A 115,343-nucleotide genomic window follows, 5' to 3' on the forward strand; every position below is an offset into this window, starting at 1 on the left:
GATTTGCCGGCGGCCTTTAAACGGTTGAAAAATGCAACGGCTGATTTGCTTAACGATTATAAGGGTTACGCGGGGAGTAATGTTCAAGTAAAGTTTGTAGACCCGATAGCTGGCTTGTCTGGAGCAGATCTGGATAGCACACTGAGCTATTTGCATAAATTGGGTATTGAGCCAACAACAATAGATATCAAGAACAACAATGGCTTTGCGCAAAAAACGCTTTTCCCGATGGCACTTGTAGAAGGCGATGGTTTGGGATTTCCGGTGAAGTTATTGCAAAATCTTGATCCGGGGGTTAGTTATGAAGAGCGCATCAACAGTGCTGTAGAGAACCTGGAATATAGTTTTACTGCTGCTGTGCAAAAAGTGCTGACAGGATTACACCCGAGAATAGGATTTACAGAGGGTAACGGGGAATTAAATGATGCGCAGCTTAGTGATGCGATAAACAGCTTGTCGGACACCTACGAAGTGGGCAGGGTAAACCTGGACGTGATTGATAAAAGCGGACTCGATAAATTAAAGCTAATTGTAATTGCTAAACCTCAGCGGGAATTTACGGAGGCCGAGAAATATAAGCTGAACTATTTTGTAATGAACGGAGGCAGGATACTTTGGAGCATAGACCAGGTAAGTGCAGAGCTGGACAGCATGGGTAGAAAAGGCGAGCAACTGGCATTCAATAAGAAGCTAAACCTGGACGATATGCTGTTTATGTACGGCGCCCGGATAAATTATAACCTGATAGCCGATGCCAATTGTGCTGAGATACCCTTAAGCACAGACGGGGGCCAGGGACAGATTCAAATGGCACCATGGGTATATTATCCTTTATTGATACCGGATACCAGCAGCACAGTTGTGAAAAACATAGATGGGATAAGGTCCGAATTTGTAAGTACAGTGGATACGATTGGCGTTAAGGGATTAAAGAAAACGGTTATCCTACGTAGTTCTGGCTTCAATAAGGTGCACAATACGCCTAAATTATTGTCCTTACAGATGGTGGCTGAGCAACCCGATCCGCGCGATTATGCCGGGACATCACAGGCCACCGGTGTACTGATAGAAGGCAGCTTTCCTTCTGTATTTCTTAATAGGTCTGTGCCCGATGGTATTGCAGAAAATTATGAGGTCCCTGCACAAAGTAAAGCTGGTAAAATGGTGGTAATAGGAGATGGAGATATCTTTAAAAACCAGGTAAGCAGCAAGGATGGTTCGATTTTTCCCTTGGGTTACGACAGGTATTCGCAGCGTTCTTTTGGAAATAAATCTCTGTTATTGAACCTTGCCGACTACCTGGCGAACGACAATAACCTAATCGTTTTACGGAATAAGGAAGTGAAGATCAGGTTGCTGGATAAAGCCAGGCTTAGGACTGAGAAAATGCAATGGCAATTGATTAATATTGGGGCTCCGCTGGCAATGTTAATATTGTTTGCGATTTTTCAACATTATTACCGCAAACATAAGTATGCAAGGTAATTTTTATATTTTTGAGAACTGACTAGAGCGAACTATGAGATTTATTGTTTCCACATCAACGTTATTAAAACATTTGCAGACTGTAAATGGTGCTTCAAGCAGCAGCACTGTTTTACCTATTCTGGAAAACTTCCTTTTTGAGATAAAAGACGGCAGTTTAACCATTTCAGCAACAGATTTACAGACGAGCATGACTACTTCTTTACCAGTTGAATCTAAAGAGGGTGGTAAAGTTGCTGTACCTGCAAGAATACTGTTAGATACTTTAAAGACGCTTCCAGATCAGCCTATTTCTTTCAATATAGATGATGCTTCTTTCTCTATCGAGATCAGTGCCGGTGACGGTAAATATAAATTGAGCGGAGAGAATGGAGATGATTTTCCGAAGATCCCTGTAGTGGAGAATGCGTCTTCCGTTAATCTCCCAGCTTCGGTATTAACTGAGGCCATCACTAAGACAATTTTTGCGGTAAGTAATGATGAGCTCCGCCCTGCGATGACAGGTGTATTCTGTCAGCTTTCCGATCAGCACATTACCTTTGTAGCTACCGATGCTCATAAACTGGTAAGATACAGACGTATGGATAGCAAGGCAGATAAGACCTCGTCTTTCATTCTTCCTAAAAAAGCATTAACACTATTAAAAGCAGCGCTTCCATCATCTGATGTAAATGTATCTGTTGATTATAATGCAACCAGCGCTTTCTTTAAATTTGAGAACATCAATTTGGTTTGTCGCCTGATTGATGAGCGTTATCCTGATTACGAAGCAGTTATTCCTGCTAACAATCCAAATAAATTGGTTATTGACCGTGCTTTATTTTTAAATACCTTAAGAAGGGTAGTTATATTTGCCAATAAGACCACGCATCAGGTTCGTTTAAAGATTAATGGTAGTGAATTAAATATTTCCTCAGAAGATCTTGATTTCGCTAACGAAGCACATGAGCGTCTGAGTTGCCAGTATGAAGGTGAAGATTTGGAAATAGGCTTTAATGCACGTTTCTTAATTGAGATGCTGGGTAACCTTAGCGGAGAAGAAGTAACGTTAGAATTATCTACACCTAACCGCGCAGGCTTGCTGATTCCTCAAACTAATGATGAGAATGAGAACGTTTTGATGCTGGTTATGCCGGTAATGCTCAACAACTACAATTAATTTAACATTTTTACGTATTACTATGGCTTGGTTATTAACCAGGCCATTGTTATTTTTACGTATTATTATATTGCTTTATAACGAAGAATCATGAAAAGAATACTTTTTTTAAGTCTGGGCCTGTTAATCCTGGTTTCTGGCTGCGTTAAAAAAGACGAAACACCAGTAGGTGAGGCTCATTTGAGGTTTGTTAACGCGGTTTCTGGCTCTGCATCACAAGATGTTTATGTTGGCAGCACATCTGTAAATCAACTGGGCTTGGGCTATGCGCAAGCAACCCCATACACAAGCGTTACATCGGGTATCAATTTGGTGTCCTTTGCAGATAAAGGAACCCTTGTAGCTAATGCCATTATTAATTATAATACAGAGATTGGCTCCTATTCCAGCGTTTATTATTATAAAAATCTTACCGGAACACTGGTAGCCGGAGCGATCAGAGACGACATGACTGAACCTCCGTCTGGAAAAGCCCGTGTTAGGTTTGTACATTTGAATAACTTTCTGGATAATTCTTTGAGGGTAAGCGCAGTTGGCGGTGCAGAATTATTTCCAGCATTGGTATTCGGAAGTGCCTCTGCTTATTTTGACGTGGCACCAGGTACAAAGTTTCAGGCGGCTGCTACTGGTGTAGTTACCTCTCCTGAAATCAATTTCAATGTACTGGCGGGTAAAATTTATACCATAGTGCTTACTGGTTCAGTGGCTACTGAATTGTATGCTTTTTCTCTACTACAAAATTAATTTTACTGTCTATATCAAGAAATATCATGGTTATTGCCATGATATTTCTATTTTTGGGCTTAATTTATAAAACTTGGAATTTTTCAACTTTCTCCTAGATTTTCTTTTACACATAGACAAACACCTTGAAGAAATCATCAGAGATTATCAGGGCTGGACATACGCTATACTCTTCTTAATCATTTTTGCTGAAACTGGTTTCGTAGTAACTCCTTTCTTACCAGGTGATTCCCTGCTTTTTGCTATGGGAACTTTAATTGCTGGTGAGAATACAGGACTTAACATCTGGGTAATGCTAATTCTATTGATCATTGCTGCGGTGCTGGGTAACTCCTTAAACTATAAATTGGGCAGTTTATTGGGCGTTACGGTATTTAAAGAGAAGAATAAGATTTTAAAGCTGGAATACTATAACCAATCGCACATGTTCTTTGAAAAGCATGGAGGTAAGGCGATCATATTTAGTCGCTTTCTGCCAATTTTCAGAACCATTGCGCCTTTTGTTGCGGGTGTGGCCAAGATGCCTTTCGGTAGGTTTACCTTGTTTAACATCATTGGAGGGGTAGCCTGGATTACTAGCCTACTCATGGCCGGTTATCTGCTTGGTCAGATTCCTGTGGTAAAAAAGAACTTTGACATTGTGATTGTCGTAATTGCTGTGGTAACTTTCTTCCCGGCTATTTTTGCAGCAATTAGGTCGAAATTTGTGAAGAAGGAAATACTTGACGAAAAAAGCTAAAAGCCTTCTAGGTTGGGCTGTCCGGCATCTACCCATGCAGAATACCAATAACTCCCTATTTGTAAAATAGAGCCGCGCATTTGCCGCTCTACCATGTTATTCATTTTGGTATGATAGGCTCTGGAGTACGCCTTTGAATATTGCTTTAACAATTGGTTTTTCCTTTTAGAGAAGTCCGATTTCTGAGCTGCACTATATTCATTGCCCACTTCCTTTTCACAGTTTAGAACAGAATCTACCAAGCTGTGCGTATGTTTTACAATCGCCCAGGATTGCTTTAAGGGTTGTTCTATATAAACTGCCCGGCCTACTGCATAATTGTACTCCTTTGAAAATAGTTCCGGCAGTCTGCTCTCCCAAAAAGCATGGATACCGGTTTGACCTGTTAGTTGACCGTTGTGGTTTTCAGTGGTGTGCAGCGGAACATGGGCGTCCGCGAGGTAATGGCCCAGATAAGCAGAACAGATTAGTATTTTCGCTGAGTCACGATCTTTAAATGCCTGCACTAGTTTGTAATAGCTCTTGACGATTTGCCATGGTAGTATGCCATTTCGGTTTAGCTTTGTGGTGCCGTATTTCTCAATGGCTTTGTCCCATTTCTCTGGTATGCTGTCTATGTTTTCTTCATAAAGCTCTACATCGAGATAATGCCTTGCAGCTTCTGTAGTGTCTGCATATCGGCGTTTATCGGGATCTACCGCATGTTCAGATAGGTAATCTATGTTCGCTTTGTAAAACCGAATCAGCCCGTTTGGAAGCGTAAATACCGCAAGCCGGTTGATCTCCTGATGGGCAAAAAAACCCCAGGATGCACAAGTACAAAGTACGGCAATGAGAAATGCCGAAATGAAAAAGTGTTTCAAGCTTATTTATCGATGCTTTTACCTTTCATAGCAGATGATACTGCAACATCCATGACACGCTCTGCAAATGGACGCGTAAACTCATTAAGCTCATCTGCTTTTTTAAGGATATCATCTTTTATGGCAGTAGATAGAGCAGACTTAAGGGCTTCTACGTACTGGGCGGTTTCGCTAATTTCTTCTGCAGTAAGAAATTCTCCATGCTTGGCCAAGAATCGCTCTGCGGTATAAACCAATTGCTCACCTTCGCTCCTCGCTTCAATTAGCATACGTTGCTCTACATCGCTTTTTGCATGGGTAATGCTGTCGATCAGCATTTTTTCCACGGTATCATCCGTTAGGCCATAGCTTGGTTTGATATCGATCTCTTGTTTTACTCCAGAACGCAGTTCAATCGCCTGAACGGTTAAGATGCCATCGGCATTTAACAGGAAATTGATATCCACCTTTGGTAATCCTGCTGGCATTGCAGGAATCCCCCTCAGTTCAAATTCAGCCAGTTTTCTATTCTCTGCTACCAGATCACGTTCTCCCTGAAACACGGAAATCTTCATGTTTACCTGTCCATCCAAAGAAGTGGTATATTGCCTGCCTGCTTTGGTTGGTACTTTCGCATTTCTTGGAATGATCACATCCATTAGTCCGCCCATGGTTTCAATGCCTAAGGATAATGGCGTTACGTCCAGCAGGAGGATGTCTGAACGGTTTCCGGCAAGGATATCTGCCTGGATAGCTGCACCAAGTGCAACCACTTCATCAGGGTTGATCTGGTCATGTGGCTTACGACCGAAGAACGCTTCTACCTGTTGTTTTACAAAAGGTGTACGGGTTGAACCGCCTACCATGATCACTTCATCTATAGCTGCAATCTCAAGTTTGGCATCGCCCAATGCATTCTTACAAGACTCAATCGTTTCCGCTACTCTGGAGGCAATTAAGCTTTCGAATGTTTGTTTATCAAGTGTACACCAGATTTCCCCTAACTTTTCGTTGAACAGATTCTGGGTACTTAATGCTTTTTTTGCTTCTTCAGCCTTTAGTCGCAGCGACTGCATCAGGCCTGAGTCTGTATCTAATTGTTCTTTTTGGATGTTGTTTTTCTCAATCCAGTAGTGAACAATAGCACGGTCAAAGTCGTCGCCACCCAGAAAGGTATTTCCGTTGGTAGAGAGGACTTCGAATATTCCGTTTTGAATGGACAGTATGGAAACATCAAATGTACCACCACCTAAATCATAGACTGCAATTGTTTTTTGTTGAGTTGGGTCAAGTCCAATTCCGTAAGCTAAGCTTGCTGCAGTGGGTTCATTTACGATCCTCAATACATCCAGACCTGCAAGTTTACCGGCATCACGGGTTGCTTGTCGCTGACTATCGTTAAAGTATGCCGGTACAGTAATCACCGCCCGGTTAACAGGTGTTTTTAGTGCATGTTCTGCACGTCCTTTTAGTTCCTTTAAGATCTCAGCAGATAATTCTATAGGAGTGTAGAACTTGTTGCCCGCTTTTATCTTAACCAGTGAATCATTCTCATCATCAATGATTTTGTAAGAGAAGATATCCTGGTGACTGGCTAAATCTTTATATGACCTGCCTAACAGTCTTTTTACTGAAAATATGGTGTTGGATGGGTCGGTAATTAAGAACTCTTTAGCTTCATTACCTACTAAGGCATCACCCTGTGCATTGAAGTGAACCACAGAAGGTACCAGTAAACCTTTGCCAGTATCATTGATAACTTGTGCATTCTTTTCTGGATTGATAAAGGCCACCAGGCTGTTGGTAGTGCCCAGGTCTATACCCACAATTAACTCTTCTTGCTGGAAAGAACCTGTTGCCAGGTTAATGGAGATTTTTGCCATAGTGCGGCAAATTTACAAATCTTTTTTATGGATATTGTAAAGCCAAAGTACTATATCCTGATAGCTGTCGGTACCCTTTGACTGATTATTGAGTTTCAGAAAGCGGTCGAAAGCTACATCTAAATAACCAAACATTTCATTATTATACCTGCGCCAGAAATTGCGGTCTGCTTCGAAGTCTCTGACTGTACCTTTATTTATTGTTGCATAAATGCGCTCATAATCATCAGGCGATTTGATCCGGATTTCGAATAAGATGCTTTTAAGCATGGCATATACAGCTGCATATCGAAAGAATTCATTTTTGCTGTTTGCGGCAACAAGGTATCCGATAAGATTTGCTTCATCTTCCCGACCAACTCCAAGTTGATGAGCGATTTCGTGACAAGCCACAAAAGGCAGTGCAACTGAGGGTAATCTCATGTTGATATTTGCTTCACCAGATAGCGGATTGTAATAGCCTTCTATGCCTATTTTGGTAATAATCCAGCTGTTTAGAACAGGTTTTACTGAAGGGATATGGTAGTCGAAGAATTGATTTTTCTGCTCCATAGCGAGATAGCCCTGACTAGAAATTTCTTTCAATTCGCTGATGCTGAATCTAGTCTTTTTAACCCCTTGTAAATAATTGAGTTTTTTAACAAATAACTCCCCTAGCTTAACCAATTGTGGGGTATTGTATTTTTCGTTGCTGATGCCCAACTGCTGAGCGATAGAAGGACGGGAATAGTTTAGTCCCCATGATAGTTTGAAGATTAGATACAGCAGCAAACAAAAATTGATGATTCTAAGTGGCATGATCACCCAGTCTGTTTTTCTTAATGAGTTTCTGAAGAGCCTCTTAAAGAAAATGTAAGCTTTTTTCAGGATATAAATGATCAGTCCTAGATAAAGGAAATCGCCAATGGCAAAGGGTAGGATCGAACTAACAAAGCGTTGGACAATTGATGTGAAAAGATAAAACCTGTCTGAATATATCGATTCTACCAGATGCTCATTTAGGCCAATAAGTAAAATGGCCAGGGCAATTGCGAAAAGAAGAAAGAGCCTTTTCAGTGGCTTTCTGTATGCTCTGTTCATTACCTGTTAAAGGTTAAGCGCTTACCTGTCTCATTAGTCGTGAATTTCCCTTTCATATATGCTAAATTGCCTGATACAAAGGTATGCGTAACTTCAGCCTGGAATGTTTGTCCCTCGAAGGGCGACCAGCCGCATTTATACAATACGTTTTGACGGGTTACTTTGTAAGGATCGTTTAGGTTTATCAGAAACAAATCTGCCCAGTAGCCTTCGCGGACAAAGCCTCTTTTATCCAGGTTAAAACAAGTAGCAACATTATGCGCTGTTTTTTCTGCAATCTTTTCCAGACTTATTTTGCCTTGGTGGTACATTTCCAGCAATGCAGAAATCGCGTGTTGTACTAGCGGGCCACCGGAGGGTGCCTGTAGGTAAGGTTGTTCTTTTTCTTCGATGGTATGTGGGGCATGATCTGTTGCAATGATGTCAATATGGTCATCCAGTACCCCTTTTAGGATACCTTGCTTATCCGCTTCAGTTTTTACAGCAGGATTCCATTTGATCCAGTTTCCTTTTTCAGCATAATCTCTGTCATCAAACCATAGGTGATGTATGCAAGCCTCTGCAGTGATGCGTTTGTCTTTAAGTGGAACTGTATTGTCAAATAAATCCACCTCTTTAGCGGTAGAAATGTGTAGGATATGTAACCTTGTATTGTGCTTTTTTGCTAATTCAACGGCCATTGATGAAGAAATGTAGCAAGCTTCTGCGCTTCTAATGAGGGGATGCATGGCCGGTGTAAGGCCATCTCCATACTGTTCCTTAAACTGAGCAAGGTTCCTTTGTATCGTGTGCTCATCCTCACAGTGTGTAGCTACGAGCATAGGTGCCTCTTTAAAGATATTCTCCAGTACGGTTTGGTTATCAACCAGCATATTACCTGTAGAAGAACCCATAAATACCTTAATGCCACAAACTTGCTTCGGATCAGTTTTTAACACTTCATCCAGATTATTATTTGAAGCGCCCATAAAAAAGGAATAATTGGCCAGCGACATCTCCGATGCAATTGCATATTTATCGGCAAGTAGTTCTTGGGTTAAGGTGTTGGGTACTGTATTCGGCATTTCCATGAAAGAGGTGATGCCACCTGCAACAGCCGCCATGCTTTCGGAAAATATATCCGCCTTATGCGTCAATCCTGGCTCCCGGAAGTGCACCTGATCATCTATCATTCCAGGAAATAAATGCAGACCTTCAGCATTGATCTCCTGATCTGCAGGCTGATCAATAACAGGCGCGATCTTGGCAATTAGACCGTCTTTGATAAAGAGATCGGCCACGATGATCTGACCTTCGTTTACAATTGAAGCCGATTTTATTAGGATGGTTTTCATTTTTGATCAAGATGGTGCTAATGTTTAAAGCTGTATTTAGTAGGTTCAAACTTAGAAAAAATAAATTAACGATACCCTCGATAAATGGTTTTTTATATAACGAAGCAGACTGAGCTGGCCCTGCCCTAAATAAAATTTGACTATTTTTGCAAAATGCCAAAAGAATTTGAAGCGTTTAATCTTAACCGACAGTTGCAAAATGCGATAGCCGATGCTGGATTTACAGTTGCAACCCCCATACAGGAGAAAGCAATTGCACCGATATTGTCTGGTCAGGATATTTTTGGTATTGCTGAAACGGGTACCGGGAAAACAGCTGCATACGTATTGCCCATTTTAATGAGCTTGAAGTATGCGCAGGGCGATGCTCCCCGTGCACTGATACTGGCACCCACCAGGGAACTGGCCATGCAAATTACGGAGCACGTAAAGATGTTTGCCAAATACACGGATCTGAGAACAGTAGTAGTTTACGGCGGCTTAGGTCCGAAAACCCAGATTGAGCAAATTAAGGCAGGGGTTGACATTATTGTTGCCACACCAGGCAGGTTCCTGGACATCTATCTTGCTAACCACATCAATACGCAATATCTGAAATTTCTAGTGCTGGATGAAGCAGATAAGATGATGGACATGGGATTTATAGGCTCCATACACCGGATCTTAGAAATAGTTCCGAGAAAGCGTCAAAATCTTCTTTTTTCAGCTACGATGAGTGATCTGGTGCAGAAGATTGCGGGCGACTTTCTAAAGAACCCAACTATAATTGAGGTTGCTCAGCAAGCTACACCCGCGGCTTCGGTAACACAGGCCTTATACTATGTGCCTAACTTTAAGACTAAGATTAACTTATTACAGCATCTTTTGAAGAATGTTGAAGAGTTTACCAGGTTAATCATTTTCTGTAAAACGAAGACAGTCGCTGATAATATCTTCAGTTTTATCGAAAGAAGGTTTGGGGCAGAAGCAGTTCGGGTGATACATGCAAATAAAGGGCAAAACACCAGGATTAATTCCATTAATAACTTTAAGGAAGGTAACATTAGGGTATTGGTTGCAACCGATGTGGCGTCAAGGGGAATTGATGTTTCAGAAGTGAGCCATGTGATTAATTTTGATGTTCCTATCGTAATAGAAGATTATGTACATCGAATTGGGAGAACGGGCAGGGCATTTGCCAAAGGCGACGCGCTAACGTTGTGTACAGATGCTGAAAAATATTACATTCAGAAAATAGAAAAATTGATCAGGCAGCAGATCCCTGTTGTACCTTTGCCAGAGGAAGTTTTTGTTGAGGAAACGCCTTACGAAGAAAAGCAGGCCATTAATAGGGCAATTGATGATCAGAAACGTAGGGATGACCCTGATTTTAAAGGTGCGTTTCATGAAAAGAAACATGCTGCAGCGATAGCTGCTGCTGCAAGAAATAAAACCAATAAGCAGCCTTCCTGGAAGAAAAAGAAGTTTAAAAAGTAAGAAAAGCAGTTGAAGGTAAAATTAACACCCTTAAATATTGTGTCTGCAGTATGTTTAACTGCCACTATCCTCTTGCTTTATAACAGGAGAGAATTGGTGAATGGTGCTGCTGCAAGCGGTCTTATTGATCTTATGGCCGGATTAAGTGTGCTGGCAGGTATCATTGCTTTTATTTCGGATCAGATCTTTAGAAAATTTATACCCAGTATCAAAAAGTTGTGGATCATAGAAGGTGTACTCGTCGTCTTTATGATCATTTTAATATTTATAATAAAAACAAGTATCCGCTAGATGAAAACAGCAGAAATAAAAATTACAGTAGAACTGGACGATAATAATGTTCCGGAAAATCTTCTTTGGGAATCAACAGATGCAGAAACACAAGAAAAAGTACCTGTTAAATCAATGATGCTGGCTTTGTGGGATCACAACTACAAAAACTCTATGCGTATAGATCTGTGGACCAAAGATATGCCTGTAGATGAGATGAAAAGATTTTTTTATGAGACCCTGCAAACGATGGGAGACAGTTTTCTTAAAGCAACGGGTGAGAAGCTTATTGTAGAAGATCTGCGTGATTACTGCGCTCATTTTGCAGATAAAATGGGCATCAATACAAGAGGTTAAACAATGAGAACTCAAGGTATTATAGGTGCTGCGATCATGGCAGTTGGGGGCATGAGCCCGTTGATTCACATCCCCGTCATCGGCAACTGGAATTACTTCGATGTAGACATGCGATTGGCCATTGTATTCTATTTACTTGTACTTGTTGGGCTAATTGGGGCTTTTGCAAGGAAAGTTGGAATGATCAGATTTGCAGGTTTTGGTGCTGTTGTTTTGGTACTGATTACATTATTCGGAATTTACCTGAAGTCGCACGATTCCTTTAGTTTCCTTCATTTTAAAAACCTGGTTAATCTTGCGGCTGGTTTGGTAAAATACAAGTGGGGCTGGTACGTCATCACTGCCGGGGCATTTATCTTAATCACAGTAAGGAAACCCAAACTAATTAGGGTAGTCTAATTGGTATCTCCCAATGTTTTGTGCTTTCTTTTGTGCTTAATTTGGATGTTCTTGAGATGCTCGTCCTTACTGATGATGCTGATATTTCCATCTACTTCCAGCATCGCTAGTTTTACATCCAGAAAATGATCGATGCCGTGCTCTCTCATCGATTCATGAAGCTCATCATTGGTAATGCCAAGCTTACTTAACAGGTTAAAATCTAGTTTGCCATTGTGTATCAATATCTGCGGCTTGTCGTTAATCAGGTCGCGTAGTCGTTTACTTTTGAAGAGTGATTTTTTTAAAATATAGTTGAGAACGAAGAGTACTGCGGCCGCGATGATTCCGCCAAGGAGGGAGGTGTTTGGTCCAACCATTGCATTTTGGACAGCGTTACTGATCAGTAAAATCAAGACTACGTCCGTTGCATTTAACTGCGAAAGTTCCTTTTTGCCGGTGAGTCGTATGGCCACCAGCATAAAAACATAGACTGCGGTGCTTCTTAAAGCAATATCCAGGTAAGGGTTCATGATTAGAATTTAAGTTCAGTTTGTCCTTTGCTCACCATTTCACGTTCGTGCTGCAGCAGCCACTTTTTTCTCCATAGGCCGCCTGCATAACCAACTAGTTTACCATCGCTTCCGATTACACGGTGACAGGGTACTACTATTGCCAGCTTGTTTTTGCCATTGGCGGCAGCTATTGCTCTAATTGCTAAAGGTTTGTGTGCAGAAAATTTGGCGTAAGAAGTAGTGTCTGCATATGGGATCTCCATTAGCGAGCGCCAAACTTCCTGTTGAAAATCTGTGCCTGTTTGTTTGAAAGGAAAAGAAAAGGACTTTGAACCCTCGTGGAAATAGGCTATCAGTTCCCTGGCGGCTAGTGTGGTTAAGTCATTCTCAGGATAGTTTTTGGGTTCTGCTTCTGCAAATGTGATTTCCACCACAACGTTCTCATCTGCGAAGATGCTAACGGGTCCAAGCGGTGAATCAATAATTGAGCAATAGTTTGACATTATCTTAAATGGCCAGTTGTGCCTAATACAATATTACAACAATACAACAATTTTAACATGGGTTAATTTACTAATAATATATCTTTGCTGCCTATGCAGTTTGTAAAGGAAGTTAAGCACTTATTGTACAAAGAGGTGATGCTGGAATGGCGCTCCAAATATGCCATTAACAGCATTCTTTTGTATGTAGTGTCGACCATTTTTGTCTGTTTCCTTTCGTTCAAGAGTATAGAACAGAAGATTACATGGAACGCCTTGTTTTGGATCATTATGCTTTTTGCTTCTATTAATGGTGTGTCTAAAAGCTTCTTGCAGGAAAGTAAAGGCAGACAACTTTATCACTATGTATTGGCCAGTCCTGCCGCCATTATTTTGGCTAAGACCATTTATAACGTGTTACTTATGGTTGTACTAACGACCATAGCACTAGCGGTATACATTGTCATTTTCGATTATACCCCTCCGGATCTGCCCATGTTTTACGTTTCCGTGATACTGGGTAGTTTAAGTTTTTCTACGATTTTTACCATGGTTTCGGCAATTGCGGCAAAGGCTGGAAATGGGGGGATGCTGATGTCCATACTCAGTTTTCCTTTGATCATCCCTGTAATGATTATACTGATCAAATTATCAAAGAACGCGATTGATGGATTAGATCGATCCGTTAGTTTGGACGAAATAGGGATATTGATTTTTATCAATGTCATCACCGTGTGTGCATCTTTACTGCTATTCCCGTATCTGTGGAGAGATTAAACAAATTTCTCATTACCTTTACTGACTAATTGATTTGGACATTGTTAGTCTAAAAATGGAGTTTTGTGAGGATGTTAATTCTTGCATTTAAAGATTAAACTGAATATAAATGTATAAAAGCTGGTGGAAAATTTTAGGCTCATTATTGGTGATCTATACGACAATTGGAGGCTTGCTTCTGGGCGTACCGCGGTTAGCGATTTTGAATGAGACCATTAGAAATCTATATTTCCATGTGCCGATGTGGTTTGGGATGCTAACGTTATTTTCCATTTCGGTTTGGTATAGCATCAAGTACTTACTGCATGCCAAAGACGAGGATGACCTAAGAGCAGTTGAAAGCGTAAATGTAGGGGTTGTGTTCAGTATACTGGGTTTGGTAACTGGTGCAATATGGGCCAAATTTACCTGGGGTCAGTTTTGGAGCTTTGACGTGAAGCAGAACTTTACAGCCATCGCTATTTTATTGTACTTTGCCTACCTGGTGCTTAGGAACTCAATCGACGAACAACAAAAGAGAGCGAAGATTTCGGCTATCTACAATATTTTTGCCTTTCCGATGATGGTTGTGCTGATTATGGTATTACCCAGATTATCAGACTCTCTGCACCCCGGTAACGGTGGTAATCCAGGCTTTAATAGCTATGATCTGGATAGCAAAATGCGAGCTGTGCTTTATCCGGCATTTATCGGCTGGTCTATTATCGGTTATTGGATATATACCCTTAGGTTTAGGATCCGAACTTTAGAAAACAAATAAATCTTGACATGATGAAAAAGTTATTAATGGCGTTGTTGCTGATGATTAGTTCTGTTAGTGTATTTGCCCAGGATGGTGGAATTGAGATGGCAGATGCGCTGCGAAGCAATGGTAAAATATACGTTGTGGTGGTCTGCATCGTTATTATATTGCTCGGTTTATTGGCCTATCTGTTTTCTTTAGACAAAAGATTAAAAAAGTTAGAAAAAAAATAAGCGGGGTAAAAACTTAATCTATCGCACACAATCGCCATTTTTAGTTGTTTTATGGTGTAGTGTGAGGCTTACACTAAGTGCGTTTGCATTTGCAATAATCATTTTTTTTAGTGCAATTTTGCCTTCGTAAATAATTAACTTATTTCAATTCATAAAAAACAACTAATGGCTAATACAGCAAATGAGAGCAATTTTTTTGCAGACGTATGCAAGAATTTTGACAGTGCAGCTAGGTTTACTTCACATCCAGAAGGGCTACTAAACCAGATAAAAGCTTGTAACAGTGTTTATCGTTTTCAATTTCCAATTCGCAGGGGCAATGGTTTCGAAGTTATCGATGCCTGGAGGGTAGAACACTCTCACCACATGAGCCCCACAAAAGGAGGTATCCGCTACAGCGACATGGTAAATGAGGATGAAGTAATGGCGCTGGCAGCCCTGATGACTTATAAGTGTGCCATTGTAAATGTGCCATTTGGTGGTGCCAAGGGTGGTATATGTATCAACCCAAAAAACTATTCGGTAGCAGAATTGGAAACGATTACACGTCGCTATACCACAGAATTAATCAAAAAGAATTTTATAGGCCCTGGTATTGATGTTCCTGCGCCAGATTATGGTTCTGGAGAACGTGAGATGAGCTGGATTGCAGATACTTATATGACCATGAACCCTGGCCAGCTTGATGCTTTGGGCTGTGTAACAGGTAAACCAATTGCATTGCACGGTATCCGTGGTCGTAAGGAGGCCACAGGAAGAGGGGTTGCCTACGCAGTTAGGGAATGCGTGAATGTTGCTGAAGATATGGAGAAAATCGGGCTGAAAGCCGGATTGGGTGATAAGCGGGTAATTGTACAGGGATTGGGTAACGTGGGTTACCATTCTGCTAAGTTTCTTGCTGAGTTTGGCGCAACCATTGTTGGCCTTTGCGAATTTGAGGGAGCGATCTATAACGAGAACGGATTGAATGTAGATGAGGTTTTTGCTCATCGCAAAAATACAGGCTCAATTCTGGGTTTTCCGGGTGCTAAAGATTTCAAGAACTCGATGGAAGGTTTGGAGCAGCCATGTGAGATACTAGTTCCAGCCGCACTTGAAAACCAGTTGACCGTTCAAAACATCAAAAATATTAAAGCAAAGATCATTGCAGAAGGTGCAAACGGACCAACTACGCCAGACGCCGAAGAGTTATTTACAGCGATGGGTGGTATCATCATTCCGGATATGTATTGTAATGCAGGAGGGGTAACAGTTTCTTACTTCGAATGGCTTAAAAACCTTTCACATGTGGCCTTTGGTCGCATGGAAAACCGTTATGCAGAAAATTCCAATACAAACCTGATCAACACGCTGGAAAGCTTAACCGGACAAAAAGTTCCTACTGAACACCGTTCAATGCTGATCAAAGGTGCATCAGAGCTGGAATTGGTAAACTCAGGCCTGGAAGATACCATGAGTCACTCTTATCATGAGATCCGGGAGAACTTGGTAAACAAACCGGGTGTCACTACTTTAAGAACTGCTGCATTTGTTGGGTCTATAGATAAAATAGCTGTTTCATACATGAACCTCGGCGTTTGGCCATAAGTTTTAGAGAAATAATTTTAAACCGCAACACGCTGGTGCTGCGGTTTTTTTATGTCAGAATTTTGCTATTAAGTGCTTTGTAATAATCTGGATGCCAGCATTAACGTATATTACTATATGAGAAACTTAAGAGTCTTTTTATTGCTAGTGTTAAGCCTTTCCTTGGGATTGGCGGCTTGTCGCGATGGCCAGCATTTGGAAAGTAAAGGTGGTTTTGCTGTTTTGCCTAATCCTAAGAAAGGAGAGGCCATAGCTAACTTTTCAGGTGGCTGTTTTTGGGCTACGCAGGAATGTATGATAGAGCTTAAAGGTGTAAGGTTAGTAGTGAGTGGTTATGCCGGCGGAACCAAAGCAAATCCAACATATGATGAGGTAACAAGTCAGCAAACGGGGCATGCAGAATCAGTACAAGTATATTACGATCCAACTGTGATCAGTTTTAATAAGCTTGCCACCGCATTTTTCCATGCACATGACCCTACGCAGGTTGACGGACAAGGTCCGGACCGAGGTTCCGACTATCGTTCAATTGCTTTTTTCCGTACAGAACAGGAGCGAAATACCTTGGATAGCTTGATTTCCGAGATCAATGAGAAAAACAACTACGCTCCACCAGTGGCAACTGAATTGATACCTTTTACCAAATTTTATCCAGGAGAGAGTTATCATCAGGATTACTATAAAAAAAATAGCTGGGAACCCTACGTCAATAATGTATCAAAGCCAAAGGTACTTAAGCTCAGAAAAGCATTACCAGAATTGATAAAATCTGAATACCAGGACTAATTGTCAGAGAACTATCAATAAACAGCCATCATTCTTAATTGCACCAGCCCAAAAGATTATAGGTACTTATATTTTTTATCTTTGTATGATCTAAAATCCAGTTACAAAGATGAGAAAGAGTGCAATCATTGGTTTAATAACAATAGCAATTTGTGTGGGCTTTTTAATTAGCCTGAATGCAGATACAAGTAGCTATTCTACATTTACTGAAGCTGCAAGAGATGCCAGGGAATTTCATGTAATGGGTTTTTGGGAAAAAGAAAAAGGTATTTATTACGATGCTCAGAAAGATGCCAATCATTTTTCTTTTTATATGAAAGATCAAAAAGGTTCTGTGAATAAGGTAGTTTATAATGGGACTAAGCCTCAGGATTTTGAAAGATCTGAAAAACTTGTTCTCATAGGTGAGATGAAGTCCGGAACTTTCTATGCTTCAAAAATATTGATGAAATGTCCATCGAAATATAACAATGATCTGGTAGAGGTCAAGCAGGACGGTAAAGTCGAAAAATACAATTAATCTTAATGGATATTCAATTTATAGGAGAAAACCTCCTTCCGGGTAAAATCGGCCAGTTCTTTATCGTTCTTGCATTTGGAGCATCCCTGCTTTCAACTATTTCTTATTATTTTGCAGCTACAACTAAGGATCTTCAAGATCGTTCCTGGAATCTTCTAGGTAGGATAGCCTTCTTGATCAACTGGTTATGCGTTATTGGGATTGGCAGTACGTTGTTCTATCTCATTCTTAACCATTATAACGAATACTATTACGTATGGTCGCATTCCTCTAAGGAGCTGCCTGTTTACTATATTGTTTCTGCTTTCTGGGAAGGGCAGGAGGGTAGTTTTTGGCTATGGGCTTTTTGGCAGTCTTTACTTGGAGCCATACTCATCTGGAAAGCAAAAACCTGGGAAAATGGGGTAATGACTGTTGTTGCTTTCTCTCAAGTATTTTTAACCTCTATGCTTTTAGGCGTTCAAATTTTTGGTCAGCGCATCGGGAGTTCTCCCTTTATCCTGTTAAGAGATGCCATGAATTTAAAGGAAATGGCGCCAATCTTTGCAGATCCTGAAAATTTTAAGAACTACCTGAAGTTTATAACCGACGGTAGGGGTTTGAATCCTTTGCTTCAAAATTATTGGATGGTGATACATCCCCCAACCCTGTTCCTCGGCTTTGCCAGTATGGTGGTGCCCTTCGCTTACGCGGTATCGGGAATCTGGTTGAGAAAATACAAAGAATGGATTAAACAAGCTATGCCCTGGGCTCTTTTTGCCGTGATGGTATTGGGAACGGGAATTATCATGGGTTCCTTCTGGGCATATGAGGCTTTAAACTTTGGTGGTTTTTGGGCCTGGGATCCAGTAGAAAACGCCTCCATTATTCCATGGCTTACACTGATTGCAGGAGTACACGTGATGATTGCCTTTAAGAATACAGGTCATGCCTATTTTACCGCAATTGTATTGGTGTTCTTAAGCTTTATCCTGGTGCTATATGCTTCATTCCTAACCAGGAGTGGAATTCTCGGGGAAACATCAGTACATGCCTTTACAGATTTGGGAATGTTTGGTCATCTCATTTTATACAATGTGGTGTTTTTAATTTTTCCGGCTGTATTGCTTATTGTCAGGTGGAAAGAATTACCTATTACAAATAAAGACGAAGAAACCTATTCAAGAGAATTCTGGATGTTTATTGGATCTTTGGTGATTACTATCGCTTGTATACAGGTGATATTTGTCACTTCAGTGCCGGTATTTAATGCAGCATTTGGAACCAACTTCGCTCCGCCCATCGATGCGGTTAAATACTACAACCAATGGCAGGCGCCTTTTGCTATCCTGGTTACCATTATATCTGGCTTTACCCAGTTCATGAAGTATAAGAGGACAGATACCAGGAAATTTTACAGCAGCTTATTGGCTTCTGTGTTGTTTTCAGTAGTAATCACAGCTGGGTTTGTTTACATCACCGCCGTTTATCAAAACCTGATGTTTATTTTGCTAACTTTTAGCTGCATTTTTGCCATAATGTCTAATGCCAAGATCCTTGGACTGGCATTTGGCGGCAAGAAGAAACTGGTAGGAGCTGCAGTTGCACACATCGGATTTGCGCTGTTGCTTTTAGGAGCTTTAGTTGCGGCAGCTACAAACAAACCAATCTCTCTGAACGCGTCTAACTTTATTCCTGTAAAGGATTTTGAAAAAGCAGATAAACCAGGAGAGAACATTGTCCTTTATAAGAACGAGCCTAAAAAAATGGGACGTTATACAGTTACCTACGTGAGCGATACAATTGTTGCTCCAAATACATTCTATAAACTCAATTTTAAAGTGTATGACGAAAAGACCCGTGCACTTAAAGAAGATTTTGACTTGAATCCACATATACAGTCTAATGAGAAAATGGGTCTTATCGCTTCTCCTGATACCAAGCATTATCTTACGCATGACATTTATACTCACGTTACCAGTGCACCTATAGACAAAGCGGCGAATCATGATGATCATGACGGACATAGCGAAGAAGAGAATTATAAAGCGCCCAGGATTGCAACCGTTAGTGTAGGAGATACCCTGCATGTGAGCAGTGGGGTGTTGACAGTAAAGGCTTTAAACACTAAGCCATCCGCCAAAAATTTAGTATTGGCAGAAGGAGACCTTGCTGTTGGCTTGCCGGTCGAAATAAATGTTAGTGGAAAGATTTATAAGACAGAGCCAATCTTTCTTGTGAAGGGCAATAATGTTTTTGACTTCGCCCGTAATGTTGATGAACTGGGGCTACGACTTCGGTTTACAAAGGTGATACCAGAGCAGGGTAAAGTTGAACTTCAGGTTTATGAGAAACCCCAGCAAGCTAAGGACTGGGTAGTTTTTAAATCTATTGAGTTTCCGTACATCAATTTGTATTGGGCTGGCACAATTGTAATGGTTATTGGTTTTCTGATCTCTATATTCAGGAGACAAAAAGAAGTTAAAACCGCTTAATGAAAATAGTATTTGTTGGATCTGGTAATGTTGCTACGCATATGGCCCATGCTTTTTATGCACAAGGACAACAAATACTGCAGGTGTGGAGCCCTAATTTCCAGAATTCGTCCAAGCTTGCATCTCTTGTAGAAGCTCAAGTTGTTTCTTCGATAGCAGGATTGGATCAACATGCCGATTTGTATATTGTTGCCGTAAAAGATGATGCAATTGCTGAAGTAGTTGGTAACCTGAATACTGTTAAAGGTATTGTGGTTCATACTTCCGGAACTACAGATATTAGTATCCTGTCATCTTTAAAAGATTATGGTGTACTTTATCCTTTACAAACCTTCTCCAAGTCTAAGAGTCTGGAATTTAAAAGTATACCGCTTTGTATTGAGGCATCAGATGAACGTGTAATAAATCGGTTAGAGAAAGTTGCAAGTATAATAAGCAGTGCGGTTTTCCATATGGACAGTAAGAAGCGTAGGTTATTGCACTTGTCGGCCGTATTTGCCTGTAATTTTGTGAACCACCTTTATTCATTAGGGAACCAGTTACTTGAGGGATCAGGAATTCCATTTGAAATACTTCGTCCGCTTATTCTGGAGACCGCGCTGAAAGTACAAGATGCATTTCCTGAGCATGTCCAAACGGGTCCTGCAATCAGGCGTGATCAAACAACAATCGCAGCCCATCTACAGCTGCTTAAAGATAGTCCTGAATTGGCGGGAATTTACCAAACATTAAGTGATAGTATTAAAAAAAGCAATCAATAGATACAATTGCGGTTTTTGGTGCTTATTTTTGCGATATAATTATGAGTATTTATAAATTAAAGATAAATTTTGAAGAGCAAGGTAAAGAATCCATTGAACTGCCTATAGCTGGCGGGGAGGACGTTTTAGACGTTTGTTTGGATAATAATATTGAACTTCAACATAACTGTGGTGGTGTTTGCGGTTGCAGTACTTGTCACGTCTATGTGATTAAAGGTATGGATAACATCCAGGAAATTTCTGATAAAGAAGAAGATTTCATAGACAGGGCAGTACGTCCAAGGATTACCTCCAGATTAGGCTGCCAGTGCGTAGTGATCAATGGCGATATTGAAATTACCATACCTGATCAATCTGAATTCTTAGGTCACTAATCAAAAATCAAATCAAAGAAAACATGCAAGAAAAATTTGCTTTACCGATATACTGGAATGATCACGAAGATATTGCCCAGGAACTCTATGAAAAGTTTGGTGACGGCTTTAACGAAGCTAAAATTTATAGAATCAGGTTCACGGAATTGATCGACTGGGTACTAGAATTGCCGAACTTTAAAGGTACAAGGGAAGAAAGTACTGAAGGACACCTGGAGCAGATTCAATCTGCATGGGTTTATGAATGGAGAGATAACCAGGATTAATCATGTTGCTGCAAAAGCTAAAGCTAGTCAATACCTTTATATTTGACGTAGATGGTGTGCTTACTGATGGCAGCATACTCGCCTCAGATTCTGGGGAGTTTTTGAGAACGTTTAATATCAAAGACGGATACGCTTTGCAATTGGCCGTGAAAAGAGGCTTTCTTGTATGCATTATTTCCGGAGGAAAAGGCATGGCAATGCAAAAGCGTTTTGAAGGATTGGGTATCCAGGAAATCTTTTTACATGTATCCGATAAGGTGCAAGTTTTTAATGATTTATTGACAAAATATAATCTTGTTAAAGAGGAAGTATTATACATGGGAGATGATATTCCTGATCTTAAAGTAATGAACCTTGTGGGTGTTCCTACATGTCCTGCTGATGCAGTGCCGGAGATTAAAACCATATCTGCTTACATCTCTCCATATCTAGGCGGTAAGACTGCAGTAAGGGACATTGTAGAAAAAGTAATGCGCTTGCAGGGTAAGTGGTTCGATGAGCAACCTGATGCCTCCGATTCGGGTAAATAAATGTTTCTTGTTTTGCAACGGCTATGTTACAATGCTTCATTAAACTTAATAGAGTAGGGTACCTCTAACCTATACAAAACAATTAACCTTTATAAAGTTTAAAGAACTAAAAGCATGAAAAAATTATTAATCATCTGCGGACTAATCTTAAGTGCCGTAACTTTTGCAAATGCGCAGGATGCTCAACAACAAGCCGGTGGCCGCGGACCAGGCGGTACGCCTGAAGAAAGGGCAAAAAGAAATGTTGCAATGGTTGCTGAAAAGTTAAAGCTGACTGAGGATCAGAAAACTAAAGTAACTGCCATTTACCTGGAACAAAATGCTAAAATGAGAAAGCTGCGCGATTCAGTGGGTGACGACAGAGATGCAATCAGAGCAGTAATGATGAAACAAACTGCACAAACAGATTCAAAAATCGAAGCGTTATTGACAGACGAGCAAAAGAAACTCTTTACTGCTTTTAAAGACGAGCGTAAAGAAATGATGAAGAAAAGAATGGAAAACGGCGGCGGTCGCCCAGGTGGAACCAGATAATTCAAATTGATTAAATAATAGAAGCGACTTACGGTCGCTTTTATTATTTTCGCACTATGTACCAGCAAACACTTCCCATCATACTCGCCTCTAAATCTCCACGCAGACAAGAATTGCTGAAAGCAATGGACCTTGACTTTCAGGTTGTACTTAAAGAAGTGGACGAAAGTTATCCGGCAGATCTTCTGCCTGCGGAGATTGCAGTTTACATTGCAGAAAAAAAGGCTTCTGCTTTCTTGGAGTTGAGTGCTGATCATATTGTCATTACTGCGGATACCATAGTTGCTTATAAAACCCAGATATTGGGTAAACCAACTGATGCCTCACACGCGAAAGAAATATTGGAAACCTTATCTGGCACTAATCACCAGGTTTATACAGGCGTAAGTATTTCCTATAATGGAAGAACAGCGTCCTTCTTCGATGTAACTGAGGTGTTTTTTAACAACCTGACTTCAGAACAGATAGATAATTACATTGCCAATTACAATCCGTATGATAAAGCGGGGGCATATGGAATACAAGACTGGATAGGTTTGATTGGTGTAGAAAAGATTATTGGATCATACACCAACGTAATGGGATTGCCAACAGAAAAGCTATATCAAGCATTGCTAAGTGTCTGAATTTTGCAGCGTGAAAAGCACTCCCATTTTCAGGTCATAAGTAGATAAGCTCAATTGCTTGATATGGGTCATTTCCAAAATATAATTAGTGATTAGCGAAGCAATAACAATCATATCAACCCTAAGCGGTATTAAGCCATCAAAATTTTTACGTTCTGCATGTGTAGAATTTATAAGTTTATCTGACAACTTGTGGTAGGCTGATAGATCAATCCCTGTGGATCTTATTTTTTTAACATCTAGATCAGTCGCAATCATACCCGCAAATGTTTCGAATGCACCTGCAGAGCCTACCAATTGTTTTGGTTTATGGAGTTCACATGCATCAAATAGATCGGTCAGTTCCAATGCCAATCTTTGCTTAATGGCCGATTGGTCTCGCAGGTTTATGGGGTCTGAGTTAAAGTATGCTTGTTGTAGTCTGGCAGCACCTATATTGTAGCTTTTTTTCCAAAGGATCTCATCCTTTGTGCAAATAATAAATTCGGTACTCCCCCCGCCGATATCCATTATTAGGGATACGCCAGATAATATTCCCGTTGCTTTCACGCCGTTATAAATAAAGCCGGCCTCTTCATCCCCATCTACAACAGTGATTTCGATAGCTGCTTCTTGTAAAGCGGCCTCAACAAAGTCGGCACCGTTACTCGCGCTCCTTACCGCAGAAGTAGCAATTGCTTTAATGGTGGAAACCCCGTGAATATCTATTTGCTCCTTAAATGATTTTAATGCATCGATCCCACGTTTAAAGGCCTCGGGAATGATTATATTTTCATTTATTCTACCTTCACCTAGTTTTACAGGCAGATTAACTTTATATAAGATGTCACCATGGGTGGTTTCAGCAATTATAAGATGAAACGTATTGGTGCCAAGATCAATAATTGCGGCTTTCATGAATTACGGGTGGTTTCGAATACTTAAAAATAGAGTTTAAAAATAAGAGGCACAAAAAAAGCCATCAATGGATGGCTTTTAATGCTAAATAATTTTTTGATTTACTCAAAATATTCCTTCATTTTTTCGAAGAAGCTCTTGTCGTTCTTGCCAGGTTGTGGTTTGAAGTTTGGCGAATCTCTTAGTTTCTCCAGAATATTGCGTTCTTCAGAACTTAAGGCCTTCGGCGTCCATATATTTACATGGATGATTTCATCACCCCTGTGGTACGAGTTCACTTCAGGAATACCTTTTCCTTTTAAACGAAGCAATTTTCCGCTTTGTGTTCCAGGCTCAATTTTAATCTTGGCCTTGCCATCAATGGTAGGCACTTCAGCGCTATAACCTAATGCGGCATCTATAATAGATACATGAAGATCATACACTACATTATTTCCTTCACGTTTTAAAGACTCGTGTGGGATCTCTTCAATCAAGATGATGAGATCGCCAGGGATGCCACCATTCGGTGCTGCGTTCCCTTTTCCGCTCATACTTAACTGCATACCATCACTTACCCCGGCTGGGATATTAATGGTTATTGTTTCCTCACCACGTACAGTTCCGTCGCCATGGCAAACATTACATTTAGCGGTAATCTGCTGTCCGCTACCGTTACAAGTAGGGCAAGTAGAGCTGGTTTGCATTTGTCCAAGAATGGTGTTGGTTACCCTTCTTACGGCACCGCTTCCACCGCAAGTACTACAAGTGCTTACTGAAGATTTATCCTTTGCCCCTGTGCCATCACAAGTTTTGCAGGAGATTTGCTTGTTTACTTTTATTTTCTTTTCGCTTCCGTTTGCAATTTCTTCAAGAGTAAGTTTTACCTTGATGCGAAGATTAGAACCCTTTGCTACGCGTCTTCCACCACGTGATTGCTGTCCGCCGCCACCGAAGAAGCTATCGAAAGGGCTGCCACCTCCGCCACCAAAAATATCTCCAAACTGGCTAAAGATATCCTCCATGTTCATGCCGCCGCCGCCATAACCACCGCCTCCTGATGCACCTCCAACGCCAGCATGACCATAATGATCATAGCGCTGTTTCTTCTCTGCATTACTTAGGATTTCATAAGCTTCAGCGGCTTCTTTAAAGTTATCTTCCGCCTGCTTATCTCCCGGGTTTTTATCAGGATGGTACTTGATGGCCATCTTTCTGTAGGCCTTTTTTATCTCTTCAGCTGATGCGCTTTTGGTAACCCCAAGAACATCGTAATAATCTCTTTTGCTCATAATTAACTACCTACTACAACTTTAGCAAAGCGGATCACCTTATCGTTTAAGGTGTAGCCTTTTTCAAGTTCATCTATTACTTTGCCTTTCAAATCTTCACTCGGTGCAGGAATTTTAGTTATTGCTTCATGAACATCGGTATCAAAAACCATATTGATACTCTCCATCTCCTTTAAGCCTTTTTGAGCTAGTAAATTTTTAAGTTTTGTGTGTACCAGGTTAATTCCCTCACGTATGGCATTAACATCAGTAGCACCTTCCATTGCCTTATTTGCACGGTCAAAGTCATCCAGAACTGATAGCAGAGAGACAATTACATCCTTACCTGCAGTTTGTAAAAGCTCTACGCGTTCTTTTTGGGTACGGCGTTTAAAATTGTCAAACTCAGCAAATAACCGCAAATATTTGTCGTTAAGTGCTGCATTGTCCTGCTGTAACTTCTCTTCAGCAGATAATTCAGGAATAATCGGTTCTTGCTGACCGTCTACAGCCTCTTGAGCTGCTTCGTTATTTAGCTGCTCTTCGTTAGGATTTACTTGTTCGTTCACGTTCTCTTCCACAGTCTGATCTTCGTTAATATTTTTTTTCTTCTTGCTAAACATGCTATAGTAGAATTTTTGGATGTAAACTCAAATGCTTTGCCAATACCATATATCAGTCATGCTGTCAGATTTTTATAAATTAAACTGACCAGAATGACTAAAAAGCAAAATTTTGTCAGCTATACCGACTAAACTATTGTTGCATCTTCATGGACTACGCCACCCTCGCATTTGATAATTCTTGAAGGAAAGGTGCGGATGATATGGTAATCATGCGTTGCCATGAGTACCGCAGTCCCACCAAGGCTGATTTGCCTCAATAACATGACAATTTCTTCAGAAGTATCCGGATCAAGATTTCCGGTAGGTTCATCAGCAAGTATAATTTCGGGATTGTTCAGTAAAGCACGTGCAATTACAACGCGCTGTTGTTCACCACCAGACAATTCATGCGGCATTTTCCTGAATTTAGAACGTAGCCCCACTTTTTCTAACACGTCTTTGATACGCTCATCAATTAGGGCTTTGTCTGTCCAACCGGTGGCTTTTAACACAAACTCCAAATTCTTTTCAACCGTTCTATCCGTCAGCAACTGAAAGTCCTGAAACACGATCCCTAGTTTTCTCCTTAAATAAGGAACATCCTTTATTGCAAGGTTCTTTAAGTCAAAGCCAGCAACAAGTCCATCTCCATTGCCAATGTGAAGATCGCCGTAAATGATCTTTAGCAAACTGCTCTTACCAGAACCTGTCTGGCCAATTAAAAAAACAAACTCTCCCTTATCAACATCCAGGTTTACGCTTGATAATACAAGGTGTTTTTGCTGGAATACATCTACATTTCTTAAGTTTATAACCGTGTTTGCCATTGTTAAATTTCTATTTTAGCGATTTTTCCAAAAGGTAAATCATTTACAAATTCCATTATAAAAGGTAGTTTTTCCCCAAGGCCCAATTTTTCGAGCGACTTATCTGGCCGGTCTACTCTAAAATAAGCCAGCAGTGTAAACTTGTCGTCCCGCAATTGCACATAATCGGGGATTTTTGCAATGCCCTTTACTTTTATAATATACATTAGGTCAAAAATAGTATTTCAAATTGAGATTCGGGAGATTTGATCGTTTTATCTGATGAGCGTTAGGGAACCAGAAAGCGGTTTGGATTTAGCATCCAGGTTGATGATATAATAATAAACACCTACAGGAACATCTTTGTTATTTTGCTTTCCGTTCCATGGCTTTTGGAAGTAATCTGTTGTCTCGTAAATCACTTCGCCGTAGCGGTTAAGAATGCTCACCTTAGGTTTTTCATAGGTCTCTATGGCAGTTATATTCCAAAGATCATTTATACCATCTCCATTCGGACTAAAGCTTGGGGGTACCGTTATTTTCTCAAAAACCCTGACAAATACTTGGTCAGCAGCACTAACACAGCCATTTCCAGAAACTACATTAAGGGTATATTCCGTACTCACAGTTGGCGACGCGACAGGATCTAACTTTCGCGGATCATCAAGCCCGAGCTCTGGCGACCAAAAAAAAGTGACATTATCCCCATCAACTTTGCCATGCAAGGTTACACTGTTTCCCAACAACATCACCTGATCTGTCCCAGCATCAGACTTTGGTAGGTTAAATACGGTCACATTAACCTGCGCTGTTCTAATGCACGCTCCGTTAGAAATGGAAACAGTATACAATGTGGTCTTATCCGGACTGGCTATCGGATTTGCAATGGCCGATGAGGAGAGGCCTATAGTTGGCAGCCAGCTGTAAGTAGTTCCACCGCTGGCATTGAGCATAACTGTAGTTCCCTGACATATCTCCACTGCAGATTTTTCTACCTTGGGCACGGGTGGATTTACCACGCTTACTTCAACGGTTGAACTTACCTCGCAACCCAGACTGTTCACCTTGACTGTATATGTTCCCGCCATTCCAAAGTTGGCGTTTGCAATATTTGGCGATTTTTCTGTTGAAAACACTTCTCCAGCTGGATTCCGCCATTCGTAGGTCCCAGTTGCATCTGCTACATCGAGTAAAATTGCGTCACCTACGCATACAGGGCCATTACTGATAGCGTTAGGGGTTGGGTACTTATTTACATTTATGGTTAGCACTGGGGAACTCGTTCTGCAACTTACAGAATTAAAGTTTTGAGGAGACCCCATAACCAGGCGGTACCTGTATTCTCCAGGCAATGCGTTGTTAAACACTGCCGTATATTCGGTTTTGTTTTCATCGGGGATATCTACCCATCCATTTCCATTATACAATTGCCATTGATACCTCATGGTAACGTTTCCATCTACCCGGGCTGATAAATTAAATGATGCGTTGGATTGCTCACATATATTGGTTTCGGTAGTTCCGGTACTCCCAATCTGTGAGCTGATCTGCGCCCCGCAGGCCCTAAAAGTGATGTCGTCCAGTGCAATATCATTACCTATTCCTCCCTGTCCGTTATTAACCATTCTGATCTTAACCTGACTGGTTGAGGTAGTTCTAAATTGAAGCCCATATTGCCGCCATTGCGGGTCCATGTTTGGCAAATCTCCTGTGTTGTATGTTCCCAACACTTCATCGTTTATAGACAGGATATAGAAAGTGATGTTTGGGCGTATGCCATTCGTTCTTAACAGGTTGTACACCCAAGCCGCAAACTCGTAGGTCGTGTTCGGGCAAAGGTCGATCGGAGCAGAAGATTCGTAGAATATGCCGGGCGACCTTGCGGCATTAACAATCATCATGTAACCATTAAAATCATTTGGAGTGTGGTTAAAGATATTGTACCAACCGCCATTCAGCCCTGTTGTAGTTTTAACAATGGTATAGTCGCCCTCTCCATTAGGGCTTCTCATAGTGACAAAGTTGTAGTTGGTTGCAGCACCCAGTCCAGGTCCAAAGTTGGCACTTCCTCTACCAAAGTCAATGTTGATAACCGGATCACCCAAAGAGCCTTCACAAATTTGTGCAGCCGCCTTATTAAAAACCATCAGCAAGCAAACCAGTAAAAAAAATTGGTATACAGCAACTATTTTGGATTTCGAGCTCACAGGCTTAAGTTAGACCATTCAATATAATCTTAAAATTTGACATCAAATAATTATCTGTCAACTAAAAATTTCTAATTACAAACTGTTTAGGAAACTTAAGGTATTTACATTGTCGGCATAGTCCCAAAGTTTCGGATGCTGCGTTTCACCAAATGTAAACAAGGTATTGTTGATGTTTAAATCCGCATTGCTTACTACGCACTGTAGGTTTTGTTCCTGTTCCTTAATTACCAATTCAACGTCCTTCAAATTGCTGTACCGCTCAAAGTAAAGTACGGCCAATGGCGATGAGAAGCCAGTGTCTTCCTTAAGCAATAAGAAACCATTGTCGAAATGAGTGGCTCCATTTACCAGATAAATGGATTTGTTATAATCGTAATTGTTATTGTATTTGAAATGATTGATGATGTCCTTGTATTCTTCAAGAGGCTCGAAGAAATTTTTGATTTCATAGTTCTCTGGGATATAGATTTTAGACACGTTTCTGCATCCCAGTCCGAAGTAATCAAACAAATCATGGCCCAGACTCCTGATGTCGTCCGTAGTCTCTTCGCCTGTTAACACCGCAATACTGGTACGATTCTTCCTGATGATGTTGGGAACTTTACCGAAATAGTATTCAAAATACCTGGAGCTGTTGTTACTACCAGTGGCAATTATTGCGTCAAAGTCCTTCAATCGCTCAGTGTAAATGATCTGCGAAGAAAGGAGGGGCTCAATCTCCACTAGCTTCGCAAGAATTGCAGGTAATAGCTTATCATCAGCCGAAGACAATTTGATCATGGCAATGTTTCCCGTAGCAAGTACACACAGTACATCATGAAAACCTACAAGAGGAATATTTCCGGCAAGTATGAGCCCAATTTTTTTTGGATGAGCAGCAAGCTCAATTCCCGCAAACCATTCCTTAAGATCGCTTTCATTCAGCATGTCACTAAGCGCTTGAAGGGCCTTATTTACCTCCTCTGCGGTAAACCAGGCATTGTTGTTCCTTACTACATAGAGCAGTTCAGCAAACTTATCGTCAGGCGCTGAAATATAGGCGCTAAGTTTTTTAAAAGCAATAATTAATTGTTCAGCAGTAAGGATTGGCATAATTCCAACAATTTTAAAGTTTAAGTGTTATATTTGCGCTGCAAAGGTAAACTTAGCAAATAGAATTAAACGAAGACATGGCTATTAAAATAACAGACGAATGTATTAACTGCGGAGCATGTGAGCCTGAATGCCCGAATAATGCAATTTATGATGCAGGCACGGCCTGGAGATTTTCAGATGGCACCAACTTAAATGGTGTTATTGATTTTGGAGACCAGCAGATTGATGCAGGGGCTGCACAAGATGCAGTTTCTGATGAAGTTTATTACATTGTTTCAGACAAGTGTACCGAATGTAAAGGTTTTCATGATGAGCCTCAATGCGCTGCCGTTTGTCCGGTTGACTGCTGTGTAGATGATGAAGACGTTCGTGAAACAGAAGACGAGCTATTGGCTAAAAAGGCTTGGTTACACCAGGAAGGTTAATATCTACTATAAAATACTAAAGGGCATCCATTTTTGGATGCCCTTTTTTTATGGCAGTTGTTCATATGCAATCCTATTTTTCTTCAAATTTGTTGGGGATGATCAAGACAGGGCAGGCTGATTTTCTGGCAACATGCTCTGCCACACTTCCCATCAGGAAATGATAAAGGCCGGTTCTGCCGTAGGTTCCTATCACAATCAGATCAGCCGCATATTCTTCAGCTTGTCTGATTATACCATGCGCTGCACTGTCAATCACACTAAAATAACTGGTCGGAATACCATTGCCAAACTTACTCTCAATTTCCTTGAGTAACACATGACTATTTTCTTCGCTGTTATCATAAGTATCCAAAAAAACAGGTGCTAATGTAAGATCCGGGTTCACATTTGCTGGTACTGGCTCAATAATGTTTACAAGCGCAACCTCAGACCCAAACTGTTTGGCCAACTCATATCCAGCTTTTGCAGCCTTTTCAGAACAGGTACTATTGTCTACCGCTATTAAAATCTTTTGGAGGTTCATCTTCGTAAGAATTAAGTTTTATTATCAATTGTATAACAAATTAACTGCCTAAAAGTTTACTTTTATAGCATCAAATAGATTATGGACCAGCTATATGGAATATGCAGAGTGGCTATCGCCCCTCTAAGATCAAGCCCATCCGATAAGGCCGAGATAGCCTCGCAATTACTCTTTGGCGACTACGTAGAAATTCTGGAAAAAAGCGACCGGTGGTGGTTTGTAAAAGGTAATTACGACAATTACGAGGGCTGGATGGATTTCAAGCAGTTAGAATTAATCAATGAAGGTCATTTTGCTCCTGGTGCTGGCTGTCAATATTTGGTTCCGGGGCAAGCGCTAAATGTAGTTACAGATACTTATGGGGGTAATTATTACCTCAGTCCGGGCAGCAACCTGCCTTCATTTAAAGATGGTTTTTGTTCAATTGGCAATAAAGTATTTGAAGTTAAGTTTACACCTGCTATTCATGCATTCAAAAGTATGGAAGCATTAATTACTACTGCTCATTTTTTCCTGAACACACCATACCTTTGGGGAGGACGTAGCTTTTTTGGTATAGATTGCTCAGGTTTTGTACAAACTGTATTTAAATTGAATGGTATTAGGTTAAAACGAGATGCCTGGCAACAGGCAGAGGAAGGTACAATCGTAGATTTTCTTCAGGAAGTAAAAGCAGGAGATGTGGCATTTTTTGATAATGAAGAGGGAAGGATTACGCATGTGGGTATTATGCTCAACTCCTCCGCAATTATTCATGCATCCGGCAAAGTTAAAATTGACCCTATTGATGGTCAGGGAATCTTTAGCAATGAATTAAACCGTTATACTCATAAGCTTAGAATAATTAAGCGGTTTGTTTAAGATTTCTCAATTACATATTTCGCTTCATGCGAAACCGGAAAATTGCAGGAGTTTGCAATAAAGCACATTTTATGAGCCTGCTCATGCAGTGAATTCGCTTTTTCAATATGAGCTTCGTCTGTAATGGTCACTACCGGGTAAAGCGTAACTGCGGTAAATCGGCCACTACCATCCGCTTCTTCGATCATTTTACCAACAGCAGCGTCCTTATAATCCAAAACCACAATTCCGTTTTGAGAACATAAATGTAAATACCATAGCATGTGACAGGAAGATAGGGAAGATACCAGTAGATCCTCAGGATTGTGTTTGGTTTTATCGCCCATAAATGCCGAGTCTGATGAGCCGAGAATATCAGCTTTATTCTCAACAGAGATGACATAGCTTCTTTCGTATGAGCGATAATCCATTGTGCCTGAGCCCTTATTTCCAGTCCATGTCAGGCTGGTTGTGTACTGATGTTCCTTAGACATAATCTTATAATTGGTTAATACAATTTACATATTTAAATCCGTTCATTTGCCGCTGAAATTAACTTTATAAGATGCTTATCGTACAAGTGATTGATTTACAGAATTTTTGTTTCATAAAAAAGGCGACCGTCTGGTCGCCCTTTTTATAGATGTTTTTAAATCTAGTTTTGTAACACTACATGGTATTTCACTTTCGTAGTGGTTGAACTATCAAACCATACAATGTAATTTTTACCAGCCTCTAATTCTGTGGCACTGATGGTGGTTACCTCTAAAGACCCTGTCATCGAGACATTCAATGCTGTGTTAGCATCGACGGTTTGGTACGCAGAAGCTGCCTGGAATGCAAGCCCGCTTATTATGGCAGCTCCGGTACTTGTAGTTACGTTTACTGCTCCTGATAATAATGGAGCCACGTTTACAAACCTAACTTTCGCTTTACCACTTACGGTGGCGTTGTCTTTAGCATAAGTGTTCACGCCATAACTTCCATCGGCACGCTTTACAAGGAATATCGACTGTGAGGAATTTGCATCTGCATTGATTGTAGCAGATGCGGTAACTGTTGAAGAACCTGTGTTCTTAAATACAATGGTCTTTGTTCCAGTTGAAGTGCTGATATTACTCGAAGCACTTGCATAAGCCACGGCTGAAGAACTTGTCTTAGCATCGTTAATATAAACGTCCTGTGCGGCTGAGCCCTCTACTGAATTTACTATTGTTAGTGATGCTGTTAGTTTTGCGTTGTCTTCATCTTTCTTGCAAGACGACAGAAAAAATAGTACTGTCATTGCCAATGAAACTGCAGTTGTGATTTTTTGTGTTCTTGTTTTCATGATCATATTTTAGATGATTAAATCAAGAATAATGCCTGATATTTGATTTATAAACCATAAATAACTGTTAATCAATTATATGTGATTTTTTTATTTTCTAACAGGTAGATGAAATTTCTTCTAAGAACGTATAGTAAAACGGTCATTCAATGGCCCAGACCATTACTTGCCTGTCATCTCCGGTTGAAATCAAGTATTTTCCATCTGCGCTCCAGATCAGCTTATTGATGGAATGAAAATGTCCTTCGGTATTTTTATCAAGACTGAGGATCTTGTAAAGTTTGAAGTCTTCACTTCCCCAAAGTTTTATGCCTTTATCCTGACTGCCGGTAGCGAAGTAGGGTTTAGTGAGGTGATACACGATGGAGTAAATACCAAACATATGTGCCGCAATATTATTCACCAGTTCATAATCCGGTAAGCTGCGAATTTTTAATTGCGCATCGCGACTGCCTGAAATTAGAAATTTGCCATCAGGGGCATATTCCAAAGAAGTAATGGGTAGTTTGTGAGCCTTAAGCTCATGTATAAGACCGTAGTCGGCAGAGTTGTAAATCCTAACTACACTGTCTTTACAGCCCAGGGCAACTTCAGTTTCATCCTTACTTATTGCAATACATCTCACCGTATCGTTAATTACAGGGAAGTCATAGAGCAATGTGTAGTCTTTAAGCGACCATACCGCTACTGTACCGTCTTCACCAGTACTGAGGAGTTCTTGTTTATGGCCGATCGTTTTAAGATCAAATACAGCCTTTTTGTGGAAAGCAAGGCTTGCTTCTAGCTTTTGATCTGCCAGGTTGTAAACTAAGATCAGTCCGCTTCTTTGCGCTATAAAAAGTAAATGCTCATGCCTGTGCAAGGCATAAACTGAACTCTGCACCGGAACCAGAACTTTTACAAATGACATGGTCTCGAGCGACCACTCTACCACACCTTTATCATTACCCGCGCTATAAAACGTATGGTCATCAATCCCGTTCGCCAAAGCGTAAATGGGATTTTGGTGACCGCTTAATGTATGCAGGTGTTTTAACATTGCCTATTTTTTAACGTGCCTGCCTTCCAGGTTGGTACCTATGTCGGCAAGTGTTTTTCCTTTTTCCTTTAGCAGTACCAAGAGATGGAATACCAGGTCTGAGCTTTCATTGATAAAATCAACGTCAGTTTCTGCTAGCGCAGCTATCACTGTTTCAACACCTTCTTCGCCAACTTTCTGTGCAATTTTGTTTAAACCTTTTTGGCGAAGTTTATTAACGTATGATTCTTCAGAGGGATTGTCATAACGCTCACCGATAATTTTCTCCAGCTCGAAAATAAAATTCTGATTGTAGTTTGTTTTAAAGCAGCTGCGGGAACCAGTATGGCAAGTAGGTCCGACCGGGTTGGCTTTTATTAAAATGGTATCATTATCACAATCTACGTGCATCTCTTTAACAAAAAGGAAGTTGCCGCTTTCTTCACCTTTGGTCCACAGTCTGTTTTTCGAACGCGAGAAGAAAGTCACCTTACCTTCAGCTTCAGTTTTATCCAGAGCTTCCTGATTCATATAACCAAGCATTAACACCTCCAAGGTTTGCGCATCCTGTATAATTACCGGAACTAAGCCTTGTGTTTTATCGAAATCTATTGTCATAACCTTACCGGTATATTGTGTTTCTTTAGTTCTTGTTTTAAATAGGGGATAGGTATTTCTCCATAATGAAATACAGAGGCGGCCAATGCAGCATCAACACCTGTCGTTAAAAATACATCGGTAAAGTGCTCAATATTCCCAGCACCGCCAGAAGCAATAACAGGGATATTAATTGATTTTGCTACCTTATCCAGCAACAAGCAGTCGAACCCGTTCTTAGTGCCATCATGATCCATGGAGGTCAGCAAGATTTCACCAGCACCCAAACCTTCAGCTTTAACGATCCAATCTTCTGTTTCCAATTCAGTAATGAGCCTGCCACCATTTAGATGCACCATATTCCGTCCTTCAATAAGTTTGGTGTCCACTGCCAGTACAACAAATTGTACCCCAAAAGCTTTTGCCAATTCTTCTATTAAGGCAGGGTTTCTTACCGCTGCAGAATTGATGCTGATTTTGTCTGCACCCGCATTCAGTAGGGCTTCTGCATCGGCAACTGAAGTAATACCTCCGCCAATGGTAAAAGGTATATTCAATTGTCGGGCGACTGATTTTACCATTTCTATGGTAGTTCCGCGGCGTTCATGGGTTGCGGTAATGTCTAAAAACACCAACTCATCTGCACCTTGTTGTGCATATTGCCAGGCAAGTTCTACCGGATCTCCTGCATCGCGCAGGTCAACGAAATTTACCCCTTTAACTGTTCTTCCGTCTTTAACGTCTAAACAGGGAATGATGCGTTTGCTGAGCATTGATCTAGAGAGATGTCATTTGTCTCAAATTCCATTGTTTAATCTCATCAATGGTAATCCGGTCCTCGTAAATGGCTTTTCCAACTACAACCGAACGGATGTCGTATTTGTCCAGTTCCTCAATATCCTGCATTGAACTTACCCCGCCAGAGGCTATCAGTTTGATGAAAGGTGAATGTTCCAACAGTTTCTTATACAGGTCTACCGCGGCACCGCCTAATTTACCATCCTTATTAATGTCGGTACAAAGAAAGCGGAAGAAACCAAGTTGTAAGCACTTGTCCACATAGTCCATCAGTTTAATTGGCGAACTTTCCATCCAACCGCTATACTTGATCACCTCGTCCAAAACGTCAATAGCAATCACGATCCTGTTGGCATAATCATATTTCTTTCCAACCTCTTCGCTCAATTCCCGCAGAAAGTCTGGATTGGTAATGGCTTGCGTACCCACAATAACCCGCTGTATACCTGCGTCCAAAAGATCAGTAACCTGTTTAATGGTCCTGATGCCTCCGCCATACTGTACTTTCATATCCGTTTTACTGATGATATCGAAAAGCGCAGCCTGATTACTAAAATCGCCCTTAGCACCATTTAGATCAATGATATGAATAAACTCAGTACCGTTAGAGCGGTAAGTTTCTATCATTTCAGCAATGGAAACATCGTAAACTGTTTTCTGGTCGTAATCACCTTCTCTCAAGCGAACAACTTTTCCATCTAAAATATCAATTGCAGGAATTATATACATTTTACTCTTTTAAGTTTGAAAAATTCTTTAGTAAGCGTTCTCCCGCTGCTCCGGATTTCTCCGGGTGAAACTGTACGCCATAAAAATTGTCTTTTTGCACCCCGGCTGAGAACGGCAGGCCATACTCCGCAGTTGCGATGTCAAAAGTAGGGTTATATTCAATAAAGTACGAATGAACAAAGTAAAATTGTGCACCGTTCTCGATTCCGTCAAACAAAGCTGTGTTTTTATGGCTGATGTTGTTCCAGCCCATATGCGGTATTTTGATGCCCAGCGCCTTATTAAATAGCTTTGTCTTAACAGGTACCACATTCATCATATTGGCATCGCCTTCTTCAGAATGTGAAGTAATGAGCTGCATGCCCACACATATTCCAAGAACAGGTTTCTTTAATGCTTTTATGGGCTCAACTAAGCCGGTTTGTCCCAATTTCTGCATAGCCGCTCCAGCATGGCCAACGCCTGGTATAATCACGTGGCTATACTTCTCCAGGTCAGCTTCCTCGTTGATCATTCCGTATGGCAAATTCAATCGCTCCAAAGCAGATGTTAGCGAGAAAATATTACCGGCACCGTAGTTTACAATTCCAATCATTACAGCAATCCTTTTGTGCTTGGCAAAACAAGCTTTTCTGCATCCCTTTTAATGGCCATCTTGATCGCTTTTGCAAAAGCTTTAAAGATTGCTTCAATTTTGTGATGCTCGTTATCGCCTTCGGCTTTAATGTTCAGGTTGCATTTTGCGGCATCGCTAAAAGACTTAAAGAAATGGTAAAACATTTCTGTTGGCATATCACCAACCTTTTCGCGTTTAAAAGTTGCATCCCAAACTATCCAGGCGCGCCCACCAAAATCTATGGCAGCCTGTGCCAGGCAATCATCCATAGGCAAGCAAAATCCGTACCGCTCCAGTCCCAATTTGTTTCCAATTGCTTTCGCAAAAGCCTCACCAAGAGCAATTCCGGTATCTTCAATGGTATGGTGCTCGTCGATATGCAGGTCGCCCTTTGTTACAATTTTAAGGTCCATACTGCCATGTCTGGCGATTTGATCTAACATGTGGTCAAAGAAATTCAAACCTGTCGATATTTCTGCTTTTCCAGTACCGTCCAGATCAATCGCTATACTAATTTTTGTTTCGTTGGTATTGCGTTCATGAACAACAGTTCTCGCACCTGCCCTTAAGAAGGTATAAATGTCTACCCAATTTTGAGTTTGCAGGGCGATGACATCACTTAGTGTTTCTGCTTTTTCCATGAGTTCATTGGCACCAAGCAGATCGTTGTTTCTAAGCCAAATTGCTTTAGCACCAAGGTTTTTGGCCAGGATCACGTCATTTAGCCTGTCGCCTATCACAAAAGAATTCTTAAGATCATACTCGTCAGAAAAATAGTGAAGCAACAAGCCTGTGCCTGGTTTACGGGTAGGTGCATTGTCCTTTGCAAAAGTCCGGTCAATAATTACCTCTTTGAAAACCACACCCTCGCCAGCAAATGTATCCAGGATGAAGTTATGAATAGGCCAGAATGTTTCTTCAGGATTGGCAGGAGTACCCAAGCCGTCTTGATTGGTTACCATCACCAGTTCGTAATCTAACTCGGCAGCTATTTTTGATAAATAATAAAGCGACCGTGGATAGAATTTCAGTTTGGCGAAGGAATCTACCTGTTCATCATCAGGCTCAATGTCGAGCGTACCATCGCGGTCTATAAAGAGTACTTTTTTCATTTCAGTAATTCGTGGTGACTAGTTCATATTTTTTAAAGCATCCAGTAGTATCTCATTCTCTTTTTCTGTGCCTATGGTAATGCGAAGACAATCTTCGCAAAGGATAACTTTAGATCGATCCCTCAATATAATTCCTTGCTCTACCAATGCATTATAAGTATTCAAAGCTTCTTCAACCTCTACCAGAATAAAGTTAGCATCAGATGGATATACTTTTTTTACCATTTTTAGGTCGAGCAGATCTAAGCTAAGCTGATCGCGTTGTTCAACGGTTATTTTTATCCAATCGTTTACCTGGGCAATATTACCTAAGGCTTCCAAAGCGATATCCTGGGTGGCCTGGTTGATGTTGTAGGGCGCCTTTACTTTGTTTAAAATATCAATTACCGGTCTGGCTGCGAAGGCCATTCCTAACCGCAATGCGGCTAAGCCCCAAGCTTTAGAAAAAGTTTGCATTACTACAAGGTTAGGATATTCCGTTAATTCCTTAATGAAGGTGCGTTGTTTTGCATAATTGATGTAAGCCTCATCAATAACCACAAGGCCTTTGAAATTTGCAAGGACCGTTTCTATGTCTGTGCGAACGATAGAATTACCCGTAGGATTATTTGGCGAACAAATAAAGATCAGTTTGGTGTTTTCGTCAATTGCCTCAGCAATACCATCCAAATCCAGTTGAAAACTAGGCAGGAGGTTTACCTTTCTTATTTCTACATTATTAATGTTCGCTGATACCTCATACATGCCGTAGGTGGGTGGTAGGATGATCACATTGTCTTTTCCTGGCTCACAAAATGCGCGATAAAGCAAGTCAATAGCCTCATCACTTCCATTGCCTAAAAAGGTATTCTCAATAGGTACCCCTTTTATTTTACTAATGGCATCCTTCAAGTCCAGTTGTAAGGGGTCAGGGTAGCGGTTGTAGTTTTTGGTAAGTGGTGATCCAAAAGCATTTTCATTGGCATCTAAAAAAACGCTGGCCTGCCCTTTATATTCATCCCTTGCCGTTGAATACGGTTTCAGGTTTTTAATGTTTTCTCGTTGTAAATTATTAATATCCATCTTTCAATCTAATACTAATTGCATTCTTGTGTGCGTCGAGGCCTTCTGCGGCCGCCAGTATCTCAACGGTGTTTCCTATATTTTTTAATCCAGCATCACTGATGTGCTGAAACGTAATTTTCTTAACAAATGAATCCATGGAAACTCCAGAATAGGCTTTGGCAAATCCGCTTGTTGGTAAGGTGTGGTTTGTGCCAGAGGCATAATCGCCAGCGCTTTCCGGCGTCAAGTTTCCTAAAAATACAGAACCAGCATTGCTAATTTGAGGGATCAGGTTTCCATAACTATTCGTAGCTAAAATCAAATGTTCTGGTGCATACACATTGCTAAACGCCATCGCCTCGTCTAAAGAGGATACCAGTACTGCATACGAATTAGCAATTGCCAATGCGGTAACGTTCCTTCTTGGCAACAATTCGATCTGCTGATTCAATTCTTCCAGCACTTGGGTGATGATGGTCTTTGAGGTTGCTACCAATATGGCCTGGCTATCCGCACCATGTTCTGCCTGGGCCAAAAGGTCTGACGCCACAAACGCAGGATTCGAAGTTTCATCGGCGATAACCAATACTTCAGAAGGACCGGCAGGCATATCGATAGCTGTCATAGCGGTCGACTGCACTAATTGTTTCGCCTGGGTTACATAACGGTTTCCCGGACCGAAGATTTTATGCACTTTCGGAATGGATGCTGTGCCATAAGCCATAGCTGCAACAGCCTGAGCTCCGCCAACCAGGTAGATTTTTTTAATACCCAACTTCAGGGCACAATAAGCCACGTAGCAATTGGTTTTGCCATCTTTTTGAGGAGGTGAGCAAACTACGATCTCTTTACATCCGGCGAGTGTTGCGGGAATTCCAAGCATCAGAAAAGTGCTGGGCAGTACCGCAGAGCCTCCAGGGATATACAAGCCAACTTTGTCGATTGCGCGCGTTTCCCTCCAGCAATTCACGCCGGTCATGGTCTCAATTTTCTCCTCCTTAGCCGACTGGGAAGCATGAAACTTTTTAATGTTGTTGTAAGCAGTGTCAATTGCTTTTTTGGCATCTTCAGGGATGGTCTGCGCAATGGCTTCAATCTCTTCCTCAGCTATAAACAATTGCCCAAGCTGCACTTTGTCAAATTGAGCGGCAAATTCAAACAACGCAGCATCACCCTCAGTCTTCACCTTATTTACAATAATAGCTACACTTTGCGATATGTCAGCGTCATCTTCCAGCTGTCTTAAACAAAGATTTTCAATTTCTTGTTCAGATAGCTCACTGTAACGATAGATTTTCATCTGTTTAGGATTTAAGAAATGATCTTCTCAATTGGCATTACCACAATTCCTTCAGCACCAGCTGCTTTTAGCGCATTGATCTTTTCCCAGAAATCATGCTCAGCAATTACTGAATGTACAGCAACCCATTCATCATCAAACAATGGAACTACAGTCGGACTTTTAACTCCGGGCAGCAAGTCAACCACTTTTTTGAGGTTACTTTTCGCTACGTTAAGAACCACATATTTGGTTTCTTTTGCACGAAGTACAGAACGAATTCTTTGTAAAAGTTCCTGAACTTCAGGCAAGAGGTCTGAACCTTCTTTTCCAATCAGCACCGCTTCAGATTTCATCACCTCAGAGAAAGGTTTTAATCCGTTGCTTTTTAGCGTTCCACCAGTAGAAACAATATCACAAATGGCATCACTTAATCCCAGTCCCGGACCAATTTCCACAGATCCGGAAATGGTGCGAACCTCAGCATCAACGTTATTTTCTTTAAGGTATTTTTCAAGGATCAGCGGGTAAGAAGTAGCAATGGCTTTACCTGCCAGTTGCGCAACTTCAGTGATCTGACTTTCGTTAGGAATGGCAATCTTTAATGTGCATTTACCAAAGCCCAGTTTTTGCAGGTAGGTAACTTGAGCACCAGTCTCTACAATTACGTTTTCACCAACAATGCCCAGGTCTGCAATACCGTCCTGAACATATTCAGGAATATCATCATCCCTTAAAAAAAGGATTTCTAAAGGAAAATTGGTAACGGTTGAAATTAATGAGCTTTTGTAGTTTTCAAAAGATAAACCACAGTTTTTAAGTATTTCTACTGATTTTTCGTTTAATCTACCCGATTTCTGAATAGCGATTTTAAGTGTTTTCAATTTGTGCTTTTTGAATTATTGAATTGAACAGGAAAATAGGTCGGAAACAAGTTTTGAAGTACAAAACATTACATATACATCGCCAATTGGCGATGGTGCAAATGTAAGTGATGGTTCAAAGTTGTGATCATTTTTATTTTTTTTATTTCCTTTTCAATAATGACGAGCATCATGAGGAGATGCAAATATATAAATACAATCCTAAAATCAAAAATTAATGAATGTTATCCAAACAGCGAGCGTGCTGTACCTATACTGTGCAGCAATTTACAATTGATTTATGTCATTATCACCATGGATACACAATGGCTTAAGTACGGCTTTAGCCGAACCAAAGCCGTACTAAAGCCGTACATATACCGTAATAAAGCAGTTATAAAATACTGCACAACCTAAGCGTTGTTTGAGGTTATCGCGAAATGCTCTTCTCAATAACAACTTCCCTGCAGTATCGGTTTCGGCACTTAATTTGCTATTTTTGTGCAAAACTCACCCGTTGAAAAAATCTTTACTTTTTTTTACTGTTATCATTCTCGGTCTTCAATCTTGTAACTGGTTTAAGGAACCCCCAGAAATAGGTCTTATGCTGCAGAAGCATTTCAACAATAAACTATATAAAAAGTTTGACACCGCGGTATATAATCAGGTATTCGTTAAATACCTGGATTCGATTTCCGCCCTAACCCCTAATGCCAAATTAATTAAAGCCTTTTACAGTGATCATGACCAAAGCCCGGAATTTGTAAGTAGGTTCTTCATTACCGGCCAGTTGGATAGTTTACAACTTTACATTTCCAGAAGCGCAGCACATGGTTATAACCCTGAACTGTTTAATGCTAGAAAATTATCGACTTCATTACAAAAGCTTGGTCAGAATAATATTAAGACCATTGAAGAAGTGTACCCAATCATTGCAGAATTGGAGTTGACTGCGGTTACATCGGCAATCAAATACCATAACTTTATTTATTTTGGCAGCACGAACCCGCGTAAGCTATTTACCCGCTACTATATCCCAGTTAAAAGGCCAGACAGCGCCAGTACGCTGAAGATTTTAAACACCAAAGATTTAGCGGCATTACTTCAAGGCATTCAGCCAAAGAAAGTAGCCTACACGTTGTTGCAGAAGGAATTGGCTAACTATGAGCAAGCAACCGTTAAAGACCAACAAGCAATTAAAACCCTTTTGGTGAATATGGAGCGTCAGCGTTGGAAAATCCCGGAACTAGGAGAGGAGTATGTAGAGGTCAACATTCCCGATTTTTCCCTTACCTGGTTCAGCAGGGGTGATACCCTCTCACATATGAATGTTTGTGTCGGAGGAAAGCGTGAGGATGATTATGCAGCCAAAATCCAAAAGTACCTGGAAACTAAAAACCTCGATGATAAACCTAAAAACCACGAGACACCCATTTTATACAGTAAGTTCAATGCCATCCAAGTCAATCCAATTTGGAACATTCCGGTGAGCATTGCCAGGAGCGAGATTTATTATATGGCCATGAAAGACCCGTATTACCTGTCAAATAATAACATTAAGGTCTATTACAAGGGTAAAGAAATTCATGATCCAGATACCATACAATGGAATAAGTATTCAAGGGAAAAGCTTCCATTTCAGTTCAAGCAAGGATCCGGTGAGGGAAATGCTCTGGGTAAGTTTAAATTCATATTTGATAACAATTCCAGCGTTTACCTGCACGATACCAATAATAAAACAGCATTTAAATATAGCAATAGGGCAATTAGTCATGGCTGTGTTCGTGTGGAGCGTCCACTAGAATTTGCCGAAAATCTGGTTAAAGATAAAGACGAATACGACTTGCTAAGGATGGAGGTGAACCTGCCGCCGGTAGATACCACGAAGATGGATTTATACAAAAGAAAACTGGCTAAAAAATCGGATACGCTAAATGTATTTCAGTTAAAGCCAAAGTGGTTTGGCATTAAAAAGCAGGTGCCAATTGTGATCAATTATTTAACTGCCTGGGCACAGGACGGTAAAATACAGTTTAGACCGGACGTCTATAACCTGGACGAAACTTTGTATGATGCTATGAGGAAATTCCTTTAAAAGTTCTACCTTTGGTTTTTAATGAATTTCCTATACCCAGGTTTTCTTTTTGCGCTTCTGGCAATAGCCATTCCTATTGTAATCCACTTATTTAATTTCAGAAAATTTAAGAAAGTATATTTTAGCAATGTACAGTTCCTAAAAGAAGCACGAGAGCAAAATTCATCAAGGGAAAAGCTAAAGCATTTACTGGTGCTCTTCAGCAGGATTTTAGCAATTACTTTTCTGGTTCTTGCTTTTTCCAGACCCTTTATACCTTCAGGAACTGCCAATAAACCTGGTTCACGGAATGCGGTGAGCATATATGTTGACAATTCCTATAGTATGGAAACTGTCAACAAGGAAGGGAGTTTGCTGGATGAAGCAAAACGAAAGGCCAGGGAAATTGTAGAAGGTTATGGTTTAAACGACCAGTTTCAATTGCTTACTAATGATTTTGAAGGCAGGCACCAGCGATTGGTTAACAAAGAAGAGTTTCTGCAGCAGCTGGAAGAGGTAAAAATTTCTGCGTCTGCACGTACACTTCAGCAGGTGGTTAACCGATTGCAAGTCATTACTGACAATGATAACCATATTGATTATCTGCTTTCTGACTTTCAGAATAACTTTGCAGGAACACAACAGGTGAAAACTGCCGCAGATGCCAGTCTAAATTTCATCAAACTTAACGCAAACGATTTACCCAATATTAGTGTAGACAGCATTTGGAGCTTATCACCTGTTCACCAGCCCAATCAGTTGGAACGTTTTGTGGTTAGGTTGAGAAATTTTGGAGAAGAAGACGCGCCTCGGGTAGCATTGACATTGTTGGTTAACGGACAACAAAAAGCCATTGGTAATATTGCTGTGGCGGCAGGGAAATCTGTAATTGACACACTTTCTTTTAGCGGTTTAAATGGAGGTTTTCAGCGTGGAGTAGTACGTATTAAAGATTATCCTTTAACTTTCGACGATGAACTTAACTTTGCCTTTAATGTAAATAATGAAATGAAGGTGCTTCATATTTATGGAGATGCCACCCAACAATATTTAAGTTCCTTATTTGCATCGGATAAATACTTTAAACTAACTGAAGCGCCAGAATCAAACATCAATTACGCTTCTTTCTCCACCTACAGCCTTATTGTTTTATCGGCTTTGAAGTCGCCATCTTCCGGGTTGGCACAGCAGCTAAAAGCGTATGTGCAAAATGGCGGAACGGTGGCTGTATTTCCCAATTTGGATGCAGGTGCAGCGCTATATACGCCTTTTTTGAACGGCTTGGGCCTCCCGGCGGTTGCGCAACTCAACACCGGAGACCCGCTTACCAGTTCAGTAGATCTAAAAAATGACTTGTTTAGCGGGGTATTTGATGAAGTGCCTAAAAATGTTGACTTACCTATCGTAAATCGTTATTTTAGTTATACGGGTTCAGGTGCTGCGGCCAAAGAAAACATTCTCCAACTGCCGTTGAATAATTTTTTGCTGGCAAGATATAATATTGGAGCCGGGAAAATATTTTTATCAGGGAGTTCGCTTGATCCTAAAGATGGCAATCTTTCCCGTCACCCGGTGTTTGTGCCTCTAATGTTGAGGATCGCTTTCGTAAGCGCCAGATCCTTTCCTTTGGCCTATACCACCGGTACCAGTGAGGTATTGGAAAGCCAGAAAATAGAATTGCTAAAAAACCAATCCTTAAGGTTGGTGTCAGATAGATTTGAAGTGATCCCGGACGTTCGTCAGGCGCCAGGGAAAACCTTATTGTATGTGGCTGATCAGGTGAAGAGGCCAGGCTTTTACGACTTAAAAAAGGGAGACTCGACTATAGCTGTTCTCGCTTTTAACGATAACCGTTCCGAATCTGATATGCATTATGCAGATGAAGCGTCAATCTCCAGATTGTTTGGCAAACAAAATGTACGTGTATTCAACTCTAAAAAAGATGCACAATCTTTAGCTGTCAGCACCAAAAATAACAGTGCTGAATTATGGAAACTTTGCATAATTTTAGCTATTGTTTTTTTAGCTATCGAAATACTACTGATCAGATTTTTTAATCATAAAAACATAAAAACAGCATGAACCTTCTCATCACAGGCGTAACTATTGCCGATCCCAACAGTCAGTTCAACCAACAGAATTGTGATGTAAGAGTAGAACAAGGTAAAATTACAGCCATTGGCAAATTATCGCCTCAAAAGAATGAGGAGGTATTCAATGCCGAAGGATGTGTACTTTCTCCTGGTTTCTTTGATTTAAGTTGCGCAGTAGGAGATCCTGGATTTGAAACGAAGGAGGAACTAAATACTGCCATTGCAGCTGCTAAAGCAGGTGGATTTACCGGAATTGCTGTATTACCCAATACTCACCCCGTAGTGCATTCAAAAGGAGAGGTTGAGTATATCATCAACAGGACAAAAAGTAATCTGGTAGATGTGCTTCCTATTGGCGCTTTGAGCGTGAATTTGGAAGGAAAGGAAATGGCGGAGCTTTATGACATGCAGCAGGCAGGTGCTGTAGCATTTTCTGACGGAGGTAAAGCTATTGCAGATGATGGTTTTATGAGCAGGGCGATTCAATATGTAAAAGGATTTGACGGATTGCTGATGCTGTACCCTGAAAGCAGGTCCATAGCAGGCAAATCTCAGGTAAATGAAAGCGCTACCAGTGTATTATTAGGCATGAAAGGGTTACCGGCACTTGCCGAGGAGATGCAAATTAGCAGGGATATATTTTTGGCAACCTATCATGATGCGCCAATTCATATCAACCAGATATCCACAGCGGGGTCTGTAGCGCTAATTAAAAAAGCTAAAAAAGACAACGTTAAGATTACCTGCGATGTAGCAGCTCATCACCTGGTATTTACTGAAGAATTGTTGAACAGTTTCGATAGCAACTATAAAGTAAAGCCGCCATTGCGTGGCAAAGCTGATGTGAAGGCACTTTTGGCTGGTCTTAAAGATGGTACTATCGATGCAATATGTTCGCAGCACCGTCCTCATGAGATTGAGTTTAAAGATGTGGAGTTTGAGATCGCGGCATTTGGAATCATCGCTTTGCAAACTGTTCTGCCCTTATTGATTAAAGCCGGACTAACGGCGGCGCAGATCTCAGAAAAGTTAAGTTCAGGGCCAAGAAGGGTACTTAAACTGGCAGAGATACTGGTGGCCGAAGGAACTGAAGCTAATTTTACAGTTTACAATCCCACAGAAGTTTGGGAATATACCAGAGAAAACAACTTCTCAAAATCATACAATACCCCATTACTAAATAAAAAACTGACCGGTAAAGTAAAACTGGTTTATAACAATAAGCAATTACAATCTTATGGATAATCATGTAAAAGTTGCGCTAATCGCGTCGTTAGATAAATTTGCCGCCATTTCCGGCATAGACTCTGTTAAACTGGAAGACCTTCTGGTTGATGTATTTAGCAAAGACCTGGGCTTTATGGAAAAAGTTGAAGAGTTTGATGAAGCATTTGATCAGTACCCTGCCTTTGAAGATCTTCGGGAGGTGTTTTTCGATCTGCTGATGATCAACTTCTTTGCAAATGATATCAAAAAGCTGGAAGAAGACTATCTGGAGTCAGATGAATGGGCAAATATTGAAGAGGAAACAATTGACAGGGGAACTGAGTTACTGAACCTGTTGCTTTACATTAACGAATGCCATGATGAGCGCATTACACCTGAATTAGGTGATTTCTTAAAGGAGTTTTTGTTGGTTGAAGAGGATGAGTTCCAGGATGAATACCATATCTATGAAGACTTGATCAGTAACCAGCAATTGGTGGAATCAAGCGTAGAAGATATTTGCGGTCACGCCGGAATGATAGAGTTAGGTGAGGAAATGGAGGAGCTATTTGTTCCATTTATGGTGTTTTTCCACCAGCCAAAACTAAGTGTGCAAATTGTTAAAGAACTGGAAGATTTTAGTTCCAATAAAGAATTTGATGTTGCTGTTTATACTTTAATTGCTAATTTTAATAATAACAATTAACCAAACTAACTAACATGGAAGAAAAACAAAAACAAATTAACAGCTTGTCGCTAAAAAATGGATTGATCATTGGAGCGATAAGTGTAGTACTCTCTTTGGCGATGTACTTTATAGACCCACTAATGGCGTTTACAAATTGGTGGATAGGTATATGTATGATTATCTTATTCCTGGCGCTGCTTGTTTACTCAGGTAAAACCATCAGGCAAGAAGTTGGTGGATATTGGACCTTTGGCGAAGCTTTTAAATCATTTCTTATTATGGGCCTGATCATCACAGCGATCTCAACTGTTTACAATGTGGTGCTGATGAAGGTGATCGATCCGGATCTGCCTGCACGTGCCGGCGCTGCTATTGATGAAAACACTAGGGCAATGATGACCAAATTTATAACTGATAAAGACCAGTTGGAAGAAGCGCTGGCAAAATCTGGATCAGGTCAATCTAAACTGGAAATTACTGGAAAGAATTTAGTAACCAGCATTGGGGTCTCTTTAGCAATTTACGGTGTATTGTCATTGATTCTTGCCGCAATCATGAAAAAGACTCCTCCAATTAAACTTCAGGAAGAATAACTTAAATTGCGAATCAAATAAAAAGAGGGCAAACCAAACGGTTTGCCCTCTTTTTATTTGATTAAAATAATATTATAAATTCCTTATCCAGATATTGCGAAAGCTCAATGGAAGACTTGGATCGCCATGCGATTGTAGCTTGATTGGAGCAGGTCCATGTGCTTTTCTATAAGCAGGATCGCCGATGTATTGAGTAGGACCTTTTAATTCAGCATTGTTTTGAACCAAAACACCATTGAACAATACAGTAACTCTAGCAGGAGTTTTAACGGTATTGTCAGCATTAAAAGTTGGCGCAGTCCAGATTACATCATATGACTGCCATTCTCCAGGTTTACGTGTCGGGTTAGCCAAAGGAACCAATTGCTTATAAATACTGGAAGCCTGTCCGTTTGTGTATGTGTCATTCTGATAAGAATCAAGAATTTGCAATTCATAACCGTCATCACCTTTGCCAATAGACGCCAGGAACAAGCCACTGTTACCTCTTCCTTGACCTTTACCTTCGATATTAGCAGGCACCTTCCATTCAATATGTAATTGGTAATTGCCGAAAGAATCTTTTGTTTCTATGTTACCACCGCCTTTTTTATTTACAGTAAATACATTGTTTGCAACAGTCCAGGAGGCTGGTTTAGTTCTGTCGTCGGTCATTACCCACTTGCTTAGGTCTTTTCCGTCAAACAAAACAATTGCATCCGATGGTGGAGCAACAGTAACTTCTTTGGTGGCCACTACAGGGGGTACTGGGGTATAAACCTCAGTCTGCTCAGGTTTAGTTTTTTCTTGCGCGTTAGCCATGGTTATTCCTCCAATCATTAATGAGGCAACAAATAGGCTTTTAGGAAAGTTCGTCATTGTGTGTTTTAAATTTATGGTTATATTCAAAGTTATAAAAATTCTATCTAAGTTTGCAGATCGAATTAAGCTTTGTATTGCACATGGATATCTCTGTTGTCATCCCTTTATTTAACGAAGACGAATCTCTACCTGAATTGACTTCATGGATTGCAAAAGTGATGCAGGACAACAACTTCAATTATGAATTACTGTTTATAGACGATGGGAGTACAGATAATTCCTGGGCAGTAATTGAATCGCTAAAGCTGCAGTATCCATCCGTTAGGGCCATCAAATTCAGAAGAAACTATGGCAAATCTGCTGCTTTAAATGTGGCATTTGAAGCAGCAGTTGGCGAGGTGGTCATTACCATGGATGCCGATCTGCAAGATAGTCCGGATGAAATACCAGAACTTTACCGGCGAATCAAGGAAGAAAAGCTTGATCTCATATCCGGCTGGAAGGCGAAACGTTATGATCCGCTTAGCAAAACCATCCCAACAAAGATCTATAATGCTGCAACACGCAGAATGTCGGGCATAAAAAACCTGCATGATTTTAACTGCGGTTTAAAAGCATACCGTAAGGAAGTAGTGAAGAACATTGAAGTGTATGGAGAAATGCACCGCTATATCCCAGTTATTGCCAAATGGGCCGGTTTTACAAAGATCGAAGAGCAGATTGTAGAACACCGTGCCAGAAAATACGGCGTTACCAAATTTGGGATGAGCCGTTTTATCAACGGACTACTGGACCTTTTATCCATTTTTTTTGTAGGTAAGTTTGGTAAGCGGCCGATGCACTTCTTTGGTACCATGGGTGTACTTAGTTTTTTAATAGGTACATTTTTAGCCATCTGGCTGATAGGGGTAAAGCTTTACGATATATCTATGGGTATCCCCTTGAAGAGGGACGTTACAGATCAGCCCTTGTTTTACATAGCGCTGGTTGCCATTATCCTAGGCTCACAGTTATTTTTGACCGGTTTTGTGGCTGAATTGGTATCTCGTAGTGCTCCAGAGCGTAACAATTATTTAATAGAGAAAGAGCTAAAATAATCCATGTTCTTTTCCATTATCATCCCCCTTTATAACCGACCTCAGGAAATAGATGAACTTTTAAGCAGTCTAACAAAGCAAACGTATTTACAATTTGAGGTATTAGTTATCGAAGACGGCTCTACGCTGGACGCCAAATCTGTGGTAGAGAAATATGCAGACCTGTTAGATATTAAATATTTTGTAAAGCCCAATGCTGGTCAGGGCTTTGCACGTAACTATGGATTTGAGCGGGCCAAGGGCGATTTCTTTGTGATATTTGATTCAGACTGCCTGATTCCAGAAGATTACCTGGAGATTGTAAGAAATTACCTATTTGAGCACCATTTAGATGCTTATGGGGGTCCGGATGCTGCGCATCAGAGTTTTACTCCGGTACAAAAAGCCATCAGCTATGCCATGACTTCACCCTTTACTACCGGAGGTATCAGAGGTAATGCCAAACACATTGGACAGTTTCATCCCAGAAGTTTTAATATGGGAGTGTCCCGCGAGGTATATGAGAAAGTCGGAGGATTTATACTAACCCGCCTTGGAGAAGATATAGAGTACAGTATCCGAATCCATGAAAATGGTTTCAAAATAGGTTTAATACCTGGTGCGAAGGTTTACCATAAGCGGCGTACCAGTTTTTACCAATTCTATAAACAATTACATTTTTTTGGCAGGGCCAGAATTAACATTTATAAGCATTTTCCAGCACAGTTGAAGTTGATCCATTTTTTCCCTGCAGCTTTTGTATGTGCCTTTCTATTTACGCTATTAATGAATTGTTTTTATGCACCTTTGGCATATATCTGCAATATACTGGTGCTCCTGTATTTTTTAATGATATTTTTTCACTCCTGGCAAACCAATAAATCGTTAAAAGTTGCATTTTTGAGTATAATTGCTTCTTTTATACAATTGGGTGCCTATGGGTTAGGGTTCATTCAGGATTTGATAAAAAGAGTAGTATTTAAACAACAATGATAGAATTTTTAAAAGAGAGTACGTTTGCTGTTAATGAGGTAATGAGCAAAGCCTGGCAGGTAACTAAAAGGAATTATTTTTCCATTGCTACGCTGTGTTTCTTGATGTTCCTAACTTCGAATGCATCGAATATGATGGCCTTCTTTTTAAATAATGTAAGCAGGAGCTTGAGCATCATTATGGCCACTATGTTCATCATCATCTATTTTACCATCAGTCTTTCCTTATTCAGATACATCTTTCACTTGTTGGATGATGAAGAGCATGATGTGAGCATCGTAAGTACCATTCCTACAAGACAGCAGATTATCAGGTTCTTAATTGCAACTTTCTATTTCTCGCTTTGTATAGTTGTAGTAGGGATTGTTTTTTATCCTGTTTTGCTGATATTGGATCCGCTATTGAAACTATTGGTGAGCTTAGGCTGGGTAGATGATTTTACCACGGCCGGTACCATTGTTACCAATATATGTGTCGGAATGGCCATTGTTGCTATTTTTATCACATTTGTTAGGATCTCCTTTTTTCCCTTCTTTATCATCGATAAGAATGAGACCCCTTTTCGCTCCATCAAATTTAGCCTGGCCATTACAAAAGGTAATTTTACGAAAATATTGCTGCTGTTATTGGTACTGGGTGGCTTCCAACTGATCTATTGGTTTCTTGGATACATGCAATGGCCGATAATTGCTTTTTTTGTAAACATTTTGAGTTCTTTTATCATTGTACCACTGTCCATCGTTGCATTAACGATTGCATACAGAAAAATGATGACGGAGTATACAGGCGACAACGAGCCTGATATCATCCATAACCTGATTTAAAAACTATGGGTTTAAAAGCGGCATTGAGCAAGCCATTTGCTGCCTTCGTTTTAAAAGGCATCAATAAATGGAAGGGGAATGCAATAGCAGCGCAACAAGAAACGCTGCAGATGCTCATTGAATCTGCCGCACATACTTCTTTTGGCAAGGACCATAACTTTGGCAGCATCAAAAATTATGCTGACTTTAAAAAGCAGGTGCCGGTAAGTGATTATGAGGATCTCAGGCCATATATTGACCGTGTTGTTGCAGGAGAGGAAGATGTTTTATGGAAAGGCAAACCAGAGTATTTCGCCAAAACCTCTGGAACTACATCAGGAGTAAAATACATTCCAATCTCTAAAGAATCCATGCCGGAGCACATCAAAGCTGCCCGCAATGCACTGCTTACCTATATCCATGAAACCGGCGATGCTAGTTTTGTAGATGGCAAAATGATCTTTTTGCAGGGAAGTCCGGTATTGAGTAAAAAGAATGGCATTAATGTCGGTCGCCTTTCCGGTATTGTCGCCCATCTTGTGCCTGCATACCTGCAAAAGAACCGATTGCCGTCTTACCAGACCAATTGTATCGAAGACTGGGAGCAGAAGGTAGATGCCATTGTTGAGGAAACCTGGCAGGAAGACATGCGATTGATTTCTGGCATTCCACCCTGGGTGCAAATGTATTTTGACAAATTGACGGAGAAGAGTGATGGGAAAAAGATCAAAGACATTTTTAAAAACTTTAGCCTCTTTGTATATGGCGGTGTCAATTACGAACCCTATCGTGCAAAGATAGAGAAGAGCATAGGGAGGAAGATAGCCACAATAGAAACTTACCCTGCTTCAGAAGGTTTTATAGCGTATCAAGATAGTCAGCAAGATAAAAGTCTCCTGCTGCTCGTAAAAGCAGGGATCTTCTACGAATTTATACTTGCAGATGAATTCTATAATGAAAATCCAACCCGTTTAAGTTTGGAGCAAATAGAATTGGATGTCAATTACGCATTGATCCTGAATACCAGCGCAGGTTTATGGGGATATAGCATAGGAGATACCATTAAATTCGTATCGAAAGACCCTTATAAGATCCTTGTAACAGGAAGAATTAAACATTTTATCTCTGCTTTTGGAGAACACGTAATAGGTGAAGAGGTAGAACACGCCTTATTAAGTGTTGCAAACCTGGAAAACGTAGGTATTACGGAATTTACAGTTGCGCCACAAGTAGAAACCTCAATTGGGGAATTACCTTACCATGAATGGTTTGTAGAATTTTCTAATCCTCCTGCGGATCTCATTTCTTTCAGTAAAAAAGTAGATGAGGCATTGCAGAAGAAGAATATTTACTATTTTGACCTCATTGAGGGGAAAATATTACAACCCTTGATCATACGGACTTTGAAAAAAGATGCATTTGTAGACTATATGAGGGGACAGGGTAAATTAGGCGGACAGAACAAGGTACCCCGGCTGTCTAACGACAGGAAGATTGCTAACGATTTAAGTGGTTTTACAATTTGAAGAACATATCCATTTTAGGCTCAACTGGTTCCATTGGAACACAGGCGCTTTCTGTTGTTGCTGCACACCCCGATTTATACAAGGTTGTGGCAATAACCGGACAAACAAATACCGCATTATTAATTAATCAGGCTTTAGAATTTCTGCCAGAGTTAGTTGTGGTTTGCGATGAGAGCCGGTATTCCGAAGTAAAGGATGCATTGGCGCATACAAAGATTAAAGTGTCAGCCGGCGTAGATGCCCTTTGCGAAGCCGCAGGTTTGCCATCGGCAGATTTGGTGTTGACGGCAGTTGTAGGTTCGGTTGGTTTGAAACCAACCATAACAGCTATAGAAGCAGGTAAAGATATTGGGTTGGCCAATAAAGAAACGCTGGTAGTAGCAGGTGATCTAATTACACGCTTGGCGCAAAAGCATGGCGTAAAGATTATTCCTGTAGATTCAGAACATTCTGCCATATTTCAATGCTTGGTTGGAGAAGACTACAATTCCATTGAAAAGATCTATCTCACCGCATCAGGTGGCCCTTTTAGAGGCAAGGACAGAGAATTTCTTGCTGGGATAACAAAAGCTGAAGCATTGAAACATCCCAACTGGGTGATGGGCGCTAAAATTACGATAGACTCAGCATCTTTAATGAATAAGGGGCTTGAAGTAATAGAGGCTAAATGGCTTTTCGGACTGGAAGCTGATCAGATTGATGTCATCGTACACCATCAATCCATTGTGCATTCGCTGGTTCAATTTAACGATGGTTCTATGAAAGCACAGATGGGTCTTCCAGATATGAAGCTACCCATACATTATGCTTTTGCTTATCCGGCCAGAATAAGCAGTGATTTTGAACGTTTCAATTTCATGGATTATCCCGAGCTGACTTTTTCTAAGGCAGATGGCAAAACTTTTAGAAATCTAGAGCTGGCTTATCAGGCGTTGAGAAGAGGCGGCAATATGGCTTGCATCGTTAACGCTGCAAATGAAGTGGTTGTTAATGCATTTTTGAAAGATCAAATTGGCTTTTTAGAAATGAGTGATGTGATAGAAAGATGTATGCAGGAAGTGGAGTTCATCGAACATCCGGGGCTTAACAATTATTTAGAAACAGATGAACATACACGTATATTTGCCCACCATCTGGTAACAAAACAATTAAAGTAGAATCAAATTAGAAATTTTTAAAAATATATATGAGCGGACTGATTATGGCGGCCCAGTTACTTCTGGGATTATCGATACTGGTTATTTTACACGAATTAGGACACTTTTTAGCGGCACGGGCCTTTGGAATAAAAGTAGAAAAATTTTACCTGTTCTTTGACGCCGGTGGAGTAAAGTTATTTAGTTTTAAAAGAGGAGATTGTGAATATGGTATTGGATGGTTGCCTTTAGGTGGCTATGTGAAGATTTCAGGTATGATCGATGAATCAATGGATACTGAGCAAATGGCGCTTCCGCCACAACCATGGGAGTTCAGGTCTAAACCCGCATGGCAACGTTTAATTGTAATGGTTGGCGGTGTGTTTGTAAACATTGTAGTCGGCATTTTCATTTTCTGGATGCTTACCTATAAGTACGGCGATACCATTATTCCAAACAGCACAGTTTTAGGTATTAATCCGGGTATCATCGGAAAAGAAATAGGTTTAAAAAGAGGAGATAAGGTAGTTGCTGTAAACGGCAAGAAGGTCATCACATTCGATGAACTGATCAGTACTAAAGTCCTGCTGGACAACACTACTTTAACCATTATGCGTAATGGTAAGGCGATGGATATCAAGGTTCCTGAAAACATTTTGAACAAAATCTCCGATCTTGGTCTGGAAGAGTTTATTAGCAGGGTGCCGCTGATCAGTACCACTGTTGATAGCGTTCCCGCTTCCCGCGCGGCTTACAAGGCCGGAGTTAAACGAGGCGACCGTATTGTATCCATCAACAACGTTCCGATCAGCAACGATATGGATGCCAAAGAAGAATTGGTTAAGCATAAAAATCAAACCATTAGTTTGGGTCTGTTGAGAGGAACTGAGCAGGTTGCTTTGAACGTACCTGTGGATACAGCAGGAACAATTGGAATTAAATTCAATTTCAAGGAAATCAGACAAGAAACCATAAAATACGGTTTCCTGGAATCGCTTCCAATCGGTGCAAACCAAGCCTGGAAAGTATTCAGTGATAATGGAAAGGGAATTTTGAAAGTGCTTACAGGAAAAGTGAAGGCAACCAAGGCATTTTCAGGCCCTGTGGAGATAGCACGTAAAGTATTCGGCGGCGAGTGGATCTGGTCACGTTTCTGGGCTTCTACTGGCTTTATTTCGATTGCATTGGCATTTATGAACCTGTTGCCGATACCTGCGTTAGATGGCGGGCACGTGGTGTTCCTTTTCATAGAGATGATAAAAGGTAAACCACTTGGTGATAAGTTTATGGAGCGCGCCCAGATTGTTGGGTTTGTGATGTTGCTGTCGCTAATGGTCTTTGTACTGGGTAACGATATTTTTAAAGCCTTTCTCCATAAGTAGAAATGACTGATTATTTTTCCTTTTATGGCTTGCCGGTTAGTTTTAATCCGGATACACAGTACGTTAAGCAAAAGTTTTACGAGCTCAGTAAAAAGTATCACCCTGATTTTTTTATCAACGAGAGCGAAGAAAAGCAGGCTGAAGTACTGGAAATGAGTACCATTAACAACAAAGCTTATCAGATATTGAGCGATCCGCAAAAAAGGCTGCAATATGTGTTGGAGCTAAGCGGACAGATAGTTGAAGGCGAGCACTATGTACTTCCCCAAGACTTTTTGATGGAGATGATGGAGGTGAACGAAGCATTAATGGATTTGCAGTTTGAGCCCGATGCAGATAAGTTGGCCGCACTTAAATCACAGATTTCAGTGATTGAAAAGAGTATCCTTGATGACATTAAGATATTGACGGCCGACTTTGATCAGCAGAATGAGGACGAGCGAAATAAAACACTTTTAGCTGTCAAAGACCTTTATTATCGGAGTAAGTATTTATTGAGAATTGGTGCATTAAGCAAATAAATATTTGACTTTTTATTGGTATTAGTCAGAAGTTATTTCTAACTTGTCATACACTCAATACTAAAGTCATGGAAAAATGCACACATCTTCTGGAAAATAAGTATATCACTATAGCGCTGATACTGATATCCGTTTTATCCGTATACGAATTTGGCAAAGCCATCGGCCAGCTAGCCTATTATCTTACTAATTAATTACATGAGTACATTAACAAATTTTAGAAAAATAGCTGTTGCAGAAGGTATATCTTACGTATTGCTGGTATTTGTAGCCATGCCTTTAAAATATTGGGCTGGCATTCCACTGGCTGTAAAATATACTGGCTGGGCGCATGGTTTGTTATTTGTGCTGTACATCATGTTCTTGATAATGGCCTGGATGGAATACAAATGGAATTTCAAAAAGGTTGTTATTATAGGAGGGGCATCATTGCTTCCATTTGCACCGTTTTGGGTAGATAAAAAATTGAAAGAAGAAAGTTCAAATAAATCTTGGTAATTACTAATCCAATTAATACATTTGCAACCCGCTTAATAGCAATGCCCAGTTGGCGGAATTGGTAGACGCGCTGGTCTCAAACACCTGTGGGAAACCGTGCCGGTTCGACTCCGGCACTGGGTACTTGGCCGTAGTTAGTTCTAATTTTAGACTTAACTACGGCTTTTTTCTTTTCTAACTTGTTGTTTATCTGGTACATAAGAGCGAATGCAGTGTTGGTCTCTGCGGTTCGATCTATTTGTTCGTTAAAAACGAATTTTTTCGGAAAGATCGAACCAATGATAAACTGCTTACCCTCCATATCGGCGTTTTTATATAGTTCAACGATGTTTTTCAAGTTTTTAATGGCTTGATATACTATGCTGAATACGTCCAGGTCTTGGGCTATTTTTTCATTGATCTCATTTATTTTTGCTTCCAGCTTACTAATCGTCTTTTCTGTCTTTACTTTGAGGTTTTATATTCATCGCCGTCAATGATATCTTTAAGAAGGAGCTCGCGTGATTTAGTCAGCCTGTTGTTCTGATCGGTGATTTCCTGGATGTATTGTTTACGTTCCGTTTGGAAGGTTCGAGATGAATTGTTATACGTGTCGCAAACGACATTCCGGAACAGTGCTGCCATTCCTGGTCTTGGAATATATTGTCTTAGCACGGACAGGAAATATTCATTTACCTCCTCTACTTTGTATGTGATCTGACAAGGCGTTTTACAGTGGTAGTAAATATAATACTGGCTCCGTCCTTTTGATCCGCTACCAGTTAACGTTAGCCCGCATTTCGGGCAGATCATGAAACTTCTTAACGGCAGTTGTTTGGGGTTGTCAGTTTAATGAACTGGTTTTCCTTTCTTCCATCTAGTACGTCCTGAACTTCATTGAATAAAACATCATTTACTAATGGTTCATGCAATGCTTTGACAATCTGCGCCTCTTCATTACCCATTTTAGGCACGAGAATCTTTCCGCAGTATATGGGATTAAGTATAGCGCCCCAAAAGCTCATACGGCTGCATTTCATGCCTTTTTCTTTAGCTATTGACCAGATGCGTTCAGTAGGATGAATATCTCTAGCAATGGTTTCAAAACACCATTTCATGTGATCCGCCTCCGGCTGATTTAAAGCAATGTACTTGGAACCATATTCTCTTGTCCGGTTTTTATAGCTAGGTAAAGCCATCCCCATCAATCGCCCTTCTTTGCGCCCAGGGCGCAAACGGTATTTTACGTTGAGTCCCCGCCGGTCATTTTCTACTTCCGGCATGGAGAAGTACACGTCGAGCATGAGTTTCTGTTCTGGGATGGTTAGGTCCAATGGCTGTTCTATCGCCATGGGTATGATGCCAAACCCCACAGTTGGTTAATGACTCTGTATTCGTCCATGGTGTTGCGCGTAAACCTGTCCCATTTGGTAAACATGATGTAGTCACAATTTTTGCCTTTCGTTCTTCTTGGTTCCTGGATCAGTTTTGTCCATTCCGGCCGAAGAAAGGTCTTGGCAGAATAGTCCTCGAAAATTACTTTGCCGATGTTAACGTTGTGGGTTTTGCAGTAGTTTCGAAGCCGCTCTTCCTGATCGCGCTGGGAAAACCCTTTGTCTGCCTGTTCATCAGTACTTACCCTGATGTAGAAGTGTGCCAATGCCATAAATAAAAATTAAAGAGTGCCTTTGGATAAGACATGTATTTTTATGACCCGCTCAGAAATCGCGGGCAAGTCGCAGCAAGCAATTACCGATCTTACCTAGCTGCAGGGATGAGCACATCCAGGTACTGCAATCGGCCACCATGCACCCTGGCGTACTTTTAGCGGGCGAGGGTAAAATCGGTCTTGGAACCCAGTTATTATGCGGACATCACCGCCGTAGAAAAAAATCCCTTAACAGATATCGAAACGATTGAAAATGTGCTGTTTGTCATGAAAGAGGTTAAGGTGGTACTGCGAGGTTGAAGACTATCGAAGATAACGCTCGTCAAAAGATGATACATACAGCACAGACGTGTTTGCTCCGTTGTAGGTTGATTTACCTATGCTGAGTATTACAGACTTTTTGTTTTTCTTCCAGGTATAGACTTCGACAATATTAGGTGAACTGCCTGTCACCGTTTTTTCTGGCCCGAAACCAAAACGATTGGTTAAATTTTTCAGGATAGGTGTTGATTCTTCTGCTGCTTTGGAAAAATTTGCATCATCATAAAAGCTCCCATCCCTGAATAGCGTTCCATAATAACCCCAGGTTATATTGTTCTTAATATAAAACCCGGCTACAGTGCCGTAAAAAGCACCGGCTTTTTTAGCAATAATATCGCCATATTCATTAGTCAATTTATTAACTTTCTTGAAATCAGGATATTTTTGGGCCACCTGTTCCGCCGTTAGGCCAAGCTCAAATCTTGGCCAGTATATAAACCCGTCAAATTCATTATCATAGTCACTTTGCTTCTGCTCCCGCTCCTGGTCGGCATCCGCAGCTAACTTTATAGCTTCGTTTTTTTTCTTATCAAAAGCATCACGGGTGGCCGGATATTGAGTCAGCTTATCCGATAACCTGTAAACATCCCGAAACTTCTCCTCATTGGCAGGCAAAGTCTCGTAGTTTTTCAGATACCGCGCGATCAGGTTTCTGGTATTCTCTAATAAACTATAGTCGTTCATCGCATCCTGTTCTACAATTTTGTACTGGGCCATGATCCTTAGGTAAAGGATTTTAGGATTGGTCGCTTTTAACAGTCCTTCCGCTTCATTCAGTTTAGAAAGCGCCAGTGCATAATCACTTTTGGAATAGGCTTCTTCAGCGTCTTCATATTTTAATCTCGCCATTGTATTTTGTGCCTGAACTGAACCGCCAAACAGTACCCATATCAGGACCATGAAATAAATTCTTTTCATTTATTGTTGTTGTTGTTGTTGTTTAGATTTTACTTTTTTGATTTCAGCTTGTCTTTTTTTACCGGACTCGGCTTTTTTCCTGGCTTTTCTGCAGGGGCTTTTACCGGATTTTCCCAGAAATCCGCGGCGCTAACGGCTGCTTTATCAACAGTTGGCGCCGTTTGCGTAGGTTCCTTGCCATTGCCCCAAAAATCGGCATCGCTATTCTTTCCTAAGGCCCTTCTGCCTTTGTAATCAATTACTCCTGCAACTTCAATTTCCGCATTTTTAACACTTTCCTTAAATTCCGAAAGTCTGTCTTCAGCCTCCTTTTGAGTGTTATAGAAACCAGAAATGGATGGTGTTCGTCCTTTGTTGAACTTGGCTATCTTGTCAAGCAAGATATCCGTAAATTGCCAAGTGCCATCACCGAGCTTAGCGACAGGAAAAACTTCAGACAGGTTCATTAACGCGGTTTCCCTGCCGGAGGATAAAGGAACAATGCTAAAACTAAAGAAATACACCTCATCTCCGGACGTTTTGGTAGATGACAAAGGCATTTTTCCATTCCCAAATTTTTCGATCAGGTTGGTTCTTGCTTCCATCAGCCGCTCTTTGCGTTGCTGAGTTATCAATGCCTCATTAGCTGCCTGCTCCGCCCTTTCGCGTTCTTCTTTTTGAGCCTGCACCTTCGCCTGGTAGGCTTGCTGCCGTTCTCTAGCATTTTCTATTTGCTGCGCAGCAAAAATGCTGCTAACTGTATTTACTGCTGCACTAAGGCCGTTGTTGGTTGTGCCAGCATTATTTACGGCGTTTTGTTTGGACTGAAATGATGCATTAGCCGCTGCTGTATAATTGTCTTTTTGTTCCTGGGTCCATGTTTTAGTTGCTGGTTCAGCTGTTGCCGGTTTCCGCATGATCCCATTTTCAGTTTCTGTGGAAATTTTGCCAGCTCCTGCAACCTGAGTGTTTGAACTGGGCCGGGGAGATGTAGACGAAGTTGCTGTCATGATATCGTCCACGGCTGTCGTATTGCGGACGACACCGTCATTTGAAGGCGCTATTTTGGTGGTCGCCGCATTGATGAAGGCTTTGATCTTACTTTCAATGAAATTGGTTCCATTGAAAAAATTAATCTTCGCGATTTTGACATATACGGAAACTTCTGCTGCCTTCAAGTTCTTGTCAACAGGGCCAAAAACATTGGAACGCCCGTCCACCACTTGTACCCATCGATGCTTTCCATCGGATATGTTTACCTCATAAAAAATGTTGCTTGCGTAGACAGGCGTGAAAGCATCTGTACCTACATGCTGGTTGCCGTAAACTGTCCCATTATAATTATAGCTTTGCAAATAACTCGGGTCCGGGTTCAATGGGGTGCTCTGTGTACTTCTGACATTCAAAATAAGGTTTGCGATCTTCTCCCACCGGTCTACCTTGATGCTGGCCACTATTTTGAAAGAGGATTCGGTCAAACCGTTTCTTTCAATGGGGAGACGATATGTCGCGTTGATATTGTACGAGTTGTGGCTGTCATCTGTCTGGCAGAATGCGGCTGTCAAACTGCCAGCCCCAAAAACTACTGAGATTATTCCCGCTAGCGCTTTTTTCATGTGGTGAATTTTTTGAATAATATATGGAGAACAAATTAAATGGCGCAGGCCTATACACGCAATACCCCTTTATAGGTATTTTCTGACGAGCACTCCTACTGCCCTCCCGGGAAATGATCCGGGATGAAGAACATTATAACGGCAATCCACAAATCAACATGAAAATATTTTGAGGAGAAAAACGAAGCATGATGTCTCAGATATCCCTTATTCTCAGATGAAAAAACGGGCTTGGTGATACAAATCAGCGGCTAAATCGCGCCATTAGACGATGTCAAAGGCAGCCATCAAAAGATGTCACTTACATTTCTTTTTGTTTGAGGTTGTTTTAAGGGTTGGTACTTGATAATTAATTGACTTAAATATAACGGGCGGTCACGCCGTTGATGAGGTCATCGAAGGTCATGATTTCTATGTCTTTATAATCGTTTATGATAACTAACCAAACGTCAGTATTGAAGTCGGATCTTCTTCCCACTACAAGTATGCGTTTTGGATAGTGTACCTGGATGTCATAGGTTTCTTTTGCCCAGGTTCGGTTATTTGGATCGAGGAAATAAGTCCGGTAGATAAGTGTATGGGGAAATATAGGGGTTGATTTCTGAGGAAAACGTTTCACGGTTGATCTTGCCTACGGTTGCGTTGCCCTTTAGATCCGGTAGTTTAAATTCGATAATGTCTACATATCCATTTGGCTTTTTGATCATGAAATCAGGTTTGATGTTTGGCTTGTCTTCACTTTGCCACTCGAATTCCAGTTGTGGGTAGGTTTTTACACCCAGGAAACCCATCGTTAATAAGAATTGGTTTTCGGGTTTTTCCAGGAAACATAAGTTTGCCTAAACAAAATTGATATGTAAAATGCTCCAATATTTTGGAGGAATAGTATGAGGAAATCCAACAAACGCACAGAGTACATTATCATCAAAGTCAGCACCAAGAGCGAGATCGACAACTGCACATTTGCGATACAACATGTTACTCCTTACTCGTTCGCTAAAATGAAAAAAAGGCTGCATGCTTTGAAAGACTTTGAGGGCGGTGCTTCTTTTTACACCAATACTTATTGGGATGCACCTGTAAATTATTACTCCAGCATCCCCGCCGATAAGGACATCGTAAATCAAATATTTTCCAGTTACATCACTTGGGCATACGTAGAGTTGTCACCGGAGGAGCTGGAATCATTTGAGCTCCCCGAAAGTAATCTGGATACACACATCATTTCTATAAATGCTAATGGCGATGGTTTTACCTGTGTTACGGTAAATACACCGATGAAGAATATTTTACAGAAACCTTTTCACTAAAGGAGTTGGTGGAATTGTAGTTTTGGTGGTGATTTTCTTGTGAGTTTAAGAAATTCGGTGGGATTAGGTGATTGATAGAGGTGTCTAGGGAAGGGCTAGACACCTCTGTTTTTACAAAGGTGAAATTAAGTTCCGGCAAATAGCGTAAGTGGAATATAAGTCATTATCGGCTGTTTTTAGTTTTTTGCATAAGGGAAGTTACGCGAAACTTTCCGCATCATATGCTCCACTAAATCGTCTGTAGAGGTGGTAATGTTGTCGTTCATTGTTTTGAAAAAACGCCAAAGTAGGTCGCCAGATTGGCCACTATTTATAGTAAGCGTCAAAGTACCTGTACCAGTTTTGCCGCCAAAACCTCCGAAAACTATTGCAGAGGCAATAGCGCCCGCTTCACTTTTAGTTTGTTCGGTCTCAAAAGAACCGCCAAGAACGGCATCTACTCCTAAGATTTTTGCAATTTCATCTTTTGTCATTTCATCCATCTTATCAGCAATGCCGGCTTTTTTTAACAGAACGTTTGTTTTTTCGACATCCTGAAATTCAACAGTATAGTTGCTTGCCTTCCTAAGCAAAAAGGTATACATGCTTGCCTGAATGGATTTCGACATGGTCTTCTCCTGATCCCTATTGGCTTCCACGTTGAAGTTTTTCGGCATCTTTTTGTAAGATATTTTTGTTGCGAATGGTAAGATTGCAATTAGTTTGTGGTTAGCCTTTTCTGCTTTAAGTTTTGGACTTTCAAATACCTGTTTGGAGCCTTCAAACTGTGCATTTGCAAAAAGAGCGATCATTACGATCGAGAGCGTAAATAAGATTTTTTTCATGTTTATGTTTGTTTGGTTGAGCCAAATATATGATAAACACTGTTATTTCTTTGCTACAATTTTTATAAAGAGGTTGACGTTGTTTGAAATAGTTAGATCATTGGATGGTTTAGGAGCTCGATCTTATTCCCATGGATCAACACCTCCATCCACCACAATCTGCATCATAGTAAATTTAAGGGAAATTATGGTTTATACTTTCGGTTCTGGGATAGGTTGATGGGTACCGAAAATCCAAATTACGTTAAAGAATACGACAGGATTCAAAATCAGCGATTTTTATAATCGGTTTTCAAATCGTCCGATTCATCTTGTTTTAGTCTCTTTATTGATATTAACTTCTTTTGCGTAGATTTCTGAAATGAAAAAAAGTTCGAACATTAATGTGAAAAGGTTACATTAGAAAATATTACAGCATCTTCCATTGCTAAGGACTAAACCAACTTAAATGATTAATGTACATTTCGAATGTGAAATTTTAAGAGCTAGCAGGACAAGGCTATCTCAATTAATGGAAACATGTGATTACGAGACATTATTTAAAATTCCAGAAGGTTTTAACAACAATATAATTTGGCAAATTGGTCATTGTATCACTTCTCAGCAGCGTCACATGTACATGCGTAGCGGGTTACCGATGTATATATCTAACGAATTCGTGGAGTCCTTCAAAATCGGTTCCTCTCCAGGTTCCTGGAAAACTATTCCAGATGTTAATGAGGTGAGACATTTATTGATTGACACGGTAAACCGCCTTGAATTAGATTTGGAATCTGGATTATTTGTTAACTATGAAGCATTCGAGTTGCCCATCGGGTTTCAAGTGAAAAATCATTTCCAGGCATTACAAGCCGCGAACTATCATGAAGCGGAGCATAGTGGAAAGATTTTCACGTATTTGAAGCTGCTACTCCGAGAATGAAGTACTTTGAATTACTTATTGAAAAAATGTCATGATCGGCCAGATGGCATCTCTGTCAGATACCAATTCATACCAGTAATTTACCAATTACAGCTTTACCAGTCGATGAAAAAGCTGGATGTTTATAGAAAAATAAACTTATGAAGATATCGCTTTTCACATTTTTGATTGGTTGCTTGTATAGTTTAGATTCATTTGCTCAGACAAATCAGGTTATTGATACCGCTCAAATTACACCCCCTAAAGTATTCGTATCTGATGACAATTGGTTGCCAATCGATTATGCTAAAAGAACATTTTTAAATCCTTTTATCAATCTATTTCAAGAAAGTGAGTTTGATATAAAGCTTTATTCTGATGTGAAGGTCGAAATTGCCAATCTTGCTAAAAACGCAAATTATCGGCTTTACCTCAAAAACTTGACTACAAATAGTTATGTTCTTATTTCAGACCGCTGGAAATACAATAATTGCGATTCAAGCGCTAATATTTTCATTGATCGCAAATTATTCCATAGGCCATTTAGGTACGAATTATCTGTTATGCCAATGGTTAAATTAGACGGTAAGACCTTAACAGCTTTGAGCAACAAAGTTGCTTACAAAAGCGTTTTAGGAAAGCCCCGAGCTTATTTTACTGTTGATGAGAAACACAGAGTTAAGAAAAATTTCATCTGGTTATATGCATTTCTGGCATATGTTGGGCTAGCCGTTATTTACGGTTGGAAGATCAGGTCAACCTTGGCCGAGAAACAAAAGGAGAAAGCCCAGCTTCAATTAGATGCTGTTCGTTCTCAACTGAATCCCCATTTCTTATTCAACGCACTGGCCGGAATTCAGACATTGATGAATACTAACCAATCAGAACAGGCCAATAGATACTTAACTAGGTTTGCACGATTAACAAGGGCTGTTTTGAAAAGCAATGACCTTATTAGTCTGGATGAAGAATTTAACTTACTGGATGATTACCTTCAAATGGAACAATTGAGGTTCAATTTTAAATATGAGATCGCCACAGATCCCAATCTCGATCTTAATAATATTGAAATACCCTCCATGTTATTGCAACCATTTATAGAAAATGCGGTAAAACATGGCATGGCCAGTTTAAACAGCGATGGACACATCCATATTTCGATACTTCAAATAGGAAGTGATCTTGTTCTTAAGATAGAAGATAACGGAAAGGGTTTTGATACCTCCAAAACTTACGTAGGTTTAGGTTTCGATTTGAGTACGAAACGCATAGCGCTTTTAAACAAAATCTATAAAAAAGATCCAATTCTATTAAATATGGAATCCAAACCAGGACGGACAATAGTAAGTATTACTTTAACAAAATGGCTGTAGGATGAAAGCGATTATAGTTGATGATGAACCTGCCAATGTAAAAAACCTCACCGTTTTATTGAACAAGTATTGTCCGCAAGTAGAAATAGTAGGCGCTGCAAACAACAATCCGGACGCATTCTCACTTTTTGAATCAAATAGACCACACCTTATATTTTTGGATATCCAACTGGATGACGATTCTGGTTTCAATCTGCTTAAGTTGCTGCCAAAAAAAGACTTCGAGGTGATCTTTGTTACCGCCTATGATAACTACGGAATACAAGCTATCAAATTCGCCGCATTAGATTATATTTTAAAGCCAATTGACATTGATGAACTGGTATCTGCAGTAAATAAAGCAGAAGTTAAGCTAAAAGAGAAACAGCAAACCATGCAGCTAGATTTTCTGGTAAATCATATTAAGCGGGATCACACTGTGCCCCTTAAAATAGCTTTACCGCAGCAAAAAGAAATCATATATGTGTTGCTAACTAATATTGTGCGTTGCGAAGCAGAAGGTACTTACACGTTCTTTTACCTACAAAATGGTGAGAAAATATTGGTCTCTAAAGTACTTAAGGAGTATGCAGAACTTTTAGAAAATAATGGATTCATAAGAACACACCAAAGCCATTTAATAAACCTCAGCTTTGTAAAAAGTTGGTTGAAAGAAGATGGTGGTATGATACTGCTAGAAACCGGAGAGAAAATACCAGTATCCAGGCCACATAAGGACAAAGTTAAAAGCCAACTAACGGGGTCAGCTTTATAATATCGTTTATATCTAGTGGATTTCTGCATTATAAATCAACTTTTGAACCGTGATCAGGTTCCACCTAAAAATCACTCTTAAACGAAGTGATTAACCAACTATGACTTTGAGGACGGACGATAATTTGTTATCTTTATGTGATGAATGTCATTCGAAAAATAGCGATGGTTGCAAACCATGTCAAAATGGAGGAGGAGGATTATCTCGATGTTTTATTTTGGTTATCACAGCCTGTTTCTGAAAGACTTGCTGAAGTATGCAGACTCAGAAAAAATTATTTTTCAGCAGATAAAATTGCTTTTCCAAGTAAAATAGAAAAAGTAGTTCATTTTAGAGAGACATGATTTTTGAACAGGATTTCATAGACTTTATCGATTTATTAAATAAACACGAAGTTCAGTATATGATAGTCGGAGCTCATATCTCGATTGGGTTTTGAGGAAATTTATCTGTATTTTTGTTAATCATCAAAGCAATATTGAACATGAGCACTTTAAAATATCCATTGAACAATGCCCAGATGGAGCTGATGAAATTATTTGGCACCGACCTTTCTAGTTCTGATTTAAAAGATCTGAAAAACTTGCTTTCGCGTTTTTTTGCTGATAAAGCGATTAGATCGGCTGATCAGGTTTGGGATGAAAAAGGGCTTACGAATGATGATATGGATCGTCTGCTGAATGAGGAGCACTAAAAAGCTGACAGTCGTTGTTGATACCAATATCCTGCTTGTTTCTGTTTCTAGTCGATCAAAATACCATTGGCTTTATCAGTCCCTTATAGACGGTGCTTTTCATATTGCCATTACACATGAAATCCTTTTAGAATACGAGGAGATTATCAGCAAACATTGGAATGCTGAGGTTGCCGTAAATGTTATAAGATCTCTTACTGAGCTGCCAAACGCAATCTATACACCTATCCACTATCAAATGAATTTAATTACTTCAGATGATGAAGATAATAAATTTGTAGACTGTGCTTTTGCAGCAAATGCAGATTACATCATTACACATGATCATCATTTTGATGTATTAAAGACCATTCCATTTCCTCGTATACCACTTGCCGATATTAATCAGTTCAAAACCATTCTACAACTAAAGAGGATAATTAGGTAATTGCAGGTATGAAAGCTGTGTGCAATTAATAATGGACTAGAAACCGGAGAGAAAATACCAGTATCCAAGCCACATACAGACAAAGTTAAAAGCCAATTAACAGGATCAACTTTGTAGGGTTACATAAACATAAACGCTTTTAAATTAACTGCTGCTGGTTCCTTTCTTTGCTCCGATAATTCCTGTAGCCGGAGTTTTAAACCTTTAAGGTCTATTAGCTTTCCTTTCTTAGGTTCCTTCACCGCGGTAGCTGGAACTGGACCAATAGTTACTTTCGAGGCGATCCAGTTGATGTGCTCACGGGGCAATACCACTTGTAAAATCATCCCCGGTAATCCTGTAAAAGATTCCGGACCACCCGAAACAGGAATCTGATCCGTGTAAAAAGCCACAACGTACAGTGAGTCTTGTGTAATTCCGTTCGCCCTGCGACAGCTATAACCTGCAATATCACGCAGTTCCTCTGTCAACTTCCAGCGAATTTTACGGATACTATCTTTAACCAGGTAGGTAGCGTCATATATGGTTTTCTGGCTGACAAAAGTGTGATTTTCATGATTCATGTAGATCGTGCTGTTTTGCAATGCGATTTGCGGAGTAGCGAAAAAGCCAGATGATAAACTGCCTGTCATTGGAGTAAAAAGTGTTTCCTCTCCGCTAAAGCTTAATTTGCTTTCTAGTCGAGCAAACTGGGGTTGCTGCTGTTTATATTGTTCAAAGGCAAGCTCACTGGTATTATCGCCATTTGGCTTCAGTAAAGCATACATGTTAATGGTCTTGGTGTATTCCACCGTTCCGGAAGTGATCAGTCCGGTTTGTTGTCCCATTGCTGCCGAAATGCCGGATAATTTTAGAAAGAAAAGAAGTAAGAAGAAATTTTTCATGGTTTGATTATTTGCTGGAGTTTAGACTGTGGTTAAAATCATAGCTGAGCGACAGTATAAAATAGCGTTTAATGGTTGTGTAAGTATTTTGGGTGATCAGGCTGCTGTTTATGCTGCGGTTAAATCCGGTATTTTGGTTAAGCAAGTCATTTACAGCCAGCGATAACTTCAGGCTTTCGGACTTCAGAAATGGTTTGCTGAGTGTTGCGTTGAGCAGCAGTCTTTCAAAGGGCGCCGGAAATATAGCAGTTGCTGCCGTATACTGATAGTTTGCATTCGCAGCTAGCTTCAATTTTCCTGGCAAATAAACATTCAGGTCAGTGGTTGCGTTAAATCCACGGCCGTTGTTATTCCGTTCAGGTTGTAGCGATGCTGCGCCAAAGGTATAGCTAGGTCCAACAGTTATATAAAAATCATAGCGCTGCTCCGCGTATTTAGTAAATCTCGCCTGTAGCCTGTAGGTGTTGTTGTAGTACCGGTTCAGCAAATGGTTAACAAAACTGTAACTTGTCATTCCGCTGAAATCAAAATTGAGACCTGCGCTCAGATCCAGTGGCTTGATCTTACGGTCGTAAAATAGGGCCAGATGCGCACTAGTTGGTTTGTGATCGTACAGGTTAATAAACCCCGTAATACTTTTACCAACAGAATCCGTCATAACCTGATTCACTATCGCCCCTGTGTTGAGTGTGTAACTTCCCAGTATCCCTACCAACTCGCCGCTGGCTGGCTCATGAGATTGATAAAAAGTAAAGAAGCGGTGACTAAAATCAGGTTTTAGGTAGGGATTTCCGCTGGTGATGTTGAGTGGGTCATTATTGATCAACACCGGTTGCAATTGACCCACATTTGGAGGGTTGGCATTACCGTTATAAAGGAAACGTAACGATGCCTGTTGCGAAAATTGGTAAAGCAAATTTGCCTGCGGATTCAGTAAAAGAAACTGGCGACTAAATAAATTGCTGGTGAAACCATTCAATTGACTGAAGTTGACTAAGCTGCCATTTGCGCCACCGTCCAATATTAACTTTCCGACCTTAAAGTTGAGCACGGTACTCAACTGCTGGGTGGTTTGTGTCAGTTTAAAATCGTTGCTGTATAAACTATCCAGTAGGTTATATTGGCCATTTGCGGTGCGGTTATAGGATTGCCTGTTTGACTCGGCGTTGCCGCTGCCAAGACCGTATGTCAGGGTCAAGGCCACGTTTTTAAAAATGGGTTCTGTATAGGTCAAACTGCTGTTGAACGCCTGGTTGGTTAGGTGAAGGGGTTTGAACTGGTCAATCTTTGCAGTGCTATCTAGATGGCCTGTCAGGAAAAAGTCCAGCTTCGTGTTCAAATAGCTCTCGGTGTTACTTTTATCTGCAGCCTCCATCAAATAAACCGATATGGTCCGTCCTTCCTTCTTCAACTTATGGCTGTACAAAACACTTGCGCTAAATTGGTTCTTGGATCCGCTATTCTTTAGAGTAGTATAGTTCTGGTTAAGTAGCTGCCCGGCTGTGTAGCTCTTTGCTGTATAGATGCTGTTGGCTTTTATGCTTTTTTGCCCGCCACTAAACGCTATTTTCAGTTCCGTAGCTGGGCTGATTTTTAATTGATAAGCCAAATCAACAATTTGACGGGAAATGGAATTGTAGAAGTTTCGGCTCGCGTTGCTGCTAATGGTACCCGAAGGAAGATTATTTTCGCTCTCGGTCTGTTCATCGCCGTCAACATTGAGCGCGCCTGTTTTAAAGTTGATGTTGAGCGATTGTTTGTCTTGCTGCCATTTACGGTCATAGTGCAGTCCGCCGGTCCTCGCCAGCGGATATCCCTGACCATTGTAACGGCCTGAAAATGATTCCAATTCATCGCCACTTTCTACATGTATGACAGAGCCCTGTTGGGAAAGATCAACGTTAGATGAACCATATTTGGCATTGTCCTGCCAGTCAAGATTGGTCTTGCCATCGTTACCCCATATCCCGTAGGCAGACAGCTTTTGCTTGGGCTTAAACAGGTTAAACATCCCCTCGCTTTTATAGTATTTATCCGTGCCGGCTCCGGCTGAGGCCTTGCCGAAATAGCCATTTTTCTTGTCTTCTTTTAAAACCACATTGATCGTTTTGTTTTTGACACCATCATCGATACCCGTAAATGTGGCCTGGTCGGTTTTTTTGTCGTACAACTGAATCTTGTCTACCATGTCGGCGCGGATGTTTTGCGTGACCAGGGTGGGGTCGTCACCAAAAAACTCTTCACCATCTACCAGTACTTTGTTGACGGTCTGGCCTTGAGCGGTAATGCGCCCGTATCTGTCCACCTGTATACCCGGCAACCTTTTCAGCAAGTCTTCTACTTTATCATTTGGGTTTATTTTATAAGCTTTAGCGTTGTACTCGGTGGTATCGCCCTTAATCTTAACCGCCGAGATCGTCCCTTTGATCATCACTTCATTCAGCAGCACGGCACGGGATATTAGCTTAATATTGCCAAAGTCTTTCATCAGATGATTAGTATCCAAGAGGAATTCTTCAGTATAGTCTGCATAGTCAGGATAGGTTGCCAGCAAGAGATAACTTCCGCTGGTTAGCTTGCTTAGCAAAAAGCCTCCATCTGCCTTACTGCGCGTAAAGGCTTGTATTACCGAATCTTTTTTGTTCAGGATAACGATAGAGGTACCGGTTACAGTGACCGTGCCTTTGATGCTATGCTTTTGGGAAAAAACAGGCAAAGCAAGGGCCATTAGCCATAAAATGGCTACTAATTTAAATCGGTTCATAAAAGAAGGTTAGCTGTTGTTTTTAATTAAGTTGTCGAGTTCCTGTCTATAGGCTGAACCGACCGGTAGTTCTGTTTGCCCGACCCAGACACTTGTTTTATCAATTCGGCTGATCAGATGCCGGGCAACGATATAGGATCGGTGAATGCGAATAAATAAGTTATTTGGCAGCATGGTTTCTGTTTCATTCATGGTTAGCCTGGAAAGGATGGGTGGGCCATCGACCTGAAACCGGACATAATTTCCCAAGCTTTCAGCGTAAATGATCTCACTGAGCGTTACACGGATATGCTCATAGCCGCTTTTAATGAATAAGGCAGGAGCAGGGCCATTCGCCTGGGGGTGGGTCCTTCGCAGTTCAAATTGTTCAGCAGCTTTATTGCAGGCTTTCAGGAAACGTTCTGATGAAAATGGTTTCAACAGGTAGTCTATGGCATTGAGTTCAAAACTTTGTACAGCATGCTCAGTGTAGGCTGTTGTGAAAATCACCAGGGGCGGCTGATTGATAGATTTGATAAAGTCGAGACCCGATAGCCCCGGCATTTTAATGTCCAGAAATAACAGGTCCACTTGTTGCTGATGTAGCAGGCTAACTGCGGACAAGGCACTGGTAAAGCAGGCCTTAAGGTCTATAAATGGGACTTCCGCTGCCAGATTTTTTATAATCTCGAGGGCAATAGGTTCATCATCAATCGCGATAGCTCGTAACATATTTATTCTGATAAAGTGTTAATGATTAGTACTGCAACAAATTCCTGATTTTGTATGCCATAACTCAACTCGTGTTTGCCTGGGTAAAATAGGTTTAGTCTTTCGCGTACGTTTGGTAAACCAATCCCAGAGTATTCTGCTTCGGGATCGTTGGTAGCGGCGTTAAACAGGCTATTGCGGACCTCAAAGCGGATTTCCTGCGACTTGCAGGTAAGAGAGATCTTTACCCATGATTTTTCTGGCGGCTGGACACCGTGTTTGAATGCATTCTCGACAAAAGGTATTAACAGCATTGGGACGATCAACTGACTACCCGCACTTTCATCAATGCTAAGCTCCACGCTGGTCGATTCTTCTTGAATCCGCAATTTCTGAAGAGAAATATAATTTTGGAGGTAGGCGATCTCCCTGCTTAAAGGAATAAAATCGAGGTGGTTCTCACGGAGCATGAAGCGCATCATGTCGCCCAACTTTTGTATACCCTCTGCTGTGCGCTTTGATCCGTCTAGCAAAGCTGTACCATATAAAGTGTTCAGCACATTAAAAAGAAAATGCGGGTTAATCTGTGAGCGCAGAAATTGCAAATCTGCCTTGGAGCGGTTTAGGGCTTTTTCGCTGCGCTTGAGCCGACGCATCTGGATGTTTTGCTGTATAGCGTAGGCAATCGTTGCCAGGGTGATTAAAGCAATGTAGACGCGGAAGACGGCGAGGTTATCGATCAGATGGAAAACCACCCAGAAGAAGGGGATTTTAATGAATAGGATCAGAAAGCTGCTGATTTGATTCAATCGCGAGACCCGGTAAGCACTTTTTGGCAACCTTTCCGCTCTTGCGATCAGGTATTCCTTGAGCGCAACATATCCTGCGTAAATCAGTACAATTATAATTCCCTTGCTCCAGCCAAATGTCAGGTCTTGCAAGGGTTTATCATTATAATTAAAAATGGCATAAAACTGGAACAAGTGACCATAGTTATATAGATAGGGTCGCGCGAAATAGGTTGCGCTGTTTATTCCTAATGCCAGCAAGCACCCAATTAGAATTATCTGAAGGGCAGTTAAAAGGTAGGCTGACCAGGTTTTGGTACGGAATAGCACTGGGATAGTAATAAAATTGAGCCACAGATACCCGGCATAAAACAACAACAATACACCTACTTGTGGGATTAAGAAGTTACGGTACTTGTCGTAGCTCAGGTGATTCTTTTGAAAAGCAATTGCATAATCATCCAGCCGACCTTGGGTAATAAGGGCGATCCAAAGGTATTTTGCTATAACAATCAACACGATTAGGCTGGTCAAGATCAGCCCATATGTTTTCCATTTAACTTTCAACTGTTTCATATCTTTAGCAAGAATAAAAGATATTCCGTTACCCAGTTGAAAAATGTGACGGCTAGGCGAAAAAATGTGACTAAAAGCCAAACCATGATTTCGGGAAGTGAGGAAGAACCCCTCGGGGCGGCTTGCAGCACTCTTGCAGATGGCTTTAAGAAAAACCTGTCTTTTCTGGCTGTTTGCTTTGTCTTTGGTCTGTGTCGGCTCTGTGTATTCACAAACAAAACAGCCATTAAACACAGAATATAGACCAGAAACAGTGTTCTTTATATGCCAGGCGTATACAAGGAGTACCGAAATCTTTTAAAAGATTGCGTTCACCAGTGGTAAACTGAACAATATTTTAACGCGTCTTATTCCTGGCTTTATACCTGATATATGAAAATACAGCCAGGACAACAACCAACGAAATCGTGACGTACACCCATGAAGGGATCGGTACAGGATCACCCTGGGCATAGGAATGCAAACCAGTCAGATAGTAGTTAACACCGAAATAAGTCATGATGATGGTGGAGAAACCCACTAGGGACAGTAGGTTAAACAAATACTTACTTCTCAGTCCCGGTATCAATCGAACGTGCAGGATAAAGGCATACACAATTACAGAAATGAACGCCCATGTCTCTTTAGGATCCCAGCTCCAGTACCTGCCCCAACTTTCGTTTGCCCAGATTCCTCCCAGGAAGGTTCCTACAGAAAGTAAAAACAGGCCGACTGTCAATGACATCTCGTTCACAATAGCCAGTTCAGTTACTGATGCTTTCACCTTTGAAGATATTTTATCGTTGTCAATGATGAAGAGCAATAAGACCACCGTACCAATAAGCGCACTCAAACCGAAGAACCCGTAACTTGATGTGATAATTGCCACATGGATCATCAGCCAATAAGATTTTAGCACAGGTACGAGCATAGTTATTTGGGGGTTCATTTGTGAACCACCGTGTGCAAACCCCATTAGGATCACTGCTATTAAACACCCGGCCGCAGGTATAAACGCATTGCTGTTTCTATACAGGAGCAAACCTGCCAAAACACCAATCCAGCTGATGAATAATACTGCCTCGTAACCATTACTCCATGGTTCGTGACCAGAAATGTACCAGCGAACACCCAAGCCAACTGCCTGCAGGAATGCCGCAATCGCAATCAACACCAAGACTCCTATAACCAATCTGTTGAGTGATTTTGAAGTCTTAAATAATTTCAGGAATGCCAGGGCGAGGATGGTGGTACCCAATAACGCATAGCAGATCATCAGGTTTAAAAATAGGTTCCAGGAGTTGTAACTGATTTCCATGGCAACCTTCGTTTCTGACGGGACAATAGACTTGCCGTACTTTTGCTGGGCATCGCTAATTTGCTGCAATTCAGAATTGGCAGTCTCCCAATTGCCAGATACCTGCGCTTTATTCACCGCAGCCACATAGCGGTCAAACGCATTTGTTTTGCCTGTAGTATCCATATTTACAGGGGATTTTGCTTCCCAGGTATTGTTTTTGTCGCCAACAATCGGGAAAATTCGTAAGTACTGACCACTTAGCAGCTGACCCATAGCCTCCAGTTTATCGTTGAGTTCAATCAGGTCTTTGTCGTAGCTGTCTTGCTCTGAAGCCTTTTTCGCGAAAGCCTTCATGTAATCATCTTTTAGCAAAAACTCTGCACTGCCATCATCATGCATCCTGATCAGGTTTACCATTGAGGTGTAGCCTTGTTCATTTGCATTTACAGATTTCAGGATGCCTTTACCACCTTTTGTGTTGACTTTAAACACCGGAACATTGATCCAGATAAATGGACTGGTAGAAAGAGACAAGAAAAACTGATTGGCATTAAGTGTTTCGAAGCGATCTTTTCCATACAATTTTCTTAGGATCTCCAGTGCCATTGTATTTACAGGCTCAATCCTTCCATCAATGTTTTGTACCAACAGGTGTCCAAATTGATCAGCATGTTTGCTGTCTATTTTTAATGAAGCTGCAAACATCGCTGAATTCGCATTTTCTACAGGTTTGTAGGGTAACACCGGAGAGGCCGGCGCAGCGGCAGATGGCATTTGTCCGTGATCGTGGACATCGCCGGGCTGATGTACGTGCGGTTCGCCATCCTTACCATGCATGTCGATCTCCTGACTAAATGCACTACCAACAGGTAAAGTGAGAAGTAAGAGTAAAAAAGCTTTAGACTTAGCCAGTGCTTTCAATTGTTCGTTCAGTTTATAAAAATGTGTGCCCTTCCAAAACAGCGTAATGAACAAGCCAAGGAATAACATCGTGTAACCCAGGTAAGTTACATTAGTGCCCAGTTCATCGTGGTTTACGGATAAAATGGTACCTTTTTCATCCCCGTCAAAGCTGGATTGGAAAAATCGGTAACCTGAATGGTCCAGTACATGGTTCATGAAAATTTTATAGGGTGTTTCGGTGTTTCCATCCTGGATAATCACGTCTGATGAGTAAGCGGCCGGACTGTTGCTGCCTGGATATTTCTCCATTTTAAAGTCTGCCAGTTTCAGTGCAAAAGGTGTTTTGTAAATCTTAGAGCCATAAGCTAAAGCGATCTTTATGCCCCCAACTTCACTCTGGTGCTGGAAGTTGGTCATGCCTTTTCCACCATAAAAAGAAATGGTATCTACGGCAGTCGGAGTGGTCACTTCTACTTTTACCAGATCTAGATCATCCTGATGCGTACGTTTGTCGCCCTCAAAATATAAAATGTGACCATTTACGGCAGGTTCTGGTACTACAAATGCCAAATCACCATAGGTGTATAAGCTTCTTTGGTGAAAAGGCTGAGGAGCATTATCTCCGGTTACCACTTTTCTTTCCTGAGTAGCCATGATCATATAGTTGCCTTCGTATGGAGATGAAATTTGATACGCTCCAGTTGAATTATCAATATTAATGGCACCAACGGTTGGTTTATTAAAACTCAGCAACATATTATTAACCAGCTGAACATTACCTGAAGGAATGTATTTGTTAACCCGTTTGCCATTCTCAAGCACGACAATATGCAAAGTAGGTTTGCCACTTGCGTCCCTAACCAGAGAGTCCTGCGCCCTGGTGTAAAAATCTACCACCTTCATTTTGATGCGTTGGCCCTGGTAATCATATTCAGAAGTAAAGGTCTTTTTAAATGCCTTTAAGTAGCCTGGTATTTTATTGGAGATCAGAATCGCACGAACATCGTCATAAGCCAATACCTGATCGCCTGATCCGATCTGAACCTTAAAAAAGGTAGCATCAGACACTATATCATTGCTAGATTCGCCTTCACGTATGTGCATTGAACCTTCAAAACTAATGTACCTGGTGATGAAGCCACCAGTAAAGATCACCACAAAGGCCAGGTGGAAAAGCAATAACGGCCATTTTTTTCGTTGAGTTAACTGGTATCTTTTGATGTTTCCAATAAAATTGATGATCAGGATGACCATCACCAATTCAAACCACCAACAATTGTAGATCAACGCTTTGGCAACGGGGGTTCCATAGTCGTTCTCTACGAAAGTGGCCATGGCCATAGAGAAAGCATAAATTAGTAGCATGGCACCCATGGTACGGGTAGAAAAGATGATTTTGGCTAGACTTTTAAACATTTGATGTACTCAAAAACGGATTTAATTCAAGATCGGGAAAGATACCGCTCGAAATTGAGAAAAATAAAGCACTGTTATTTTATGGCAATTCAAAGACTTAATTTGATTTCTTATATTTAGTGTTATGAAAAGTGAAGCTGCTCAAAGTCCTTTTGCACAAACCTACTTCCACGGCACAAAGGCTGATCTTAAGATCGGACAATTTATAGAAGCGGGTAACCAATCAAATTTTGGGAAAAGAATAAATGCGAAATACATATTTCTAACTGCAACCCTGGATGCCGCTATTTGGGGTGCAGAGCTTGCTATTGGAGAGGGTAAGGAAAGAATTTATCTGGTAGAGCCAACAGGCGCCATTGAAGATGACCCTGATTTAACGGATAGAAAGTTCCCGGGAAATCCGACCAAGTCTTTTAGATCAATTTATCCATTTAAAGTTGTTGGGGAAATTACAATTTGGCAAGGTCATCCTGAGGAACAAGTAAAAGCAATGAAAGATGCGCTGGCTAAACTGAAAGCGCAGGGAATTGATTCTTTAAATGACAGCTAGCAGCCCCGGGCAAACGTAACAATTGTGTAACGGTAGCAGATTATTTTAGTTTACAGGATGGGACAGGATGCCGGTTGTGATTTTTAGTTTTAACTTGTAACGACTAAACACACAATTGAATGAACACAAATCGGAACCGGTCTGCAAGGTGGGTACTTGCATTATCCGGGTTGATCCTCCTGGGATTTTCTTTCACCACTTTCAGAAAAGAAAATCCTGGAGCAAAGGTCGACAAACTAAAACTCTTGCCTGATTTCAAGGCACAACATCTTTACAGTCCATCAGAGCACAAGAACGGGTCATGGGTATCTATGGCTTTTGACGACAAAGGAAGAATTATCGCGTCCGACCAAAATGGTTCTTTATACCGTTTGGAAATTCCTCCTATTGGTGCTGATACCAATAAAGTAAAGGTCAAAGTAGAAAAACTTATTGTTGGAGATACCGCTACAGCTAAAATAGGTATGGGATATGCCCATGGTTTGTTATATGCTTTTAATAGCTTGTATGTCATGGTCAATCACAACAGTGATGATAAATTTAAAAAGGGAAGTGGTCTTTACAGATTACAGGATACGAATAATGATGATCAGTACGATAAGGTTACATTAATTAAAGCATTAAGCGGTGAAGGTGAACATGGTCCACATAGCCTGGTGCTTTCTCCGGATGGCAAATCGATTTATATGATTGCTGGTAACTATACTGACCTGCCGGAGATGGACAACTATAGGTTGCCAAAAACCTGGAAGGAAGACAATGCACTGGCAGAGATCAAAGATCCAAATGGCCACGCTACAGATCGATACGCACCAGGTGCGTTCGTGATGAAAACTGATCCGGAAGGTACTAAATGGGAATTGGTAAGTGCAGGCTACAGAAATCCTTACGATTTTGCATTTAACGAAGATGGCGAGATGTTTGTTTACGATGGGGATATGGAATGGGACATGGGTATGCCATGGTATAAGCCAACCCGTATCAGCCATGCGACAAGCGGAAGCGAATTTGGATGGCGCTCTGGGAATACCAATTGGTCGCCGGCATATCCTGATAACCTGCCTGCCATTTTAAATATCGGACAAGGCTCTCCAACAAACTTAATCAGCAGTTACAATGCACGCTTTCCTGAGAAGTACAGAAGGGGTTTGTTAGCGTTCGACTGGACGTTCGGGATCATCTATGCTGTGCAACTTATTCCAGATGGATCGTCTTACCGGACAGAGGCAGAAGAATTCCTTTCCGGACAACCTTTGCCGTTGACAGATGGTGCAATTGGACCAGACGGGGCTCTGTACTTTTTAACTGGGGGACGTGGTTTAGAGTCAGACCTTTACCGTGTATATTACGGCGACAATACATTACCTGCTAAAGCCTTACCTGCTAAAGAATTAATGGGTACGAGGGAATCACGTAATTTAAGGAAGAAGCTGGAAACTTTCCATGCGGAACCTAACCCGGAAGCTATTGGCCTGGCCTGGCAGTACCTCAAAAGCAAAGACCGCTATATCCGCTACGCTGCTAGAGTAGCAGTAGAGCATCAGCCAGTAGCTGAATGGCAGGAGAAAGCACTTAATGAGAAAGATCCGATCATATTATTACAATCTATGATTGCCCTGGCCAGAAATGGCAGTAAAGATTTAAACAGCAGGATGCTCAATGCCTTGATGCAGATCAGTTATTTTTCGTTAACTGAAGCTCAGCAAGTAGATTTACTGAGGGCATTTGAGCTGACTATGCTGCGTACCGGCAAACCAAATCCTGCAGATCAGGCAAAGTTGAGCAAATATCTCAATGCTAATTTCCCTGCTAAGACCAACGAGCTGAATCGCTCTATGATCAAAGTGTTGGTATATATGGGAGACGCTCAGGTAGTTGCCAAAACCATGACGATGATCAATATGGCAAAGGACGACCTGGCCGACCAGAAAGGCATCACCAGTTCTTCAGATCTGATTCTTAAAAATCCTCAATACGGACTGGATATTGCAAAAACGCTTTCTAAAACACCGCCCTCACAACAAATTTATTATGCTGTAGCATTAAGCGAAGCGAAGAACGGTTGGTCTCCAATATTACGCGAGAAATATTTCAAATGGTTTTATAATGCATTCGGTTACAAAGGCGGCAATAGTTATATCGGCTTTATTGATGAAGCGCGTAAAAAGGCATTGAGCAATGTTCCAAAAGAACAGTTTGCCAATTATAATAAGCTGTCGGGAGACGGACTAGTAGCCAATAAGCAGTTAAAAATGGGTGATATCCCTCAACCCAAAGGCCCTGGAAAGGAATGGAAGCTGGAAGAGGCATTAGCGGTGGTAAAGGACAGTCTTGTAGGCCGAAACTATGTAAATGGCAAGAATATGTTTGCGGCAACATTATGTATATCCTGTCACTATACAGGTGGAGAAGGAGGTTCTGTTGGTCCGGATTTGACGCACCTTGGTACCAGGTTTACCGAAAAAGATATATTGGAGTCTATCATATCACCCAGCAAGGTGATTTCTGATCAATATGCGGCAACCGTTTATTATCTAAAAGATGGTAGTTCCGTACTGGGCAGGTTTAGAAGCGAAACAAAAGATAAGATATTCATTTCTCAGAATCCTTTTGCCCCGCAAACACTTCGTGCTATTCCTAAGAAGAGTATAGTTAAATCATCACTTTCTAAATTGTCGGTAATGCTTCCGGGTATGATCAACGGTCTTAATAAAGAAGAATTGAAAGATTTAATAGCTTACCTGGTATCAGGTGGTAATAAAGATAATAAGGTGTTCAAATAAAGCAGCCAGAGATAGTTATGAAAAGTATTTTTACAGGAGGTCTGCTACTTTTGACATTGTGGTGTAGTCCTGCTTCTGCACAGCAGAATGGGTTCGTTAAAATTTTTGACGGTAAGACGTTAAACGGATGGAGGGGAGACCTGACGCATTGGAAGGTGGAAAATGGGAGTATTGTTGGGGAAGTTACCCCTTCAAACCAATTAAAGGAGAATACTTTCTTGATTTGGGAAGGTGGCACCACCGAGAATTTTGAACTGAAAATAGCGTATAAGATTTCTGAAGGTGGAAACAGCGGAATACAATACAGAAGCGAAGAATTAACTGGCGCACCATTCAGGTTAAAAGGTTACCAGGCAGATATTGATGGTAAGAATGAGTATACCGGACTAAACTATGAGGAACGAGGTCGCGGTTTTATCGCCCGTCGTGGTGAAAGTATGGTCATGGATTCTCTAGGTAAACCTGATTTTGCCAAATCATTGGGTGCGTCGGACGAGCTGGCTAAGTCAATTAAAGCAAAGGATTGGAATGAGTACCATTTGATTGTAAGAGGTAACCACATGCAGCATTATATCAATGGAGTGCTGATGAGTGAGGCGGTAGACAATGATCTGAAGAACCGTAAGTTTTCTGGGTTGCTCGGCTTGCAGGCCCATGTAACCCCCGAAATGCGTGTAGAATTTAAAAACATAGAGTTCAAAAAATTGCACTAACTTAGGGTTATGGCGTATATTATAGGTGTTGATGTTGGAACGGGAAGTACTAAAGCCGTTGCCATTGATGCTGAAAATAACGTTTTAGGTGTAGCGCAATACCATTATCCAACATTTTCTCCGGCATCTGGTTATAGTGAGCAGGATCCGGAAATGATTTGGCAGGCTTTTAAGTCTGCCATTTTTGACTTACATACTGAGCTGGGCGTTCCTGAAGCTATAGGTTTGAGTGGAGTGATGCACAGTTTGTTTGCGGTTGACGCCCAAGGGGAAGCGCTGGCACCGATGTTAACCTGGGCAGATTCAAGGAGTGCCATGCTTGCTGAAAAAACAAGAGCAACTAATCTTGGTAAAACCCTATATGAAGAGACAGGAACTCCAATCTATGGGATGTCGCCCCTCTTTAAGATCATGTGGATCCGTGAAAATCAGCCCGCTCTATACGCCAATACATTTAAATTCATTTCTATTAAGGAATACATCTGGTATCGGCTTTTCGGTGAATTTAAAATTGACCATTCCATCGCATCTGCAACCGGACTGTTTAATATCTCTACATTAAATTGGCATAGTGATGCGCTGAACTTGGCGCAAATTGATAAAAGTAGGCTTTCAGAACCAGTTCCTACAGATTATGTCAGATCGGGTGCTAGTTTGATAGATGAGGGCCTATTGGCTTTTAGTCATGCTAAATTTGTGATAGGCGCAAGTGACGGCTGCCTCGCAAATCTTGGAAGTGGTGCTACTGAACCCGGAATTGCCGCTGTAACCATCGGTACGAGTGGAGCAGTACGGATTGCCAGTAAACAGCCAGTACTTAATAACGGTGCAATGACTTTCAATTATATCCTTAACAGTGAAACTTATATTTGTGGAGGTGCGGTAAACAATGGCGGCCTCGCTTTGCAATGGTTGTTGGGGAATGTATTTGGTAGAGAGCATCTTACTGATGATGATTATGAGGAATTGTTTAACGGGGTTGAGCACATTTCGCCTGGAAGTGATGGATTGTTGTTCCTGCCTTATTTAACCGGAGAGCGAGCGCCATTATGGGATGCGGAACGTTGCGGAACTTTTTTTGGGTTAAGAAATGACCATCAGCAGTCTCATTTATTAAATGCGGTATTGGAGGGCATTTGTTATGCATTGAATGATGTGCTTTTGGCTGTGGAAGAGCAGGGTAGCTCTGTTCAACAACTTAACGTTAGCGGTGGATTCGTCAAATCAAGGGTTTGGATGCAGGTACTTGCTGATATTACCGGTAAAACCGTATTTAAAAAACAGTTGGAAGACGCTTCCGCGATAGGTGCTGCGACATTGGCGGCTATGGCGGTAGGGTTGGCAGGATTTGATAATAATCAAGAATCTGGGGAACCAATATTGTCCGACATTTCAAGATATGAGGTTTATTGTAAGTATTTTAAGCTGTACCGAGAAGTTTCCAACGACCTGTCGGGTGCTATGCACAAACTTTATCAGCTAAGACATTTTTAAATTAATTACAAATCATAAGACGATGTTTAGAGTATTGTTTATTAAGTTTCTATTCTTTGTTGCACTGCTGCTACAGTTCTCATCGGTATCCTTCGCGCAATCGGCCAGGGTAGAAGCCGAGATAAGGGAGGTGATGAAAAAGTACGAGGGAGTAGGACTATCCGTAGCTGTTGTGAAAAAGGGTGCGTTAATTTACACCCACTCATTCGGATTAAAAGATATTGAGCATAATACAGTACTTAGTGATCATGATATTTTCAGGATCGCTTCAATTTCAAAATCTTTTTCAGCCACCTCAATTTTCCAATTGATAGAAGCCCGTAAACTGTCGCTGAATGATGATTTTAGTAAGCTTGTAGGTTTTAAGGTTCGAAACCCAAAGTACCCGGAAACGGTAATTACCCTTAAAATGGTGATGGCGCATCGATCAAGTATCAACGATAGTGAAGGCTATTTCAACCTGGATGTGATCAATCCTGATAAGAATGTCAATTGGGCAAAATGTTATAATGATTATGAACCGGGAAAAGGCTATCAATATTGCAATTTAAACTACAACATGATAGGGACGGTAATTGAAAAGTTTTCTGGGGAACGTTTTGACCAGTACGTAAAGCACCACATCATTGATCCTTTAAAATTGTATGCTGGTTATTGTGTGGACTCACTGGATGCTTCTCGTTTTACCACGCTTTATGAATACAATGCGGTCTCTAAGGTTTTTACCCCCGCACCACTTGCCTACAACCCCCGAAGTGAGGAAATCAAAAATTATGTGATGGGTTACAGTACCCCTATTTTTTCCCCAACCGGTGGTATGAAGATATCTGCAACAGACCTGGCCCGGTACATGACCATGCATATGAATTACGGGAAGTATGCGGGTGGCAGGATTATCTCTAAGAAAAGTGCGAAGATCATGCAGACAAAGCTTTCAGATGAGGAGGGTTACGGACTTGCCATCAGGACTGTGCCTGATCTTATACCCGGAAAGGTGATAAAAGGCCATACTGGTTCTGCTTACGGCTTGTACAGCATGATGTTTTTTCATCCACAAGAGAAATTTGGCATTGTAGTGATCACAAATGGTTGTAACCCGATTTATGCAAATGGATTTAATGATTTCCTTGCCACCACCACCAACATTTTATATAACAATTTTATCAAGTAGTCTATTTAGATCATGCTGTATTAGCCTAATCACTAAATAAAGACTTATAATGTTTCGGTGGAAAGTTTTATATTTAAGAGCAATATCTAACAATGGGACCACAAACTACCAATAGCAGTTTTGTTGCTTCGCTTTTACGCGAAGCCTATGCTTGCAGGACTTATGACTTGAAAAGAAGCATTAATCTTTCTGCTCGTGCACTGGAGATCAGTAAAAAAATAAATGATAGGGCCTCCATAGGCTCCAGCTTAAATCAACTCTCTCTTTTTTTATGATTAGGGGGGCTTATAAAAAAGCCATAAAAATGGCTAAAGAAGCTATTCAGGTTTTTGAAGAGCTTGGAGATGAAAAGGGAATAGCGGATGCGCGGTATAACATAGCCGGCGTTTATTATAAAACGGATAATTACCATCTGGGATTGATTAACCTGATCAATTGCCTGAACACCTATAGAGAATTTGATGATTTTCATAATCAAGCCAGGGTCTATAAATCCCTGGGGACGATTTACGAATACTTTGGAGATCAGAAAAACGCAATTAAGTCGTACAATAATGCGATCGATGCAGCTAAGAAAATTGGAGACCTTAACCTTCTTTCGAATGCTTATAATCCCTTATCGGGAATATACCTTAAGCAAAACAAGATCGCTAAGGCCCTGCAAGTCATACAACAATCAATAAAATTTAAAAATCAAACTGGTGATATCAGGGGATTGGCATTTGCTATTTACGGCAGGGGGAAGGTCTACACCACAACGAAAGAGTTTGAACTGGCAGAGGCTGACTTTATTCAGGCGATTAAGATCCACCTGGAAGCGGGCGAAAAGTTAGGTTTAGGTATGGCTTATTATAAACTTGGGCTCCTTTACTTGCAGATGGGCAGGTTGGAGGATTCGAAGCTCAGCTTAAATACCGCGCTTGATGTTAGTCACCGTTTTAATATAGTGATTATCAAATTTAAGAGCAATTACCTGCTCTATCAGATTTCCAAGTTGGAAGGTGACACCATTAATTCACTTAAATTTCTTGAACTTTACCTCTCCCAAAAAGAAGGGGTGATCAATACCCAGTCCCTTCAGATTATTGAAAATTACGAGTTGATTGCAAAGATGCAGACGCTTGAAAAAGAAACGCAGCTTCAAAAGGAAAAGGCAGAAATGACGGAAAAGAAAGACCGCGCGGAGCAATCTGCCAGAATGAAGCAGGACTTTCTATCTACTATGAGTCATGAGATTAGAACGCCCTTAAACGCGGTTACTACCATAACAACATTGTTGGGCGATAAATACCAGGGTGAGGATAAAGAATTGATTAGCTCTTTAAAGGCAGCTTCAAGAAATCTATTGCTGGTAATTAACGATATCTTGGATTTCACTAAGTTGGACAATGGTAAGGTAGTATTGGAACCAACTTCATGTGAACTGGACTCAGTTTTACAACGGATCATCAGTACTTATGAAAGTCTGGCTTTAGAAAAGGGAATATTGCTGAAATTGAATTTTCCATTGGAGTTAAAAGGTAATTACTTGTTAGATGAGACTAAGATGTCGCAAATCTTAGGAAATCTGATCAGTAATGCTATAAAATACACCGAAAAGGGTGAAGTGCTGCTCGAAGTCGAGTGCATCAATCAGGGAGAAGCTGCAGATGTGATTAGATTTAAAGTAATTGATACTGGTGTAGGTATTTCGCCAGATTACTACAGCGAAATGTTCGAAAGCTTCTCGCAACCGAAGTCGATTACCACCAGAAAACAAGGAGGAACTGGATTGGGTTTAGCCATTGTAAAAAAGTTAGTGGAGATTTATGACAGTAAGGTTCAGTTTGAAAGTGAGTTGGGTAGAGGCTCTGTATTTTATTTCGACCTGGTACTTAGAAAATCTGTGGTTGCAAAGTTAACTACACCTGTGTTACAGGATCAGTTGAAAGATAAAACAGTTTTACTGGTGGAAGACAACCTGGTGAATGCGATGGTAGCAAGACGTTTATTAACCAATTGGGGCATCACAACAGTTCATGCTTTAAACGGATTACTTGCTATAGAAAGGGCAAGTGAAAAGGCTTTTGATTTTGTGTTGATGGACATTCATATGCCCGAAATGAATGGATTAGACGCTACTTCTCACATCAGGAACAACGATAATTTGAATAGGTATACGCCAATTTTTGCGTTAACCGCAGATATTACTGCTGAAAATCAAGAGGAATACAGTTCATATTTCAATGGTTTTTTGAGGAAGCCCATCGAAATTGATAAGTTATATGCTGCACTAACGCAGTCTGCAAGTAATTGAAAGAAATGAAGAAATCAATTGTTAAGTTCGTTTTGTTGTTCCTTATATGCGCTGTTTTAACCTCCTTTAAACGTAAGGAGATAATTTGGGTGGCCATAGGAGATTCCATAACCTATTTGAATGATCACCGCAACGAAACTGGTGAGCGCGTTGCTAAGGGCTACCTGACCAGGACAAAGGAACTAATGCCAGATCTTGTATATTATAACCAGGGTCATAATGGTTGGACATCGGTAGGTATCGCAAAGGAATTTGACAGGCTTGGTGTCCAAAAGGGAGATGTGTATAGTATTTTTCTGGGTACAAACGACTGGTGGTCCGGTATCCCCCTGGGTACAATGGATCATTATAAGAATGATTCCGGTACAGGCACTGTTTATGGAGCGTTCAGGGTAATCGTCAATAAAATCAAGACGATCAACCCACAGACAAAAATCATTCTCATCACGCCTATGCAGCGTTCGGACTTTGTTTACCTGACTGATAAAAATAACACAGCCTGGGGATCATATAAAGATAAAAATGGACAGTCTCTGGCCTCATTTGCTGATGCAGTCATTGATATAGCCAAGACAGAAGGATTTGGTATAGTAGATCTTTATCATAAAAAGGGTTTGGCTGTTAAGGACCTGGTATTATTTAAAAGGTTAAAGGAACCTGGAACCGGTCAGTATAGAGATTACTCTTACCCTGAATTTATCAGCATTCCTTTTAATGCTGCGGATGAGTATCCTTATCCAGTGGAAGCCATGGCCATGACTTATGACGGGCTTCACCCTTCAGATAAAGGAAATGAGCTAATCTCGAAGATGTTAGTGAAGGTATTGAAGAAGACCTTACGTTAATTCAGATTCTAAATGTTAAATATTTCTTGAAATTTCCAAGATACTTTATAAAGTCTATATTTGTATTATGATGGCAAAGATGAAGTATATATTGTTGTTCATTTGCGTTGCAGGCTCTTTAGCTGCGTGCAAAAAGAACATTGGACTAGACACTTTTGATGTAGAAGGTCAATTTAAAAAAGATACGACCGCAATAAGGGCATACATTACAGCTAATAATATCCCTGCAATAAAAGAACCCAAATACGGATTTTTTTATCAAATATTCACAAAGGGCGAGGGTGCTGAGGTGAACGCTTTGAGCAATATCAGTGTAACGTATACTGGTAATCTGCTTAACGGAGCGCAATTTGACGCGAAAACTACCCCGGTTACTTTTCCCCTAAACCAAGCTGTTACAGGCTGGCAGGCTGGAATCCCATTGATTAAAAAAGGTGGTAAAATTCGCTTGTTTCTTCCGTCTTTTTATGGATACGGAAACATCGCCAATGGTCCGATCCCGGCCAACTCTGTGCTGGATTTTACGATCAATCTTACTGACGTTCAGTAAGTTATATGCTGTTTATCCCCATGGCGTAAAGAATTATGTTTACGCCAAATTTGGTGTTGTCTTCGGATAAAAAACGTTTGTTCCTAAAGTCGTAATCCCATTCGCAGCCGTAATCTTTATTGCTGTAAAGGACACCTATCCGCCCATCAATTATAATTGCTTTAAGATAATCATGGACAAGGTCGTCTCCCCAGCCGTTAAGTTCAAAAGAAGTTGTCGGCGGGCCTTTTTCAAATTTAAAAAAGGAGTTGTAGATCTGGTGGTTGTTGGGAATTTTTTTCAGCGCGATTGGTCCAAATAGTTCTGCCATCTGTTTTTCAAATGACTTGGCAAATAACCCGTCGACATCATGGTTGCAGTCGTCTACAAATACGAACCCTCCATTCTGAACATATTTTTTAAAATTAGCACCTTCCTGCTTGTTGAACTGAACTAATTTATGTCCACTCAGGTAGCAGAATGGATAGTTGAAGAGCTCGGAACTACTAAGCTCAATTGTTTTTTCTTCTGGATTGAGGGGGATTGTGGTATATTCCAATAAGGAGTTCAAAAGGTTAGACGGCATTCGCTGATCTGTGTCCCAATCTCCTGAACTGTACTTAATCCTTGCAAATGTAAACTTTGCCTGTTCCATTCTCCGAAAATAGCTTCAATTTTCATTACAAGCTAGTTTTTGCCCAAGTTATCTTGTAATTTTTTTGATATTCTGAATACATGCATGAGTTTTTTATGCGATATGCCCTATATTGACTAAACTTACAATATTCACCAAAAAACTATCATCTTGGAAATCTCGGAAACTAATATTAAGGTACTTATCCAGAAAATTTCTTTGCTAAAACAAGAGATTCAGAAGGTTATTGTTGGGCAGGACATCATTATTGAGGAAATGTTGGTGGCGTTGATGGCCGGGGGGCATTGTTTGCTTGAGGGTGTTCCTGGTTTGGCTAAGACATTAATGGTAAGAACCATGTCGCAAGCGCTTGACCTTTCCTTCAGAAGAATACAATTTACACCAGACTTGATGCCGACTGATATCGTCGGTACTGAAATTTTAGAAGAGGACCACATTACCGGGAAGCGATTTTTTAAATTCAATAAAGGGCCACTTTTCGCCAATATCGTTCTGGCAGACGAGATCAATAGAACGCCTCCAAAAACACAATCTGCCTTACTGGAGGCCATGCAGGAGTTTGAAGTAACCTATGCCGGGCAGACCTATCCGTTGGACAGGCCCTTTTTTATATTAGCTACTCAAAATCCAATTGAACAGGCCGGAACCTACCCTTTGCCTGAAGCGCAGCTTGACAGATTTTTGCTATATATTAAAATTGGATATCCAACTGCATCAGAGGAAGTAGCAATATTGAGCAGTACCACGGGAAGCAAAAAAACTGTCGTGAATGCGGTACTTGGTGCCGATGAGATTAAACAATTGCAGGTACTAACCAGGGAGGTGAGCATCAGTAATGAACTGATCACTTATGTAAGCGAAGTGATTAGGGCAACCAGGCCGGATACCACTGCCGTAGAATATGTTAAGGATTGGGTAAGGTGGGGATCTGGTCCGCGTGCTGGTCAGGCATTAATTCTTACTGCAAAAGCCAGGGCATTGATGAGGGGCAGATACGCCGTGATTATGGAAGATTTACAAACCATGGCCTTCCCTGTGCTGAGGCATCGGATACTCCTGAATTTTAAGGCTGAGGCGGAACAAGTTACCACCGACGACGTTACAGCGGAATTGATCCGATCGGTTTCAAGACCTAAAGGTATTTTGTAATGAGCAAGTTGCTTGATCCGAAAGTTTTAATGGCCATCAAGGAGCTTTCGCTAGCTGCAAAGACAACTATAGATGGTTTCATGACTGGGATAAACAAAAGTATCATTAAAGGGCAAGGAATGGAATTTAGTCAATACCGAAGTTACCAGCCGGGTGATGATTTGCGATCGTTGGATTGGAAAATGTTTGCACGGTCTGATCGTTACTATATCCGTGAATCAGAAATAGATACTAGTATTTCCATCAGGTTAGTTGTAGACGCCAGTGCTTCTATGAGCCATCAAGATGGGGAATTCGATAAGATCGCCTATGCGAGATATTTAGCAGCATCTCTTGCATACCTTGGTAATTTGCAGGGCGATGCGATTGGGCTATATGTTTTAAATGAAGATGGTATATCCGCTATGTCGCCAAGGCAGGATTTCCAACACCTTGCCAGGCTTTATCATCAACTGGAACAAATAAAGCCTGGTAAAACTTTTACGAGGCAAATACACTATAATGAGCTCTACGCGGGGAGCAGGAAAAAAGAATTACTGATTTTTATAACAGACATGTATCAAAAGGATCAGGACATACTTGGCTTTTTAGACACCGTAAATAGCTTAAAACATGAGGTGGTGGTTTTTCACCTGATGTCGCAAAATGAACTGGAACTTGACTTTAAAGGATATCATACATTTGAAGATCTGGAGACAGGTGCGGTCATACAAATTGATCAAGACAAGGCCCGGCCTGTCTATAAGAAGAAGCTCAATGATTATTTGGAAAAGACCCGTAAGAGTATGCTTGACCGCCATATATTTTATAGGATGATCAGGACTGATCAATCACTCGATCTGGCCTTGAGAGATTTTTTAAACCAACGAAATAAATTAAAAGTTTAAGCTGTGTATCTACTCTATCCAATTGGTTTACTTGCATTAACAGCTTTGATTGTGCCGCTGGTGATCCATCTTTGGAATGTTAAGCAGGGGAAAACATTTAAGGTAGGAAGTGTCGCGTTGCTTGGGGAAGGAGCTGCTATCAGTTCGAAAAGTTTGAGGATTACAGATTGGCTGTTATTGTTTTTGAGGTGTTTGTTATTGGTGTTGCTGGTGCTGATTGTCTGTTCTCCATTTATAAAGGTGCCACAAAATCCGGTTAATGGTAAAGGCTGGATTTTAGTGACACGTGCTGACCTTAAATCTGCTTACCGACAGCACAAAAGCATTATTGACTCCTTGTTAGCGGTGGGATATGAGCTAAAAGATTTTGACCTGAATTTCCGTGCAATGAGCCTGGGTGATACGATTAAGTCCGATACTGCTAAACACGCTGGTTTAACACATAAGGCCCTGATCAAACAACTCAATACAGAACTGCCAATTGGCTTCGCTGTTTATTTATTTGCAGATCAGTATTTGACAAATCTTAATGAAAGTTTGCCTGATCTTCAATTTAAACTACGCTGGACTCGACTAAACGAAGATGATTCCGTGTCACACTGGAATGTGAAATACGGAGGTAAGTTATATGAAGGAAGTTCTACTCCATCCTATACGAAGTACATCAAGATGCCAGATTCAGCTGCTAAATCTACCAAAACGGCTGTGCTGATTTATCATAATGGCAATGATCAGGATGTTCGTTACCTGAAAGCTGCATTACTTGCAATCTTTGAATACAGTAATCGAAAGGTAGTTATTTCCACTATCAACAGCAGAACTAAATTGACGGTCAATAACCAGATTGTATTCTGGCTTTCAGACGAGCCGGTCGACGAACAAATATTCAGTTCAGCTAATGGGCCAACAAAATTATTCTCTTATGAGGCTGGAAAGGTGGAACGATTGAATTCATTTGTTGTGGCTAATCCAGATGGCCAGCAGGAAAACGATTCCAGACTTCACCGTAAAATTGTTAAGAAAAATGTGGTGGGCGACCCAATATGGGTGGACTACTATGGAGACCCACTCCTTACTGTAGAACATAAAAGTAAGCTTGACCATTACCATTTGTTTTTGAAATTTAACCAGGGCTGGACTGATATGGTTTGGGAAAATACTTTTGTCAAGGCACTAATGCCTCTGGTACTGGGTGAGGAAGATAACGTTTTAGATTTTGGATTCGTAGACCATCCAGCTGACAAAAGACTACGGAAAGTTACCCTGGCTTCGTCAAATAGGTTCGCAAAGACTCCTCCGGTTCCAAAGAAATCCACACATAAAAATATCAGTGATTTCTTCTGGATTGCTGCCCTTATCATTTTTGTGCTGGAGCGATGGATTTCATTGAGGAAGAAAGTGAGGTTGGGTTATGCGTAATTTAAGTGGAACAAGGTTGATTTATTCTCTTCGCCAAAAGTGGCAGATTTTGAAGTTGATTAAGGTGCTGCTTTTTATTCTTTCTGGTGCATTTCTGTTGGTTATGACAAGGCTTTATTTTCCAGAAATGAATGCATGGCTGCTATTACTCATTCTGATTGCAATTACCGTACTTACCTTTTTTATTTATCCATTTTGGAAAATTAAACCAATGGATATTTCCAGGTATTTAGATCGGCATTTCCCGGAGTTGGAAGAAAGTTCCGGCTTGCTCTTATCAGAGGAGGAATTGCATGGTTTACAGCAGTTGCAGGTTTTAAAGGTAAATGAAGAAATAGCCACTATAAAAATACCATGGTTTTATGCTTTGCGGTTTAGAACTGTGAGTTTCCTGTTTTTATCCAGCCTTTTTTTAATGTTGACTTTCCTCTATTTCAAGCCTGCGCATCATGCGGCAATAAGGCTTCAAGCCTCGAAAGCCTTGCTGGCAAATTCAGTTAAAGAAAATATACCTGCCGCAGTATCCTCGGTGTCAATCCGCGTTTTAGCCCCTTCGTATACCAGCGTTTCTCCAAGAGATCAGAAGCAGTTCACCATGAAAGTTGAAACTGGTTCAAGAGTAGTCTGGAAAATAACAACAAATGCGACCGTAGGCAGGGCGAGTTTGATATTTGATGATCAGCTTAAGGTTGCAATGACACCTTTGAATAAGAGCCATACCGTATGGAGTATGTCCCGAAATATCGCTGATGCGGGATTTTATCAAGTTGAAATAGATGGAGTAAAGTCTGATCTCTATCAGATTGACGTGATTCCAGACTTGCCTGTAGATATCAAGGTTACTCATCCTAAACAACATAGTGCCATTGACATTGGTCAGCCTTCGATAGTAAACCTCAAGCTGCTGCTATCGGACGATTATGGTGTTAGAAATGCTTTTATTTCTGCTACAATGGCAAGCGGGAAAGGGGAGGGTGTTAGCTTTACTGAGAAAAAACTACCGTTGAATGTTGAGTTCAATAACAAAAGGAACATTTCCCTAAAGAAGGTCATCGATTTAAAATCCCTTGGAATGAAGCCAGGCGATGAACTTTATTTTTTCATCAACGCAATGGATAACCAGGGAAAAATGAGCAGATCTGACGTATTCTTCGTGTCCATTGTTGATACAACAGAGCTGATGAGTATGGCGGGGATGACGAGCGGAGTTAATCTGGTACCTGAATACTTTAGAAGCCAGCGTCAAATCATTATTGATACAGAAAAACTATTGAAGGAGAAAGATTCGATCAATGCCCAGGATTTTAAGAATCGCAGTAATGACATCGGTGTTGACCAAAAGTTGCTCAGGTTGCGCTATGGAAAATTCCTTGGCGAAGAAAATGAGACTGAAATAGGGGCGGATCACGATCATAAAGAGGGAGGCGAACAACATGGTGATAAAGGAAAACCTGAGGAAAAGTTTGGGGATGTGAAGGGGATAATGGATCAGTATGCCCACAAGCATGATATTGCTGAGGATGCCACATTTTTTGAGCCGGAATTGAAAGTACAATTGAAGGCTGTACTTACAGAAATGTGGAGTTCGGAATTGAAATTGAGAACTTATGTGCCACAAGAAGCACTGCCTTTTGAATATAAAGCTTTAAGGTTGTTAAAAGATCTTCAACAAAAATCCAGGGCCTATGTTGCGAAGACGACCGTTAAAACCGCGCAGCTTAAAGATGAAAAGCGACTTTCTGGTGAAATGGATAAAATTGTAGCTCCATTACAAAAGGCTGAATTTAAAGAGACTGAAATGCAGACTGAAAAGTTGCGACAGGCACTTGCAATACTTGAAAAAGCAAAAGCCGATGGTAAGTTGGGGGATGATGAAAGGATGTTTATTAAGCGGGTTGAAAAGTATGTGCTTACCGCTGCAACTGCTAACCCTTCTTCCTATTTGCCAGGTTTAAAAGCTTTGCGTAAGATTAGTAATTGGGTTAAAATAGATAATGAAGATATTGCTTCGGCAGAGGTGGTTATCAGCAAGATGATTCCTGGAAATGTAGGCAAAATTATACCTAACAAACGATTTCATGCGGTGGGATTATATCAATCGTATTTCAAAACTTTAAACCGGTCGGAAAAGTAATATGGTTCATAGCTACATCATCTACATATTAGGATTTTTACTCTCCGTTTTATTGGTGTTAGGAGAAGCAAGACGTCAAAACAAGCGGCGCCGTAGCTGGAGGATTATTGCAGCGCTTATAGCTGTCTTGAGCCTGGTGTTTATCATTCGTCCACCAGCATTTCCTGCAAAAACTAATTCTCCGAATGAAATTGGCGTTGTAGCAAAAGGTGATCTATTCGATTCTTTATATGTGACAGGCAAAGATAAACGACAAGCTTATATTGCAGATTTGAGTTATTATTTAAGTCGCAGTCCAGAAATCAGAAAGATTAACATTTCTGGATTTGGCTTGAACGATTCGGATCTTTCAAAATTGTCTGGATACCAACTTACTTTTAAGCCAGCTGCTATCCCTGCTGGGATTATCTCCTGCAATTGGAATAAGCAAGTCAAATTCAGCGAACCCCTGTTGGTTCAGGGAACTTACTTAAATTCCAGTTCTAGGGCGGTTAAAGTTATTTTAAGAGGCTTTGGTAGTAATTTGGATTCTACCACAATCAAAGCTTCACAAACAGGAAGATTTTCATTGGCAAATATTCCTGTTCAGTCTGGAAAAGCGCTATACGAGCTAGTGGCATTACAGGGAACAGACACTGTCTCCAAAGAGTTAATCCCGTTCGAAGTTTCAGATCCACAACATTTAAATATTATTGTGCTTGCTGCATTTCCCAATTTTGAATATAAGTTTTTGAAGGCATGGTTGTTTAGGGAAGGTCATCACGTTATACTAAGAAGCAGGATAAGCAAGGACAAATACAGTTTCGATTTCTTAAATACAAAGACTAGCACTTTGAAATTAACGAGCGCTGTGCTCAATAAAACTGATTTATTGATTGCTGATGAAGAGGAGTTGGATGCTTTGAATGCTGACGAGCGCGCAGCTATAAGTGCAACCGTTAGGAATGGCATGGGCCTGCTCACCCGACTGTCCAGAACTGATCGATTGCAAAAATCTGCCCTAGTTAGCGGATTTGCCAGGTATGAATCTGATAATAAACAGAAAGAATCATTCCTCTCACTTCCTGCTTCATCAAAGCCTGCGGTGATTGCCGCACCTCAGAAGCTTTTCTTAAGATCCGGCCCATTTGATCAAAACATCCTGACCGACAACACCGACAAGGTTTTAGCTGCGGTACATTTAAGTGGAGAAGGTAAGGTAGCTGCCTCTACGTTGTCCGCTACTTATGGCTGGGTACTTAATGGGCAGTCTGACAGTTATTCCAAATGTTGGTCTGAACTCATTAGGGCAACTGCAAGAAAAGTTGATGATTTAACAGCGGTAGAATTTATACCTGCTCATCCAAAAAAATCTGGTAGCATGAGGTTTATTGTTCAATCCGATCATGAGAATTTACCCATGATCAGCTTTGCAGGTGTAAAGGCGACTCCCAGACAAAACCTGGAATTGCCATTTGAGTGGGATATGCCTAACTGGCCGATAAAAGAAGGCTGGGATTCTTTAACAGTTGAGAAGAAGACCTTCTCGTTTTTTGTAAATAATACCAATGCCTGGAAAAGTGCCAATGCCCGATTGAGGATAAATAAAACAAATTCTTACTTGGCAAAACAATACCAGTCTATAAAATCAACTGGATCGAGCGAAGTTGAGAAAAAAGCCATTCCCATTTGGATATTTTTGCTTGTTTTTTTAATGAGTGCAGGATTTCTTTGGGCTGAGCCTCGAATTTTTACAGAAAAATCCAATTGAAACTAAATTGTTATATAAAATTCAGTGGGGCCGTTTACTATTTGGTTAAATTGTGATAATTATTACTCATCTAAAAACTAAAAAATTGAAAAGAAAAGACTTCCTCCATCTATCCGGATTGGGTGCTGCCGCTTTGATGCTGCCAGATCTATCAGTTTTCGGCAATCCTATAGATCCTTCGCAGGCGCTGGAAAATGTGGATACGAAAATTAAAAAGGAACTTGCTGATGTGGCCTTAAATGCCGCTCGTTCTAAAGGAGCAAGCTATGCTGATATACGCATTGGTCGTTATCTCAATCAGTTTGTAGCTACACGTGAAAAGCGTGTTCAGGGTGTAGCCAACACCGAGTCTTATGGCGTAGGTGTGAGAGTTTTAGCTAATGGTTGCTGGGGATTTGCCGCCACTAATTTGGTAACAAAGGATGCTATTGCAAAGGCGGCAGAGCAAGCGGTTGCTGTCGCAAAAGCCAATGCGAAAATCCAGGGAGAGTCTGTACAGCTTGCCCCACAAAAGGGATATGGCGAAGTGAGTTGGAAAACGCCAATTGAGATTAATGCTTTTGAAGTTCCAGTAAAAGAAAAGGTTGATCTTTTGTTAAATGTTAACGACATCGCCCTGCAAAATGGGGCCAGTTACGTAAACTCAGTAATGTTTGCAGTTAATGAGCAAAAATATTTTGCGTCTACAGACGGATCGTATATAGATCAGGATGTACATCGCATCTATCCGTCATTCGGCGTTACCCGGATCGACCGTGAATCTGGGAAATTTCAAACCAGATCCTCTCTTAGTTCACCAATGGGTCTGGGTTATGAGTATATGAATGCCCGCCCTGAAGATAAAGTTGCTGGAGTTGTGCCTCGGTATAAAGGCAGATATGATATGCTTGAGGACGTGAAGTTCGCTTCCTTAAACGCCGCTGAAAAGGTTAAAGCGAAATCGGTGGAGCCTGGTAAATATGATCTAGTACTGGATCCTTCTCACCTTTGGTTAACGATCCATGAATCCGTTGGCCACCCTACAGAGTTAGACCGGGTATTGGGTTATGAGGCGAACTATGCAGGAACTAGTTTTCTTACTTTAGATAAATGGCAGAGTAAGAAGTTTAAATTTGGTAGTGATAAAGTAAACGTAATAGCTGATAAGACTCAGGTAGGTTCATTAGGTGCAGTTGGTTATGATGATGAAGGCGTGAAGTGTAAAAAGTGGGATATTATTAAGGACGGAATACTGGTGAATTACCAGGCGATACGAGACCAGGCCCACATTATCGGACTTACCGAATCACAAGGCTGCTGCTATTCGCAAGGCTGGGATGATGTTCAGTTCCAACGAATGCCCAACATCTCTTTAGCTTCAGGTAAGGAGAAACTGAGTGTGGACGATATGATCAAAAATGTTGAAAAGGGGATTTACATCATCGGGAATGGTAGTTTTTCAATTGATCAGCAACGCTACAATTTCCAGTTTGGTGGTCAAACTTTTTACGAAATCAGGAACGGTAAGATTGTGGGGATGCTGAATGACGTGGCCTACCAATCGAATACCCAGGAATTCTGGAACTCCTGTTCAGCCATCTGTGACGAAAGCGATTACCGTTTGGGCGGATCGTTTAATGATGGTAAGGGTCAGCCTTCTCAAAGTAGTGCAGTTTCACATGGTAGTTCTACCACGCGTTTCAATGGAGTTAATGTTATCAACACAGCAAGAAAGATCTAATCATGGCTATATTAAGTAAAGAAGAAGCACAAACGATATTAAAAAAGGTACTTGGTTATTCTAAAGCAGATTCCTGCGAGATCAGCTTGACTGGTTCAGATGGTGGAAATATTCGGTATGCGAGAAACGCAGTTTCTACTGCCGGGCAAATTAGTGTGATGGATTTGGCCGTCAGTTCTACTTTTGGTAAGAAAACAGGTTCTGCAAGCATAAATGAGTTCGATGATGCTTCCCTTCAAAAGGTGGTTAAAAGATCTGAAGAGCTGGCGATGCTCGCGCCGGAAAATCCTGAATTTATGCCTTTACTGGGTCCTCAAACTTTTGCGGAAACACCAACGTATAATGAAAAAACTGCAGGTATAAATCCGGATATCAGAGCAGAGATGGTCGGTAAAAGTCTGCAGGTAGTTAAGGCTGCAAATTTAGAAGCAGCTGGGTTTTTGGAGAATTCAACCCGTTTCAATGCGGTAATGAACTCCAAGAATTTGTTCGCTTATAATAAAAGCACAGATGTTTCCTTTTCAGTGACGGTTCGTAACCGGGAAGGTACGGGGTCAGGGTACATAGAGCAGAGCTTTAATGATCTGGATAAAATGGATACCCTGGCCCTGAGCAAAATAGCTGCATCCAAAGCAACCGGCTCTGCGGGCGCAAAAGCGATTGAGCCCGGTAAATATACCGTAATACTGGAGCCTTTGGCCGCTAGTGATATGCTGGGAAATATGTTTAGAGGGTTTGATGCGAGAAGTGCAGACGAGGGCAGGAGCTTTATGAGTAAAAAAGGAGGTGGCACAAGACTGGGCGAACAGCTGTTCTCCGAAAATGTAAACATCTATTCAGATCCGATGAATAAAGAAGTGCCTTCAGCTGCCTGGAACGGCGATGGACTTGCTATAAAGAGAACACAGTGGGTAGAAAAGGGGGTGGTAAAAAATCTCTCCTACTCCAGGTACTGGGCAGGACAGAAAGGGGTGGAACCATTGCCATTTAACAGAAGCATAGTTATGGAAGGTGGAACGCAATCTCTTGAAGACCTCATAAAAAGCACAGAAAAGGGAATATTGGTTACCCGTTTTTGGTACATCAGATCGGTAGATCCGCAGACCTTACTTTTAACAGGATTAACACGCGATGGTACATTTTACATAGAGAATGGAGAGATCAAGTTTCCTGTGAAGAACTTCAGGTTTAACGAAAGCCCGGTTATTATGCTCAATAATGTGGAAGCACTAGGAAAGCCAGTTAGAACTGGAAGTGGAATGATCCCGCCGATGAAAATTCGGGACTTCACCTTCACCTCATTATCAGATGCTGTTTAATTAATAAAGCGATGGAGTTATCCATCGCTTTATTTTTGATCTAAAATATGAGTTATGATGTTGATATTTAAATGATAAAAGAGTTTCTACGATCAATTTTTGCTATAAATAAATATTCGCTTTCAGAAATTTATAGATTTTATTGATTTTTTGGTTTAAAATGTGGTATTATTAGGGATATTTTGGGGCTTATGAGTACAATCAAGTTAAATCATTATCAAAATGTTCCTAATACTTGGGATGAAATGTATATTTCCGATAATAATCTTCGGGAACAGTACCATAAAATCATCAGTTATCTTGAAAAAGAGTCGGCAAGTGATTTGAATAAAAAAGAAGAACTGGCAAAAAGCCTGTTCATGAGTCAGGGAATTACATTTACGGTATATGATAGTGGAGAAGGCATTGAGAAAATTTTTCCTTTTGACATCATCCCCCGTGTAATTACGTCCTCAGAATGGTCTTTCATAGAACGGGGAATAAAGCAACGATTAAAAGCATTAAACCTGTTTTTAAAAGATGTTTACAGCAGTCAGTTCATCATAAAGGATGGTGTAATTCCTGCAGCACTCATCTACTCCTGCCCCCACTTTCTTAGGGAGATGTATCAGCTCAAGGTTCCTCACGATATCTATACGCACATCGCAGGTATAGATTTGATCAGGGATTACGACGGAACCTTTTATGTGCTGGAAGACAACCTCCGTACACCTTCTGGGGTCAGTTATATGCTGGAAAACAGGGAGATCACCAAGAGGTTATTCCCAGATCTTATTCCTCAATGTAAAGTAAGGAGCGTTACAGAATATCCTTCGATATTGTACAAAAATCTATTGTCGCTTTCACCAAGGGCAGTTTCTAATCCAACAATTGTTTTGCTTAGCCCGGGCATGTATAACTCCGCCTATTATGAACACACCACGCTTGCCCGACTAATGGGGGTGGAGTTGGTGGAAGGCAGGGATCTCGTGGTGCGTGATCATAAAGTTTTTATGAAAACAACTACCGGATTACAGCAGGTTGACGTGATTTACCGCAGAGTAGACGATGATTTTATTGATCCGCTGGTATTCAATCCGGGTAGTGTTCTGGGTGTGGCGGGTTTAATGAGTGCTTACAGAAAAGGAAATGTGGCCATCATCAATGCCGTTGGTAATGGGGTAGCGGATGATAAGGCGGTATATAGTTACGTTCCCGACATGATCAAATATTACCTTAATGAAGAGCCATTGCTTAAAAATGTGCCTACCTATAGTCTGGGAAATCCTGATGAACAGAAATATGTTTTCAGCAATATCAATAAGATGGTGATCAAGAAAACAAATGGAAGTGGTGGTTACGGAATGTTGATGGGCCATGCCTCTACTGAACAAGAAATAGAAGAATACAAAATAGAGATCCTAAAAGATCCCAGAAATTTCATTGCCCAGCCAACTATCAGCCTTTCCAGTGCTCCATGTTATATGGACGGTGTTTTGCAACCCAGGCGGGTAGATTTAAGGCCGTATGCGTTGTATGGTCCGGAGGGTATTTCTATTGTGCCGGGCGGACTAACCAGGGTAGCGCTTAAAGAAGGTTCTTTGGTTGTGAACAGTTCGCAAGGTGGCGGAAGTAAGGATACGTGGGTTTTATCATCTTAATTTAATTACATGCTAAGTAGAGTAGCTTCAAGTTTATATTGGTTAAGCCGTTATGTAGAGCGTAGCGACGGGATTCTCAGAATGCTCAAAATAAATTACGCCTCATCACAGGATACCATACAAGAATTTACCTGGAATCCAGTTATCCGACTGTTTAGTGGGGGTGACGAGGAAGAAATTTCCAAAATTAAAACAGATAGTCGTTCTGTAATTGAATACCTGCTCTTTAACAGGAACAATCCAAATTCTATCCTGAATATCATTACGATGGCCCGTGAAAATGCCAGGAGTGTGCAGGAGCATATTGCTAAAGACCTTTGGCAGTGCCTTAACGATTATTATCATACCGTTAAAGATCCAAAGTTGTTGTGGTACGTTCAAAAAGATGATCCTATTACTGCTCTCGATATCATGGTAAAACAAGTGATGTTGTACTATGGTACCGCAGATAGTACCATGGAGCGTGGAGAGATCCGCAGTTTTATGAGCATAGGTAAATATTTAGAAAGAAGTATCCAGACCATAGATATTTTGGACACAAAATTCAATTCTGTTAGTGCCGATCCGGATCTGTTAACCGATACCTCTTATTGGAAGCATCTTTTGCTATCTCTGGGCGGATACGAACTTTATCTTAAATCTTACCGTGAAGGCTTTACAGCAGATAATATTCTGGAACTGGTGATGCTTAACCGGGATTTTCCACGCTCAGCAATCTATTCAGTAAACAACATCCTTCGTTATTTTGAGCGGCTTAAGAGCGATAAGAATATTCAGCATTACAATAATCTTTCTTTTAATATAGGCCGACTAAACAGTACGGTGACGTATAATTCGGTTTACAACATGAAATCAGAGGGTCTGCATACTTATCTGCTGAAGATCAGAAATGAACTTTACGGAATTGCAAACTTGCTTGATGAATATTATTTTGCCAAATCTTAATAAAGCCAAAATGCCTGTATTTAAAATCAAACATATCACCAATTATAAATATGAATCGCCTATTCGCGATAGTGCGAATCAGATCATTCTTTTTCCCATTAAAGATGATTTTCAAAAGGTAATTCAGCATGACCTGAATATTTCCAATAGTCCGGATGTAGACATCTTCCTGGATTATTACGGAAATGAAGTGGGCGTTTTCACACAGACAGAGCCACATACACAACTGAAGATCTATTCTAAAATCTATGTGGAAACAATTGCTAAGCCCCTTCCGCAGGATGATATTTTTGTGAAAGAGCAATGGGATATCTTAGAGAACATCAAGAATGAAGTAGATTTTCTAGACTATTTAAAGCAGAGTCAGTTTGAAGGGGCAGAACTGCTGTTAAATGCCTGCAGACAAATGATGACAGACGAGGATACCCCGTACAAAGTTGCCGTTAAGTTCTGCAGTTATGTTTTTTCTCATTTTACATACATCAAAGGAGTTACGACTGTTGATTCGACTATTGAGGAGATCATTGAACTAAAAGCAGGTGTTTGTCAGGATTTTGCACATTTATTAACAACAATGCTTCGCTTTGCAGGCATACCAGCACGTTATGTGAGCGGATATATTTGTCCGAACAAAGACGGTATGCGGGGAGAAGGAGCAACACATGCCTGGGCTGAAGCTTATCTCCCTGATTATGGCTGGCTAGGTCTGGATCCAACTAATAACTGCATAGCAAATGAGAAGCACGTTAGATTGGCCGTTGGTCGTGATTTCAGTGACTGTTCTCCAGTTAAAGGAGTTTACAAAGGTGGCCTAAGCCACGTATTGGAAGTCAATGTTTCTGTTGGTTATGGAGATGATGACGACAGTTTTGAAACGGAAACCTACTTTCAGCCAAAAGAAATTAATTACAATAAACCCAGCGTAAACATGCCGGTAAAGAATAGTTATCAGCGCTACATGGATATCATTTCACAACAGCAGCAGCAACAACAACAATAGTGTTTTATTGAGCTGCTTTGCCTAAGAGTTCCTAAAAAATTGTATGTTAGGGTTCTTAATAGCCAAGTATGAAATATAGATTCACAGCCCTCCTGTTCTTACTATGCTCTGCAACGTTATCTGCACAGGTCAAAATAAACACGGAAAAGTTCAATCGTAAAAGCGAAGCCAGCTTTTCCTCAAAAGGTGATGTTCTGGAATTAAAATGGCCGGTGGGTAATGGCAACTATGGTATAGCTCAGCTGAATATGCGGGCTGGTCAGCCACTCTTTCAAACTATATCAATTGGAACTAAAGCGCCCTATAAAACCATAACGAGTAACGTTGATCCTGCATTTCTCTTAAGCATAGGTAAGCGCGACCTGGTTTCGCAAAACGGGTGGAATATATTTTTTGATAAGGTACCCTTGAAGCCTTTTAAAACTTTTCCGATAGTATTGGAGAAAACGGCTGCTAAGATTGCCTCTATTGGTAGCAGAACTATCATCACCATTTCCTCCATGCATGCTGATCGCTTTGAAGGAGATTTGGAAATCACATTTTATAATGGGAGTCCGATGTTTAACGTTGCTGCGGTGATGAGTACTAAGGAAGATGCGACGGCTATAGTTTACGATGCAGGCTTAATAGATAAAAGTTCAGGTTGGAAGCAGATTTCCTGGATCAATACAGATGACAAGTTGGTATCGGACCATGTCAACCTCACTGACACAGCTACCAATATTGCTGTAAAATATCGTGCAATAGCTGCCGCTACATCAGGTGGTACACTTGCGATATTTCCCGCTCCACACCAATATTTTTACCCCCTGGATGAGGCTTTCAATCTTAAGTTTACCTGGCGTGGAAGCCAATACCGGAAAATGTTAGATGGCTACGGTATTGGGATACGACAGGACTTAAAAGGAGATAACCGATTTGTTCCATGGTTCAATGCCCCGCCTGATACTAAACAGCGACTAAACTTCTTCTGCTACCTTGGGTCCGGAGATGAGGCATCTACATTTGCCGACATCAAAAAATTCACCCATAATGATAGCTATGTTAAGCTTCCTGGATTCAAAACCATGTCCAGTCATTTTCATAATGAGTTTGTGATGAAAGTAATGATGGCCAACAAGGAACTTCCAGAGGTTCCTGATTTTGTAAAAGTCTTTAAAAATACGGGTATCGACATTGTACATCTTGCAGAATTCCATTATACAGCCCATCCCCAGGGTCCGGATGATTTGCGTTTACTAGAGCTGAAAAAGCTTTTTGAAATGTGCAGAAAATATTCTGATGATCAGTTGTTATTGTTGCCCGGCGAAGAGCCTAACGAGTTCTTCGGTGGTCACTGGCTGGAATTCTTTCCTAAGGAGGTGTATTGGATCATGTCCCGGAAGCAGGGTGTACCTCTGGTAGAAAACCATCCCGTATATGGGAAGGTCTATCACATCGGCGATAAAGCTGATATGTTGAAACTCCTTGAACTCGAAGCTGGGTTAGCCTGGACAGCGCATGCGCGTACAAAGGGTTCCGTAAATGCACCTGATGTTTACAAAGAAGAAACATTCTTTAAATCAGACCGCTTCATGGGAGCTGCATGGAAAGCCATGCCGGCGGATCTTTCTCAACCAAGGTTAGGTAAAAGAGTGCTGGATCTGCTTGATGATATGAATAACTGGGGCGAGAAAAAAACGGTGATTACCGAAGCTGATCTCTTTACCATCACACCAGAGAATGAGATGTATGCGCACCTTAACGTTAATTACCTGATGATGGATAAGCTGCCAAACTATAAAGATGGCTGGCAACCCGTTTTAACAGCAATGCAAAAAGGTAAGTTCTTTTCCACAACAGGAGAGGTATTGATGCCGCAACTTACCGTAAACAATAAGCTTTCCGGCGAAACCATTCAATTGGATGCATCCGGTTTAGCTACTGTGAAACTTAAGCTCAATTGGACTTTTCCGTTAAATTTTATAGAAGTGATTTCTGGAGATGGCACAAAAGTATACCGAGACAAGATTGACCTGACAAGCACTAAAGCATTTGGAGACAAGCTATTTCAATTTAAAACTAAGGTAGCTGGTCGCAAATGGCTGAGGTTAGAAGCATGGGATATTGCAGCAAATGGAGCTTTTAGTCAGACTTTCTACATAGGTAAATAGCTACCTTTTGTGGCGCTTCTTATAAACAGAAGGCGAGCTGCCGATGATCTTGCTAAACAGTCGTGAGAAATAATACTGATCGTCAAAGCCCAGCTCTGCACAGATTTCTTTGATGCTTTTGTCGGTAAAATACAAGTGCTGGCAAGCCTTTTGAATTTTCAACTGGTTAAAATAATTAATTGGAGAGGTACCTGTCTTTTCCTTAAATAGCCTGGAATAATGAGAAACGGATAAGCATTGCTGTTTTGCAAAATCATCAATCACCAGTTTTCTATCCAAACTATTTTTCATAAAAACGATACTCTTGCTAACCAGGTCGTTGCTGTAAGTTGTGGGGTTGGACTCCTTATGATAGATCATAGCCGAGACGAAATTAAGCAGATCTAAATTCATTTTTTCAAGCTCTCTATTGCTAACTGCCTGTTCAAGCAAATCATAAATCCGATCAAACAGCAGCAAGCGTTGTTCATCATAAGGGATCTCATGTACCTTTGGATTCCCATTTTCTGTAAATCGGTCATATAGCCCGTCCGCCAAACCTCCTGTGTAATGCAGCCAGTAAATACTCCATGGATTCTTTTCGGAACTATGATAACGGTGCGGGGTGTTTTTTGGAATGATAAAGTAATTGTGGGGTTGCAGTTCAAATGTTTCCCCGGCCAGATGCACTGTTCCCGTACCTTCCACGCAATAAATCAATATATATTGACTGCTGCCCGATCGCCTGATCCGGTCGTGATTTACAGCTTTCGGGTAGTAGCCAATCGCAGTCAGATAGAAATGGCTGATTAACTTATTGGTGGTAATTTTTCGCTTAATATTGGGTGGGAGCACAATCATACGTTGTCCTACAAAACCTTCTTTTATGCCTTTTTTATGATGATGAAGGTTATTTTCCATGGATTAAACGAGCAGTAATGCCGTAAATATAATCAAATATGCTTTTGGTAATATTATCCATGTTTTTATTTCTTTTATCCATTTTTAAAGTTGGAGTAAAGCCATAGGTTTAACTTATCAATCCACCTAACCAAATATTGAAATGCTAAAACAACCAGAAACATTTAACAACTCCTATATCATCGGTATCTCGTTCATCTCTGCATTAGGTGGATACCTTTTTGGTTTCGACTTTGCGGTAATCTCTGGTGCGCTACCGTTCCTTCGTACCCAGTTTATGCTGGATCCATGGTGGGAGGGGTTTTTGACTGGTTCGCTTGCACTAGGCTGTATTGTAGGTTGTCTTGTCGCCGGCAAACTGGCTGATCGATATGGTCGCAAACCGGGTTTGATGCTTGCTGCATTTATCTTTGCCATTTCTTCTATTGGGATTGCCTTGTCATCAGGCTTAACTTTTTTTGTGGTGATGCGCTTTGCGGCCGGAATTGGGGTGGGTATGGCTTCTATGCTTTGTCCCATGTACATTGCTGAAGTTTCTCCTGCAAAAGTAAGAGGACGGAATGTGGCCATCAACCAGCTTACTGTGGTTATAGGTATTTTGGTGACCAATCTGGTTAATTATTTCCTGGCGGATACAGGTCCGGATGCCTGGAGGTGGATGTTTGGTTTAGGCGTAGTCCCGTCAGTTATTTTTTTGCTGGGTGTTATCTGGCTTCCTGAAAGCCCCCGCTGGTTGTTAAAGGACGGGCAACAGGAAAAAGCAAAACAAGTGCTCCATAAAATCGGGTCTGATTCGTTTGTGGACAATACCCTTTTCGCCATTGAAAAATCGTTGATGGGCAATAAAAAGCAAACCTATAAAGCTGTGTTCGATAAAAGCGTGCGCCCTGCTGTGATGGTAGGAATTACGCTGGCAGTTTTTCAACAGTTCTGTGGTATAAATGTGGTATTCAACTATACTTCTACCATATTCGAATCGGTAGGGGCTAACCTGGACAGGCAGCTTTTTGAAACGGTAACCATTGGTGTGGTCAATCTTGCCTTTACTATTTTGGCCATGTGGCAGGTAGATAAGCTCGGCCGAAGGCCTTTGATGCTGATCGGTTCATTAGGGCTTTCCGTTGTCTATATTATTCTGGCCTTTATGCTTCAAAATCATTACCCGGCTGGTATGGTCTCTATATTTGTATTATTGGCCATCAGTATGTATGCCATATCCCTGGCACCCGTAACCTGGGTATTGATCTCAGAGATTTTTCCAAATAAAGTTAGAGGCGTAGCCTCTTCAGTCGCCATTGTTTCCCTTTGGGCGGCCTATTTCGTTCTCGTCTTTACCTTTCCAATATTAGCGCAAAAACTTGGTACTTATGGTCCGTTCTACTTGTACGCAGGTATCTGCTTCCTTGGCTTTTTATTCGTGTTAAGAAAAGTAAAGGAAACGAAGGGACAAACATTGGAAGAACTGGAAGATAATTTAGTAAGACACTAGTATGAATACAGAAGTAAAAGTTTGGGCAGAGAAAGTACTCATCCCTACATATGGAATAGGTAAGCCTGACAAAAACCCCATGTTCTTCGAGAAGAGAATTTATCAAGGCAGTAGCGGCGTGGTCTATCCAAATCCGGTAATTGAGAAAATATATGATGAGAAGGAAGACAAAGCATATCATGGACTTTTTCTAGAAAATGAATACCTAAAAATTATGATCCTTCCAGAGTTAGGGGGGCGTATTCAAATGGCCTACGATAAAATAAAAGACAGGCATTTCATTTATTATAACCAGGTCATCAAGCCAGCATTAGTGGGTTTAACCGGCCCGTGGATTTCTGGTGGTATAGAGTTTAATTGGCCACAACATCATCGTCCAAGCACTTTCGATCCCATCGATTATACAATTGAGGAGAATGAAGATGGCAGCAAAACCATATGGGTGAACGAGATAGAACAAATGTTTCACACTAAGGGGCTGGCTGGTTTTACCCTCTACCCCGATAAAGCCTATATCGAGATTAAGGCTAAATTGCTCAACAGATCTGGTTTGCCGCAAACATTTCTTTGGTGGGCTAACCCAGCCGTAAAAGTAAATGATCATTACCAGTCGGTTTTCCCACCAGATGTCAATGCAGTCTTTGATCATGGTAAAAGGGATGTCTCTACCTTTCCAATAGCAACAGGAACTTACTACAAAGTTGATTATGCTCCTGGTACTGATATTTCTATGTACAAGAATATTCCCGTACCGACATCGTATATGGCCATCAATTCTGAATACGATTTTGTAGGTGGATATGAACACGATACACAAGGTGGATTGCTGCATGTAGCCAACCATCACGTATCTCCCGGGAAAAAACAGTGGACCTGGGGACATAGCGATTTCGGGCAAGCCTGGGATAGGAACCTGACGGATGAGGACGGGCCCTATATTGAATTGATGACCGGTATGTTTACCGATAACCAGCCCGACTTTACCTGGCTGATGCCGAATGAAGAAAAGTCTTTCACCCAATATTTTATGCCCTATAAAGAATTGGGCGTCATTAAAAATGCGACAAAAGATATCTTGGTCGCGCTAGATAAATCGTCTATAAGCCTGGTGTTAAAGGTTTATGTAACTTCGGTGCAAAAAGATGTACACATTGAGCTTTCTTATAAAGGAACCACGTTATTTTCTCAACAGGTTACAATAGATCCAAAAGAAGTTTTTGTTAAAGAACTTGAAGTGGATGTCCAAATCAAAGAAAATGACTTGCTGCTTGTCATCCGTTCTGTAAAAGGAAAAGAATTGATCAGGTACGAGCCAGCTAAGAACAAGCAAAACGAAATGCCTACCGCGGCGAAGTCGGCACTTAGTCCGCAAGAAACCGAAAACAACGAGCAATTATTTCTAACCGCACAACACTTGGAGCAATATCGGCATGCAACCTATAGTCCGGTTCCTTATTACGAAGAAGCGTTAAAACGCGATGCCAGAGATAGTCGCTGTAACACCGCATTGGGCATATGGTATTTAAGAAGAGGTCGGTTTGCTAAATGTGAAACCTATTTGCGCAAGGCGATTGAAACCATTACCCAGCGCAACCCCAATCCATACGATACCGAAGCTTATTACCATCTTGGACTTTCCTTAAAACACCAGGGCAAGAAGGATGATGCTTATAAAGCGTTCTATAAAGCCGCATGGGGCAGGGCATATAAAGACAGTGGATTTTTCGAAGTGGCACAAATAGACCTTTCACGTGGCGATTACGATCTTGCCTTGGAACATATTGGCTTAGCGCTGGACAACAACGCCAACAACAGTAAAGCTTATGTTGTTAAAGCTGCGGCTTTGAGGTATTTAAACCTCCCTAAAAAGGCAGCCGAAGTTTCAAACTATGCGCTAGAACGTGACCCCTTTAACCTGGGGGCATTATATGAACTGCATTTGATTAGTGCAACCTCAGGTAAGGAAGAACATAGCAGCGAATCGCTCGCCAAACTAATTGAGCTTTCCAGAGGATATGCCCAGAACTTCATCGCCTATGCAATTGATTATGCCGCATCTGGGCTATTTGAAGAAGCTTTAGGATTAATTAGTCAAGCTATTTTCCTGGATTCAAATAACCCTTTATTATTGTATTATAAAGGATGGTTCCAATCAGAACTTGGGCATACAGAACAAGCTTTAACCAGCTTTAAGCTGGCTGCTCAAGCGCCGTCTTATCTTTGTTTTCCAAACCGACTAGAGGAAATAAACATATTTAAATTGGCTATGGAATGGAATCCAGTTGATGCAAAAGCGCCCTATTATTTGGGTAATTTATATTACGACAAACGGCAATATGATGAAGCGATTAGTTTTTGGGAACGCTCAGTAGAATTAGATCCTGAATTTCCAACCGCATTAAGAAACTTAGGGATTGCCTATTTCAATAAAAAAGGCGCGATTGATAAAGCCCTACAACTCTATGAAAAAGCCTTCGAGCTGGATCAAACAGATGCGCGGATTCTAATGGAGCTTGATCAGTTGTATAAACGATTATCCAGAACTCCCGAACAAAGAAAAGTATTTCTGGAGAAGCACATGGATACTTTGATGCAGCGCGATGATCTGTACCTCGAATATATATCTATATTAAATTTCACAGGTAATTTCCAACAGGCATTAGAATGGATCAGCAACAGACAATTTCATCCATGGGAGGGCGGGGAAGGTAAAGCTTCTGGTCAGTATATGTACAGTTTGATAGAAATAGCCAAACTACATTTGGCCAAGCGAGAATTTATCGAAGCGACCGCTTTACTGGAAAAGGCACAAGTTTATCCGCCTAACCTAGGAGAAGGGAAGCTATATGGCGCACAGGAAAATGACATATTTTATTGGTTGGGCTGTGCATGGCAGGGATTAGGAGATGAGGCAAAAGCAAGGCGGTATTTTGAGCAAGCCAGTTTCGGCCTGGACGAACCTACTGCCGCGATGTTTTATAACGACCAGCAGCCTGATAAAATATTTTACCAGGGATTGGCCTATCAGAAATTAGGGCAGGTGGATGAGGCGAACGCCGTATTTAATAAACTAGTCACCTATGGCAATCGGCACTTGGAGGATCAGATCAGTATGGACTATTTTGCGGTTTCTCTACCTAACCTGTTGATTTTTGAAGACGATTTAAATCTCAGAAATAAAGCCCATTGCAGGTTTATCCAAGGTCTCGGCTACTTGGGATTAAACAGCAATGATCAAGCAAAGTTGGCTTTTAAGGATGTCTTGTCGTTTGATCCTGAACATGCAGGGGCAAAAATTCATATTAATATGCCAATTTGATACATAAAAAGTAAACGCATTACCCTAAATTTGGATTTAGCCTAAGCACAACCACAATGAAATTTGAACGATCATTATCAAAAAGCATCAATTATCTGTCTGCTTTTTTCCTAAGCCTTATCCTGGCATCGACCGGGGCAAAGGCACAAAACGTTAACATACCAATCGAGACTAGTAGCAATGCTTTGGTCTTACAAACAGATGCCTCGAAGCATTTGGGTACCCTCTATTTCGGTAAAAAGCTTTTCGATGCGTCTGAGTACAATCAGGTTCCAGGAACATATAAGCAAACAAATGATTATACTGGTCAGCTAAATTCTGCTTATACCAGTTCAGGTTCCAGGAATTTGCTAGAGCCAGCAATTACAGTAACCCATGCAGATGGAAACAATTCGCTCGACTTAAAATATGTAAGTCACACCACCAGCAAAGTGGATGATAATGTGTCATTAACCACCATCGTCCTTAAAGATCCTGTTTATGATTTTACAGTAACACTCTATTACAAAACCTTCGCTAAAGAGGATGTGGTTGAGCAATGGAGTGTAATTAAGCACAAGGAAAAAGGCAACGTAACCTTGCAAAAGTTCGCCTCTGCAAACCTGTATTTAAAAGCTGCCGGAGGTTTTTGGTTAAACCAGTTTCATGGCGATTGGGCTAAAGAAATGCAGCCAGAGGAAAGCAAAATTACCCATGGGATTAAAACATTAGATACCAAACTGGGCACACGTGCCAATTTGTTTATGCCTTCAGTATTTATGGTGTCTATGGATAAGCCAGCTACCGAAGATGAGGGTACAGTACTTTTTGGAGCCTTGGAATACAGTGGTAATTTCAAAACAGATATCGAACTGGATTACCAGAATAACCTGAAGATCATCTCTGGAATTAATAATTATGCGTCTGCCTATACCTTAAAACCCAATGAAGAATTTACTACCCCTGCATTTCTTTATACCCTTTCCACAACTGGTAAAGGTACTGCAAGCAGGAAATTACAATCCTGGGCACGTAAGTATAAGTTACTTGATGGTAATGGCAGCAGGTTAACTTTATTAAACAACTGGGAATCTACTTACTTTGATTTCAACGAAAGTAAACTTGCCAAACTCTTAAAGGATACTAAAAAGCTGGGTGTGGACCTTTTCCTTTTAGACGATGGATGGTTTGCCAATAAGTATCCCCGTAATGGCGATGTTGCCGGTTTGGGCGATTGGGCAGAGAACAAGACCAAATTGCCAAATGGTATTTCCTCATTGGTTAAAGAAGCGGAAAGTAACGGCGTAAAGTTTGGTATCTGGATAGAGCCTGAAATGGTTAATCCTAAAAGTGAGCTTTATGAGAAACACCCTGATTGGGTAGTTAAGGAAAATAAGAGAGAAGAATATTATTTCAGAAACCAATTGGTGCTTGATCTGAGTAATCCCAAAGTACAGGATTTTGTATTTGGTATAGTGGACGACCTGTTTACCAAAAATCCAAAGCTGGCCTATATCAAATGGGACTGTAATGCAGTCATCTATAATGCTTATTCTTCTTATCTTAAAAACCAAAATCATTTTTACATAGAATACATGCGCGGGCTCTATAAAGTATTGGAGAAGATCCGTGCAAAATACCCAACTGTACCAATGATGCTATGCTCAGGTGGAGGTGGCAGGGTTGATTATGCAGCCTTAAAATACTTTACAGAGTTTTGGCCTAGCGACAATACCGAACCAATGGAACGGATATTTATACAATGGGAATATTCATATTTCTATCCGGCCATCAGCAGTTCTAACCACGTTACTGATTGGGGTAAGCAACCCATCAAGTTCCGTACAGACGTGGCCATGATGGGTAAGCTAGGTTTCGATATCGTAGTGAGCAAGCTCAATGACAATGATCTTAAATACGTGCAGGACGCCATAAAGAATTACAACGCTTTAAAGCCGATCATCTGGCATGGCGACCAGTACCGACTGGCCAATCCGCGTGAAGGTAGTGTTGCGTCTGTACTTTATTTAAATGAAGCAAAAACCAATGGAGTAATTTTCAATTACCTGGTTAACAATAGGTATGATGAGGCTAGTAAGTTCCCAATATTGCTTAAAGGTCTTGATCCAGCTAAAAAATATACGCTCAAGGAGATCAACTTAATGCCTGGCTCTAATTCTTCAATTAACGGATCGAAAACCTATAGTGGTAATTTCCTGATGACGGTGGGTTTTAACCCTGAACTTAATTCTGGAAGAACCAGTGTGGTATTGCAGATAGATGAAATAAAATAGTAAGTTTATATAACAAATTTAATCAGGTATGAACTTTAATAGTATTAAGAGCTTAAAAGGCGGGCTTCTGCTGGCGTCGGTGTTTTTTGCCGGCTCACTGCAGGCTAAGGTAACTTTGCCCTCCATATTTAGCGACAACATGGTCTTCCAGCAAAAATCTGCTGCACGTTTCTGGGGCAGCACGGATGCTGGTAAAACTGTAAAAGTAACGTCCAGCTGGTCGAAAGCAGCCGTGTCAGCAGTTGCCGGTGCAGATGGAAAATTCATGATCACTGTTCCAACGCCAGCCTTTGGCGGGCCATACACAGTTACGATTAGTGATGGAGATGTAACTACTTTGAACAACATCCTTTTAGGGGAAGTTTGGGTATGCTCCGGACAATCAAATATGGAAATGCCTTTGGCAGGATGGGGAAAGATCAATAACTACGAAGAAGAGATCAAAAATGCAAACTATCCAAAAATCAGGTTACTGCAAGGCGATCACGTGACAAGTAATTCACCACTGCCAGAAGCTAAAGTGTGGGCTGGTGGATGGAAAATCTGCTCACCCGAAAGCGTACCTGAATTTTCTTCAGTAGCCTATTTCTTTGCGCGTGAGATATTTAAGAAAACAGGAATTCCTATAGGTCTAATCCACACCAGCTGGGGTGGCACCATTGCTGAAGCCTGGACAAGTGCTGCAACTTTGAAAACCATGCCTGATTTTGTAGCTGCGGTTAATAAAATAGAAAGTGCTGCTAAAGGAACAACTGGTCCGACTATGGAACAGCAGATGGCTACCTGGGCAAACATGGTCAATACTGCAGATGCTGGCTTTAAAGCAGGTACTGCTGGTTGGGCTGAAACAGGGTTGGATGATTCATCATGGAAAACCATGACCTTACCAGCAAGTTGGGAAGAAAGCGGAATGCCGAATTTTGATGGCATCATGTGGTTCCGTAAAACGATAATTATACCATCGGCTTGGGCAGGTAAAGAATTGAAGTTAAACCTTGGGGTGATCGATGATAATGACATCACCTTTGTAAATGGGGTTAAAGTTGGCGAAACCATTGGTTACGGCAACAAAAGAGTTTACACAATTCCCGCTGCGCAAGTTAAAGAAGGCGCATTGACCATCGTAGTGCGTGTAACAGATACAGGCGGTGGCGGCGGTCTTTATGGTGGTGATAATGTCATCACTGTTTCTTCAGCCTCTGGTGAAACCCAATCTTTAGCTGGAGCATGGAAATATAAAAAAGGATTAAATTTTAAAGACGTTGCTCCAATGCCGTCAGCTAACGAAGGTCCTAATAGAACAACGGTACTTTATAATGCCATGATCAACCCTTACTTAAATTACCCAATTAAAGGAGCAATATGGTACCAGGGAGAAAGCAACGCAGATCGTGCAAATCAATACCGCACCTTGTTTCCAACAATGATACAAGACTGGAGAAAGAGTTGGAATCAACCAGATTTTCCATTCTACTTTGTACAATTGGCTAATTTTATGAAAGTAGATGCAGAACCAATTCCATCTGCATGGGCTGAATTAAGAGATGCGCAGCGCCAAACTTTATCCTTGCCAAATACAGGGATGGCGGTAGCAATCGATATTGGCGATGGACCGGACATTCACCCTAAAAACAAGCAAGAGGTTGGTCGCAGATTGGCGCTAATTGCCCTGGCAAAAAACTACGGTATAAAAACTGCATATACTGGTCCGGTTTACAAATCTGCCTCAACAGTTGGCAAGACTATGGTTTTAACTTTTACAGGTGCTGAAGGAGGTCTGAAAGCGAAAGATGGAGGAGAATTAAAAGGTTTCGCTATTGCAGGTGCAGATCAGAAATTCCATTGGGCAACTGCCACGATTAAAGGCAATCAGATCGTAGTGAGCAGTCCGGATGTAGCAAACCCAACATCAGTAAGATATGCCTGGGCAAACAACCCCGTATGCAATTTAGTAGATGGAACAGGATTACCGGCATCACCATTTAAAACGGATACTTGGCCAGATACTACTTTAGGAAATAAATAAGTCGGTCGTCATCCTGAATTTAGTTCAGGATCTCGGCATGACGATATTAAACCCCTGGCAAATTTGCTGGGGGTTTTTTTCTGAATACCCAATAAGTTTGCAACACATAGTTAAATCCCAGCGATACAAGAATATCAACCATGATCCTGCTGAACTTGTAATTGATCCTTAGCCAGTTGGTAAATAGGTAAGTCCCGGAGCTTTTTAACAAAATGCTACCGGTAACCACAAATACAAATTTAACAAGCTGCGCTCCTACAGGGGCTTTACTTGCTTTGTCGGAATTGAAAGTCCAGTAACGGTTTACAGAGAAATTGAGAATGGCACCAATTACTCCACCAATACCAATAGAAATGGTGTAGTGGATATGAAGAACCTCCGTGCAGAATATCATCACGCCATAATCAACAATGCCGCCTATAAAGGCAGAAAGCTGAGCCTTGACAAATACAAAAACGGCATTCTTCTTATTCATTAAGCACTGTTCCTTTTTGCTAATTTCTCTGCGCGTTCAGCAGCATCACGAATGTCGCCAAGCTTTAATAACTTTCTGGTATCCAAAATGTTTATAATAAACAAGGTAATACACATGCCTGCCGCAAAATATTCGATCAGGTGTGGATGTATCACTTCTATAGTTAAGATAATGGCCAATATTACCCTTACTTCAGTAGGACCAACTAATCCGGAATCTATGCTGTAAATGTCGGTAATCTTATATCGAAGTTGAGAAATGATCATCGCCCAGCCGTAAAGCACAACAAATATAAAAGCAATCAATTCATACTGGTTACGCGCATATACCATATAGCCTAAACCTATAAGGACAGTGCCAATCCAGTCCATAATGATGTCCAGCGAAAAGCCGAACCATTTCCTTGGGATATTTCTGAAATAAGCAATACGGCCGTCTAGAGAATCTCCTAACCAGTTGATGGCAAGTCCGGCTATACCCAATAATAAATAAGACCGATCTACATAGGTGGCCAATATAAACCCAAGCAGTACGATGAAGGAACCTATGGTGCCGATTACGGTAAGGGCGTTTGAACTGATGAAATTGGGTACTCTTTTTACAAGATAAGAGATGGTGGCCTGCTCAACGGTACTTAAAATGTTTGTTCTTTTTCTATCCTGAAATATCCTGGTTAGCGTTCCAGTTTCAGCATCGGGGGTTGCACCATTGTCGCTCAATTTATTATCTTCCATTCGGGGGTCTCGGTTCTGCTCTTTTAATTGCGGTACAAAAGTATGTATTTTAACTTATTCCGGCAGTGGTTTTCAATTCAATTACAGTTATTTCAGGCCAGATACCTACTCTGCCAGAAAACCCTAGAAAACCAAAGCCTCTATTGATGTTTAGATATACACCATTATTGCCAGTTATTCCTGCCCAATGCGGGTATCTATATTTTACAGGGCTCCATTTGATCCCAAAAGCTTCAATGCCAAACTGCATTCCGTGGGTGTGACCAGAAAGGGTCAACTGAATCTTTGATGGCGATTTAATGACCTGCGCTTCCCAGTGGGTGGGATCATGAGAAAGCAGCACTTTGAAGTCTGCCGAATCGGTTCCTTTCATCGCCTTTGGTAAATCACCACGCTCGCCAAAGCCCAATCCCCAGTTCTCTACTCCGGCCAATATTATTTTTTGCCCGCCTTTATGCAATTCTACATGCTCATCGAGTAATAACTTGTAACCCAATTCCGCATGATAAGCTTTAAGCTGCTGCAA

At 40.9% G+C, this 115,343-nt stretch carries 110 protein-coding genes and 1 tRNA gene (2 of these 111 only partly in view); 68 read left to right on the top strand and 43 right to left on the bottom strand.

Annotation, left to right across the window (positions count from 1 at the left end; all coding sequences use genetic code 11):
• The 4 genes from gldG to ACXZ1K_RS08460 form a co-directional block, all read left to right on the top strand.
• Positions 1-1,485 carry the 3' portion of a gliding motility-associated ABC transporter substrate-binding protein GldG gene (gene gldG / locus ACXZ1K_RS08445; protein ID WP_458972944.1) on the top strand. It extends 198 nt beyond the left edge of the window, so 1,485 of the gene's 1,683 nt are visible here — the last part of the coding sequence; the start codon falls outside the window, past its left edge; its stop codon occupies positions 1,483-1,485.
• 34 nt (positions 1,486-1,519) lie between these two features.
• Entirely contained in the window at positions 1,520-2,644 is a 1,125-nt protein-coding gene (gene dnaN / locus ACXZ1K_RS08450) for a DNA polymerase III subunit beta (protein WP_458972945.1), read from the top strand.
• Positions 2,645-2,734: 90 nt separating this feature from the next.
• A complete protein-coding gene (locus ACXZ1K_RS08455) occupies positions 2,735-3,388 on the top strand; it encodes a DUF4397 domain-containing protein (protein ID WP_458972946.1) in 654 nt (217 codons plus the stop codon).
• Positions 3,389-3,461: 73 nt separating this feature from the next.
• Positions 3,462-4,127 (top strand): DedA family protein, encoded by a 666-nt coding sequence (locus ACXZ1K_RS08460; RefSeq protein ID WP_458972947.1) that lies wholly within the window; start codon positions 3,462-3,464, stop codon positions 4,125-4,127.
• On the opposite strand, the gene ACXZ1K_RS08465 is transcribed toward ACXZ1K_RS08460, so the two are convergent.
• The 4 genes from ACXZ1K_RS08465 to ACXZ1K_RS08480 are packed head-to-tail and all read right to left on the bottom strand — an operon-like array spanning position 4,124 to position 9,266.
• Entirely contained in the window at positions 4,124-4,990 is an 867-nt protein-coding gene (locus ACXZ1K_RS08465; protein WP_458972948.1) for a zinc dependent phospholipase C family protein, read from the bottom strand. The genes ACXZ1K_RS08460 and ACXZ1K_RS08465 overlap by 4 nt on opposite strands.
• A 2-nt stretch (positions 4,991-4,992) precedes the next feature.
• Positions 4,993-6,852: a Fe-S protein assembly chaperone HscA gene (gene hscA, locus ACXZ1K_RS08470; protein WP_458972949.1), complete on the bottom strand. Its 1,860-nt coding sequence runs from the start codon at positions 6,850-6,852 to the stop codon at positions 4,993-4,995.
• Between the two features lie 12 nt (positions 6,853-6,864).
• Positions 6,865-7,932, bottom strand: coding sequence for a DUF3810 domain-containing protein (locus ACXZ1K_RS08475; RefSeq protein ID WP_458972950.1), 1,068 nt, complete (start codon positions 7,930-7,932; stop codon positions 6,865-6,867).
• Positions 7,932-9,266: a dihydroorotase gene (locus tag ACXZ1K_RS08480; protein ID WP_458972951.1), complete on the bottom strand. Its 1,335-nt coding sequence runs from the start codon at positions 9,264-9,266 to the stop codon at positions 7,932-7,934. Before ACXZ1K_RS08480 ends, ACXZ1K_RS08475 begins: the two co-directional genes overlap by 1 nt.
• Before the next feature lie 153 nt (positions 9,267-9,419).
• On the opposite strand from ACXZ1K_RS08480, the gene ACXZ1K_RS08485 reads away from it, so the two are divergent.
• From ACXZ1K_RS08485 to ACXZ1K_RS08500, 4 genes are read left to right on the top strand one after another with little or no spacing between them, the layout of a single operon-like run.
• Positions 9,420-10,742 carry a DEAD/DEAH box helicase gene (locus tag ACXZ1K_RS08485; RefSeq protein WP_458972952.1) on the top strand — a complete coding sequence of 441 codons (1,323 nt, stop codon included), beginning with the start codon at positions 9,420-9,422 and terminating at the stop codon, positions 10,740-10,742.
• 39 nt (positions 10,743-10,781) lie between these two features.
• Entirely contained in the window at positions 10,782-11,033 is a 252-nt protein-coding gene (locus ACXZ1K_RS08490; protein WP_458972953.1) for a hypothetical protein, read from the top strand.
• Positions 11,034-11,369, top strand: coding sequence for a gliding motility protein GldC (gene gldC / locus ACXZ1K_RS08495; RefSeq protein WP_458972954.1), 336 nt, complete (start codon positions 11,034-11,036; stop codon positions 11,367-11,369).
• 3 nt (positions 11,370-11,372) lie between these two features.
• Entirely contained in the window at positions 11,373-11,768 is a 396-nt protein-coding gene (locus ACXZ1K_RS08500; protein WP_458972955.1) for a hypothetical protein, read from the top strand.
• On the opposite strand, the gene ACXZ1K_RS08505 is transcribed toward ACXZ1K_RS08500, so the two are convergent.
• Both ACXZ1K_RS08505 and ACXZ1K_RS08510 read right to left on the bottom strand, forming a co-directional pair.
• Entirely contained in the window at positions 11,765-12,280 is a 516-nt protein-coding gene (locus tag ACXZ1K_RS08505; protein ID WP_458972956.1) for a DUF421 domain-containing protein, read from the bottom strand. The two genes, ACXZ1K_RS08500 and ACXZ1K_RS08505, sit on opposite strands and share 4 nt — an antisense overlap.
• A gap of 2 nt (positions 12,281-12,282) precedes the next feature.
• A complete protein-coding gene (locus ACXZ1K_RS08510; protein ID WP_458972957.1) occupies positions 12,283-12,765 on the bottom strand; it encodes a methylated-DNA--[protein]-cysteine S-methyltransferase in 483 nt (160 codons plus the stop codon).
• 93 nt (positions 12,766-12,858) lie between these two features.
• Here ACXZ1K_RS08510 and ACXZ1K_RS08515 point away from each other — a divergent pair, with 93 nt between their 5' ends.
• The 13 genes from ACXZ1K_RS08515 to ACXZ1K_RS08575 all read left to right on the top strand — a co-directional run bounded on the left by ACXZ1K_RS08515 (position 12,859) and on the right by ACXZ1K_RS08575 (position 22,954).
• Positions 12,859-13,521 carry a heme exporter protein CcmB gene (locus tag ACXZ1K_RS08515; protein ID WP_458972958.1) on the top strand — a complete coding sequence of 221 codons (663 nt, stop codon included), beginning with the start codon at positions 12,859-12,861 and terminating at the stop codon, positions 13,519-13,521.
• 109 nt (positions 13,522-13,630) lie between these two features.
• Entirely contained in the window at positions 13,631-14,281 is a 651-nt protein-coding gene (gene ccsA, locus ACXZ1K_RS08520; RefSeq protein ID WP_458972959.1) for a cytochrome c biogenesis protein CcsA, read from the top strand.
• Positions 14,282-14,289: 8 nt separating this feature from the next.
• Positions 14,290-14,496 (top strand): CcmD family protein, encoded by a 207-nt coding sequence (locus tag ACXZ1K_RS08525; RefSeq protein WP_458972960.1) that lies wholly within the window; start codon positions 14,290-14,292, stop codon positions 14,494-14,496.
• Between the two features lie 165 nt (positions 14,497-14,661).
• Entirely contained in the window at positions 14,662-16,083 is a 1,422-nt protein-coding gene (locus tag ACXZ1K_RS08530; protein ID WP_458972961.1) for a Glu/Leu/Phe/Val family dehydrogenase, read from the top strand.
• A gap of 117 nt (positions 16,084-16,200) precedes the next feature.
• Positions 16,201-16,869 carry a peptide-methionine (S)-S-oxide reductase MsrA gene (msrA, locus tag ACXZ1K_RS08535; protein WP_458972962.1) on the top strand — a complete coding sequence of 223 codons (669 nt, stop codon included), beginning with the start codon at positions 16,201-16,203 and terminating at the stop codon, positions 16,867-16,869.
• A gap of 109 nt (positions 16,870-16,978) precedes the next feature.
• The gene (locus ACXZ1K_RS08540) at positions 16,979-17,389 is read left to right on the top strand and encodes a cytochrome c maturation protein CcmE domain-containing protein (protein WP_458972963.1); all 411 of its coding nucleotides are present in this window, start codon (positions 16,979-16,981) and stop codon (positions 17,387-17,389) included.
• A 5-nt stretch (positions 17,390-17,394) separates the two neighbouring features.
• The gene (ccsA, locus tag ACXZ1K_RS08545; RefSeq protein WP_458972964.1) at positions 17,395-19,863 is read left to right on the top strand and encodes a cytochrome c biogenesis protein CcsA; all 2,469 of its coding nucleotides are present in this window, start codon (positions 17,395-17,397) and stop codon (positions 19,861-19,863) included.
• Positions 19,863-20,624, top strand: coding sequence for a Rossmann-like and DUF2520 domain-containing protein (locus tag ACXZ1K_RS08550; protein WP_458972965.1), 762 nt, complete (start codon positions 19,863-19,865; stop codon positions 20,622-20,624). The genes ccsA (ACXZ1K_RS08545) and ACXZ1K_RS08550 overlap by 1 nt, the downstream gene beginning before the upstream one ends.
• Positions 20,625-20,665: 41 nt before the next feature.
• Complete coding sequence (locus ACXZ1K_RS08555; RefSeq protein WP_458972966.1) at positions 20,666-20,998, top strand: 2Fe-2S iron-sulfur cluster-binding protein; 333 nt, start codon at positions 20,666-20,668, stop codon at positions 20,996-20,998.
• A gap of 23 nt (positions 20,999-21,021) precedes the next feature.
• Positions 21,022-21,264 (top strand): Fe-S cluster assembly protein IscX, encoded by a 243-nt coding sequence (gene iscX, locus ACXZ1K_RS08560; protein WP_458972967.1) that lies wholly within the window; start codon positions 21,022-21,024, stop codon positions 21,262-21,264.
• Between the two features lie 2 nt (positions 21,265-21,266).
• Positions 21,267-21,794, top strand: a complete 528-nt coding sequence (locus ACXZ1K_RS08565; protein ID WP_458972968.1) for a KdsC family phosphatase — start codon at positions 21,267-21,269, stop codon at positions 21,792-21,794.
• Positions 21,795-21,908: 114 nt separating this feature from the next.
• Entirely contained in the window at positions 21,909-22,328 is a 420-nt protein-coding gene (locus tag ACXZ1K_RS08570; RefSeq protein WP_458972969.1) for a Spy/CpxP family protein refolding chaperone, read from the top strand.
• 56 nt (positions 22,329-22,384) lie between these two features.
• Positions 22,385-22,954 carry a Maf family protein gene (locus ACXZ1K_RS08575; protein ID WP_458972970.1) on the top strand — a complete coding sequence of 190 codons (570 nt, stop codon included), beginning with the start codon at positions 22,385-22,387 and terminating at the stop codon, positions 22,952-22,954.
• Here the strand turns inward: ACXZ1K_RS08575 and ACXZ1K_RS08580 are convergent.
• The 7 genes from ACXZ1K_RS08580 to ACXZ1K_RS08610 form a co-directional block, all read right to left on the bottom strand.
• The gene (locus ACXZ1K_RS08580; protein ID WP_458972971.1) at positions 22,943-23,851 is read right to left on the bottom strand and encodes a Ppx/GppA phosphatase family protein; all 909 of its coding nucleotides are present in this window, start codon (positions 23,849-23,851) and stop codon (positions 22,943-22,945) included. The genes ACXZ1K_RS08575 and ACXZ1K_RS08580 overlap by 12 nt on opposite strands.
• Before the next feature lie 101 nt (positions 23,852-23,952).
• Positions 23,953-25,122 (bottom strand): molecular chaperone DnaJ, encoded by a 1,170-nt coding sequence (gene dnaJ, locus ACXZ1K_RS08585; RefSeq protein ID WP_458972972.1) that lies wholly within the window; start codon positions 25,120-25,122, stop codon positions 23,953-23,955.
• A 2-nt stretch (positions 25,123-25,124) separates the two neighbouring features.
• Positions 25,125-25,724: a nucleotide exchange factor GrpE gene (locus tag ACXZ1K_RS08590; RefSeq protein ID WP_458972973.1), complete on the bottom strand. Its 600-nt coding sequence runs from the start codon at positions 25,722-25,724 to the stop codon at positions 25,125-25,127.
• Positions 25,725-25,852: 128 nt separating this feature from the next.
• Positions 25,853-26,533: a cell division ATP-binding protein FtsE gene (locus tag ACXZ1K_RS08595; RefSeq protein WP_458972974.1), complete on the bottom strand. Its 681-nt coding sequence runs from the start codon at positions 26,531-26,533 to the stop codon at positions 25,853-25,855.
• 2 nt (positions 26,534-26,535) lie between these two features.
• Positions 26,536-26,739 (bottom strand): fructose-6-phosphate aldolase, encoded by a 204-nt coding sequence (locus tag ACXZ1K_RS08600; protein WP_458972975.1) that lies wholly within the window; start codon positions 26,737-26,739, stop codon positions 26,536-26,538.
• Positions 26,740-26,787: 48 nt separating this feature from the next.
• Entirely contained in the window at positions 26,788-28,659 is a 1,872-nt protein-coding gene (locus tag ACXZ1K_RS08605; RefSeq protein ID WP_458972976.1) for a gliding motility-associated C-terminal domain-containing protein, read from the bottom strand.
• Between the two features lie 135 nt (positions 28,660-28,794).
• Positions 28,795-29,814: an acyl-CoA reductase gene (locus ACXZ1K_RS08610; RefSeq protein ID WP_458972977.1), complete on the bottom strand. Its 1,020-nt coding sequence runs from the start codon at positions 29,812-29,814 to the stop codon at positions 28,795-28,797.
• Positions 29,815-29,891: 77 nt separating this feature from the next.
• Between ACXZ1K_RS08610 and ACXZ1K_RS08615 the strand changes: the two genes are divergently transcribed.
• Positions 29,892-30,242: a 4Fe-4S dicluster domain-containing protein gene (locus tag ACXZ1K_RS08615; RefSeq protein ID WP_458972978.1), complete on the top strand. Its 351-nt coding sequence runs from the start codon at positions 29,892-29,894 to the stop codon at positions 30,240-30,242.
• 73 nt (positions 30,243-30,315) lie between these two features.
• Here ACXZ1K_RS08615 and ACXZ1K_RS08620 read toward each other — a convergent pair whose 3' ends face one another.
• A complete protein-coding gene (locus ACXZ1K_RS08620; RefSeq protein ID WP_458972979.1) occupies positions 30,316-30,768 on the bottom strand; it encodes a universal stress protein in 453 nt (150 codons plus the stop codon).
• 81 nt (positions 30,769-30,849) lie between these two features.
• Here ACXZ1K_RS08620 and ACXZ1K_RS08625 point away from each other — a divergent pair, with 81 nt between their 5' ends.
• A complete protein-coding gene (locus ACXZ1K_RS08625) occupies positions 30,850-31,629 on the top strand; it encodes a C40 family peptidase (RefSeq protein ID WP_458972980.1) in 780 nt (259 codons plus the stop codon).
• Here ACXZ1K_RS08625 and ACXZ1K_RS08630 read toward each other — a convergent pair.
• From ACXZ1K_RS08630 to hisG, 11 genes are all read right to left on the bottom strand, one after another.
• A complete protein-coding gene (locus tag ACXZ1K_RS08630; RefSeq protein WP_458972981.1) occupies positions 31,626-32,102 on the bottom strand; it encodes an OsmC family protein in 477 nt (158 codons plus the stop codon). The two genes, ACXZ1K_RS08625 and ACXZ1K_RS08630, sit on opposite strands and share 4 nt — an antisense overlap.
• A 161-nt stretch (positions 32,103-32,263) precedes the next feature.
• Entirely contained in the window at positions 32,264-32,938 is a 675-nt protein-coding gene (locus tag ACXZ1K_RS08635) for a DUF4397 domain-containing protein (RefSeq protein ID WP_458972982.1), read from the bottom strand.
• A gap of 142 nt (positions 32,939-33,080) precedes the next feature.
• Complete coding sequence (locus tag ACXZ1K_RS08640; RefSeq protein ID WP_458972983.1) at positions 33,081-33,977, bottom strand: WD40 repeat domain-containing protein; 897 nt, start codon at positions 33,975-33,977, stop codon at positions 33,081-33,083.
• A gap of 3 nt (positions 33,978-33,980) precedes the next feature.
• Positions 33,981-34,574 carry a bifunctional phosphoribosyl-AMP cyclohydrolase/phosphoribosyl-ATP diphosphatase HisIE gene (gene hisIE / locus ACXZ1K_RS08645; protein ID WP_458972984.1) on the bottom strand — a complete coding sequence of 198 codons (594 nt, stop codon included), beginning with the start codon at positions 34,572-34,574 and terminating at the stop codon, positions 33,981-33,983.
• The gene (gene hisF / locus ACXZ1K_RS08650; RefSeq protein WP_458972985.1) at positions 34,571-35,326 is read right to left on the bottom strand and encodes an imidazole glycerol phosphate synthase subunit HisF; all 756 of its coding nucleotides are present in this window, start codon (positions 35,324-35,326) and stop codon (positions 34,571-34,573) included. Before hisF ends, hisIE begins: the two co-directional genes overlap by 4 nt.
• Before the next feature lie 4 nt (positions 35,327-35,330).
• Positions 35,331-36,080 (bottom strand): 1-(5-phosphoribosyl)-5-[(5-phosphoribosylamino)methylideneamino]imidazole-4-carboxamide isomerase, encoded by a 750-nt coding sequence (hisA, locus tag ACXZ1K_RS08655; protein WP_458972986.1) that lies wholly within the window; start codon positions 36,078-36,080, stop codon positions 35,331-35,333.
• Position 36,081: 1 nt separating this feature from the next.
• A complete protein-coding gene (gene hisH / locus ACXZ1K_RS08660; protein ID WP_458972987.1) occupies positions 36,082-36,675 on the bottom strand; it encodes an imidazole glycerol phosphate synthase subunit HisH in 594 nt (197 codons plus the stop codon).
• On the bottom strand, positions 36,675-37,808 hold the full coding sequence (hisB, locus tag ACXZ1K_RS08665; RefSeq protein ID WP_458972988.1) for a bifunctional histidinol-phosphatase/imidazoleglycerol-phosphate dehydratase HisB: 1,134 nt from the start codon (positions 37,806-37,808) through the stop codon (positions 36,675-36,677). Before hisB ends, hisH begins: the two co-directional genes overlap by 1 nt.
• 18 nt (positions 37,809-37,826) lie before the next feature.
• A complete protein-coding gene (hisC, locus tag ACXZ1K_RS08670; RefSeq protein ID WP_458972989.1) occupies positions 37,827-38,870 on the bottom strand; it encodes a histidinol-phosphate transaminase in 1,044 nt (347 codons plus the stop codon).
• Positions 38,860-40,152 carry a histidinol dehydrogenase gene (hisD, locus tag ACXZ1K_RS08675; protein ID WP_458972990.1) on the bottom strand — a complete coding sequence of 431 codons (1,293 nt, stop codon included), beginning with the start codon at positions 40,150-40,152 and terminating at the stop codon, positions 38,860-38,862. Before hisD ends, hisC begins: the two co-directional genes overlap by 11 nt.
• 11 nt (positions 40,153-40,163) lie before the next feature.
• A complete protein-coding gene (hisG, locus tag ACXZ1K_RS08680; protein ID WP_458972991.1) occupies positions 40,164-41,015 on the bottom strand; it encodes an ATP phosphoribosyltransferase in 852 nt (283 codons plus the stop codon).
• 583 nt (positions 41,016-41,598) lie between these two features.
• Here hisG and ACXZ1K_RS08685 point away from each other — a divergent pair.
• The 5 genes from ACXZ1K_RS08685 to ACXZ1K_RS08705 are packed head-to-tail and all read left to right on the top strand — an operon-like array spanning position 41,599 to position 47,648.
• The gene (locus ACXZ1K_RS08685) at positions 41,599-43,089 is read left to right on the top strand and encodes a L,D-transpeptidase family protein (RefSeq protein WP_458972992.1); all 1,491 of its coding nucleotides are present in this window, start codon (positions 41,599-41,601) and stop codon (positions 43,087-43,089) included.
• Between the two features lie 21 nt (positions 43,090-43,110).
• A complete protein-coding gene (locus tag ACXZ1K_RS08690; protein ID WP_458972993.1) occupies positions 43,111-45,150 on the top strand; it encodes a BatA domain-containing protein in 2,040 nt (679 codons plus the stop codon).
• The gene (locus ACXZ1K_RS08695) at positions 45,147-46,406 is read left to right on the top strand and encodes a dihydroorotase (protein ID WP_458972994.1); all 1,260 of its coding nucleotides are present in this window, start codon (positions 45,147-45,149) and stop codon (positions 46,404-46,406) included. Before ACXZ1K_RS08690 ends, ACXZ1K_RS08695 begins: the two co-directional genes overlap by 4 nt.
• Positions 46,399-47,073, top strand: coding sequence for a hypothetical protein (locus ACXZ1K_RS08700; protein ID WP_458972995.1), 675 nt, complete (start codon positions 46,399-46,401; stop codon positions 47,071-47,073). The genes ACXZ1K_RS08695 and ACXZ1K_RS08700 overlap by 8 nt, the downstream gene beginning before the upstream one ends.
• A 14-nt stretch (positions 47,074-47,087) precedes the next feature.
• Entirely contained in the window at positions 47,088-47,648 is a 561-nt protein-coding gene (locus tag ACXZ1K_RS08705; protein WP_458972996.1) for a DUF4199 domain-containing protein, read from the top strand.
• Between the two features lie 72 nt (positions 47,649-47,720).
• Here ACXZ1K_RS08705 and ACXZ1K_RS08710 read toward each other — a convergent pair whose 3' ends face one another.
• A complete protein-coding gene (locus ACXZ1K_RS08710) occupies positions 47,721-48,506 on the bottom strand; it encodes a 3-keto-disaccharide hydrolase (protein ID WP_458972997.1) in 786 nt (261 codons plus the stop codon).
• An 83-nt stretch (positions 48,507-48,589) separates the two neighbouring features.
• On the opposite strand from ACXZ1K_RS08710, the gene ACXZ1K_RS08715 reads away from it, so the two are divergent.
• The 9 genes from ACXZ1K_RS08715 to ACXZ1K_RS08755 all read left to right on the top strand — a co-directional run bounded on the left by ACXZ1K_RS08715 (position 48,590) and on the right by ACXZ1K_RS08755 (position 56,507).
• The gene (locus ACXZ1K_RS08715) at positions 48,590-49,546 is read left to right on the top strand and encodes a glycosyltransferase family 2 protein (RefSeq protein ID WP_458973245.1); all 957 of its coding nucleotides are present in this window, start codon (positions 48,590-48,592) and stop codon (positions 49,544-49,546) included.
• A gap of 3 nt (positions 49,547-49,549) precedes the next feature.
• Positions 49,550-50,518, top strand: coding sequence for a glycosyltransferase family 2 protein (locus tag ACXZ1K_RS08720; protein WP_458972998.1), 969 nt, complete (start codon positions 49,550-49,552; stop codon positions 50,516-50,518).
• A complete protein-coding gene (locus ACXZ1K_RS08725) occupies positions 50,515-51,342 on the top strand; it encodes a hypothetical protein (RefSeq protein ID WP_458972999.1) in 828 nt (275 codons plus the stop codon). The genes ACXZ1K_RS08720 and ACXZ1K_RS08725 overlap by 4 nt, the downstream gene beginning before the upstream one ends.
• A 5-nt stretch (positions 51,343-51,347) precedes the next feature.
• Positions 51,348-52,847: a GH3 auxin-responsive promoter family protein gene (locus tag ACXZ1K_RS08730; protein ID WP_458973000.1), complete on the top strand. Its 1,500-nt coding sequence runs from the start codon at positions 51,348-51,350 to the stop codon at positions 52,845-52,847.
• Positions 52,844-54,004 carry a 1-deoxy-D-xylulose-5-phosphate reductoisomerase gene (locus tag ACXZ1K_RS08735; RefSeq protein WP_458973001.1) on the top strand — a complete coding sequence of 387 codons (1,161 nt, stop codon included), beginning with the start codon at positions 52,844-52,846 and terminating at the stop codon, positions 54,002-54,004. The genes ACXZ1K_RS08730 and ACXZ1K_RS08735 overlap by 4 nt, the downstream gene beginning before the upstream one ends.
• Before the next feature lie 29 nt (positions 54,005-54,033).
• Entirely contained in the window at positions 54,034-55,365 is a 1,332-nt protein-coding gene (rseP, locus tag ACXZ1K_RS08740; RefSeq protein WP_458973002.1) for an RIP metalloprotease RseP, read from the top strand.
• 2 nt (positions 55,366-55,367) lie between these two features.
• Entirely contained in the window at positions 55,368-55,886 is a 519-nt protein-coding gene (gene hscB, locus ACXZ1K_RS08745) for a Fe-S protein assembly co-chaperone HscB (RefSeq protein WP_458973003.1), read from the top strand.
• Between the two features lie 198 nt (positions 55,887-56,084).
• Entirely contained in the window at positions 56,085-56,384 is a 300-nt protein-coding gene (locus ACXZ1K_RS08750; RefSeq protein ID WP_458973004.1) for a DUF3817 domain-containing protein, read from the top strand.
• A gap of 43 nt (positions 56,385-56,427) precedes the next feature.
• Positions 56,428-56,507 (top strand) — tRNA-Leu (locus ACXZ1K_RS08755).
• A 321-nt stretch (positions 56,508-56,828) separates the two neighbouring features.
• On the opposite strand, the gene ACXZ1K_RS08760 is transcribed toward ACXZ1K_RS08755, so the two are convergent.
• The 6 genes from ACXZ1K_RS08760 to ACXZ1K_RS08785 all read right to left on the bottom strand — a co-directional run bounded on the left by ACXZ1K_RS08760 (position 56,829) and on the right by ACXZ1K_RS08785 (position 61,485).
• On the bottom strand, positions 56,829-57,176 hold the full coding sequence (locus tag ACXZ1K_RS08760; RefSeq protein WP_458973005.1) for a recombinase zinc ribbon domain-containing protein: 348 nt from the start codon (positions 57,174-57,176) through the stop codon (positions 56,829-56,831).
• 8 nt (positions 57,177-57,184) lie between these two features.
• Entirely contained in the window at positions 57,185-57,715 is a 531-nt protein-coding gene (locus ACXZ1K_RS08765) for a recombinase family protein (protein WP_458973006.1), read from the bottom strand.
• Entirely contained in the window at positions 57,706-58,029 is a 324-nt protein-coding gene (locus tag ACXZ1K_RS08770) for a recombinase family protein (protein ID WP_458973007.1), read from the bottom strand. The genes ACXZ1K_RS08765 and ACXZ1K_RS08770 overlap by 10 nt, the downstream gene beginning before the upstream one ends.
• 306 nt (positions 58,030-58,335) lie before the next feature.
• A complete protein-coding gene (locus ACXZ1K_RS08775; protein ID WP_458973008.1) occupies positions 58,336-59,271 on the bottom strand; it encodes a hypothetical protein in 936 nt (311 codons plus the stop codon).
• Positions 59,272-59,300: 29 nt separating this feature from the next.
• On the bottom strand, positions 59,301-60,866 hold the full coding sequence (locus tag ACXZ1K_RS08780; RefSeq protein ID WP_458973009.1) for a hypothetical protein: 1,566 nt from the start codon (positions 60,864-60,866) through the stop codon (positions 59,301-59,303).
• Positions 60,867-61,224: 358 nt separating this feature from the next.
• Entirely contained in the window at positions 61,225-61,485 is a 261-nt protein-coding gene (locus tag ACXZ1K_RS08785) for a hypothetical protein (RefSeq protein ID WP_458973010.1), read from the bottom strand.
• 268 nt (positions 61,486-61,753) lie between these two features.
• Between ACXZ1K_RS08785 and ACXZ1K_RS08790 the strand changes: the two genes are divergently transcribed.
• Entirely contained in the window at positions 61,754-62,176 is a 423-nt protein-coding gene (locus ACXZ1K_RS08790; RefSeq protein WP_458973011.1) for a hypothetical protein, read from the top strand.
• A gap of 176 nt (positions 62,177-62,352) precedes the next feature.
• Here the strand turns inward: ACXZ1K_RS08790 and ACXZ1K_RS08795 are convergent, their stop codons facing one another.
• Positions 62,353-63,000, bottom strand: coding sequence for a hypothetical protein (locus ACXZ1K_RS08795; protein ID WP_458973012.1), 648 nt, complete (start codon positions 62,998-63,000; stop codon positions 62,353-62,355).
• Between the two features lie 135 nt (positions 63,001-63,135).
• Between ACXZ1K_RS08795 and ACXZ1K_RS08800 the strand changes: the two genes are divergently transcribed.
• The 7 genes from ACXZ1K_RS08800 (at position 63,136) to ACXZ1K_RS08830 (ending at position 67,149) form a co-directional block, all read left to right on the top strand.
• Positions 63,136-63,285 carry a sterol desaturase family protein gene (locus ACXZ1K_RS08800; protein ID WP_458973246.1) on the top strand — a complete coding sequence of 50 codons (150 nt, stop codon included), beginning with the start codon at positions 63,136-63,138 and terminating at the stop codon, positions 63,283-63,285.
• 163 nt (positions 63,286-63,448) lie between these two features.
• On the top strand, positions 63,449-63,922 hold the full coding sequence (locus tag ACXZ1K_RS08805) for a DinB family protein (protein ID WP_458973013.1): 474 nt from the start codon (positions 63,449-63,451) through the stop codon (positions 63,920-63,922).
• A gap of 140 nt (positions 63,923-64,062) precedes the next feature.
• Positions 64,063-65,274, top strand: coding sequence for a sensor histidine kinase (locus tag ACXZ1K_RS08810; protein WP_458973014.1), 1,212 nt, complete (start codon positions 64,063-64,065; stop codon positions 65,272-65,274).
• A gap of 1 nt (position 65,275) precedes the next feature.
• Entirely contained in the window at positions 65,276-66,028 is a 753-nt protein-coding gene (locus tag ACXZ1K_RS08815) for a LytR/AlgR family response regulator transcription factor (RefSeq protein ID WP_458973015.1), read from the top strand.
• Between the two features lie 185 nt (positions 66,029-66,213).
• Positions 66,214-66,372 (top strand): hypothetical protein, encoded by a 159-nt coding sequence (locus tag ACXZ1K_RS08820; RefSeq protein ID WP_458973016.1) that lies wholly within the window; start codon positions 66,214-66,216, stop codon positions 66,370-66,372.
• Positions 66,373-66,512: 140 nt separating this feature from the next.
• A complete protein-coding gene (locus tag ACXZ1K_RS08825; protein ID WP_458973017.1) occupies positions 66,513-66,722 on the top strand; it encodes a hypothetical protein in 210 nt (69 codons plus the stop codon).
• On the top strand, positions 66,709-67,149 hold the full coding sequence (locus ACXZ1K_RS08830) for a putative toxin-antitoxin system toxin component, PIN family (RefSeq protein ID WP_458973018.1): 441 nt from the start codon (positions 66,709-66,711) through the stop codon (positions 67,147-67,149). The genes ACXZ1K_RS08825 and ACXZ1K_RS08830 overlap by 14 nt, the downstream gene beginning before the upstream one ends.
• A 119-nt stretch (positions 67,150-67,268) precedes the next feature.
• Here the strand turns inward: ACXZ1K_RS08830 and ACXZ1K_RS08835 are convergent, their stop codons facing one another.
• The 5 genes from ACXZ1K_RS08835 to ACXZ1K_RS08855 form a co-directional block, all read right to left on the bottom strand.
• A complete protein-coding gene (locus ACXZ1K_RS08835; protein ID WP_458973019.1) occupies positions 67,269-68,033 on the bottom strand; it encodes a GLPGLI family protein in 765 nt (254 codons plus the stop codon).
• Between the two features lie 7 nt (positions 68,034-68,040).
• Positions 68,041-70,797: a TonB-dependent receptor gene (locus ACXZ1K_RS08840; protein ID WP_458973020.1), complete on the bottom strand. Its 2,757-nt coding sequence runs from the start codon at positions 70,795-70,797 to the stop codon at positions 68,041-68,043.
• 9 nt (positions 70,798-70,806) lie between these two features.
• On the bottom strand, positions 70,807-71,508 hold the full coding sequence (locus ACXZ1K_RS08845; RefSeq protein ID WP_458973021.1) for a LytR/AlgR family response regulator transcription factor: 702 nt from the start codon (positions 71,506-71,508) through the stop codon (positions 70,807-70,809).
• A 2-nt stretch (positions 71,509-71,510) separates the two neighbouring features.
• Positions 71,511-72,851, bottom strand: coding sequence for a sensor histidine kinase (locus ACXZ1K_RS08850; protein WP_458973022.1), 1,341 nt, complete (start codon positions 72,849-72,851; stop codon positions 71,511-71,513).
• Between the two features lie 337 nt (positions 72,852-73,188).
• Positions 73,189-76,449 (bottom strand): cytochrome c biogenesis protein, encoded by a 3,261-nt coding sequence (locus ACXZ1K_RS08855; protein WP_458973023.1) that lies wholly within the window; start codon positions 76,447-76,449, stop codon positions 73,189-73,191.
• Positions 76,450-76,573: 124 nt separating this feature from the next.
• Between ACXZ1K_RS08855 and arr the strand changes: the two genes are divergently transcribed.
• The 8 genes from arr (at position 76,574) to ACXZ1K_RS08895 (ending at position 86,851) form a co-directional block, all read left to right on the top strand.
• Positions 76,574-76,999, top strand: coding sequence for an NAD(+)--rifampin ADP-ribosyltransferase (arr, locus tag ACXZ1K_RS08860; RefSeq protein WP_458973024.1), 426 nt, complete (start codon positions 76,574-76,576; stop codon positions 76,997-76,999).
• Positions 77,000-77,118: 119 nt separating this feature from the next.
• Positions 77,119-79,782 (top strand): c-type cytochrome, encoded by a 2,664-nt coding sequence (locus tag ACXZ1K_RS08865; RefSeq protein WP_458973025.1) that lies wholly within the window; start codon positions 77,119-77,121, stop codon positions 79,780-79,782.
• 17 nt (positions 79,783-79,799) lie between these two features.
• Positions 79,800-80,495 carry a 3-keto-disaccharide hydrolase gene (locus tag ACXZ1K_RS08870; protein ID WP_458973026.1) on the top strand — a complete coding sequence of 232 codons (696 nt, stop codon included), beginning with the start codon at positions 79,800-79,802 and terminating at the stop codon, positions 80,493-80,495.
• Between the two features lie 9 nt (positions 80,496-80,504).
• Entirely contained in the window at positions 80,505-81,989 is a 1,485-nt protein-coding gene (locus tag ACXZ1K_RS08875) for a gluconokinase (protein ID WP_458973027.1), read from the top strand.
• A gap of 22 nt (positions 81,990-82,011) precedes the next feature.
• Entirely contained in the window at positions 82,012-83,160 is a 1,149-nt protein-coding gene (locus ACXZ1K_RS08880) for a serine hydrolase domain-containing protein (RefSeq protein WP_458973028.1), read from the top strand.
• A gap of 304 nt (positions 83,161-83,464) precedes the next feature.
• On the top strand, positions 83,465-85,456 hold the full coding sequence (locus tag ACXZ1K_RS08885) for an ATP-binding protein (RefSeq protein ID WP_458973029.1): 1,992 nt from the start codon (positions 83,465-83,467) through the stop codon (positions 85,454-85,456).
• Positions 85,457-85,461: 5 nt separating this feature from the next.
• A complete protein-coding gene (locus ACXZ1K_RS08890; RefSeq protein ID WP_458973030.1) occupies positions 85,462-86,301 on the top strand; it encodes an SGNH/GDSL hydrolase family protein in 840 nt (279 codons plus the stop codon).
• Between the two features lie 79 nt (positions 86,302-86,380).
• Positions 86,381-86,851: an FKBP-type peptidyl-prolyl cis-trans isomerase gene (locus ACXZ1K_RS08895; RefSeq protein WP_458973031.1), complete on the top strand. Its 471-nt coding sequence runs from the start codon at positions 86,381-86,383 to the stop codon at positions 86,849-86,851.
• 1 nt (position 86,852) lies between these two features.
• On the opposite strand, the gene ACXZ1K_RS08900 is transcribed toward ACXZ1K_RS08895, so the two are convergent.
• Positions 86,853-87,485: a DUF4159 domain-containing protein gene (locus ACXZ1K_RS08900; protein WP_458973032.1), complete on the bottom strand. Its 633-nt coding sequence runs from the start codon at positions 87,483-87,485 to the stop codon at positions 86,853-86,855.
• Positions 87,486-87,635: 150 nt separating this feature from the next.
• On the opposite strand from ACXZ1K_RS08900, the gene ACXZ1K_RS08905 reads away from it, so the two are divergent.
• The 11 genes from ACXZ1K_RS08905 to ACXZ1K_RS08955 all read left to right on the top strand — a co-directional run bounded on the left by ACXZ1K_RS08905 (position 87,636) and on the right by ACXZ1K_RS08955 (position 103,601).
• Complete coding sequence (locus ACXZ1K_RS08905) at positions 87,636-88,634, top strand: AAA family ATPase (protein ID WP_458973033.1); 999 nt, start codon at positions 87,636-87,638, stop codon at positions 88,632-88,634.
• A complete protein-coding gene (locus ACXZ1K_RS08910; RefSeq protein ID WP_458973034.1) occupies positions 88,634-89,521 on the top strand; it encodes a DUF58 domain-containing protein in 888 nt (295 codons plus the stop codon). Before ACXZ1K_RS08905 ends, ACXZ1K_RS08910 begins: the two co-directional genes overlap by 1 nt.
• A gap of 3 nt (positions 89,522-89,524) precedes the next feature.
• Entirely contained in the window at positions 89,525-90,940 is a 1,416-nt protein-coding gene (locus ACXZ1K_RS08915; RefSeq protein ID WP_458973035.1) for a BatA domain-containing protein, read from the top strand.
• Positions 90,941-90,989: 49 nt separating this feature from the next.
• A complete protein-coding gene (locus ACXZ1K_RS08920; protein WP_458973036.1) occupies positions 90,990-93,074 on the top strand; it encodes a hypothetical protein in 2,085 nt (694 codons plus the stop codon).
• A 1-nt stretch (position 93,075) separates the two neighbouring features.
• Positions 93,076-94,824, top strand: coding sequence for a hypothetical protein (locus ACXZ1K_RS08925; RefSeq protein WP_458973037.1), 1,749 nt, complete (start codon positions 93,076-93,078; stop codon positions 94,822-94,824).
• A gap of 85 nt (positions 94,825-94,909) precedes the next feature.
• Positions 94,910-96,544 carry a TldD/PmbA family protein gene (locus ACXZ1K_RS08930; protein ID WP_458973038.1) on the top strand — a complete coding sequence of 545 codons (1,635 nt, stop codon included), beginning with the start codon at positions 94,910-94,912 and terminating at the stop codon, positions 96,542-96,544.
• A gap of 2 nt (positions 96,545-96,546) precedes the next feature.
• Complete coding sequence (locus ACXZ1K_RS08935) at positions 96,547-97,863, top strand: TldD/PmbA family protein (protein WP_458973039.1); 1,317 nt, start codon at positions 96,547-96,549, stop codon at positions 97,861-97,863.
• Between the two features lie 191 nt (positions 97,864-98,054).
• Positions 98,055-99,503 carry a circularly permuted type 2 ATP-grasp protein gene (locus ACXZ1K_RS08940; RefSeq protein WP_458973040.1) on the top strand — a complete coding sequence of 483 codons (1,449 nt, stop codon included), beginning with the start codon at positions 98,055-98,057 and terminating at the stop codon, positions 99,501-99,503.
• Positions 99,504-99,512: 9 nt separating this feature from the next.
• A complete protein-coding gene (locus ACXZ1K_RS08945) occupies positions 99,513-100,448 on the top strand; it encodes an alpha-E domain-containing protein (protein ID WP_458973041.1) in 936 nt (311 codons plus the stop codon).
• Between the two features lie 10 nt (positions 100,449-100,458).
• A complete protein-coding gene (locus ACXZ1K_RS08950) occupies positions 100,459-101,448 on the top strand; it encodes a transglutaminase family protein (protein WP_458973042.1) in 990 nt (329 codons plus the stop codon).
• Between the two features lie 68 nt (positions 101,449-101,516).
• Positions 101,517-103,601, top strand: a complete 2,085-nt coding sequence (locus ACXZ1K_RS08955; protein ID WP_458973043.1) for a CehA/McbA family metallohydrolase domain-containing protein — start codon at positions 101,517-101,519, stop codon at positions 103,599-103,601.
• Here the strand turns inward: ACXZ1K_RS08955 and ACXZ1K_RS08960 are convergent, their stop codons facing one another.
• Positions 103,602-104,501 carry an AraC family transcriptional regulator gene (locus ACXZ1K_RS08960; protein WP_458973044.1) on the bottom strand — a complete coding sequence of 300 codons (900 nt, stop codon included), beginning with the start codon at positions 104,499-104,501 and terminating at the stop codon, positions 103,602-103,604.
• A gap of 142 nt (positions 104,502-104,643) precedes the next feature.
• Here ACXZ1K_RS08960 and ACXZ1K_RS08965 point away from each other — a divergent pair, with 142 nt between their 5' ends.
• From ACXZ1K_RS08965 to ACXZ1K_RS08980, 4 genes are read left to right on the top strand one after another with little or no spacing between them, the layout of a single operon-like run.
• On the top strand, positions 104,644-105,990 hold the full coding sequence (locus tag ACXZ1K_RS08965) for a sugar porter family MFS transporter (RefSeq protein ID WP_458973045.1): 1,347 nt from the start codon (positions 104,644-104,646) through the stop codon (positions 105,988-105,990).
• Between the two features lies 1 nt (position 105,991).
• Positions 105,992-109,309, top strand: a complete 3,318-nt coding sequence (locus ACXZ1K_RS08970; RefSeq protein ID WP_458973046.1) for a DUF5107 domain-containing protein — start codon at positions 105,992-105,994, stop codon at positions 109,307-109,309.
• Between the two features lie 56 nt (positions 109,310-109,365).
• Positions 109,366-111,582, top strand: coding sequence for an alpha-galactosidase (locus ACXZ1K_RS08975; protein WP_458973047.1), 2,217 nt, complete (start codon positions 109,366-109,368; stop codon positions 111,580-111,582).
• Positions 111,583-111,610: 28 nt separating this feature from the next.
• The gene (locus ACXZ1K_RS08980; RefSeq protein WP_458973048.1) at positions 111,611-113,608 is read left to right on the top strand and encodes a sialate O-acetylesterase; all 1,998 of its coding nucleotides are present in this window, start codon (positions 111,611-111,613) and stop codon (positions 113,606-113,608) included.
• Positions 113,609-113,654: 46 nt separating this feature from the next.
• Here the strand turns inward: ACXZ1K_RS08980 and ACXZ1K_RS08985 are convergent, their stop codons facing one another.
• The 3 genes in view from ACXZ1K_RS08985 to ACXZ1K_RS08995 are tightly spaced (at most 49 nt apart) and all read right to left on the bottom strand, a layout consistent with a single transcriptional unit that may run on beyond the window.
• Positions 113,655-114,083, bottom strand: a complete 429-nt coding sequence (locus tag ACXZ1K_RS08985) for a GtrA family protein (RefSeq protein ID WP_458973049.1) — start codon at positions 114,081-114,083, stop codon at positions 113,655-113,657.
• The gene (locus ACXZ1K_RS08990; protein ID WP_458973050.1) at positions 114,083-114,817 is read right to left on the bottom strand and encodes a CDP-alcohol phosphatidyltransferase family protein; all 735 of its coding nucleotides are present in this window, start codon (positions 114,815-114,817) and stop codon (positions 114,083-114,085) included. The genes ACXZ1K_RS08985 and ACXZ1K_RS08990 overlap by 1 nt, the downstream gene beginning before the upstream one ends.
• A gap of 49 nt (positions 114,818-114,866) precedes the next feature.
• Positions 114,867-115,343: the final stretch of a metallophosphoesterase gene (locus ACXZ1K_RS08995; protein ID WP_458973051.1), read on the bottom strand. 720 nt of this gene lie beyond the right edge of the window; the window shows 477 of its 1,197 coding nt (coding positions 721-1,197); its start codon lies off the right edge, out of view; the stop codon is at positions 114,867-114,869.

It is taken from the genome of Pedobacter jaeyakensis, assembly GCF_054461315.1.

What these genes read in the sequence shown, in the direction of transcription:
- ACXZ1K_RS08750 (WP_458973004.1), top strand. Translation starts at nt 56,085, where the DNA reads ATGAGTACATTAACAAATTTTAGAAAAATAGCTGTTGCAGAAGGTATA.
- ACXZ1K_RS08455 (WP_458972946.1), top strand. Translation starts at nt 2,735, where the DNA reads ATGAAAAGAATACTTTTTTTAAGTCTGGGCCTGTTAATCCTGGTTTCT.
- ACXZ1K_RS08540 (WP_458972963.1), top strand. Translation starts at nt 16,979, where the DNA reads ATGAGAAAGAGTGCAATCATTGGTTTAATAACAATAGCAATTTGTGTG.
- ACXZ1K_RS08570 (WP_458972969.1), top strand. Translation starts at nt 21,909, where the DNA reads ATGAAAAAATTATTAATCATCTGCGGACTAATCTTAAGTGCCGTAACT.
- ACXZ1K_RS08865 (WP_458973025.1), top strand. Translation starts at nt 77,119, where the DNA reads ATGAACACAAATCGGAACCGGTCTGCAAGGTGGGTACTTGCATTATCC.
- ACXZ1K_RS08480 (WP_458972951.1), bottom strand. Translation starts at nt 9,266, where the DNA reads ATGAAAACCATCCTAATAAAATCGGCTTCAATTGTAAACGAAGGTCAG.
- ccsA (WP_458972964.1), top strand. Translation starts at nt 17,395, where the DNA reads ATGGATATTCAATTTATAGGAGAAAACCTCCTTCCGGGTAAAATCGGC.
- ACXZ1K_RS08880 (WP_458973028.1), top strand. Translation starts at nt 82,012, where the DNA reads ATGTTTAGAGTATTGTTTATTAAGTTTCTATTCTTTGTTGCACTGCTG.
- hisF (WP_458972985.1), bottom strand. Translation starts at nt 35,326, where the DNA reads ATGCTCAGCAAACGCATCATTCCCTGTTTAGACGTTAAAGACGGAAGA.
- ACXZ1K_RS08720 (WP_458972998.1), top strand. Translation starts at nt 49,550, where the DNA reads ATGTTCTTTTCCATTATCATCCCCCTTTATAACCGACCTCAGGAAATA.
- ACXZ1K_RS08835 (WP_458973019.1), bottom strand. Translation starts at nt 68,033, where the DNA reads ATGAAAAATTTCTTCTTACTTCTTTTCTTTCTAAAATTATCCGGCATT.
- ACXZ1K_RS08765 (WP_458973006.1), bottom strand. Translation starts at nt 57,715, where the DNA reads ATGGCGATAGAACAGCCATTGGACCTAACCATCCCAGAACAGAAACTC.
- ACXZ1K_RS08705 (WP_458972996.1), top strand. Translation starts at nt 47,088, where the DNA reads ATGGAAGAAAAACAAAAACAAATTAACAGCTTGTCGCTAAAAAATGGA.
- ACXZ1K_RS08990 (WP_458973050.1), bottom strand. Translation starts at nt 114,817, where the DNA reads ATGGAAGATAATAAATTGAGCGACAATGGTGCAACCCCCGATGCTGAA.
- ACXZ1K_RS08970 (WP_458973046.1), top strand. Translation starts at nt 105,992, where the DNA reads ATGAATACAGAAGTAAAAGTTTGGGCAGAGAAAGTACTCATCCCTACA.
- ACXZ1K_RS08830 (WP_458973018.1), top strand. Translation starts at nt 66,709, where the DNA reads ATGAGGAGCACTAAAAAGCTGACAGTCGTTGTTGATACCAATATCCTG.
- ccsA (WP_458972959.1), top strand. Translation starts at nt 13,631, where the DNA reads ATGTATAAAAGCTGGTGGAAAATTTTAGGCTCATTATTGGTGATCTAT.
- ACXZ1K_RS08890 (WP_458973030.1), top strand. Translation starts at nt 85,462, where the DNA reads ATGAAGAAATCAATTGTTAAGTTCGTTTTGTTGTTCCTTATATGCGCT.
- msrA (WP_458972962.1), top strand. Translation starts at nt 16,201, where the DNA reads ATGAGAAACTTAAGAGTCTTTTTATTGCTAGTGTTAAGCCTTTCCTTG.
- ACXZ1K_RS08820 (WP_458973016.1), top strand. Translation starts at nt 66,214, where the DNA reads ATGGAGGAGGAGGATTATCTCGATGTTTTATTTTGGTTATCACAGCCT.
- ACXZ1K_RS08580 (WP_458972971.1), bottom strand. Translation starts at nt 23,851, where the DNA reads ATGAAAGCCGCAATTATTGATCTTGGCACCAATACGTTTCATCTTATA.
- ACXZ1K_RS08805 (WP_458973013.1), top strand. Translation starts at nt 63,449, where the DNA reads ATGATTAATGTACATTTCGAATGTGAAATTTTAAGAGCTAGCAGGACA.
- ACXZ1K_RS08870 (WP_458973026.1), top strand. Translation starts at nt 79,800, where the DNA reads ATGAAAAGTATTTTTACAGGAGGTCTGCTACTTTTGACATTGTGGTGT.
- ACXZ1K_RS08965 (WP_458973045.1), top strand. Translation starts at nt 104,644, where the DNA reads ATGCTAAAACAACCAGAAACATTTAACAACTCCTATATCATCGGTATC.
- ACXZ1K_RS08810 (WP_458973014.1), top strand. Translation starts at nt 64,063, where the DNA reads ATGAAGATATCGCTTTTCACATTTTTGATTGGTTGCTTGTATAGTTTA.
- ACXZ1K_RS08940 (WP_458973040.1), top strand. Translation starts at nt 98,055, where the DNA reads ATGAGTACAATCAAGTTAAATCATTATCAAAATGTTCCTAATACTTGG.
- ACXZ1K_RS08635 (WP_458972982.1), bottom strand. Translation starts at nt 32,938, where the DNA reads ATGAAAACAAGAACACAAAAAATCACAACTGCAGTTTCATTGGCAATG.
- ACXZ1K_RS08770 (WP_458973007.1), bottom strand. Translation starts at nt 58,029, where the DNA reads ATGGCATTGGCACACTTCTACATCAGGGTAAGTACTGATGAACAGGCA.
- ACXZ1K_RS08575 (WP_458972970.1), top strand. Translation starts at nt 22,385, where the DNA reads ATGTACCAGCAAACACTTCCCATCATACTCGCCTCTAAATCTCCACGC.
- iscX (WP_458972967.1), top strand. Translation starts at nt 21,022, where the DNA reads ATGCAAGAAAAATTTGCTTTACCGATATACTGGAATGATCACGAAGAT.
- hisA (WP_458972986.1), bottom strand. Translation starts at nt 36,080, where the DNA reads ATGTATATAATTCCTGCAATTGATATTTTAGATGGAAAAGTTGTTCGC.
- ACXZ1K_RS08985 (WP_458973049.1), bottom strand. Translation starts at nt 114,083, where the DNA reads ATGAATAAGAAGAATGCCGTTTTTGTATTTGTCAAGGCTCAGCTTTCT.
- ACXZ1K_RS08620 (WP_458972979.1), bottom strand. Translation starts at nt 30,768, where the DNA reads ATGAACCTCCAAAAGATTTTAATAGCGGTAGACAATAGTACCTGTTCT.
- ACXZ1K_RS08510 (WP_458972957.1), bottom strand. Translation starts at nt 12,765, where the DNA reads ATGTCAAACTATTGCTCAATTATTGATTCACCGCTTGGACCCGTTAGC.
- ACXZ1K_RS08685 (WP_458972992.1), top strand. Translation starts at nt 41,599, where the DNA reads ATGCTGCAGAAGCATTTCAACAATAAACTATATAAAAAGTTTGACACC.
- ACXZ1K_RS08695 (WP_458972994.1), top strand. Translation starts at nt 45,147, where the DNA reads ATGAACCTTCTCATCACAGGCGTAACTATTGCCGATCCCAACAGTCAG.
- ACXZ1K_RS08710 (WP_458972997.1), bottom strand. Translation starts at nt 48,506, where the DNA reads ATGACGAACTTTCCTAAAAGCCTATTTGTTGCCTCATTAATGATTGGA.
- ACXZ1K_RS08530 (WP_458972961.1), top strand. Translation starts at nt 14,662, where the DNA reads ATGGCTAATACAGCAAATGAGAGCAATTTTTTTGCAGACGTATGCAAG.
- dnaJ (WP_458972972.1), bottom strand. Translation starts at nt 25,122, where the DNA reads ATGAGCAAAAGAGATTATTACGATGTTCTTGGGGTTACCAAAAGCGCA.
- ACXZ1K_RS08910 (WP_458973034.1), top strand. Translation starts at nt 88,634, where the DNA reads ATGAGCAAGTTGCTTGATCCGAAAGTTTTAATGGCCATCAAGGAGCTT.
- ACXZ1K_RS08790 (WP_458973011.1), top strand. Translation starts at nt 61,754, where the DNA reads ATGAGGAAATCCAACAAACGCACAGAGTACATTATCATCAAAGTCAGC.
- ACXZ1K_RS08780 (WP_458973009.1), bottom strand. Translation starts at nt 60,866, where the DNA reads ATGAAAAAAGCGCTAGCGGGAATAATCTCAGTAGTTTTTGGGGCTGGC.
- ACXZ1K_RS08935 (WP_458973039.1), top strand. Translation starts at nt 96,547, where the DNA reads ATGGCTATATTAAGTAAAGAAGAAGCACAAACGATATTAAAAAAGGTA.
- ACXZ1K_RS08525 (WP_458972960.1), top strand. Translation starts at nt 14,290, where the DNA reads ATGATGAAAAAGTTATTAATGGCGTTGTTGCTGATGATTAGTTCTGTT.
- hisIE (WP_458972984.1), bottom strand. Translation starts at nt 34,574, where the DNA reads ATGACAATAGATTTCGATAAAACACAAGGCTTAGTTCCGGTAATTATA.
- ACXZ1K_RS08515 (WP_458972958.1), top strand. Translation starts at nt 12,859, where the DNA reads ATGCAGTTTGTAAAGGAAGTTAAGCACTTATTGTACAAAGAGGTGATG.
- ACXZ1K_RS08895 (WP_458973031.1), top strand. Translation starts at nt 86,381, where the DNA reads ATGAAGTATATATTGTTGTTCATTTGCGTTGCAGGCTCTTTAGCTGCG.
- ACXZ1K_RS08485 (WP_458972952.1), top strand. Translation starts at nt 9,420, where the DNA reads ATGCCAAAAGAATTTGAAGCGTTTAATCTTAACCGACAGTTGCAAAAT.
- hisC (WP_458972989.1), bottom strand. Translation starts at nt 38,870, where the DNA reads ATGGATATTAATAATTTACAACGAGAAAACATTAAAAACCTGAAACCG.
- ACXZ1K_RS08885 (WP_458973029.1), top strand. Translation starts at nt 83,465, where the DNA reads ATGGCTAAAGAAGCTATTCAGGTTTTTGAAGAGCTTGGAGATGAAAAG.
- ACXZ1K_RS08615 (WP_458972978.1), top strand. Translation starts at nt 29,892, where the DNA reads ATGGCTATTAAAATAACAGACGAATGTATTAACTGCGGAGCATGTGAG.
- ACXZ1K_RS08980 (WP_458973048.1), top strand. Translation starts at nt 111,611, where the DNA reads ATGAACTTTAATAGTATTAAGAGCTTAAAAGGCGGGCTTCTGCTGGCG.
- hscA (WP_458972949.1), bottom strand. Translation starts at nt 6,852, where the DNA reads ATGGCAAAAATCTCCATTAACCTGGCAACAGGTTCTTTCCAGCAAGAA.
- ACXZ1K_RS08590 (WP_458972973.1), bottom strand. Translation starts at nt 25,724, where the DNA reads ATGTTTAGCAAGAAGAAAAAAAATATTAACGAAGATCAGACTGTGGAA.
- ACXZ1K_RS08690 (WP_458972993.1), top strand. Translation starts at nt 43,111, where the DNA reads ATGAATTTCCTATACCCAGGTTTTCTTTTTGCGCTTCTGGCAATAGCC.
- ACXZ1K_RS08795 (WP_458973012.1), bottom strand. Translation starts at nt 63,000, where the DNA reads ATGAAAAAAATCTTATTTACGCTCTCGATCGTAATGATCGCTCTTTTT.
- dnaN (WP_458972945.1), top strand. Translation starts at nt 1,520, where the DNA reads ATGAGATTTATTGTTTCCACATCAACGTTATTAAAACATTTGCAGACT.
- ACXZ1K_RS08500 (WP_458972955.1), top strand. Translation starts at nt 11,373, where the DNA reads ATGAGAACTCAAGGTATTATAGGTGCTGCGATCATGGCAGTTGGGGGC.
- arr (WP_458973024.1), top strand. Translation starts at nt 76,574, where the DNA reads ATGAAAAGTGAAGCTGCTCAAAGTCCTTTTGCACAAACCTACTTCCAC.
- ACXZ1K_RS08715 (WP_458973245.1), top strand. Translation starts at nt 48,590, where the DNA reads ATGGATATCTCTGTTGTCATCCCTTTATTTAACGAAGACGAATCTCTA.
- ACXZ1K_RS08555 (WP_458972966.1), top strand. Translation starts at nt 20,666, where the DNA reads ATGAGTATTTATAAATTAAAGATAAATTTTGAAGAGCAAGGTAAAGAA.
- ACXZ1K_RS08600 (WP_458972975.1), bottom strand. Translation starts at nt 26,739, where the DNA reads ATGTATATTATAAAAGTAAAGGGCATTGCAAAAATCCCCGATTATGTG.
- ACXZ1K_RS08775 (WP_458973008.1), bottom strand. Translation starts at nt 59,271, where the DNA reads ATGAAAAGAATTTATTTCATGGTCCTGATATGGGTACTGTTTGGCGGT.
- ACXZ1K_RS08925 (WP_458973037.1), top strand. Translation starts at nt 93,076, where the DNA reads ATGGTTCATAGCTACATCATCTACATATTAGGATTTTTACTCTCCGTT.
- ACXZ1K_RS08840 (WP_458973020.1), bottom strand. Translation starts at nt 70,797, where the DNA reads ATGAACCGATTTAAATTAGTAGCCATTTTATGGCTAATGGCCCTTGCT.
- ACXZ1K_RS08855 (WP_458973023.1), bottom strand. Translation starts at nt 76,449, where the DNA reads ATGTTTAAAAGTCTAGCCAAAATCATCTTTTCTACCCGTACCATGGGT.
- ACXZ1K_RS08815 (WP_458973015.1), top strand. Translation starts at nt 65,276, where the DNA reads ATGAAAGCGATTATAGTTGATGATGAACCTGCCAATGTAAAAAACCTC.
- ACXZ1K_RS08625 (WP_458972980.1), top strand. Translation starts at nt 30,850, where the DNA reads ATGGACCAGCTATATGGAATATGCAGAGTGGCTATCGCCCCTCTAAGA.
- ACXZ1K_RS08605 (WP_458972976.1), bottom strand. Translation starts at nt 28,659, where the DNA reads ATGGTTTTTAATAAGGCGGCTGCACAAATTTGTGAAGGCTCTTTGGGT.
- ACXZ1K_RS08610 (WP_458972977.1), bottom strand. Translation starts at nt 29,814, where the DNA reads ATGCCAATCCTTACTGCTGAACAATTAATTATTGCTTTTAAAAAACTT.
- ACXZ1K_RS08505 (WP_458972956.1), bottom strand. Translation starts at nt 12,280, where the DNA reads ATGAACCCTTACCTGGATATTGCTTTAAGAAGCACCGCAGTCTATGTT.
- ACXZ1K_RS08945 (WP_458973041.1), top strand. Translation starts at nt 99,513, where the DNA reads ATGCTAAGTAGAGTAGCTTCAAGTTTATATTGGTTAAGCCGTTATGTA.
- ACXZ1K_RS08700 (WP_458972995.1), top strand. Translation starts at nt 46,399, where the DNA reads ATGGATAATCATGTAAAAGTTGCGCTAATCGCGTCGTTAGATAAATTT.
- gldC (WP_458972954.1), top strand. Translation starts at nt 11,034, where the DNA reads ATGAAAACAGCAGAAATAAAAATTACAGTAGAACTGGACGATAATAAT.
- ACXZ1K_RS08565 (WP_458972968.1), top strand. Translation starts at nt 21,267, where the DNA reads ATGTTGCTGCAAAAGCTAAAGCTAGTCAATACCTTTATATTTGACGTA.
- hisD (WP_458972990.1), bottom strand. Translation starts at nt 40,152, where the DNA reads ATGAAAATCTATCGTTACAGTGAGCTATCTGAACAAGAAATTGAAAAT.
- ACXZ1K_RS08900 (WP_458973032.1), bottom strand. Translation starts at nt 87,485, where the DNA reads ATGGAACAGGCAAAGTTTACATTTGCAAGGATTAAGTACAGTTCAGGA.
- ACXZ1K_RS08955 (WP_458973043.1), top strand. Translation starts at nt 101,517, where the DNA reads ATGAAATATAGATTCACAGCCCTCCTGTTCTTACTATGCTCTGCAACG.
- hscB (WP_458973003.1), top strand. Translation starts at nt 55,368, where the DNA reads ATGACTGATTATTTTTCCTTTTATGGCTTGCCGGTTAGTTTTAATCCG.
- ACXZ1K_RS08960 (WP_458973044.1), bottom strand. Translation starts at nt 104,501, where the DNA reads ATGGAAAATAACCTTCATCATCATAAAAAAGGCATAAAAGAAGGTTTT.
- ACXZ1K_RS08850 (WP_458973022.1), bottom strand. Translation starts at nt 72,851, where the DNA reads ATGAAACAGTTGAAAGTTAAATGGAAAACATATGGGCTGATCTTGACC.
- ACXZ1K_RS08825 (WP_458973017.1), top strand. Translation starts at nt 66,513, where the DNA reads ATGAGCACTTTAAAATATCCATTGAACAATGCCCAGATGGAGCTGATG.
- ACXZ1K_RS08725 (WP_458972999.1), top strand. Translation starts at nt 50,515, where the DNA reads ATGATAGAATTTTTAAAAGAGAGTACGTTTGCTGTTAATGAGGTAATG.
- ACXZ1K_RS08550 (WP_458972965.1), top strand. Translation starts at nt 19,863, where the DNA reads ATGAAAATAGTATTTGTTGGATCTGGTAATGTTGCTACGCATATGGCC.
- ACXZ1K_RS08760 (WP_458973005.1), bottom strand. Translation starts at nt 57,176, where the DNA reads ATGATCTGCCCGAAATGCGGGCTAACGTTAACTGGTAGCGGATCAAAA.
- rseP (WP_458973002.1), top strand. Translation starts at nt 54,034, where the DNA reads ATGAGCGGACTGATTATGGCGGCCCAGTTACTTCTGGGATTATCGATA.
- ACXZ1K_RS08950 (WP_458973042.1), top strand. Translation starts at nt 100,459, where the DNA reads ATGCCTGTATTTAAAATCAAACATATCACCAATTATAAATATGAATCG.
- hisH (WP_458972987.1), bottom strand. Translation starts at nt 36,675, where the DNA reads ATGATTGGAATTGTAAACTACGGTGCCGGTAATATTTTCTCGCTAACA.
- hisB (WP_458972988.1), bottom strand. Translation starts at nt 37,808, where the DNA reads ATGAAAAAAGTACTCTTTATAGACCGCGATGGTACGCTCGACATTGAG.
- ACXZ1K_RS08975 (WP_458973047.1), top strand. Translation starts at nt 109,366, where the DNA reads ATGAAATTTGAACGATCATTATCAAAAAGCATCAATTATCTGTCTGCT.
- ACXZ1K_RS08845 (WP_458973021.1), bottom strand. Translation starts at nt 71,508, where the DNA reads ATGTTACGAGCTATCGCGATTGATGATGAACCTATTGCCCTCGAGATT.
- ACXZ1K_RS08475 (WP_458972950.1), bottom strand. Translation starts at nt 7,932, where the DNA reads ATGAACAGAGCATACAGAAAGCCACTGAAAAGGCTCTTTCTTCTTTTC.
- ACXZ1K_RS08640 (WP_458972983.1), bottom strand. Translation starts at nt 33,977, where the DNA reads ATGTTAAAACACCTGCATACATTAAGCGGTCACCAAAATCCCATTTAC.
- ACXZ1K_RS08630 (WP_458972981.1), bottom strand. Translation starts at nt 32,102, where the DNA reads ATGTCTAAGGAACATCAGTACACAACCAGCCTGACATGGACTGGAAAT.
- ACXZ1K_RS08595 (WP_458972974.1), bottom strand. Translation starts at nt 26,533, where the DNA reads ATGGCAAACACGGTTATAAACTTAAGAAATGTAGATGTATTCCAGCAA.
- ACXZ1K_RS08730 (WP_458973000.1), top strand. Translation starts at nt 51,348, where the DNA reads ATGGGTTTAAAAGCGGCATTGAGCAAGCCATTTGCTGCCTTCGTTTTA.
- ACXZ1K_RS08875 (WP_458973027.1), top strand. Translation starts at nt 80,505, where the DNA reads ATGGCGTATATTATAGGTGTTGATGTTGGAACGGGAAGTACTAAAGCC.